Annotated in this window: 76 protein-coding genes, 2 tRNA genes and 1 rRNA gene; 42 read left to right on the top strand and 37 right to left on the bottom strand. The window is 69.7% G+C overall.

Annotated elements, in window-relative coordinates:
- Nucleotides 1-171 precede the first annotated feature (171 nt).
- Nucleotides 172-1,314 carry an Mrp/NBP35 family ATP-binding protein gene (locus tag ABT352_RS27850; protein ID WP_350947896.1) on the bottom strand — a complete coding sequence of 381 codons (1,143 nt, stop codon included), beginning with the start codon at nt 1,312-1,314 and terminating at the stop codon, nt 172-174.
- Nucleotides 1,315-1,580: 266 nt separating this feature from the next.
- On the opposite strand from ABT352_RS27850, the gene ABT352_RS27845 reads away from it, so the two are divergent.
- Nucleotides 1,581-2,060 carry a MarR family winged helix-turn-helix transcriptional regulator gene (locus tag ABT352_RS27845; RefSeq protein WP_350947895.1) on the top strand — a complete coding sequence of 160 codons (480 nt, stop codon included), beginning with the start codon at nt 1,581-1,583 and terminating at the stop codon, nt 2,058-2,060.
- A 44-nt stretch (nt 2,061-2,104) separates the two neighbouring features.
- On the opposite strand, the gene ABT352_RS27840 is transcribed toward ABT352_RS27845, so the two are convergent.
- On the bottom strand, nt 2,105-2,584 hold the full coding sequence (locus tag ABT352_RS27840; protein WP_350947894.1) for a DUF1003 domain-containing protein: 480 nt from the start codon (nt 2,582-2,584) through the stop codon (nt 2,105-2,107).
- Nucleotides 2,577-3,821, bottom strand: a complete 1,245-nt coding sequence (locus ABT352_RS27835) for a magnesium transporter MgtE N-terminal domain-containing protein (RefSeq protein WP_350947893.1) — start codon at nt 3,819-3,821, stop codon at nt 2,577-2,579. The genes ABT352_RS27840 and ABT352_RS27835 overlap by 8 nt, the downstream gene beginning before the upstream one ends.
- 139 nt (nt 3,822-3,960) lie before the next feature.
- Between ABT352_RS27835 and ABT352_RS27830 the strand changes: the two genes are divergently transcribed.
- Nucleotides 3,961-4,905, top strand: coding sequence for an EamA family transporter (locus ABT352_RS27830; protein ID WP_350947892.1), 945 nt, complete (start codon nt 3,961-3,963; stop codon nt 4,903-4,905).
- Here the strand turns inward: ABT352_RS27830 and ABT352_RS27825 are convergent.
- The gene (locus tag ABT352_RS27825; protein ID WP_350947891.1) at nt 4,880-5,245 is read right to left on the bottom strand and encodes a hypothetical protein; all 366 of its coding nucleotides are present in this window, start codon (nt 5,243-5,245) and stop codon (nt 4,880-4,882) included. The two genes, ABT352_RS27830 and ABT352_RS27825, sit on opposite strands and share 26 nt — an antisense overlap.
- Nucleotides 5,246-5,305: 60 nt before the next feature.
- Nucleotides 5,306-5,881, bottom strand: coding sequence for a biotin transporter BioY (locus ABT352_RS27820; RefSeq protein WP_350947890.1), 576 nt, complete (start codon nt 5,879-5,881; stop codon nt 5,306-5,308).
- A gap of 238 nt (nt 5,882-6,119) precedes the next feature.
- Here ABT352_RS27820 and ABT352_RS27815 point away from each other — a divergent pair, with 238 nt between their 5' ends.
- Complete coding sequence (locus ABT352_RS27815; protein WP_350947889.1) at nt 6,120-7,061, top strand: HpcH/HpaI aldolase/citrate lyase family protein; 942 nt, start codon at nt 6,120-6,122, stop codon at nt 7,059-7,061.
- Here ABT352_RS27815 and ABT352_RS27810 read toward each other — a convergent pair.
- Together ABT352_RS27810 and ABT352_RS27805 are read right to left on the bottom strand one after the other, a co-directional pair.
- Entirely contained in the window at nt 7,051-7,617 is a 567-nt protein-coding gene (locus tag ABT352_RS27810) for a DUF6529 family protein (protein ID WP_350947888.1), read from the bottom strand. The two genes, ABT352_RS27815 and ABT352_RS27810, sit on opposite strands and share 11 nt — an antisense overlap.
- The gene (locus ABT352_RS27805; protein ID WP_350947887.1) at nt 7,617-8,306 is read right to left on the bottom strand and encodes a hypothetical protein; all 690 of its coding nucleotides are present in this window, start codon (nt 8,304-8,306) and stop codon (nt 7,617-7,619) included. The genes ABT352_RS27810 and ABT352_RS27805 overlap by 1 nt, the downstream gene beginning before the upstream one ends.
- Nucleotides 8,307-8,856: 550 nt before the next feature.
- On the opposite strand from ABT352_RS27805, the gene ABT352_RS27800 reads away from it, so the two are divergent.
- Nucleotides 8,857-11,862, top strand: a complete 3,006-nt coding sequence (locus ABT352_RS27800; protein ID WP_350947886.1) for an exo-alpha-sialidase — start codon at nt 8,857-8,859, stop codon at nt 11,860-11,862.
- 153 nt (nt 11,863-12,015) lie between these two features.
- Here the strand turns inward: ABT352_RS27800 and ABT352_RS27795 are convergent, their stop codons facing one another.
- Nucleotides 12,016-12,414, bottom strand: a complete 399-nt coding sequence (locus ABT352_RS27795; RefSeq protein WP_350947885.1) for an NUDIX hydrolase — start codon at nt 12,412-12,414, stop codon at nt 12,016-12,018.
- A 74-nt stretch (nt 12,415-12,488) separates the two neighbouring features.
- On the opposite strand from ABT352_RS27795, the gene ABT352_RS27790 reads away from it, so the two are divergent.
- The 3 genes from ABT352_RS27790 to ABT352_RS27780 all read left to right on the top strand — a co-directional run bounded on the left by ABT352_RS27790 (nt 12,489) and on the right by ABT352_RS27780 (nt 14,858).
- Nucleotides 12,489-13,130 carry a DUF6758 family protein gene (locus ABT352_RS27790; RefSeq protein WP_350947884.1) on the top strand — a complete coding sequence of 214 codons (642 nt, stop codon included), beginning with the start codon at nt 12,489-12,491 and terminating at the stop codon, nt 13,128-13,130.
- A gap of 87 nt (nt 13,131-13,217) precedes the next feature.
- On the top strand, nt 13,218-13,940 hold the full coding sequence (locus ABT352_RS27785; RefSeq protein ID WP_350947883.1) for an MBL fold metallo-hydrolase: 723 nt from the start codon (nt 13,218-13,220) through the stop codon (nt 13,938-13,940).
- On the top strand, nt 13,941-14,858 hold the full coding sequence (locus ABT352_RS27780; RefSeq protein WP_350947882.1) for a RecB family exonuclease: 918 nt from the start codon (nt 13,941-13,943) through the stop codon (nt 14,856-14,858).
- A gap of 203 nt (nt 14,859-15,061) precedes the next feature.
- Here ABT352_RS27780 and ABT352_RS27775 read toward each other — a convergent pair whose 3' ends face one another.
- Nucleotides 15,062-15,934 carry an alpha/beta fold hydrolase gene (locus ABT352_RS27775; protein ID WP_350947881.1) on the bottom strand — a complete coding sequence of 291 codons (873 nt, stop codon included), beginning with the start codon at nt 15,932-15,934 and terminating at the stop codon, nt 15,062-15,064.
- A gap of 112 nt (nt 15,935-16,046) precedes the next feature.
- The gene (locus tag ABT352_RS27770; RefSeq protein WP_350947880.1) at nt 16,047-17,900 is read right to left on the bottom strand and encodes a DEAD/DEAH box helicase; all 1,854 of its coding nucleotides are present in this window, start codon (nt 17,898-17,900) and stop codon (nt 16,047-16,049) included.
- A 368-nt stretch (nt 17,901-18,268) separates the two neighbouring features.
- On the opposite strand from ABT352_RS27770, the gene ABT352_RS27765 reads away from it, so the two are divergent.
- Nucleotides 18,269-18,919 (top strand): ferritin-like fold-containing protein, encoded by a 651-nt coding sequence (locus tag ABT352_RS27765; RefSeq protein ID WP_350947879.1) that lies wholly within the window; start codon nt 18,269-18,271, stop codon nt 18,917-18,919.
- Nucleotides 18,920-19,445: 526 nt separating this feature from the next.
- Here the strand turns inward: ABT352_RS27765 and ABT352_RS27760 are convergent.
- The 6 genes from ABT352_RS27760 to ABT352_RS27735 all read right to left on the bottom strand — a co-directional run bounded on the left by ABT352_RS27760 (nt 19,446) and on the right by ABT352_RS27735 (nt 23,915).
- The gene (locus tag ABT352_RS27760) at nt 19,446-19,676 is read right to left on the bottom strand and encodes a DUF3107 domain-containing protein (protein WP_350947878.1); all 231 of its coding nucleotides are present in this window, start codon (nt 19,674-19,676) and stop codon (nt 19,446-19,448) included.
- A gap of 144 nt (nt 19,677-19,820) precedes the next feature.
- On the bottom strand, nt 19,821-20,450 hold the full coding sequence (locus ABT352_RS27755) for a TetR/AcrR family transcriptional regulator (RefSeq protein ID WP_350947877.1): 630 nt from the start codon (nt 20,448-20,450) through the stop codon (nt 19,821-19,823).
- A 60-nt stretch (nt 20,451-20,510) separates the two neighbouring features.
- Nucleotides 20,511-20,807: a hypothetical protein gene (locus tag ABT352_RS27750; protein ID WP_350947876.1), complete on the bottom strand. Its 297-nt coding sequence runs from the start codon at nt 20,805-20,807 to the stop codon at nt 20,511-20,513.
- Between the two features lie 663 nt (nt 20,808-21,470).
- On the bottom strand, nt 21,471-21,827 hold the full coding sequence (locus ABT352_RS27745; protein ID WP_350947875.1) for a hypothetical protein: 357 nt from the start codon (nt 21,825-21,827) through the stop codon (nt 21,471-21,473).
- A gap of 758 nt (nt 21,828-22,585) precedes the next feature.
- Nucleotides 22,586-22,903 carry a hypothetical protein gene (locus ABT352_RS27740; RefSeq protein WP_350947874.1) on the bottom strand — a complete coding sequence of 106 codons (318 nt, stop codon included), beginning with the start codon at nt 22,901-22,903 and terminating at the stop codon, nt 22,586-22,588.
- Nucleotides 22,904-23,570: 667 nt separating this feature from the next.
- The gene (locus ABT352_RS27735; protein WP_350947873.1) at nt 23,571-23,915 is read right to left on the bottom strand and encodes a hypothetical protein; all 345 of its coding nucleotides are present in this window, start codon (nt 23,913-23,915) and stop codon (nt 23,571-23,573) included.
- Nucleotides 23,916-24,364: 449 nt separating this feature from the next.
- Between ABT352_RS27735 and ABT352_RS27730 the strand changes: the two genes are divergently transcribed.
- From ABT352_RS27730 to ABT352_RS27670, 13 genes are all read left to right on the top strand, one after another.
- Complete coding sequence (locus tag ABT352_RS27730; RefSeq protein ID WP_350947872.1) at nt 24,365-25,273, top strand: alpha/beta fold hydrolase; 909 nt, start codon at nt 24,365-24,367, stop codon at nt 25,271-25,273.
- Between the two features lie 77 nt (nt 25,274-25,350).
- Nucleotides 25,351-26,532 (top strand): adenylyltransferase/sulfurtransferase MoeZ, encoded by a 1,182-nt coding sequence (moeZ, locus tag ABT352_RS27725; protein WP_350947871.1) that lies wholly within the window; start codon nt 25,351-25,353, stop codon nt 26,530-26,532.
- Nucleotides 26,533-26,718: 186 nt separating this feature from the next.
- Complete coding sequence (locus ABT352_RS27720; RefSeq protein WP_350947870.1) at nt 26,719-27,453, top strand: hypothetical protein; 735 nt, start codon at nt 26,719-26,721, stop codon at nt 27,451-27,453.
- A 50-nt stretch (nt 27,454-27,503) separates the two neighbouring features.
- The gene (locus ABT352_RS27715; protein ID WP_350947869.1) at nt 27,504-28,820 is read left to right on the top strand and encodes a S8 family serine peptidase; all 1,317 of its coding nucleotides are present in this window, start codon (nt 27,504-27,506) and stop codon (nt 28,818-28,820) included.
- 96 nt (nt 28,821-28,916) lie between these two features.
- Nucleotides 28,917-29,885, top strand: coding sequence for a hypothetical protein (locus tag ABT352_RS27710; protein ID WP_350947868.1), 969 nt, complete (start codon nt 28,917-28,919; stop codon nt 29,883-29,885).
- A 35-nt stretch (nt 29,886-29,920) separates the two neighbouring features.
- Nucleotides 29,921-31,183: a S8 family peptidase gene (locus tag ABT352_RS27705; RefSeq protein ID WP_350947867.1), complete on the top strand. Its 1,263-nt coding sequence runs from the start codon at nt 29,921-29,923 to the stop codon at nt 31,181-31,183.
- 138 nt (nt 31,184-31,321) lie between these two features.
- Nucleotides 31,322-31,672, top strand: coding sequence for a hypothetical protein (locus ABT352_RS27700; RefSeq protein ID WP_350947866.1), 351 nt, complete (start codon nt 31,322-31,324; stop codon nt 31,670-31,672).
- Entirely contained in the window at nt 31,660-31,968 is a 309-nt protein-coding gene (locus ABT352_RS27695; RefSeq protein ID WP_350947865.1) for an MGMT family protein, read from the top strand. Before ABT352_RS27700 ends, ABT352_RS27695 begins: the two co-directional genes overlap by 13 nt.
- A 147-nt stretch (nt 31,969-32,115) precedes the next feature.
- Nucleotides 32,116-35,016 carry a CDP-glycerol glycerophosphotransferase family protein gene (locus ABT352_RS27690; protein WP_350947864.1) on the top strand — a complete coding sequence of 967 codons (2,901 nt, stop codon included), beginning with the start codon at nt 32,116-32,118 and terminating at the stop codon, nt 35,014-35,016.
- A 176-nt stretch (nt 35,017-35,192) separates the two neighbouring features.
- Nucleotides 35,193-38,630, top strand: a complete 3,438-nt coding sequence (locus ABT352_RS27685) for a UvrD-helicase domain-containing protein (RefSeq protein WP_350947863.1) — start codon at nt 35,193-35,195, stop codon at nt 38,628-38,630.
- Entirely contained in the window at nt 38,624-42,334 is a 3,711-nt protein-coding gene (locus ABT352_RS27680) for an ATP-dependent helicase (RefSeq protein WP_350947862.1), read from the top strand. The genes ABT352_RS27685 and ABT352_RS27680 overlap by 7 nt, the downstream gene beginning before the upstream one ends.
- A gap of 98 nt (nt 42,335-42,432) precedes the next feature.
- Complete coding sequence (locus ABT352_RS27675) at nt 42,433-42,648, top strand: hypothetical protein (RefSeq protein WP_350947861.1); 216 nt, start codon at nt 42,433-42,435, stop codon at nt 42,646-42,648.
- A 69-nt stretch (nt 42,649-42,717) separates the two neighbouring features.
- Nucleotides 42,718-43,911, top strand: a complete 1,194-nt coding sequence (locus ABT352_RS27670) for a cytochrome P450 (RefSeq protein WP_350947860.1) — start codon at nt 42,718-42,720, stop codon at nt 43,909-43,911.
- Between the two features lie 45 nt (nt 43,912-43,956).
- Here the strand turns inward: ABT352_RS27670 and ABT352_RS27665 are convergent, their stop codons facing one another.
- Nucleotides 43,957-44,541 (bottom strand): NADPH-dependent FMN reductase, encoded by a 585-nt coding sequence (locus ABT352_RS27665; protein ID WP_350947859.1) that lies wholly within the window; start codon nt 44,539-44,541, stop codon nt 43,957-43,959.
- 80 nt (nt 44,542-44,621) lie between these two features.
- Here ABT352_RS27665 and ABT352_RS27660 point away from each other — a divergent pair, with 80 nt between their 5' ends.
- Entirely contained in the window at nt 44,622-45,545 is a 924-nt protein-coding gene (locus tag ABT352_RS27660; protein ID WP_350947858.1) for an AraC family transcriptional regulator, read from the top strand.
- A 289-nt stretch (nt 45,546-45,834) separates the two neighbouring features.
- A complete protein-coding gene (locus tag ABT352_RS27655) occupies nt 45,835-47,160 on the top strand; it encodes a phytase (RefSeq protein ID WP_350947857.1) in 1,326 nt (441 codons plus the stop codon).
- A gap of 96 nt (nt 47,161-47,256) precedes the next feature.
- Here ABT352_RS27655 and ABT352_RS27650 read toward each other — a convergent pair whose 3' ends face one another.
- From ABT352_RS27650 to ABT352_RS27615, 8 genes are all read right to left on the bottom strand, one after another.
- Entirely contained in the window at nt 47,257-48,060 is an 804-nt protein-coding gene (locus tag ABT352_RS27650) for an SAM-dependent methyltransferase (protein WP_350947856.1), read from the bottom strand.
- A 110-nt stretch (nt 48,061-48,170) separates the two neighbouring features.
- On the bottom strand, nt 48,171-49,061 hold the full coding sequence (locus tag ABT352_RS27645; protein ID WP_350947855.1) for a phosphotransferase: 891 nt from the start codon (nt 49,059-49,061) through the stop codon (nt 48,171-48,173).
- Between the two features lie 37 nt (nt 49,062-49,098).
- Complete coding sequence (locus ABT352_RS27640; protein ID WP_350947854.1) at nt 49,099-49,560, bottom strand: glycine-rich domain-containing protein; 462 nt, start codon at nt 49,558-49,560, stop codon at nt 49,099-49,101.
- Nucleotides 49,561-49,690: 130 nt separating this feature from the next.
- A complete protein-coding gene (locus ABT352_RS27635) occupies nt 49,691-50,539 on the bottom strand; it encodes a DUF5753 domain-containing protein (protein WP_350947853.1) in 849 nt (282 codons plus the stop codon).
- Nucleotides 50,540-50,552: 13 nt separating this feature from the next.
- Nucleotides 50,553-51,065, bottom strand: a complete 513-nt coding sequence (locus ABT352_RS27630) for a DUF6879 family protein (RefSeq protein ID WP_350947852.1) — start codon at nt 51,063-51,065, stop codon at nt 50,553-50,555.
- Nucleotides 51,040-51,282, bottom strand: coding sequence for a hypothetical protein (locus ABT352_RS27625; RefSeq protein WP_350947851.1), 243 nt, complete (start codon nt 51,280-51,282; stop codon nt 51,040-51,042). Before ABT352_RS27625 ends, ABT352_RS27630 begins: the two co-directional genes overlap by 26 nt.
- 175 nt (nt 51,283-51,457) lie before the next feature.
- Nucleotides 51,458-51,667 carry a DUF397 domain-containing protein gene (locus tag ABT352_RS27620; RefSeq protein WP_350947850.1) on the bottom strand — a complete coding sequence of 70 codons (210 nt, stop codon included), beginning with the start codon at nt 51,665-51,667 and terminating at the stop codon, nt 51,458-51,460.
- Between the two features lie 8 nt (nt 51,668-51,675).
- Nucleotides 51,676-52,521 carry a helix-turn-helix domain-containing protein gene (locus ABT352_RS27615; protein ID WP_350947849.1) on the bottom strand — a complete coding sequence of 282 codons (846 nt, stop codon included), beginning with the start codon at nt 52,519-52,521 and terminating at the stop codon, nt 51,676-51,678.
- A 365-nt stretch (nt 52,522-52,886) separates the two neighbouring features.
- Between ABT352_RS27615 and ABT352_RS27610 the strand changes: the two genes are divergently transcribed.
- Nucleotides 52,887-53,297, top strand: a complete 411-nt coding sequence (locus tag ABT352_RS27610; RefSeq protein ID WP_350947848.1) for a hypothetical protein — start codon at nt 52,887-52,889, stop codon at nt 53,295-53,297.
- Entirely contained in the window at nt 53,294-54,082 is a 789-nt protein-coding gene (locus ABT352_RS27605; RefSeq protein WP_350947847.1) for an ATP-binding protein, read from the top strand. Before ABT352_RS27610 ends, ABT352_RS27605 begins: the two co-directional genes overlap by 4 nt.
- A 466-nt stretch (nt 54,083-54,548) precedes the next feature.
- Here ABT352_RS27605 and ABT352_RS27600 read toward each other — a convergent pair whose 3' ends face one another.
- Nucleotides 54,549-55,523 (bottom strand): type IV toxin-antitoxin system AbiEi family antitoxin domain-containing protein, encoded by a 975-nt coding sequence (locus ABT352_RS27600; RefSeq protein WP_350947846.1) that lies wholly within the window; start codon nt 55,521-55,523, stop codon nt 54,549-54,551.
- A gap of 501 nt (nt 55,524-56,024) precedes the next feature.
- Between ABT352_RS27600 and ABT352_RS27595 the strand changes: the two genes are divergently transcribed.
- Nucleotides 56,025-59,273, top strand: coding sequence for a penicillin acylase family protein (locus ABT352_RS27595; RefSeq protein ID WP_350947845.1), 3,249 nt, complete (start codon nt 56,025-56,027; stop codon nt 59,271-59,273).
- Between the two features lie 56 nt (nt 59,274-59,329).
- Here the strand turns inward: ABT352_RS27595 and ABT352_RS27590 are convergent, their stop codons facing one another.
- From ABT352_RS27590 to ABT352_RS27580, 3 genes are all read right to left on the bottom strand, one after another.
- The gene (locus ABT352_RS27590) at nt 59,330-61,144 is read right to left on the bottom strand and encodes an IucA/IucC family protein (RefSeq protein WP_350947844.1); all 1,815 of its coding nucleotides are present in this window, start codon (nt 61,142-61,144) and stop codon (nt 59,330-59,332) included.
- Nucleotides 61,141-62,922, bottom strand: a complete 1,782-nt coding sequence (locus ABT352_RS27585; RefSeq protein WP_350947843.1) for an IucA/IucC family protein — start codon at nt 62,920-62,922, stop codon at nt 61,141-61,143. Before ABT352_RS27585 ends, ABT352_RS27590 begins: the two co-directional genes overlap by 4 nt.
- Before the next feature lie 215 nt (nt 62,923-63,137).
- Nucleotides 63,138-64,301 (bottom strand): ATP-grasp domain-containing protein, encoded by a 1,164-nt coding sequence (locus ABT352_RS27580; RefSeq protein ID WP_350947841.1) that lies wholly within the window; start codon nt 64,299-64,301, stop codon nt 63,138-63,140.
- Nucleotides 64,302-64,676: 375 nt separating this feature from the next.
- Between ABT352_RS27580 and nudC the strand changes: the two genes are divergently transcribed.
- Nucleotides 64,677-65,654, top strand: coding sequence for an NAD(+) diphosphatase (nudC, locus tag ABT352_RS27575; protein WP_350947840.1), 978 nt, complete (start codon nt 64,677-64,679; stop codon nt 65,652-65,654).
- Between the two features lie 216 nt (nt 65,655-65,870).
- On the opposite strand, the gene ABT352_RS27570 is transcribed toward nudC, so the two are convergent.
- The gene (locus ABT352_RS27570; RefSeq protein WP_350947839.1) at nt 65,871-66,125 is read right to left on the bottom strand and encodes a glutaredoxin family protein; all 255 of its coding nucleotides are present in this window, start codon (nt 66,123-66,125) and stop codon (nt 65,871-65,873) included.
- Between the two features lie 58 nt (nt 66,126-66,183).
- Nucleotides 66,184-67,395 (bottom strand): alpha/beta hydrolase, encoded by a 1,212-nt coding sequence (locus ABT352_RS27565; protein WP_350947838.1) that lies wholly within the window; start codon nt 67,393-67,395, stop codon nt 66,184-66,186.
- A gap of 175 nt (nt 67,396-67,570) precedes the next feature.
- Here ABT352_RS27565 and ABT352_RS27560 point away from each other — a divergent pair, with 175 nt between their 5' ends.
- The 5 genes from ABT352_RS27560 to ABT352_RS40790 all read left to right on the top strand — a co-directional run bounded on the left by ABT352_RS27560 (nt 67,571) and on the right by ABT352_RS40790 (nt 71,622).
- Complete coding sequence (locus tag ABT352_RS27560) at nt 67,571-69,643, top strand: ATP-dependent DNA helicase UvrD2 (RefSeq protein ID WP_350947837.1); 2,073 nt, start codon at nt 67,571-67,573, stop codon at nt 69,641-69,643.
- Complete coding sequence (locus ABT352_RS27555; protein ID WP_350947836.1) at nt 69,640-70,506, top strand: acyl-CoA thioesterase; 867 nt, start codon at nt 69,640-69,642, stop codon at nt 70,504-70,506. Before ABT352_RS27560 ends, ABT352_RS27555 begins: the two co-directional genes overlap by 4 nt.
- Nucleotides 70,507-70,621: 115 nt before the next feature.
- Nucleotides 70,622-70,924, top strand: coding sequence for a hypothetical protein (locus tag ABT352_RS27550; RefSeq protein WP_350947835.1), 303 nt, complete (start codon nt 70,622-70,624; stop codon nt 70,922-70,924).
- A 127-nt stretch (nt 70,925-71,051) separates the two neighbouring features.
- Nucleotides 71,052-71,321, top strand: coding sequence for a WhiB family transcriptional regulator (locus tag ABT352_RS27545; RefSeq protein WP_329085648.1), 270 nt, complete (start codon nt 71,052-71,054; stop codon nt 71,319-71,321).
- Entirely contained in the window at nt 71,248-71,622 is a 375-nt protein-coding gene (locus tag ABT352_RS40790) for a putative WhiB-interacting protein (protein WP_502992896.1), read from the top strand. The genes ABT352_RS27545 and ABT352_RS40790 overlap by 74 nt, the downstream gene beginning before the upstream one ends.
- Nucleotides 71,623-72,255: 633 nt before the next feature.
- Here the strand turns inward: ABT352_RS40790 and ABT352_RS27535 are convergent.
- Nucleotides 72,256-73,593 carry an ABC1 kinase family protein gene (locus ABT352_RS27535; protein ID WP_350947833.1) on the bottom strand — a complete coding sequence of 446 codons (1,338 nt, stop codon included), beginning with the start codon at nt 73,591-73,593 and terminating at the stop codon, nt 72,256-72,258.
- A gap of 136 nt (nt 73,594-73,729) precedes the next feature.
- Entirely contained in the window at nt 73,730-74,830 is a 1,101-nt protein-coding gene (locus ABT352_RS27530) for a ThiF family adenylyltransferase (protein WP_350947832.1), read from the bottom strand.
- Nucleotides 74,831-75,302: 472 nt separating this feature from the next.
- Between ABT352_RS27530 and ABT352_RS27525 the strand changes: the two genes are divergently transcribed.
- Nucleotides 75,303-75,818: a M48 metallopeptidase family protein gene (locus ABT352_RS27525; RefSeq protein WP_350947831.1), complete on the top strand. Its 516-nt coding sequence runs from the start codon at nt 75,303-75,305 to the stop codon at nt 75,816-75,818.
- Nucleotides 75,815-76,414, top strand: a complete 600-nt coding sequence (locus ABT352_RS27520; protein ID WP_350947830.1) for a glycosyltransferase family protein — start codon at nt 75,815-75,817, stop codon at nt 76,412-76,414. The genes ABT352_RS27525 and ABT352_RS27520 overlap by 4 nt, the downstream gene beginning before the upstream one ends.
- Nucleotides 76,415-76,429: 15 nt before the next feature.
- Here ABT352_RS27520 and ABT352_RS27515 read toward each other — a convergent pair whose 3' ends face one another.
- The 3 genes from ABT352_RS27515 to ABT352_RS27505 all read right to left on the bottom strand — a co-directional run bounded on the left by ABT352_RS27515 (nt 76,430) and on the right by ABT352_RS27505 (nt 79,444).
- Nucleotides 76,430-77,347: an endonuclease/exonuclease/phosphatase family protein gene (locus tag ABT352_RS27515; protein WP_350947829.1), complete on the bottom strand. Its 918-nt coding sequence runs from the start codon at nt 77,345-77,347 to the stop codon at nt 76,430-76,432.
- Nucleotides 77,348-77,597: 250 nt separating this feature from the next.
- Nucleotides 77,598-78,143 (bottom strand): NUDIX hydrolase, encoded by a 546-nt coding sequence (locus ABT352_RS27510; RefSeq protein ID WP_350947828.1) that lies wholly within the window; start codon nt 78,141-78,143, stop codon nt 77,598-77,600.
- On the bottom strand, nt 78,140-79,444 hold the full coding sequence (locus ABT352_RS27505) for a zinc-dependent metalloprotease (RefSeq protein WP_350947827.1): 1,305 nt from the start codon (nt 79,442-79,444) through the stop codon (nt 78,140-78,142). The genes ABT352_RS27510 and ABT352_RS27505 overlap by 4 nt, the downstream gene beginning before the upstream one ends.
- 79 nt (nt 79,445-79,523) lie before the next feature.
- On the opposite strand from ABT352_RS27505, the gene ABT352_RS27500 reads away from it, so the two are divergent.
- The 7 genes from ABT352_RS27500 (at nt 79,524) to ABT352_RS27470 (ending at nt 86,573) form a co-directional block, all read left to right on the top strand.
- Nucleotides 79,524-80,600 (top strand): NAD-dependent epimerase/dehydratase family protein, encoded by a 1,077-nt coding sequence (locus ABT352_RS27500; protein WP_350947983.1) that lies wholly within the window; start codon nt 79,524-79,526, stop codon nt 80,598-80,600.
- 101 nt (nt 80,601-80,701) lie between these two features.
- Entirely contained in the window at nt 80,702-81,127 is a 426-nt protein-coding gene (locus ABT352_RS27495; RefSeq protein WP_350947826.1) for a molybdenum cofactor biosynthesis protein MoaE, read from the top strand.
- 83 nt (nt 81,128-81,210) lie between these two features.
- A complete protein-coding gene (locus ABT352_RS27490; protein WP_350947825.1) occupies nt 81,211-82,257 on the top strand; it encodes a YlbL family protein in 1,047 nt (348 codons plus the stop codon).
- Between the two features lie 320 nt (nt 82,258-82,577).
- A complete protein-coding gene (locus ABT352_RS27485) occupies nt 82,578-85,520 on the top strand; it encodes a UPF0182 family protein (protein ID WP_350947982.1) in 2,943 nt (980 codons plus the stop codon).
- A gap of 71 nt (nt 85,521-85,591) precedes the next feature.
- A tRNA-Met gene (locus ABT352_RS27480) sits at nt 85,592-85,668 on the top strand.
- 225 nt (nt 85,669-85,893) lie between these two features.
- Nucleotides 85,894-85,970: transfer RNA gene (locus tag ABT352_RS27475), tRNA-Met, on the top strand.
- Between the two features lie 174 nt (nt 85,971-86,144).
- Nucleotides 86,145-86,573, top strand: a complete 429-nt coding sequence (locus ABT352_RS27470; protein ID WP_350947824.1) for a PH domain-containing protein — start codon at nt 86,145-86,147, stop codon at nt 86,571-86,573.
- 402 nt (nt 86,574-86,975) lie between these two features.
- Here ABT352_RS27470 and ABT352_RS27465 read toward each other — a convergent pair whose 3' ends face one another.
- Nucleotides 86,976-87,386, bottom strand: coding sequence for a hypothetical protein (locus ABT352_RS27465; RefSeq protein WP_350947823.1), 411 nt, complete (start codon nt 87,384-87,386; stop codon nt 86,976-86,978).
- Between the two features lie 638 nt (nt 87,387-88,024).
- On the opposite strand from ABT352_RS27465, the gene ABT352_RS27460 reads away from it, so the two are divergent.
- Nucleotides 88,025-88,088 (top strand): 16S ribosomal RNA (locus tag ABT352_RS27460); the annotation flags it as partial.

Raw genomic sequence — 88,088 nt, 5'->3', positions numbered from 1 at the left:
CATTTTTATGTTGGGGTTTTTTTTCGGTTCCGGGGGGCGGGGGGCCCCCCCCCCGGGCCGCCGGGGGCGCCCCGGGTGCGGGGCCCGCCGCCGTCGTCGCGTCGCGGGAGAGGCCGCTCCAGGTCCCGCGGGACCGGTCCGTTGGCCTCTGGCTCGGCCGGCCCGGTCGCCTCAGCCGCGCCGGGTGGGCGAGATGCCGAGCTGGAGCCCCTTGAGGCTGGTCGACTTCTTGCTGAGGGACGCGGCGATGCGGCTCAACTCGGCCGCGGCCGGGGCGTCCGGGTCGGTCAGCACGAGCGGCTTGCCCTCGTCGCCGCCCTCGCGCAGCCGCGTGTCGATGGGCACCTGGCCCAGCAGCGGCACGCGGGAGCCCAGGGTGCGGGTGAGCGCGTCGGCCACGGTCTGGCCGCCGCCCTCGCCGAAGACCGAGATCCGCTCGTCGCAGTGCGGGCAGGGCAGCCACGACATGTTCTCGATGACACCGGCGATCTGCTGGTGGGTCTGGACGGCGATCGACCCCGCGCGCTCGGCGACCTCGGCGGCGGCCTGTTGCGGGGTGGTCACCACCAGGAGTTCGGCGGACGGCATCCGCTGCGCCACGGAGATCGCGATGTCACCGGTGCCCGGGGGCAGGTCCATCAGAAGCACGTCCAGGTCGCCCCAGTAGACGTCGGCGAGGAACTGGTGCAGGGCACGGTCGAGCATCGGGCCACGCCACACGACCGGGGTGTTGCCCTCCGGCTTGAACATGCCGACCGAGATGACCTTGATGTCATGCGCCACCGGCGGCATGATCATGTCCTCGACCTTGGTGGGGCGCTCGGAGACGCCGAGCATGCGCGGCACACTGTGGCCGTAGATGTCGGCGTCGACGACGCCGACCTTCAGACCGCTCGCGGCCATCGCGGCGGCCAGGTTGACGGTGACGGACGACTTGCCGACGCCGCCCTTGCCCGAGGCGACCGCGAAGACACGGGTCAGCGAGCCGGGCTGGGCGAAGGGGATCTCCTTCTCCGGCCCCTTCGCGCCCCGCAACTTGGTCTGCAGCGTCTTGCGCTGCTCGGTGCTCATCACGTCCATCTCGACGGAGACACCGGTCACTCCGTCGACCTTGGAGACGGCGCCGGTGACGTCTCGGGTGATGGTGTCCTTCATGGGACAACCCGAGACCGTCAGGTAGATCGCGACACGTACGGCTCCCTCGGGGGAGATGTCGACGCTCTTGACCATGTCGAGTTCGGTGATCGGCCGACGGATCTCAGGGTCGTTGACGGTCGCGAGGGCGGCCATCACCAGTTCCGTGGTAGGTGCCATCGAAGTGTCGGCAATCACGTCACCCCGGGGGCGACGAGGATGCCGTCCCTCCTTGTCTGTTATCGATGAGGCGTCTCACAGGCGGGCCCTGCCCGTCGTGGCGCCCGTATGGCTTGGCAGGAGGCCGATCCCGTCAGGGAGCGGTCGGCGTCGTAAGTCCATGGTATGAACCCGAGAACACCGGAAGGAATTCCGAAACCGGTGATGGTCGCTGGATTCGGACAATCCGCTGTGTAGGTGCACGTGCAACGTTCTAAGGTTACTCCGTGACCCTCACAGCGGGCGAGTCAAGAGGGAGCACCGGCTCGGAGGAGCTGGTGGTCTGGCGCATGCTCCAGCGGGCCCAGGTCCGCATCACCCGGGTGCTGGAGGCCGACCTGCTGGTCGAGCACGACCTGGCCCTGGCCTCGTACGAGGTCCTGTCGCAGCTGTCGGAGGCGCCCGAGCGGCGGCTGAGGATGAACGACCTGGCGGACAGGGTGCTGTTGTCGCGCAGCGGCCTGACCCGGCTCATCGATCGTCTCCAGCGCGACGGCCTGGTCGAGCGCGAGGCGTGCCCCAGCGACGCGCGCGGCCTGTTCGCCGTCCTCACCGACGAGGGGGCCGCGCGGCTGGCCGAGGCCGGCCCCACCTACCTGCGCGGGATCCGCGGCCAGTTCCTGGACATGCTCGACCCCGACGAGCTGCGGCGGTGCGCGGCCATGCTGAACAAGCTTTTTCCCGGCTCCGGCACCGACCCGTACTGAGCCCTCGCCTGCTGAGCCTTCGCCTGCCCGGCCGGAGCGCGGGCTCACGGCTCCATGGACCTCTGGGGCTCGGCGAGATCCTCCTGCAGACGCTGCAGCTCCGAACGGATGTAGTCGCGGGTGGCCACCTCGCCGAGCGCCATGCGCAGGGCGGCGATCTCCCGGGTGAGGTAGTCCAGGTCGGCCTGGTTGCGCTCCGCCGCCCTGCGGTCGTTCTCGTTCTGGACCCGGTCGCGGTCGTCCTGCCGGTTCTGGGCGAGCAGGATCAGCGGCGCCGCGTACGAGGCCTGGAGCGACAGGATCAGCGTGAGGAAGATGAAGGGGTAGGGGTCGAACTTCAGCGTGTGGGGGACGAGGACGTTCCACAGCACCCAGACGGTGACGAAAACCGTCATGTAGACCAGGAACCTGGCGGTGCCGAGGAAGCGGGCGATCCGCTCCGACAGCCGCCCGAACGCCTCGGGGTCGTAGTGCGGGCGCAACCGAAGGCCGGGCTGCCTGGGCTGGTCGAGACGGTCAGCCATTCCCGCCCTCTCTCGGTCGGTCGTCCCGCTCGCGCCAGTCGTCCGGCAGCAGGTGGTCGAGCACGTCGTCGACGGTGACCGCGCCGACCAGGCGTCCCGCCTCGTTCACCACGGGAGCCGCCACGAGATTGTAGTTGGCCAGGTAGGAGGTGACCTGGTGCAGGGTGAAGGAGGGCCTGATCGGGTCGAGGGAGGTGTCCAGGATGCCGCCGAGCAGGGTCGAGGGCGGCTCGCGCAGCAGCCGCTGGAAGTGGGCCAGGCCGAGGAAGCGGCCGGTGGGCGTCTCGACGGGCGGCCGGGTCACGTAGACCTGCGCGGCCACGGCCGGGGTGAGTTCGCGCTGGCGGATGTTGGCGAGTGCCTCGGCGACCGTCGCGCTCGGCGGCAGGATGACCGGCTCGCTCGTCATCATGCCGCCCGCGGTGTTCTCCGGGTAGATCAGCAGCCGCCTGATCGGTGCGGCCTCCTCGGGCTCCATCAGGGCCATCAGCGCCTCGGCCTGCTCGGCGGGGAGGTCCTGGAGCAGGTCGGCCGCGTCGTCGGGGTTCATCTCCTCCAGCACGTCCGCGGCCCGCTCGGGGGCGAGCCTGCTCAGGATGCCGATCTGGTCCCGCTCGGGAAGTTCCTCGAGCACGTCCGCGAGCCGTACGTCGTCGAGGGCGGCGGCCACCTCGACCCGCCGCTTGGCGGGCAACTCGTGCAGGGCGCCGGCCAGGTCGGCGGCGCGCATCGACTCGAAGGCGACCAGCAGGTTGGCCGCGCCCTGGTCCTTCTGGACGGCGCCGAAGCCGTGGACCTCGCGCCAGTCGACGATCCTGGTCGCGCCGCGCCGGCGCAGCCCCAGGCCGGGAGGGCTCTCGATCACCGCCACCTTGGTGATCAGCCACTCCGAGCGCCTGGTCTCCTCCATGGCCAGATCCAGGACCGTCATCCGCTCGCCGTCGACCTCCACGCCGAGGTCGAGCAGCTCGGTGATGGCGAGGGTCTCGGTCGCCCGCTGTTCGAACCTGCGCATGTTGAGCTGGCCGCTGAAGACGACGGCGCCGGCCTTGGCGGAGCGTATCCGGGTGATCGGCAGGAAGACCCTCCGCCGGGGCTGCACCTCGACGACCAGCCCGTGAACGTGCGGCGGATCGCTTCCGGCGATGGCCACCACCACGTCGCGGACCCGGCCGATCTGGTCCCCCACGGGGTCGAAGACCGGGGTTCCGGCGAGACGTGCGATGAAGATCCTCACATCTGAAGCGTAGGCCGCATCCCGGACCGACCGGTCCCCGCCATGCTCCCCTGCTCACATGGCGGAACTCACTTGCTGCCCGACGCCCCACCGTGACAGCATCAAAGCTGCTTAACGGTAATTACAGAAATGGTGGGTCATGAGACGTGCAGGACTCCTGATCGCGCTCGCGTCGTCCCTGGCCTTCGCCTTCTCGGGTCCCATGGCCAGATATCTGGGCGCGGCGGGACTCGCCCCGCTGGAGGCGGTCTGGATCCGCATGGCGGGCGCCGGGCTGCTGCTCGTCGGCATCCTCGCGGTCGCCCGGCCCGCGGCCCTGCGCATCCCCCGCTCGCGGCTGCCGTTCCTCCTGGTGTACGCGGTGGTCGCGGTCGCCGGTGTGCAGGCGCTGTTCTTCGCGGCGATCACCCGGCTGCCGGTCGGCGTCACCCTGCTCATCGAGTACACCTCGCCGGTGCTGGTGGTGCTCTGGGTACGGTTCGTCCGGCGGGTACGGCTGCCGCGGGCGGCCTTCGTCGGTGCCGTCGTCGCCGTGGTCGGCCTCGGCATCGTGGTGGAGGTCTGGTCCGGTCTCGCCCTCGACCCGGTGGGCCTGCTGCTGGCCTTCGTCGCGATGACGTGCTGCGCCGGATACTTCCTGCTCAGTGACAGTTTCGGCGACGACATCGACCCGCTCGGCCTGATCGCCTGGGGCCTGCTCGGCGCCGCCGTGGTGCTCCTGCCGTTCTCCCAGCCGTGGAACATCCCCTGGGAGGCGATCAGCGGGACGGCCACCCCCGAGGGCGGCCACACGCTGCCGGTCGTCGGGGCGCTGATCTGGCTGATCGTGGTCGCCACGGCCGCCGCCTACATCCTCGGCGTCCTCGCGATCCGCCGCCTGTCGGCCGCGATCGGCTCCACCGTCGCCTCTCTGGAGGTCATCGCCGGGGCGGTGGTCGCCTGGATCCTGCTGGGCGAGGCACTCGGCCCCTTCCAGATCGCGGGTGGCCTGATCGTCCTGGTCGGCGCCTACCTGGCGCAGCGGGCCACGGCCGCGCTGCCCTCACCCGTCGAAGAGGTCAGGGAACCGGCTCGCGTGGGGTGAGCCGTATCACCTTGGAAACCGTGGCCCAGCGCTCCAGAAGCCTCGCCCCGTCGGGGGCGTTGAGCCGCTCCTTGGCGAGCGCGGCCACCGCGTCCGGGGCCTTCGCCTGGTCCACCACCTCCACGGAGGCGTCGAAGGCGACCAGGCGCCCGCCGTTGTCCTTGCTGCGCAGCGTCACCCGCACCTCCCCGGCCTCCGCCAGCCCCGGCAGCGGCTGCTCGCCCCCGCCGGTGACCAGGTAGATCGCGCCGTCGTGCCAGGTGTGCCAGGCCAGCCGGGGCCGGTCCAGCGACAGCCACAGGACACTCGACTTCTTCGCGCCCTCCTCGATCACACCCATGAGACGAATGTACGGCCTGTGCCTCCCCGAATGGCGATACAGGCCGTACACGTCGCCGGGTCAGCGCCGGGAGAGCTTCCAGGCGGCCGGGAGCAGTCCCGCCGCGATGACGATCTTGACGGCGTCGCCGAGCAGGAAGGGCACCACGCCCAGGGCGAGGCCGGTGGCGAGATCCAGCTGGGCGACGGCGATGAGGACCGGCAGGCCGAAGGCGTAGATGACCAGGTTGCCGAGGATCATCGTGCCGATCGTGCGCGGCACGGTGCGGTCGCCTCCGCGTTCGGCGAGCTTGCCGACGATGGCCGCCGCTGGGATGAAGCCGATGACGTATCCGAAGGACGCCCCGCCGAAGCCGGAGGCGCCGTCGGCGAACCACGGCACGCCCGCGACACCGACCAGCATGTAGAGCGCCATGCTCAGCGTCGCGCGGTTCATGCCGAGGGCGGCGCCGACCAGCACGACCGCGAAGGTCTGGCCGCTGACCGGAACCGGTGAGCCGGGCAGCGGGAAGCTCAGCTGCGCGGCCAGGCCCGTCAGGGCGGCGCCGCCGACCACGAGCGCGACGTCGCGGACGCGCGACGCCGGGATGAGGTCGGACAGTACGGCGGGCCTTGCCACCGAAGAAGCGTTTGCCATCGTGCGTGTCTCCCTTGGCAGATTCCTGATGTCCATTCTTCTGACATCTCAGGCAAGGGTCCTACGAGATCATCACCAAGAACAGGGCGGGGTCTTTGTGCGGAGGCCACAGGGGTGTCCTCGCCCTCACCCGGCGTGTTCCGGCCGAGGTCACGGCGTCGCCCGGCTCGTCCCGGCGCGTGGGCGTGGCGCCGCCCGGCCTGCCGTCCGCCTCCCCGAGGGCGTTAGCGTGTTCCCCATGCGTTCTCGACGTTCGTGTCTCGCGGTGCCCGGCAGCAACCCCAGATTCCTGGAGAAGGCCCAGGGGCTCCCCGCCGACGAGGTCTTCCTCGACCTGGAGGACTCCGTCGCGCCGCTCGCCAAGGAGGGCGCGCGCAAGAACGTCGTGGCCGCCCTGCGCGAGGGTGACTGGTCGGGCAGGACGAGGGTCGTCCGGGTCAACGACCTCGGCACCCAGTGGACCTACCGGGACGTCATCGAGGTCGTGGAGGGCGCGGGGGAGTTCCTCGACTGCCTGATGCTGCCCAAGGTGGAGGACGCGGCCCAGGTGATGTGGCTCGACACGCTGCTCACCCAGATCGAGAGGGCGAACGGCCTGCCGGTCGGCGGGATCGGCATCGAGGCCCAGATCGAGAACGCGAGGGGCCTGGTCAACGTGGACGCCATCGGCGGCGCGTCCCCACGCCTGGAGACGCTCGTGTTCGGCCCGGCCGACTTCATGGCCTCGATCAACATGCGGACCCTGGTGGTCGGTGAGCAGCCGCCCGGCTACACCGAGGGCGACGCCTACCACTACATCCTGATGCGCATCCTGATGGCCGCGAGGACGCACGACCTGCAGGCCATCGACGGCCCGTACCTCGCCATCAGGGATCTCGACGGGTTCCGCCGGGTGGCGGGGCGGGCCGCGGCGCTCGGGTTCGACGGGAAGTGGGTGCTCCACCCCTCCCAGATCGAGGCCGCGAACGAGGTGTTCTCGCCGCCGCAGGAGGACTACGACCACGCCGAGTTGATCCTCGACGCGTACGAGTACTACACGACGGTCGAGAGGCGCGGCGCGGTCATGCTCGGCGACGAGATGATCGACGAGGCGTCCAGGAAGATGGCGCTGGTGGTCGCGGCGAAGGGCAGGGCCGCCGGTCTGCGGCGCACCACGGCCTTCACTCCGCCTACAACCTGACCCCGATCGTGGTGAAGAACCAGAACGACGAGGTGAGCCAGAGGCCGGTGAGGGCGACGAAGGTGAGCCCGCCGAGGACAGGGAGGGTCCAGCCGGGCAGACCCCGCCTGGGCAGCGACAGCATCTTCGCGGTGAAGACGCCGTAGAAGAAGCAGCCGAGCAGTGAGTGGATCATCACGCGCGGCACGTCGAACTGGGCGCCCAGCGCGTACAGGCAGTGCAGTGCCACCGGGATCGTGAGCAGGAACGCCGCCCGCCCCGACCAGCGGTGCAGGGCACCGATCCACGGCACGTCCAGCTTGATCCGGCCCCACATGACCAGGGCGGAGAAGAGCTGGACGAACGCCAGCAGGAACGCGCCGGTGGTGAGCCAGGACTTCATCGCCAGCGCCCCGGAGAATCCGGCCGGCCCGATCGCGTACCCGGTGGGCGTGTGGACCCGCCCGTAGACGCCGAGCCCGACCGCCACCAGCCCGCCGACGACGAGCGGGACGAGGAGCGGGGCGACGTTGTTGGCCCGCCGCTGCGGGACCGGTGTGATCTGCGTGTCACTCATCAGAACTCCTCGATGAACTCGTCGACGTCCCGGGGATCGACCTCCACGCCGTCCACGACGGCGTTCTCGCCGGGCTCGGGGATCGGCACGTCGGCGACCTCGTCGCCCACGAGGGTGAGGCCGACCCTGGTGCCGTCGTCGAGATAGATCCATCCGGCGCGGACGTCGGCGCCGCGGACGAGCGCGGTCGCCCGGTAGAGGCCGGAGGGCTTCTTCACGGTCGGAGCCTTGAAGCTCCACTTCCTGCCGCCGAAACCGAGGGTTCCCGCGGCGACGCCGCCGCTGAGACGGGCGGTGAGCGAGGCGTCGCCGCGGCCGGACAGGGTGACCTTGCCGTCGGCGGCCCTGCCCTTCATCCAGGCCTCGATCCTGCCGTCGCAGAAGTAGCCGACCGCCTTGCCGTTCCTGACGGAGACGGCGATCAGGCCGCCGTTGCCGGTGACCCGCCCGGCGTAGTCGGCCTTGGCGGGGGTGGGCCTGGCCGTCTTGACGACCTCCGGCGTGGGCGACGCCTCCGTGGCGGCCCGGGCGGGCGTGGCGGGTGCGTCGTCCTGGACGTCGACGGGCCGTGCGTCGTCCTGGGCGTTGACGGTCCGGGTGGCGGGCGAGGTGGTGGCGCTGGCCACGCCGAGGGCGACGGCCATCACCGCTCCTGCCGCCAGTGTGTATACGGGCCCCAGCCGTGTCATATTCGCTCCCTGGGGTGGTGAATGGTGACATCAGATGTACCGGCCGTGGTTCCGGGCGTCTGTGAACTAATCCGCACTCGGAAGGACGATCTTGGATCCTCGCCGAACTACGAGAAAGCCGGATAATTCCGGTACTGGATTGAAAAATCTGACTAGAGAGGTCTCGTCATCGCGGCCCGGACGTGTTGCTCTTGACTGTGTACGGCCGGGGACCGGGTATCCGGTCGCGGGAGGTGATCGTTTCCGGAGAACGGGGTACTAGTAGGAACGCTGCGATTTGCCGCATCCATAGGGGTTGCGGCCTGCTGTTACGGAGACGACTGGAACGGTCCGGGGCGAGTTGTCCCGGTCTGAATGGGCTTCCTGCAAGGAGGTGCTGAGCGTGGCCTCGGGCCCCCACGACCCGCGCTCGCAAGAGTGGCCGGCGGACGACGACGGCGTGCACGACGACGCTATACACGAAGGCAGGTCCCAGGAGCCCCAGACGTCACCGCCGACGATCCAGCACTCCCCGCCAGGCCCCTCGGACGACGGCACGCGAGGGCGTCCGATGGCCTCCCCGTGGATGCTCCCGCCGTTCGCCGCGCCGACCCCGGACGACGGCGAGCCGCAGCAGGCCCGCCCCGAAGGACTCGGGAGCGAGCGCCGCCGACCGTACGCCCGCCCCTACGGCCCCTCCTCCCAGTCCTCTGGCCCCTCGCCCGCGCCGGAGACCTCCGCCGACCCCTCGGGCGAGGAGGAGCGGTCAGCGGGGCAGGGACGCCACGCCACGCCCGATCAGGGGCGGCCGCGGCTGGCGGACCGTCCCGACCTTCTCGTCGCCTCAGGACCGGCTCCAGAGCGCGGGAGGAGGAGAAGGGCGGATCGCCCCGACCTCCTCGTCGCCTCGGGGCCGCCCCGCGAACCGGGAGGGAGCGGGAGAAAGGAGTCCTCGCAGCCCTCCGCCGAGGAGCGGATCAGGGTCGAGCCGAGCATCGCGGCGACACCGGAACCGGCGCCGGAGCCCGGACCCGAGCGCGGAGCGCCGTCCGGGCCGGCGTCCGAACCCGAACCCGAGCCCGAGTGGCCCTCCGCGACGGCCGAGGACGACTTCGAGCCCGTACGAAGAGTGGGGCGCCCACCGGGCGGCAGGCCCGCCAGGCCCGACATGCTCGTCGCGCAGGGCCCGCCGGGCAGGCGGGGGACGAACGGCGGGCGGCACCACCGCCCGGCCACCGCGCCCTCCGCCGTGCGCCGCTCCAGCCCGACCAGGCGCAGGCGCGGCCGTGGTCTGGTGATCCCGTTCCTGATGGTCCTGGTCCTCACCGTCGCGGTCGGCGGCGGCCTGGTCCTGTGGGGCTGGGTGAGCAGCCCGTTCGCCACCGGACTCCGGCTGGTCGGTGACGAGGTGACGTCGGGCGACGACAACTTCGTGCCGCAGGCCGGTGTCGGCGGCAACGGATCCAACCAGGTGCTCAACGCGGTGGCCTCGGTGGGTTCCGTCATGGTCGCGGTCGGCAGCGACACCACCAGCCCGGTCCCCAGGCCGCTGTTCCTCGTCTCCCCCGACGGTGGCACGACCTGGCAGCTGGGCAAGGTGACCGGCCCGGAGGGGTACGAGACGGGGCCGACCACGGTGGGCCGGGTGGCGGGCGGCGACGGCCTCTGGCTGGCGGCCGGGAACGACCCCCTCGGCGGCGGGCACGGCCTGTGGACCAGCTCCGACGGCTACGCCTGGACCGCGGCCGACCCCGGCGAGCTGGACGCCTTCGCCCGCGGGGACAAGATCATGGATCTGGCGAGGACCGACTCCGGGTTCGTCGCGGTCGGCGCCGCCGTACTGGACGACGGCACCACCGGGGCCGTCGCCTGGGTCTCCTCGGACGGGCGCGCCTGGGACCGGGTGGAGACCCGGGAGATCGGCATGCCGGACAAGGTGCGCGGCATGAAGGCGGTGGTCGCCAGGGGCGGCGCCGTCGTCGCGCTGGCGGACCCGGCCCAGGGGCAGTCCACCTCGGTCATCCTGCGCTCGTCCGACGGCGGCAGGAACTGGCAGCGCACCGGCGCCGCGCTCAACGACGTCATCCCCGAGCCGGGCGCGCTGGCCGTGGCCGGCGACGGGTTCGTCCTCGTACCGACCCAGCAGCGCAGCGACAAGGGCGAGGTCCGCGTCTACTGCTCCAAGGAGGGTGCCGACTGGAAGGCCTGCGGCGCCATCACCGGCCTGGGGCAGGAGGGCACGGGTGTCAAGCGCCTCGCCTCCTCCTCGGCGGGGGTGGCCGCGGTCGTCGAGTCCGGCTTCGAGCGCTACACCGTCCACACCAGCGAGGACGGCCGCGACTGGAGCAAGACCACCGATCTCGGCGAGGTGCCCGGCTCGCTGCGCGCGCTCGCGCTGTCCGACACCGGCACGCTCGTCGTCGGCGGCGACGAACGCGCCGCCGACGTGGACAACCGGGTGGTCCTCATCACCGCGCCCAAGGGGGGCGAGGCGAGGCCGGTCCCGCTGAGCGGCATCCAGGGCCTCGCCAGAGCCGCCCGCGAGACGGCCAGGGTGGCGTCGGGGGACGGCAGGTTCGTCGCGGTGGGCACCGTCTCCGGCGACGCCGGGATCTGGAGCAGCGCCGCCGGAGAAGCCTGGAAGCCGGGCGGCCCCGCGCGGCTCTTCGGCGGCCCGAGGCGACAGGCGCTCGCCGACGTCGCGCACGGCAGGCGGGGCTGGCTGGCGGCGGGCAGCACGATGACCGACGCCTCCTCCACCGAGCCCCTGCTGTTCACCTCCGCGGACGGCGAGAGCTGGCGCAGGGTGCCGGTGCTCGGACCCCTCGCGCCGGCGGGCGACCACGACTTCCTCGCCCCGCACGCGGTGGCGGCGGGGCCGTCCGGCTACGTCATGGCGGGCGAGGACCGCGGCCCCGCCGCCACCGTGCCCGTCCTGTGGTTCTCCGCCGACCTCAAGCGCTTCTCCAGGGCGTCCAAGCTTCCCGCGGGCGGTACGGGGGTGCGGCTGTACGACGTCTCGGCGACCTCGTCCGGGTACGTCGCCGTCGGCGGCACCGGTACGGCCGAGCGCGAGACCGGCGTGGTGTGGGTGTCGGCCGACGGGGTCAACTGGACCGCGCGCAAGCCGGTCCTGCCGCCGGGGGCGACGTCCGCGGGCCTGCGGCACGTGGTCCTGTACGGCGGGTACGTCGTCGCGGCGGGCACGGCACAGACCGAGGAGGGCAGGAAGGCGTTCGGCGCGGTCTCCGACGACAACGGGGCGAGCTGGGAGTTCTCCTGGTTCCCCACGGACCGGGCGTCCGCCGTCCAGGATCTCGCCGCGACACCCGAGGGTGTGGTGGCCGTCGGCTGGCACGGGGTGGCGGGGGCCGGCGACAGCGCGGCCTGGACCTCGGAGGACGGCCTCAACTGGCAGCGCCACACCCCCAGCCAGGGCAGCCTGGACGGCGAGGGCACCCAGTGGCTCGGCGCGGTGGCGGTCTCCGGAGCCCAGGTCGTCGCCCTGGGCCGCTCCACCACCTACAGTGCGGACCACCTCACCCTGTGGCGTTCCACGCTCACCTCGTCACGATGACAGGAGGCTCCACCACGTACGGTGCGGACCACCTCACCCTGTGGCGTTCTACGCTCACCTCGTCACGATGACGGGAAACCGCGGCGCCACGCGCTCACCCGCGTCGCCCGGCGCTCCCGGGCCGCGTGGCGCTCGCGGCGGTCCCGTGGCGCTTCACCCCGGCGCGATGACCGCCCACTCGGTCAGCGCGTCCAGCAGGCCGGGGGTGAGGGGGAGGCGCGCGAGCTCCTCGCGGGTGAACCAGCGGGCGTCCGCGGCGTCGTCCCCCGCGGCGAGCGTGCCGCCGGAGACCTCGGCGAGGTAGTCGCGGATCTCGTAGACGGTGTCACCGGGACCGGGGCGGTCGACGGTCCCGGCCAGACGTCCGGGAACGACCGTGAGCCCGGTCTCCTCAAGGACCTCCCGCACGACCGCCTCGGAGTCGGACTCCCCGGACTCGACCCGCCCTCCGGGGACGGACCACAGGCCTTCGCCCGGCGGGTGGCCACGACGCACCAGAAGCATCCGCCCCGACCCGTCGAGGACGATCGCTCCAACACAATTTACGCGCACGTGAACAAGATTACGTTGTGATAACGCCCCAACCTCTTGACGGATGACCCGTACAAGAAGCAGCGTGGGTAGGCGTGAAAGCCGCCCCTGTCTGTCCACGGTGTTTCGGCCCGCTTCGTCCGCCGAGTGCTTGGTCAAGCTCCTGGAGATGCGGTCCGCACGGCGATGTCCTGCCGTTCCAGCCACCCAGACCTCCGTCGTCCGCCGCGGTGGAGGCCGTCACCCGAGACTCCCGCGTCCCCGCCTGGGTTCCCTGGCCGCTGCCCACGGGGTGGCTGGTCACGGGATTCGCCGAGGCGGGCGACGAGCGCAGCGGTACGCGGGCCACCGTGGTCGCGGTCTCCGGTCCCTCGCTGACCTATGGTCCCGCCGACCTGCTGATCATCGCGGAGGAGCCCGGGGTGGGGCTCGGCGCGGCGTTCGCGGGGCTGGAGGGCACCGACCCCGGCACCGGGTTCGACCAGGGCCCGCCGCACGCCAAGATCGACGTCAGGGGCCATCCGTGCTCCCTGTGGTGCGTCACCGCCGCCCCCGACCGGGCCGTCTACGCCGGTGAGGCTTTGGGAAACTGGCTCTGGGCGGTCGTGTGGCCCCCGGAGGCCGGTTACCTCATCACCCTCGCCGAGCTCTCCCTGCGCGATCTGCGCGACCAGGACCAGGCCCTTGACCTGCCCTTCGGGGCGTTCTCCCCGCGTCTGGACGTCCCGGCGTCCTGACACTCGCCCGCTCGCGTCCCCTTTGTTCGGAGCCTTGACCGTTCTGTCCGAACCGGAGGGCGGGTGTAGGCAGTAAAGTTCGGAAGCGTGACAGCGCGTATCGAGCGAGTGGTGACCGAGGGCGTCGTCGATGTCGACGGCGTCGAGCACAAGGTCGAGAACAACACGTGGATCCTGGGTGACGACGAGGATGTCATCGTCATCGACGCCGCGCGCGACGCGGAGAAGATCCTGGAGAAGGTCGGCGAGCGGGAGGTGCTGGCGATCATCTGCACCCACGGCCTGCCCGACCACGTGGGCGCGGCCATCGAGGTCGCGGCCAGGGACGAGGCGGTGGTCGCCCTTCACCCGAAGGACCGGCCGCTGTGGCGGCTGACCTGGCCCGACACCTGGCCCGACATCGACATGGAGGACGAGGGCCTGTTCGAGGTCGGCGGCGTCCAGTTGGAGGTCATGTCCACCCCCGGCATCTCCCAGGGTGGTGTCTCGCTGTACTGCGAGGCCCTGGACGCGGTCTTCACCGGCAAGACCCTCCAGGCCGACGGCCCCGGCAGGATCGGCGGTGAGTATCCCGCCCTGGCCGACCAGCTGACGGCGATCGGCGGGCGGCTGTTCACCCTGCCGCACAGCACCCGGGTGCTGCCCGCGCACGGGGAGGAGACGACCATCGGCGACCTGGAGCCCCAGTTCGACGCCTGGCTCTCCGGATCGCTGACCCGCGGCCCCGAGGCGCCGGAAGAGGAGGGTCCGCTCACCGACGGCACGCGCGCGGCGGGAATCCGGCTGAACCTCCGGGACGAACAGCTCTAAATGGATCAGCTTCCCCTGGAGGGCATGCCGCGGCGGCTCTACGCCTGTACGCCGTCGCGGCTGAACAACTGGCTCGACTGCCCCCGCCGCTACCGGTTCACCTACCTGGACCGGCCCGCGCCGCGGAAGGGCCCGGCGTGGGCGCACAACAGCGTGGGCGCCAGCGTCCACAACGCCCTCGCCGCCTGGTGGCGTGAGCCGCCCGAGCGGCGTACGCCCGAGGTCGCGGGAAGCCTGCTCACCAGGGGATGGATCAACGAGGGGTTCCGCGACGCGGAGCAGTCGCGGACCTGGCGGGATCGGGCCAGGGAGATGGTCAGCGGATACGTGGCGAGCCTCGACCCCTCCGCCGAGCCGGTCGGCGTCGAGCGTACGGTCGCCACACGCACCTCCGTCGTCGCGCTCTCCGGCCGGGTGGACCGGCTCGACCGGCGCGGCGAGGAGCTGGTCGTGGTCGACTACAAGACCGGCAGACGCCCGCTCACCACCGACGACGCCCGCTCCTCGCTCGCGCTGGCGGTCTACGCCATCGCCTCCTCCCGGATGATGCGCCGCCCTTGCCACCGGGTCGAGCTCCACCACCTGCCGACCGCCTCGATCGTGGAGTGGGAGCACACCGACGAGTCGCTCGCCCGCCACCTGGGCCACGCCGAGGAGATCGCCGTCGAGGCGTCCGGCGCCGACGAGCGCTACAAGGAGTGGTCGGCCACGGCCCGGCCCAAGGGAGCCGCCCCGACAGCCGGCTCGACGAAGGCGCGCGGCGGCGACCAGGCCCCGCCCGTCGTGCCCCCCGAGATCGACGCTGCCTTCCCACCCCGTACGGGACCCCTGTGCTCCTGGTGCGACTTCCGCCGCCACTGTCCCGAGGGGCAGGCTGCGGGCACCGAGCGCGAGCCCTGGGCGGCCCTCTCCGACTGACGGCGAGGACTCGGCGACGGCATCCCCCGCGCTGAAGCCGAGGGATCCCCCGCGCTGAAGGCGAGGGCCGTCTCACCGGCCCCGCGCCCGAACGACAGGGCTCGACGTCGCGCGCCTTCGCCGGGGCGGCACCCGCTCACCCGGGACGCCGTTCGAAGGGGTCACGCGACGACCCGACGCCACCCGCCGGGCACCTGGCGGGGTCAGCTCCTGAGACGGCTCTCGGCGGCGTTCCAGAAGCGGATGAGGGCGGCGGCCGTGGTCTCCGGTGCCTCCACCGCGGGAGAGTGGGCCGCGCCGGGGACGACCACGCACTCGGCGTCCAGGCGGCGGGCCATCTCCGCCTGCATGCGCGGCGGCCAGCCGTCGTCGTGCTCGCCGTACAGGACCAGGGTGTCGACCTCGACCTGGGTGAGCTCGTCGCACCGGTCGGGCGCGGTGAGCACCTCGTTGGTCATCGTGAGCATGCCGACGGTCGAGTTGGCGAACAGCCGCTTGCGCAGGAAGGCGATGATCTCGTCGGACACCCCGGAGGCGAGGGCATCGGGCTCCAGCCGGGTGTGCCACAGGTGTTCGAGACCGACTTCGGGCAGCTCCGAGATCATGAAGCGGCCCGCGCGCTCGCGGGGCCCGACGATCGCGGCCGGCCCGGAGCTCATGAGCGTGTAGGACACGAACCGGGTGCGGCCGTCGATGACCGCCTCCCGGGTGACCAGGCCGCCGAACGAGTGGCCCACCAGGTGGATCGGACCCCCGTGGCCGATCACCTGGGCCAGGACGTCGACGTCGTTGCCGAGCGCGGCGCGGGTGTAGGCGCTCCTGTCGTCAGGGCCGTTCGTCTCGAACTGGCCGCGCATGTCGATCGCGACGACCTGGCGACCCGACTGCGCGAGAGTCTGCAGGACCGCGATGAAGTCTTCCTTGCTGCCGGTCAGGCCGGGCACCAGCAGGGCGGGCCATCGCTCCGGGATGCCGCTGACGGGCAGGGCCTCCAGGACGGCGAAGGAGCCCACCGCCGTCTCGATCTGGCGAGAGCGGACGCCAGGAGGCAGGGTCAGAAAACGCGGCGTACTCACGTGGCCCCACGATACCTCTCTTGGTGACTGCGCTCCGTGCGTCCGCGAGGGGCCGGGAGCGTGAAAAGGGGCGCTACCGATATGGTCGCGCCCCTTTTCATGGTGGTACTTGCTAGTTGGGGCGACGCGATCCTCGCTGCTGACCGTTGCGTACCGGCGGCCGGCGGCGGCTCTGCACGCGTTCCGAGGCCGCCGAGGGGGCGATCTCGTCATCGTCCGACGCCAGGTCCGGGGACTTGAAGATCACCGAGAACGGGCTCGGAGGAATGATCTTCTCGGGCTGAGGCCGGGGCGCGGGAGCCTCGGCCACGGGCTCGTCGTCCCAGCGCTCCGCCACGATGTCGTCCTCTCTGGGCTCAGCGAACGCCGCGACCCGCTCGTCGGCCCGAGGCGGGGCCGAAGGGGTCTGCGGAGCCGCGGGGACGTCCGCCACCTGCTCGCGGCGGGCGCGGCGCTGCCGGCGAACCGGCTCCTCCGCGACGGGCTCGGGGTGAACCGGAGCCTCGGACGTGCCGGTGAGGCTCACCTCGGGGTTCAGCCCCGCCTTGCGGGCCCTGCCCCTGCGGGGCGCGGCCTCGGGCTGCTCGTCACGGATGTCCCTGGGGGCTGCCACATCCGCCTCCACCTCGGCGATCTCGACGACAGGGGACTGGAGTCCTTCGTCCGCGACCGGCGCGGAAACCTCCCCGCCGCTACGGCCGCCACGGGTGCGACGGCGTTCGCGGGACGTGCGCGCGGGACGCTCGCGACGCTCCTCGCGATCGTCCTCGCGCCCCTTGCGGGACGGACGGGAGCGGATGCGCCCCGTCTCGCCGAGGTCCTCGACCTCCTCGGCGGCCAGACCCGCCCGGGAGCGGTTGGCGCGCGGCAGCACGCCCTTGGTGCCCTCGGGGATGCCCAGGTCGCTGAAGACGTGCGGGGAGGTCGAGTAGGTCTCGACCGGCTCGGGGAAGGGGAGCGAGAGCGCGTTGTTGATGACCTTCCAGCGAGTGAGGTCCTCCCACTCGACGAAGGTCACCGCGACGCCCGTCTTGCCGGCCCGGCCGGTGCGGCCGATCCGGTGGACGTACGCCTTCTCGTCCTGCGGGCAGTCGTAGTTGACGACGTGGGTGACGTCGTCGACGTCGATGCCGCGCGCCGCGACGTCGGTCGCGACCAGCACGTCGATCTTGCCGTTGCGGAAGGCCCGCAGGGCCTGCTCACGCTGGCCCTGGCCGAGGTCGCCGTGGACGGCCGCGGCGGCGAAGCCACGCTCCTTGAGCTGCTCGACGACCATGTCGCAGGCGCGCTTGGTCTCGCAGAAGATCATGGTGAGACCGCGGCCCTCGCACTGCAGCAGGCGGCCGACGATCTCGATCTTGTCCATCCGGTGCGTCCGCCAGACGAACTGGGTCGTCTGCGGGGTCGCCTCGGCCTCGGCGTCGTTGTTCTCCGCCCGCACGTGGGTGGGGCGGGTGAGGTAACGCCTGGACAGGGCGACGATCTCGCCCGGCAGGGTCGCGGAGAACAGCATCGTCTGCCGCTCCGCCGGGATGAGCTTGATGATGCGCTCGATGTCGGGCAGGAAGCCCAGGTCGAGCATCCGGTCGGCCTCGTCCAGGACGAGGGTCCCGATCTGGCTGAGGTCGAGGTGCTTCTGCTTGACCAGGTCGAGCAGGCGGCCCGGGGTGCCGACGATGACGTCGACGCCCTGCTTGAGCGCCTCGATCTGGGGTTCGTAGGCGCGCCCGCCGTACACGGTGAGGATCCGCGAGCCGAGCTTGCCGGCCGCCGTCACGAGGTCCTCGGTGACCTGGACGGCGAGCTCGCGGGTCGGTACGACGACCAGCCCGCGGGGCTTCTTGCGGTTCTTCCTCGGCTTGCCGACCCGCTGCAGCATCGCCACGCCGAAGGCGTAGGTCTTGCCGGTGCCGGTGCGCGCCTGGCCGATGATGTCCTGGCCGTTGAGGGCCAGGGGGAGTGCCATTTCCTGGATCGGGAACGGCGCGATGATGCCCTCGGTCTCAAGGGCATCGGCGATCTCTGGGGTGACTCCGAGGTCTCGGAACGTCGTCAGCTTGGCCTGCCTAAATCTCCGTTGAAGGCAGGCCTGCCGGGACCACGGGCAGAAAACGTGTCCCCGTGCCGGGTCCTCGCGGAAGGTCCAGCCCTCTCATGTCATCAGCGACCGCTGCGGCGTCACGCCGACTTTTGGGGGCGTCCGGGCGTGGATATCCCGGATTAACACGGTGCGGTCGCACTTTCACAGAGCAGTGTACTCGATACCACAACGGAGAACCGATTTCTTCGTATTCCCGGTGAATCGTGAGGCCGCCGAACTCGTAGGCTGCCTCCATGAGCGATTCCCCTCCCGGCGTCTCCGACCTGCTCGGCGTCCTCGCCTACGCCGAGCTGACCGCGTTCCTCAGGCTCGCCGAGGACGCCACCAGGTACGCCCCCTCGCTGACCGATCAGGCCGCCCTCGGCGGCCTCGCGGCGGCGGAGTACGCGCACTTCGAGTTGCTCCGCGACCGGCTCACCTCCCTGGGCGTGGACCCCGAGGAGGCGATGGCGCCGTTCACCGGGCCGCTGGACGACTGGCACGCCCAGACCTTCCCGGGAGACTGGCTGGAGGCCCTGGTCAAGGCGTACGTCGGCACCGGGATCGCGCTCGACTTCTACCGCGAGGCGGCCGTCGGTGTGGACGACGAGACGCGGGAGCTCGTCGACGAGGTCCTCACGGACGAGGGACGGTCGCAGTTCGCCGTCGAGCGGGTCCGTGCGGCGCTCTCCGAGGATCCCAAGCAGGCGGGACGGCTCGCGCTGTGGGCGAGGCGGATGGTGGGAGAGGCACTGAGCCAGGGGCAGCACGTGGCCGCGGCCAGACCGGAGCTCGCGGCCCTGCTGGTGGAGGCGGTGGGAGAGGACATCAGCCGGATGTTCTCCCGGCTGAGCGAGAAGCACGGCCGGCGGATGGCCGCCCTGGGGCTCACCCCGGGTCCCTGACGGGCTTCCCGCACGTGCCGGGCCCGGGGCCTTCGATCGCCTCCGAGCCTGTTCGCCGGTGGCGGAGAGGGGAAGCCGGTCGGCGGATCACGACACGCGAGGCGGTGAACAGCTGTAGCGTGCGAGACATGAGGGCCTCGCGCCGCTATGGCAGTTCCTTGACGAGATGTGGGCCGAACCGCTGGACTTCGCGTCCCGTGCTGCGCAGGGGAGGTGCGGGCTGCCCGGCGGTGAGCCGGGGGCGGGAGCATCTGCGCCGCGTCAGACGCCCGCGCTGCTGCGGGTTCGGCGAGCGGGACGAGTGCTCGGGCACCTGAGGCTTCGGCACCTGTGGTCACGGCAGCCGGGAGCAGCCGGGAGCAGCCGGGAGCAGCCGGGAGCGGGGTGCTCTCCGGGCAACCGCCCCGCCAACGGGTGTGCCCGAGCGGGGCGCCCCTCCCGCCGGCTCCGGCGGCGCGCTCGCACCGGATCCGCGGACCGCGCCATGCCGACGAGGGACGACGACCTGGCGCGAGCCCGGAATCCGTCAGAGCGTGCCGCCGAAGCCGACGGGACGCGGCTCCTCCTCGCCGATCTCGATGAAGCCGAGTGAGGCGACCGGGACGATGATCTTTCGGCCGTTGACGTCGGTGATGGTGAGGACACCGCTGCCGGACGAGAGGGCGGCGCTGACCTCGCCCTCAAGCTGCTCGGCCGTGAGGTCGGTCTCCACTACGAGTTCACGGTGCACGGAACGTACGCCGATCTTGATTTCCATCGTGCTCCCTTTTCGATGAGGGTTGCTCGCCCCATGGTGTCCCCAACGAAGGCACGACGCGCCGGTTGATCGCGCGAAGCGAACAGCTGATCGCGGCGAGCGAACAACCGGGCTGCGGCCCGGAGCGCCGTCGGCACCGGGATCTCAGTGGTCGGCGACGGTGCGCGGGAAGCCGGAGATGCCACGCCACGACAGGCGGGCGATGAGCTGGGTGGCCGCGTCCTTGGGAATGGAGCCGTTGCTGCTGATCCAGTAACGGGCGCTGACCTCGGCCATGCCGACGAGCCCGACGCCCAGCAGGCGCGCCTCGTCGCTGGAGCAGCCGGTGTCCTCCTGGATGACCTGACTGATCATCTCGGCGCTCTCCCGGAGGTTGCGCTCCATGCGCTGGCGGACCGGGGCGACGTTGCGCAGGTCCGACTCGAAGACCAGCCGGAACGCCTCCCCCTGGGTGGAGACGAAGTCGAAGAAGGCGCCGATCGCGGCCTGGACGCGCTGCTTGTTGTCCGTGGTGGAGGCGAGGGCGTCGCGACAACGGGCGATCATGTCGTCCACGTGCAGGTCGAGCAGTGCCAGATAGAGCTCCTGCTTGCCGGGGAAGTGCTGGTAGAGGACCGGCTTGCTCACCCCCGCCCGCTCGGCGATCTCGTCCATCGCGGCCGCGTGGTAGCCGTTCTCCACGAACACCTCCTGTGCCGCGCTGAGCAGCTGGCGGCGGCGAGCTGTTCGGGGCAGCCGGGTGCCCCGGGGCTTGGCGTCCGGGGTAGCGGTCACGTGGTCTCCTCGTGTCAAGCTCCTGGCGTCTGGGGCCATCCTACGCGTGGGTAACCCGGGTCAGCGATAGTCGTCCTCGTCGAGCTCGACGGTGCGTCGCTGCTCGAAGGCGTCCGCCGGATCGGCCTCCAGGGGGACGGAGTCGGGCCACTCCGGCTCTTCCTCGCGCGTCGCGCGGCTCTGCTCGGCGGCGTCGGCGGGATTCACCTCCAGCGGGAGGTCGGTGGGCGTCTCCGAGCCGTTCTCGCGCACCGGCCTGTGCTGCTCGGCGGCGTCGGCCGCGGGCGTCTCGACGGAGAGTTCCTCGGGAAGGTCGTCGGCCGTTTCCTCGTGTGATCTGTCGTCCCACGCGTTCATTTCAGACATCCCCTGTCGTCATCCGGGCTTCGGCAAGCTCCCTCTCCTCGCCCGGTTCCGGTAAACGTCGGACAACGCCCAGCGTACGACCTCGGGTGCCGAGTGCCGAGAAGGACGCGGCCTCGGGCCGCCCATGGCGTCGTCCATGGCATCGGCGGGGTTCGGCGGAACGTGTGCGCGGCCTCGGGCCGAGGTGAGGGGTCGGAGGGGAGGGCCGCGCTCGGCCGTCCGAGGGAGTGCCGTGCCGTCTGAGACGTGAGGGAGGGCCGTGGCCTTCGGGGAAACAGGGGGCAGGTGGCTGGAGGAGGGACGCGGAGGGACGCGCAGGTGGCGCAGAGGTGGTGCGGAGGTGGTGCGGAGGGTCGTGTGGCGGGCCTCGGATAACGCGTCGGACAACGCGGAACGGGGGCTCCGCGGCTGGAAAACCGCGGAGCCCCCGCCTGTGATTCGTGAGAAATGAGAATTCGCACTGTGTTGAGAGTCGAAATCCCGAGGAGGTCATCCCCGACTTTCCATGCTCACCGTCCGGGCCGATGTCCCCGAGTGGGCGGACGCGATCCTGGTGAACACGGGATTCCTACTTCTCGGTAACGGTTTCCGAGCCGCTGCGAAACGCGGTTCCAGCCGTTGTGCCTCGTGTTCCGATCCCGTGTCAGGCGGGGATCAGGACGCGGCAACCGGGCCCTCCGGAGGGCCCGGAGGGCGAGGCGGGGTGTGGTCTTCCTTGTGGTCTTCCTCATGAAGAGGCACGAGGCGGTCGGAGCGGGTCTTGTTGTGCAGACGGTTCCGGTTGCAGCTGTCGTTGTTGAGCGTCAGACGGAAGCGGTGGTGGGTGCGACGGTACTCCCGGTTGCGGCAGCAGCCGCCGCCGCCCCACCAGGTCGTGAAGGTGCCGGCGGTGACCGCAGTGGTCATCGCGTTGGCGCTGGTGACGGTGGTCGCCGCGCCCATGGCGACGACTCCGCCGGCCAGGGCCGTGCTGATCGCGAGCCCTGCGAGAACACTCTTGAACTCGGGCATTGCGTTTCCCCCTTGAAAGGATCGATTTACCAATTTTTGGCATTTACCGTGTGAGTCGGTAATTGCCAGAGATGGTTAGAGATAGCCGGTGATGGGCCATCCCTGCTTGTCATAGTTTCCTCGTATGTCTGCTGACAAACGAAGATCGAAGGCTTTTACCCTACTCTTAGCTATTTATCGTCGATGTTGGATGCTTATTGGTCGCTTTAAAGCGAAATGTATTTAATGTCGGATTTGTTCTTCGGGGAGGAAAGGAGATCCGGTGTCGCCGAGAATGGGACGGTGCGGTTCGCGTCCGTCGAGAGTGTCATCGCGCGGCCCTGGGGCCCGGCGTCTTGGTCGAGCGTCCCCGGAGGGGGCGATTCTCGCCGATCCGCCGATCCGCCGATGGGCCGAACGGGCGTCGGTGTCGCGCTCCGGCCCCGGGAGCGGCCGGTCGGAGGGGGAGGCGGTGTGCCGGGAACGGACATGAATGACGAAGGCCCCGCGGTGTGGAAACCGCGGGGCCTCGCTGTCACTTCGTGAGATGAGAATTCGCACTGTGGTGAGGATCAGGCACCCGCGGATCTCTCCTCGGGGTCCCACTGTCGTCGTTCGGCCGGTTCCCCTGGGTGAGGAGCACGGTCGCGGCGAGCGCGGGGTCCTGTCTCTCCGTTGTCACGGCCTGGAAACCACGGGAAATCGTGGATCCCGCCGTGAGCGATTTTGTTCTCCGAACGCGCCGCGCCCCGGTCGGGGATGCGGCCTCGCTCCGAGGACTAACCGGCGGCGCCCGTGCCGATCAGCGGCACGATGCGGTCGTTGCGGTTGTCGTTGAACAGCTCGTTGTCGTTGTTGTTGTGGTTGTTGATGATCAGCCTGAAGCGCTTGCGGCTGTGGTGCCGGTGGCAGTGGCCACCACCGCAGCAGCAGCGACGCTCGCAGCCGCCGCCACAGGTCGGGAAGGCGGCTGCGGTGACCGTGGTGGTCATCGCGTTGGCGCTCATGACAGTGGTCGCCGCGCCCATGGTGACGATCCCGCCGGCCAGCGCGGTGCTGATCGCGAGCCCTGCCATGACACTCTTGAACTTGGGCATTGCGTTTCCCCCTTGAAAGGACTAAGTATCCCCGTTTTTGACATTTCCCGTATAAGCCGGAAATTGTCAGGGATGGCCGGTGATGAGCCATCCCTGGTTGTCATAGTTTCCTCGCATGTCTGCTGACAAACGGAGATCGAAGGCTTTTGCGATCCTCTTAGCTATTTATCGTCGATGTTGGATGCTTATTGGTCGTTTTGAAATGAAATGCATTTAATGTCCGATTTGTTCTTTGAGGGAACGAGGCGAGGGGGTGGGATGTCTCCGAAGGGCGAGCCGGTGCCGTCCCTGAGCGCGGGTGCCGAGGTGGTGGGAGAGGTTCACGGTCCGGGGGAAGATGCCGGGCGACGGCGGGAAAGGCGGGGCGCGGGAGGTCGTGAAGGACGCGCGAAGGCCCCGCGGTCCGGAAACCGCGGGGCCTCGCTGTCACTTCGTGAGATGAGAACTCGCACTGTGGTGAGAGTCAGGCGCCTGTAGATCTCTCCTCAGGTTTCCGCCGTCGTCGTTCGGCCCGTTCCCCTGGGTGAGAAGCACGGCCGCGACGAACGCGGGGTCCTGTCTCTCCGTCACGGTCTCGAAACCGCGGGAAATCGCGGATCGGGCCGTGAGTGATCCTGTCCTCCGCCGGTGCCACGCCCCCTGCGGGTACGCGACCCCGGGCCGGTGACTACTCGTCGTCGTCGCCGCCGAGGGTCAGGGGGCGAAGAAGACCGTTGCGGTTTTCATTGCGCAGGGAGTTCTCGTTGTTGTTGTGGTTGTTGATGATCACCTTGATCCGGCTGTGGCGACGGTGGTGGCGCCAACCGCCGCCACAGCAGCGGCGGCCGCAGCAGCGGCCGCAACCGCGACGCCAGCCGCAGCCGCCGCCGCAGGTCGGAAAGGCGGCGGCGGTGATCGTGGTGGTCATCGCGCCGGCGCTCGTGGCGGTGGTCGCCGCACCCAGGCCGACGACTCCGCCGGTCAGTGCCGTGCTGATCGCGAGTCCTGCGAGGACACTCTTGTACTTGGGCATGCGTTTCCCCCTTGAAAGGATCGATTACCCCGATTTCTGACATTTTCCGGATAAATCGGAATTGCCAAAGGTGGCTGACTGTGAGCCATCCCTGCTTGTCGTGATTTCCGCCCATGTCTGGCTAGAAACAGGAATCAAAGGGCTTTGCGCTGCTCTTATCTATTTATGGCATGTGTTGGACTCTTATTAGTGGTTTTGAAATGAAATGTCCCTAATGTCGCCTTTGTTCTTTGGTGGTGAGATGTGGAGAGGAGGTTCGTCCGCCGACATGCCCCTCGGGGGTCGCGGGCGCGGATGAAACGCCAGCGAATTAATGATGATAAATCGTGCAATAAAAGGCATTTAGTGAAAAATGCGTTATGTGTCTTTCGTGGTAACCGGAGGCTGTCTCCCGGCATCTCGGGGGCCGAACTATCGTGGAAGGGCAGTGGAACGACAGGAGGCGAGTGGTGAACAACCCGATCCCCAACTGGCCGGGTGAGACGATCGACCTCGGCGAACAGCGGGTCCACGTGCGGTCGACACCCCGTGGGCCCTCCGAGACCGCCGTCTACGTGCACGGTCTCGCAGGCTCGGCGACCAACTGGACCGACCTGATGGGCGAGCTGTCCGATACGGTGACAGGCCACGCCCTCGACCTGCCCGGCGCCGGATACTCGCCCGCGCCACCGGACGCCGACTACTCCGTCGACGCCCACGCCAGGACCGTCGCGGCCCTGATCGAGCGGCTCTCCGGCACTCCCGTACACCTGTTCGGCAACTCCCTGGGCGGCGCCGTCTCGGTGCGGGTCGCGGCCACCCGCCCCGACCTGGTCCGATCGCTCACCCTGATCTCGCCGGCCCTGCCCGACCTCCTGCCCAGGTACGCCCCGGCTCGGGTCGCGCTGTCCACCGTGCCCCGCATCGGCGAGTGGGCCGCGAGCAGGCTCACCCTCTTGCCCGCCGAGCGCAGGCTCGGCGCGACGCTCGCCCTGTGTTACGCCGACACCGGGCGGATCCACCCTGATCGGCTCAGGGAGGCGGCCGAGGAGCTGCGCCGCAGGGACGGCCTCCCGTACGCGGTGGAGGCGATGATCAACTCGGCCCGGGGCATCGTCGCCGAGTACTTCAGGCGCGGGGAGACGAACCTGTGGCGGCAGGCGGCCCGGGTGAGCGCGCCCACGCTGGTCGTCCACGGCCGCCACGACCGCCTCGTCAACCCCCGGATGGCCGCCCGTGCGGTCCGGACGTTCCCGCGCGTGCGGCTGGTGCTGCTGCCCGACGCCGGGCACGTGGCCCAGATGGAGTTCCCCGAGCGGGTGGCCCGGGAGGCGAGGCTCCTCATCGCCGAGACGCGTCTCACACCGGTTGGGGAATGACGGGGGCACCGGGTTAGGTTGTGAGTGGAGCGTGCTGCGCCAGCCGCATCAAGGACCCCTGAAACGGGAGCAGAACTGTGTCGTTGCCACCGCTGGTAGAGCCGGCAGCCGAGCTGACCGTCGACGAGGTGCGCCGTTACTCGCGCCACCTGATCATCCCGGACGTGGGCATGGCCGGGCAGAAGCGTCTGAAGAACGCCAAGGTGCTCTGCGTGGGCGCCGGAGGCCTGGGTTCTCCGGCGCTGCTCTATCTCGCGGCGGCGGGAGTGGGCACGCTCGGCGTCATCGACTTCGACGTGGTCGATGAGTCCAACCTGCAGCGGCAGGTCATCCACGGCCAGTCCGACATCGGCCGCCCCAAGGCGGAGAGCGCCGCCGACAGCGTCAGGGAGATCAACCCGCTGGTCAACGTGGTCGTCCACAACGAGGTGCTCACCACGGACAACGTGATGGAGATCTTCGCCGCCTACGACCTCATCGTGGACGGCACCGACAACTTCGCCACCCGCTACATGGTCAACGACGCGGCCGTCCTCCTCGGCAAGCCGTACGTCTGGGGTTCGATCTACCGCTTCGACGGCCAGGCCAGCGTCTTCTGGGCCGAGCACGGCCCCTGCTACCGCTGCCTCTACCCCGAGCCCCCGCCGCCCGGCATGGTCCCCTCGTGTGCCGAGGGCGGCGTGCTCGGCGTGCTGTGCGCGTCGATCGGCTCCATCCAGGTCAACGAGGCGATCAAGCTCCTCGCGGGCATCGGGGAGCCGCTGGTCGGCCGTCTGATGATCTACGACGCCCTGGAGATGAACTACCGCTCGGTCAAGGTCCGCAAGGACCCCGAGTGCGTGCTCTGCGGCAAGAACCCGACGGTCACCCAGCTCCTCGACGACTACGAGGCGTTCTGCGGCGCGGTCTCCGAGGAGGCGCAGGAGGCCGCCTCCGGCTCCACGATCACCGCCGCCGAGCTCAAGTCCTGGCAGGACCAGGGCGAGAGCATCTACGTGATCGACGTCCGCGAGCCGAACGAGTACGAGATCGTGTCCATCCCGGGCGCCGTGCTCATCCCCAAGGGAGAGTTCCTCAACGGCTCCGCGCTGGAGCGGCTCCCGCAGGACAAGAAGATCGTCCTGCACTGCAAGTCCGGTGCCCGCTCCGCCGAGGTGCTCGCGGTCGTCAAGAGCGCCGGCTTCTCCGACGCCGTCCACGTGGGCGGTGGCGTGCTCAGCTGGATCAAGACGGTCGACCCGAGCCTGCCCACCTACTGAGGCTCGTGTCCGGTATGTCCCGCGCCCCGTGGAGCACGCGCTCCGCGGGGCGCTCGCCGTTCGGGCGGTCCACAGTGGTTCCAGTGGTTCCGCAGTGGTTTCGCCGGGTCACCAAGTGCTCTCCACACTGACGGATCTGGACGGAACGGCGGATGACACCCGCCTCGCCGCATTAAGGTCGGGGGCGTGCATGAAGTCCCACGTCAGCGGCGGCGTTCATGGCCGACGCTGGTCGTGGCCTCGGCCCTCACGATGTTCTGCGCGATCGTGGCCGGGGTGGCGAGCAGTGCCGCGGCGACGGAGCTCACCCGGGGGCCGACCCAGGCGGAGCTCGACCGGGCCGCCCTCGACGAGGTGGCCAGGCGCTGGCAGGCATGGCCGGCCGGGCGCGTCTTCCCCGAGACCGTCACCTACGCCCCCGAGCAGGGCGGCGAGGAGAAGGCCCGCCGGGTGGGCATCTCGCCGGAGACCCGCTGTGACAGGGCGGTCGACGCCCGGCTGCGCAAGGTGCTGCGACGGACCGGTTGCCTGGGCATCCTGCGGGCCACCTACATCGACGCGCTCCAGGGGATCGTCGTCACCGTCGGCATCGCGGCCTTCGCGGACGAGATCGGCGCCACCACGGCGAGGGCGGCACTGCCCAAGAGCGGCAGGCCCGCGCCGGGGTTGAGGGCGCTCGCCTTCCCCGGCACCGTCACCGACAGGTTCGTCTCCGCGGGGCGCCAGGCGGGCCTCGCCCGGCAGGCGGGCCCGTACCTGGTGATGGCCACGGTCGGGCAGACCGACGGCCGACCGGCGAGGGCGGTCGGTGAGCAGCGGCCGACCCTGTTCGCGTTCACCGGGGACATCGCCGACCGCATTCTCGCCAAGCTGTCCATGCCCGCCCAACCCGACTGCGCCTCCACGGAATGGCGATGCTGACCACGCCGAGGCGTCCGCCCGCCGCCGGGCCGTCCGTGAGGGTGCCTTTGGTGCTCACCGTACTGGTGGCGCTGAGACTTCTGGTGTCGCCGAGGGTGCTGAGGAACGCGGTGACGCGGGCGACGCCGGTGGTGCTGGCGGCCCTGGCGGTGCCGGTGGTCCTGGTTCCGGCACCGGTCGCGCGGGCCGACGACGTCAGGGACAGCCAGCGGGAGGTGCTGCGAACCCTTGACCTGCCCGCGGCCTGGCAGATCTCCGAGGGCAGGGGGGTGATCGTGGCCGTCCTCGACTCGGGGGTGGACCGCGACCACCGGGATCTCGCCGGCTCGGTGATCGAGGGCAAGGACTTCACGACCGGGGCCAACCCGCCGGGGGTGGAACCCCTGAGGCTGCACGGCACGTACATGGCGTCGCTGATCGCCGGCCACGGGCACGGTCCCGGCGGCGGCGACGGGGTGATCGGCGTCGCGCCCCGCGCGAAGGTGCTCTCCGTACGGGTCATCCTGGAGGACGAGGAGCCCGGTTTCCGGGAGTTCAACACCGCCGAGCGCTACGAGAACGTGGTGGCCAGGGGCATCAGGCACGCGGTGGACCGCGGCGCCGACGTGATCAACATGTCGATCTCCAAGGAGCTGGCGACCAGGGAGGAGCGGTCGGCGATCCGGTACGCGATCTCCAAGGGGGTCGTGCTCGTCGCGGCGGCGGGCAACGAGGGCGCGGAGAAGCCGGACGCGAGAGGTCACGCCCCCTACTCCTACCCGGCGGCCTTCCCCGGGGTGGTCTCGGTCGCCGCGACGGACCGCGGGCTGCGCCGGGCCTCGTTCTCCAACCGGAACCCCTCGGTCCTGGTGGCCGCGCCGGGGGTGGACATCCTCGGCGCCGGGCCGGGGGACGAGTACTGGGTCGGCCGGGGCACCTCGCAGGCGACCGCCCTGGTGTCGGGCGTCGCCGCCCTTATTAAGGCAAAATATCCAGATATGTCGCCCGTGCTGGTCGTGCAGGCGATCACCGCGGGAGCCACCCGGCGGCCCACCGGCGGCTACGACACCGATACGGGCTTCGGCGTCGTCAACGCCACCCGGGCACTCGCCGCCGCCGCCAGGATCTCCCGGCACACCCTCACCGCAGAGGGGGCCGGGGGCGCCGGTGGGCACGACCCCGCCCGCCCGCTGGGCAGGGCGGTCGAGCCCGTGCGGATCGTCCACCGCGACCGGGACCGGATCACCCTGTACGGCGGGGTGGCCGTGGCCGCCGGACTCGGCGCGGTCGTCTCCCTGATCGTGCTCGCCGTGTGCATCGGCCGTACGCGCTCGTCGGAGATCGTCGAGGAACCCGTGCGGGACCCGTTCACGGCCCCCTGGCCGTGAGCCTCCGGCCTGACCCTGGACGTCCGGGCGGGAGAGCGCCGCGAAAATACACTCCACCGATAGGGCGGAGAGGTCCTTCGACGTAGCATCGGAAGTATGTCGCAGCAAGGGCGGTCCCGGGAGCCGGAGCGGCCCCTGGGGACTCCCGCCCCCCGCGCGCGCGGCGGCTGGCCGCCGTCCGGTTCACGGGTGGGCGGCACCGGCGGCGCCGGAGGCGGCCGGGGTCGGCGAGCGCCCGCGCCCGGTGCGTCCGCCCGGCGGGCCCGGGTGCGGTCCTGGCCCGCGGCGGGCCGCGACCGCGAGGCGGTCAGGCGGGCCGAGCTGGCGACCCTGGAGCAGGGCGTCCACTTCCGTACGATCTTCCTGATCCTGGTGGGCACGATCCTCGCCATCGCCGCCACCAACGTGCTGACCGGCACGGTCGGGCTGGTGCGCGAGACGAGCTCACGCCCGCTGACCGCCGCCGAGCAGGCCCGCTACATCCAGGACGACATCGCCAGGCGCTGGTACACCTGGACCGCCGACCTGGTCTTCCCCGTCGAGTTGCAGTACATCGGCCTCGGCAGGGTCCAGCAGTACGCCCGCAGGGTCGGTCTCGCCCCCGAGGTGGCCTGCGCGGCGGGAACGGACGCGCCGGTGGGATCGGTGCTCTCCGAATACGGCTGCCGCACCCTGCTGCGGGCCACCTACGTCGACCAGACGTCCTCGTTCGTCTTCACCGTGGGCATCGCCGTGCTCGACAACGAGGAGCGGAGGCTCGCCGCGACCGCGCAGCTGGGCGTGGACGACCGGGTGGGGGTGCGTCCCGTGGCCTTCCCCGGCACGGCGACCGAGCTGTTCGGGGCCGCGCAACGCCAGCGCAACGCCTGGGTGGGCGTCGGTCCCTACATCGTCTTCTCCACCGCCGGTTACACCGACGGGCGCACCCGGGCTGCGGTCGCCCCCGAGGAGATCCTGCACAGCGAGCTGTGGCCCGCGGCCCAGGCGGTCGCCGGGCGCATCGCCCGTGCCCTCGGCGACGAGCCGAGCGCCGTGCCCCAGTGCACCCAGGGGAACGTGTGCTGAGGCGGCGCCGGTTCCGGGCGGCGGGAGTGCTGGCTGTGTTCTCTGTGCTCTGCGTGGCGGGTCCGGCGCTCGCCGGGCCGGTGTCGGCCGCCTCGCCGGTGTCGGCACCGTCTGTTTCCGTGCAGCCCGGGGGGGCCGCGGACGTCCGAGAGGACCAGCGCTGGGTGCTGGAGATGCTCAACGCCGGGGAGGCGTGGAAGGTCACCAGGGGCGCGGGCGTCATCGTGGCCCTGGTCGACAGCGGGGTGGACGACCAGGTCGCCGAGCTGCGGGGGCGGGTGATCTCCGGGCCGGACATGGGGTCGATCCAATTCGACAGGGACGCACCGGACGCCGGGCGGCACGGCACCGCGATGGCCTCGCTCATCGCCGGGGCCGGCAAGGGGGAGGAGGGCCTGCTCGGCGTCGCGCCCGAGGCGAGCATCCTCTCGCTGCCGCTGATCGTCGAGGAGCGGCCGGAGGACGGCTCCTCCGCGCCGCCCGAGGACCTGCGCTCGCGCGCAGACAGCCCTCTCGCCCGCGCGATCCGCTACGCCGCCGACCACGGGGCCAAGGTCGTGAGCATGTCGCTGGGCGCCTACGGGCCGCACAGGACCGAGCGGGAGGCGGTCTCCTACGCGCTGTCCAGGGGCGTGGTGCTCGTCGCGGCCGTGGGCAACGACGGGGATTCCCAGTACGCCATGGACAAGGCCACCTCCTTCTGGAACTTCCCCGCCGGATACTCCGGGGTGATCGGGGTGGGCGCGGTGGACGATCTGGGCAGGCCGGCGACGTTCAGCAGTGACAACCTCTCGGTCCTGGTCTCGGCGCCGGGCGTCAATGTTCCGGTGGTCGTTCCCGGTGGGGAGTACGGGTCTTCTGAGGGGACCAGTTCGGCGACCGCGCTGGTGGCCGGCGTCGCCGCCTTAATAAAAGCAAAATATCCGGATATATCGCCGCAAATGGTGTCGCAGGCCCTCACCTCCACGGCCACGTCCCGACCCCGCAACGGCTACGACGACCACGTCGGGTTCGGCGTCGTCGACGCCGCGGCCGCCCTGGAGGCGGCGGGCCGCCTTGTGGCCGGCGCGAAGGAGGTTCCGGTTCCCGAGGGCAAGCACTTCGGTGACGGCACCCTGCCCACCGAGCCCAGCAGGCCGGGCCCGGAGCCCGTGCGCCTCTGGCTGTACGGCACGGGCCTCGTGGCCGGCCTGCTCGCGTTCGCGGGGGCCGTGGTGATGCTCAACCGGCACTCCGGCAGGGGAGGGCAGGCGATGGCGGCCCCCGAGCCGATCCGGCGCGGGAGATCGCGGAGGTAACCGTGTTCGACGCCGATTCGACTGCGATTCGAACGCGTTTTGGACACCGTTCGGATGCGGCAGCCCAGATGTCGGGATTCATACCCGGAATACCTGGAAGGTTCGATAGTCTCGCGCCTTATGGGGTACGAGTTGCGCGTGGAGCGCCCTGCGCCTCTCGCCTTCGCGGAACTCGCGACTGTGCTGGGGCAGGCGGGGTTCGAATTCAGAGGTTCACAGGAGTCGGGAGAGATCCTGGCCCGTCACAATGGCGCGGTCCATGCCATAGCGGTATGGGACGGTCGGCTTTCCGGCACGCCCGGATCCGACTGGCAGGTGGCCCAGCTGGCGCGGGTGTCCGCCCTCCTGGGGGCGCGACTCGTCGGTGAGGACGGCGAGTCCTACGCGATCCGCGGTGGCCTGGTGGAACAGCTGAACGGCTCCGCGGCCTACGAGTTCGGCAAGCTCGACGAGATCCTCTCCGCCGGACCGACCGTATGGAGCCAGTAGGCCACCCCACCCCGTACGCCGAGCGGGTGCTCGACCTGGTCGAGCGCATCCCGCCGGGGATGGTGATGTCCTACGGCGACATCGCCGAGTATCTCGGCGAGGGAGGTCCACGCCAGGTCGGCAGGGTGATGTCCACGTGGGGCGGGGGCGTGCCCTGGTGGCGCGTCGTGCACGCCGACGGCACCCCGCCGCCCGGTCACGAGCAGCGGTGCCTGGTGAGCTGGCGCGAGGAGCGGACCCCGCTGAGGGGTACGCGCGCCGACATGCGGGCGGCCAGATGGGACGGGAAACCGTAGACGGTACCAAGGGACCGAGCGGGAAACCGGCTAGATTACAAATGCCTGTAAATCCTTCAAGCCCGTAAATTACCGCGTAACCGGCCCTGCTGTGGCGCACTAACATGGCCTAGGACAGCGCTCTGTCCGAAAGGCGGTGCCTTCTCCATGGCGACCGGTGCCACTCCCGCACGAGCCGGCGGCGACCCCGTCGCCGATCGCCTGCGGGCTGTCCAGGATCTCTGCGACCGGGGAGAACCACTCGACTCGATCATGGAAGCGGTGCTGGCAGACGGACTGAAACCGGTCGAGCGACGCCGTTTCGACGCCGACGCGCTGGCCGGCCCCCTGGGGTCCAGGCTGGAGATCGCGGCCAAACGAGGAGCCGCCAAGCGCCGCGAGTTCGTCACGCTCCTGAAGCCGTACGTCACCGGCGTCGACCCGAAGGTCAAGCGTGACCTTCCGGTCGCCCGCAGGATCGCCTTCCACCTGATCGAGCACCGGGAGATCGACGAGCTCGCCGACGGCGACGCGCTGCGAAAACTGGTCACCGCCGCGGCCGAACCGTCCAGACGCGTCCGCAAGAGCCTCAGGTGGTACGCCGACCTGCCGCTCCAGGACGAGCTGCCCGAGGCCCTGTACCGCCTGCGGGCGGCCGACCTCATCCCGGTCACCCAGATCGAGGACATCTCCTGGTCGGGTGGCCGTCTGCATGTCAGCGGGCACGCCTACCTGGCCGGACTGTCCGTGCGCAGCCGCCGCTTCAACCGGGCCACCGTGGTGCTGCGCGGCCCGCGCTGGCTGCCGCCGGTGCGGCTTCGCACCCGCAGGGTCTTCCACCCCGAGGCGACCCACGGGGCGGAGGAGGCGGGCTGCAACTACGACTGGTCCGGTTTCACCGCCGAGATGAGCCCGTGGCCGCTGCGCTGGCGTTCGGCCGTGCGGGCCGTGGTGCGCGGCGGCAAGCGCCTGCTGCGCCGCCGCGAGACCGTCCAGGACACCACCACCTGGCGCGCCGAGATCGTGATCTGGAGCCGTGGCGCCCGCGCGGGAGGTCTGCTGCGTGGCCCCTCCACCGGCCGCACCGAGCGTCCCGCGGGCCTGGACCTCGGCAAGGGCTGGTGGATCCGTCCCGTCTGGACCTCCGACCGTGCCCTCCAGATCGTGCTGCAGCCCACCCGGGCCGAGCTGGTCGGCGTGCGGCTGGTCGGCGAGCGCCTGGAGGTCGAGGTCTTCCTGCCGGGCAAGGAGGTCAACAGGGGACAGGCCCGCCTGGACGGCCACCGGATCGCCGCCGACTTCACCCCCGGCGAGGGCGGCACCACCGTCGTCGTGCCGCTCGCGACGGCCTCCCTGCTGCAGGAACGCGACGGCGGCAGGCTCTGGATCGAGCCCAAGGGCGACCCCGCGGCCTCCGTCATGATCGGCAAGGCCCAGGAGAGCCGTACGGTCGTCGGTGACCGGGAGATCACCGTGCTGCGCGACCGGCGCGACCGCGTGAGCGTCTCCGCGCACCGGATCCGCCCGGTCGTCACCGCCGCGACCTGGGACGAGGGGGGTGTGCTCACCCTGGAGGGCTCCTACCCGGGTTCCGGTGAGGCCGCGCTCACCCTCAAGCACCGCAGCGGGCTGATCCACGCGATCCCCCTGGAGCGCGAGGACTCCCGCTTCACGGTGAGGCTCGCGCCCGCCGCGATGCCCCGTTTCGGCGACACGGCCCCGCTGAACAGCGGCACCTGGAGCATGGCGGTGCGCGACGCGGCCGGGCAGATCGTCCCGTTCCGCGTCGACCACGCCATCCTCGACGGGCTGGACGAGGAGACGAAGATCCGTGACGGTCGCGAATACCGCCTGATCTCCACCCGCTTCGACATCCCCGTGCTCTCCGTCGCCGAGCACCTTCCCGACGACGAGAAGGGCGCGGGCGGTCTGTACGCCCTGCGCCGGCACTTCTACCCCGCCGAGCGGACCCGCGAGCTGAACGACGCGACCGTCTACGTCGCCTACGACGGGCGGCAGTACGAGGGCAGCGTCCGCGCGGTGTACGAGGAGCGCGTGCGGCGTGGCGACACCGGCGAGCACATCTGGGTGGTCAAGGACGGCGCGTTCGTGCCGCCGGGCCCCGACAGGCTCGGTTTCGGCACGGGCGGGGGGCCGACCGTGGTGCGCGCGGGCAGCCGCGAGCACTACGCGGCGCTCGCCCGCTCGCGTTACGTGGTGACCAACGGTTTCCTGCCGCCGTGGTTCCGGTCCCGCGAGGACCAGGTGGTGGTGCAGACCTGGCACGGCACCCCGGTCAAGCGCCTGGGCAACGACCTGCCGCACATGTCCCGCGACCCCAAGCCGCCGGCCTGGCACCGGCAGGCCGTCGAGGTGCGCGGCTGGGACCTGCTGGTCTCCCAGAGTCCCTGGGCGACCCGCGTCATGCGCAAGGCGTTCGGCTACCAGGGCGAGGTCCTGGAGAGCGGCTACCCGCGCAACGACGTGCTCGTCGCCCCCGACCGCGATGAGCTGGCCGCGGCGGTGCGCGCGCGGCTCGGCATCGCCGAGGGTGCCAAGGTGGTGCTCTACGCGCCGACCTACCGCGACTACGACCGCAAGAACGCCTCGATCCGCCTGGACCTGGCCGAGGCACACCGGGTGCTCGGGCCCGGCCACGAGTTCCTGATCCGGGGTCACTCGATGCAGGCGGCACCGAACGTGCGCGCCGGCCTCGGCCGCGACGTCACGACATATCCGGATATCACGGATCTGTTGTTGATCGCGGACGTGCTGATCACGGACTACTCGTCGGTCATGTTCGACTTCGCCGCGACCGGCAGGCCGATGCTCTTCTTCACCTACGACCTGCAGCGCTACTCGTCCAAGCGGGGCATCTACCTCGACCTCGCCGCCGAGGCCCCCGGCCCGCTGCTGTCCACCGGGGCCGAGGTCATCAAGGCCCTGAAGTCGATCGACGAGGTGGCCGCCGCCCACGCCGAGAAGTACGACCTCTTCCAGCGCACCTACGTCCCCCGCGACGACGGCAAGGCGACGGCGAGGCTCGTCGACCGCGTCTTCTCCGCCTGACCTTCACACACCGGGCTGGATGATCCGCCGGTTCAGGGGGCCGTTTCCCGAAGGCGGCCCCCGAAACCCGCCGACTCGGCACGATCATCGTCCGGGATCTGGTGGAATGGCGAGTTGTGAGTGGTCAGGACTGGCGGCTGATACGTCGTGAGGGCGCGGGGAGGGCTGTTACCCCTGTGCTCGACGAGCACCAGCGGGCGGTGGTGGCCCATGAGAGCGGTCCGCTCCTCGTGCTCGCGGGGCCAGGCACCGGCAAGACCACCACGATCGTCGAGACCGTCGTCGACAGGATCGAGCGCCGGGGCGTCGACCCTGAGCGGGTGCTCGTCCTCACCTTCAGCCGCAAGGCCGCGGAAGAGCTGCGCGAGCGCATCACCTCCCGGATGCGCCGCACCACCCGCACCCCCCTCGCCCTCACCTTCCACAGCTACGCCTACGCGCTGCTGCGCCGCGAGGCCGTGCTCGCCGGAGGGCTGCCACCGCGCCTGCTCACCGGCCCCGAGCAGCTCCTGGAGATCCGCCGCCTGCTCCACGGCGAGCTGGAGGACGGCGCCACGCACTGGCCCCACGACATGCACGAGGCGCTCAAGACGCGCGGCTTCGCCCAGGAGCTCCGCGACTTCCTCGCCCGCGCCGCCGAGCGCGGTCTCGACGGACCCGAGCTGAGAGAGCTGGGCCGCCGCCACGGCCGCGCCGACTGGGTGGCCGCGGGAGGGTTCGCCGACCGCTACCAGGCCAGGTTCGACCTCGACCTGGAACCGGTGCTCGACTACGCGGAGCTGATCCGCGCGGCGGGCGCGCTGCTCTCCGACCCCGAGGTGCGCGCTCGCGAACGGTCGGCGTACGACGCCGTCTTCGTCGACGAGTACCAGGACACCGACCCCGCACAGGAGTTCCTGCTGCGGCAGCTGGCGGGGGAGGGCCGCGACCTGGTCGCGGTCGGCGACCCCGACCAGTCGATCTACGGCTTCCGTGGCGCCGACGTCCGCGGGATCATGAACTTCCCCGACAGGTTCCGCGACGCGAACGGCGCGAAGGCCCCCGTCATCGCGCTGCGCGTCTGCCGCCGCAGCGGTCGCGAACTCCTGAGGGCGACCCGTCGCGTCACCGCCCGCCTGCCCGCTCCCCCCGGCGCCGCCGCCCACCGCGACCTGCGAGCCCTGCCGGACGCCGAGCCCGGCGACGTACGGGTGCTGGTGGCCGACGGGGGACCTCAGGAGGCGGCGATCGTGGCCGACACCCTCCGCAGGGCGCACCTGCTCGACGGTGTCCCCTGGTCGCGGATGGCCGTGCTGGTGCGCTCGGCGACCCGTCAGGTGCCGCTGCTGCGCCGGGCGCTGGTCAGCGCCGGGGTGCCCGTGGTGGTCGGCGGCGGCGAGGTGCCGCTGTTCCAGGAGCCGGGCGTACGGCCACTGATCAGGCTCATCCAGGTGGCACTGCACCCGGAGACCCTGGACGAGGGGGTGGCCGAGGAGCTGCTGACCGGGGCACTCGGCGGCACCGACATGATCGGGGTGCGCCGCCTGCGCCGCGCGCTGCGGATCGCCGAGAACGAGGCGCTCACCGGCATCGGCGAGCACACCGTGGACGAGAGGTCGGCCGGTTCCGGAGAGCGCGACGTGGACGAGAGGTCGGCCGGTCCTGGCGGGCACGACGAGGGTGGGACGCCGGTCGGTCCCGAAGAGCGCGACGTAGGTGAGACGCCGGCCGGTTCCGGCGAGCACGATGCGGACGAGGCGCCGGCCCGTATCGGCGACCATGGCGCGGCCGAGGCGCCGGCCCGCGTCGGTGACGTCACGGACGAGCCGGAGACCGGCCTCGGCGAACACGGTGTGGACGAGGCGCCGGCCCGCGTCGGCGCGTACGACGCGGACGAGATGGCGGCCCGCGAGACCCACGGTCCGCGTTCGTCCGGCGAGCTGATGGTCGCGGCGCTGAAGGACGCGCGGGAGCTGGTGAGGGTGGAGCCGCACATCGCGCAGCCCGCCGAACGGCTCGCCGGTCTCATCTCCGCCGCCACCGAGGCGGTGAGGAAGGGCGGCACCGCCGAGGACGTGCTGTGGGCCGTCTGGCAGGCCACCGGACTGGCCAGGAAGTGGACCGACGTCAGCCTCAGGGGCGGCGTGCGGGGCCTCATGGCCGACCGCGACCTCGACGCCGTCGTGGCGCTGTTCGACCACACGGCCAGGTTCGTCGACCGGCTCCCGCACGCCGGCGTGGACGTGTTCGTCGAGGACCTGGTCGCCCAGGAGATCCCCGGTGACTCGCTCGCCGAGCGCGCCCCCGACGGCGACACGGTGCGCATCCTCACCGCGCACCGCTCCAAGGGCCTGGAGTGGGACGTGGTGGTCGTCGCGGGGGTCCAGGAGGGCGCCTGGCCCGACCTGCGGTTGCGCGGGTCCATCCTGAGCACCGACGACATGGTCGCCAGAGCCGAGGGCTCCGAGCACGAGAACCCCGCGGCCGTCTCCGCCGCCCTCGCCTCCCAGTTGCTGGCCGAGGAGCGCCGCCTGTTCTACGTGGCCGCGACCAGGGCGAGAAAGAGGCTCATCGTCACCGCCGTGGGCGGCGACGACACCGAGGAGCGGCCCTCCCGCTTCCTCACCGAACTCGTCCCCGGTTCGACCGAGGACGCGGGCGTCGACGAGCGTTCCCGCTGGCTCAGCATGCCCGCGCTCGTGGCCGACCTGCGTTCGGCGGTCGCCGACTCCACCAGGCCCGAGACGCTGCGCAGGTCCGCGGCCGAGCACCTGGCGAGGCTCGCCGCCTCGGGGGTGCCCGGCGCCCACCCCAACGAGTGGTACGCCCTCACCCCCATCTCCGACGACCGCCCGCTCAGCTGGCCCGACGACATCGTGCGCGTCTCGCCCTCGGCGGTGGAGAGCTTCAGCAAGTGCGGTCTGCGCTGGCTGCTGGAGACCTCCGTGGGTGCGGGCGGCACCGACGTGGCCCGCGGCCTGGGCACGGTCGTGCACGCGCTCGCCGTCCTCGCCGCGACGGGCATGCCCACCGAGGAGACGCTCGGCAAGCGCCTGGACGACGTCTGGCACGAGCTCGACTTCGGCGGCGTCTGGTACAACCGCAAGCAACGCGCGGTCGCCGAGGAGATGATCTCCAAGTTCGTCCGCTGGCACGAGGAGAACCCCAGGGAGCTGGTCGGCCTGGAGGAGGCGTTCACGGCGATGGTCTCCGAGGGCGTGCAGATCAAGGGCCGGGTCGACCGGGTCGAGCGCGACGGCGAGGGCCGGGCCGTGATCATCGACATCAAGACCGGTAAGACCGGCGCCAAGGACGGCGAGCTCGAACGCCACCCCCAGCTCGGCGTCTACCAGCTCGCCGCGCTGCTCGGCGCCTTCCAGCGGCACGGCCTGACCGAGCCGGGCGGCGCGGCACTGGTCCAGGTGGGCGACGCGGCGGGCAAGAAGGCCGCCAAGGAGCAGTCGCAGCCTCCCCTCGGGGACGACCCCGACCCGAACTGGGCCAAGGACATGGTCGGCACCGTCGCCGTCGGCATGTCGGGGCCGTTCTTCCAGGCCAAGGTGAACGACGGCTGCCGCACCTGCGCCGTACGGTCGAGCTGCCCGGTCAGCAAGAACGGAGACCAGGTGTGCTGAGCCCGGTCCAGCTCGCCGCCAAGCTGGGCATCCTGCCGCCGACCCCCGAACAGGCCGCCGTGATCGAGGCCGGCCTCGAACCGATGGTCGTGATGGCCGGGGCCGGATCCGGCAAGAGCGAGACCATGGCCGGGCGCGTCGTCTGGCTGGTCGCCAACGGGCTGCTCCGCCCCGAGCAGGTGCTCGGCCTCACCTTCACCAGGAAGGCCGCCGCCGAGCTGGCCGCGCGGGTGCGCGAGCGGCTCAACGGTCTCGTCGAGGTCGGGCAGGTGCCGGCGGAACTGCTGGAGGGCGAGCCGACCATCTCGACGTACCACGCCTACGCGGCCCGCCTGGTCACCGAGCACGCCCTGCGCGAGGCGCTGGAGCCGACGATGCGCCTGGTCTCCCCGGCCGTCTCCTGGCAGCTCGCCAGCCGGGTGGTGAGCTCGTACGACGGACCGATGGAGCAGGTCGAATGGAGCCCGGCGACCGTCACCCGGGCGGTGCTCGAACTCGCCGGTGAGCTCGCCGAACACCTGCGCACCCCGCAGGACGTACGCGACGTCGGCACCAAGCTCGCCCAGCGGCTCGCCGCGCTGCCCGGCACCCCGACCAAGGACCAGCGCAGACCGCTGCTCACCCAGCGGGCCAGGGAGCAGCTGCTGCCGCTCGTCGAGGCGTACAACCGTCTCAAGCGCGGCCGGGAGGTGGTCGACCACGGCGACCAGATGGCGCTGGCCGCCAGGATCGCCGACCGGCACGCCGAGGTCGGCGTGATCGAGCGCGGGCGGTTCGCCGTGGTCCTGCTCGACGAGTACCAGGACACCAGTCACGCCCAGCTCGTCCTGCTGCGTGCCCTGTTCGGCGGCGGCCACCCGGTGACGGCGGTGGGCGACCCCTGCCAGTCCATCTACGGCTGGCGCGGCGCCTCGGCGGGCAACCTCACCCGGTTCCCGCGCGACTTCAGGACCGCCTCGGGGGAACTCGCGCCCGTCAACCGCCTCTCGGTCAGCTTCCGCAACGGCGACGCCGTGCTCGACGTCGCCGCCCGGATCCAGCTGCCGCTCCGGATGGAGGCGAGGGAGGTGCCGGTCCTGGTGCCCGGTAAGAACCGGGTCGAGCGCGGCCGGGTGATGTGCGCCTTCCACGAGACCGCGGACGACGAGGCGCGCTGGGTCGCCCTGGAGGTCGCGAAGGTGCTGGGCGTCGAGAGCGCGCCCGACGGCATGCCGTGGGGCGAAGGCGAGCGTAAGAAGGCGAAGCAGAGCATGTGGGGTGGGCCGCAGGCGCTCCAGCCGCACGACGTGGCGATCCTGGCGCGCAAACGCTCGCAGTTCCCCGCGCTCCGCAAGGCCCTGGAGGAGCGCGGCATCCCAGTCGAGGTCGTCGGCCTGGGCGGGCTGCTGCTCGTGCCGGAGATCGCCGACATCGTCTCCACCCTGCGTGTGATCTACGACCCGAGCGCGGGGGACGCCCTGGTGCGGCTGCTGTCCGGCCCTCGCTGGCGGATCGGACCCGCCGACCTCAAGGAGCTCGGCGAGCGGGCCCGCGAGCTGAACCGGGAGACCCGCGAGGGCTCCTCGCCGGTGGCCGACCCGCTGGACCAGGTCGTGGCCGACATGGCCGAGGAGCGCGGCAGCCTGGTCGACGCCCTCGACGAGCTGCCCGACCGCCCCGAGTGGCAGGAACTGTTCTCTCCCCTGGCCGCGGTGAGGCTGGTCGCGATGGCCCAGGAGTTGCGCGTCCTGCGCGCCCACACCGGCCAGCCGCTGCCCGACCTGATCCTGGAGATCGAGCGCACCCTCGGCCTGGACATCGAGGTGGCGGCGAGGGGGACGGCCGTCGGTCCCTTCGCCGCCCGCGCCGACCTCGACGCCTTCCTGGACGCCGCCGCCCGGTTCGCCGGAGACTCCGAGGACCCCACGCTGGGCGCGTTCCTGGCATTCCTGAAGGCGGCCGACGAGGAGGAGAACGGCCTGGACGCCGGGCGGGTGGGCGAGAGCAACAGCGTGAAGCTGATGACGGTCCACGCCTCCAAGGGGCTGGAATGGCCGGTCGTGGTGGTGCCCGGCCTCTCCCAGGCGCTGTCGAAGACCGGGGCGCTCACCGTCGGCACCGTGTTCCCCGCCCGCTCCACGACCAGCACGAGGTGGACGGAGAACCCGCGCAAGCTGCCCTACCAGCTGCGCGGGGACGCCTCCGACCTGCCGGGACTCGCCGGGCTCGCGAAGGAGGAGCTGGCCGACTTCGACGAGCGCTGCCGCGACCGCGACCTGATCGAGGAGCGCCGCCTGGCGTACGTCGCCGTCACCCGCGCCCACTACCTGCTGATCGCCTCCGGCTACCGCTGGGGCACCGCGACCAGGCCGCTGGACCCTTCGGACTTCCTGCTGGAGATCCGCGAGACCTGCGGCAGGGTGGTCTCCTGGGCGCCGGAGATGGAGGAGGGCGCCACCAACCCGCTTCTCGACGAGCCCGCCGAGGCCCGGTGGCCGATCGAGCCGGACGACGCCCGCTACGCCGCCGTTCTCGACGGCGCCACCATGGTGGAGGCCGCCCTCGCGGCCCTCGCGGGCGGGGCCGCCTCCGCTCCCGCCGCGGCCGAGGGCGTTTCCGCGCCCGCGTACGAGGACGTTCCCTTTCCCGAAGCCCCGCTGTCCGAGGCCCCGCAAGGAGGGGTCTTCCCGGACGAGACGGACGTGCCCTTCCCCGAGGACCCGTGGGACGAGTCCTTCCCCGAGGACCCTGAGGCGCCGTTCCCTGCCGATGCCGACCCCGGAACACCCGAAGCCGCGTCCCCCGCCCGGCGGGACGAATCGACCGGCTCGGGAGCCGTACCCGAGCCGGGGACGGCGTCCGGGGCGGGAACGGTGTCCGAGCCGGTCTCCGGGGCGAGTGCGGTGTCCGAGCCGGGGACGGCGGCTGCGGAACCCGCAGCCGACTCCGGGCCCTGGGCCGGGTTCGAGGCCGAGCCCGGTGAGCCGTCGGAGCGGCGGCCGGCTCCCGCGGCAGAGCTGCGAGGGTGGGACAGGGAACGGGCGAAGGCGTGGGAACGCGACATCGAGCTCCTGCTCAGGGAACAGGAGCTGAAGCGGCGGCGCGGCAGGGGCCGGGTGGAGCTGCCGACCCACCTCACCGTCTCCTCCCTCGTGACCCTCGCCTCCGATCCCAAGGCGCTCGCCAGGCAGATCCGCCGCCCGGTGCCGAAGAAACCGGCGCCGCTGGCTCGCCGGGGCACCTCCTTCCACCGCTGGCTTGAGGGGCGCTGGGGCCAGCAGCGGCTGATGGACGAGTTCGAGCTGCCCGGCGCGTCCGACGACTTCGAGGAGACCGACGCCCACCTCGACCAGCTGCGCGAACGCTTCGAGGAGAGCGAGTGGGCGGGCAGGGAGCCGCTCGACGTCGAGGTCCCCTTCGAGACCGTGATCGCCGACCGGGTGGTCAGGGGCCGGATGGACGCGGTCTTCCAGGTCTCGGAAGGCCGCTACGAGGTCGTCGACTGGAAGACCGGCCGCCGCCCGAACGGGAGGAAGGCCGAGGCCGCCGCCTCCGTACAGCTCGCCGCCTACCGGCTGGCCTGGTCCCACCTGGCCGCCGTCCCGCTGGACCAGGTGGGGGCGGCCTTCCACTACGTCCTGCTCAACGAGACGGTCCGCCCCGTCGACCTCCTCGACGAACGCGGCCTCGTCACCCTCGTCGAGTCGGTCCCCGTACTCCCCTGAACCTCCGCGCAGCGGACGTAACGTTCTTGACAGAGTCCGCTACGTGATGTGACTCCGCATCGTGGACGCCGGGGTGTGACTCAATTACCCTCGTGGATGTGGCCAAGCGGATCACGACCTCCCTGCCGGACGACCTCGCGGACGAAGCGCGGCGATCCGGCGACTCCTCCGGCTACATCGCCGAGGCTCTGCGAGAACAGCGTCGCGTCAAGGACGGCATGGCGGCTCTGGAGCGCCTGTGGGGTCCCGGGTGGCAGGGGGGCATCACCGACGCGGATCGGGAGCGCGCGAATCGCCTGTTCGGCGCGACCTGAAACCCGAGAGTGAGGAGCCGGCCGGCCACGTCCTCGATCCTGGACCCGTCCCGAGCGGAAAGGCGCGCCATGACCACCATCGCCGACACATGGGGCCTGCACGAGGGGCACTTCTGGCTACGCGGAAAGCGGCCCGACCAGCCGGTGAGCTTCGACGCCGACACCGGGATGTGGAACGTCTACGGCTACCCCGAGGCGCTGCGGATTCTCGGCGACCCGAAGACGTTCTCGTCCGACACCAGTCGCATGGTGCCCGAGATCGCCAGGCCCGCCGAGCGCAGCCTGACGCAGCTGGACCCGCCCATGCACGGCAAGCTTCGCAAGCTCGTCAGCCACGCCTTCACCCCCAAGATCGTCGCCGACCTCGAACCGCGCATCGCCGCGCTCACCAATGAGCTGCTCGACGCGGTGGCCGAGCAGGACCGGCTGGAGCTGGTGGCCGACCTCGCCTACCCGCTGCCGGTCATCGTCATCGCCGAACTGCTCGGGGTGCCCAGCTCCGACCGCTACGTGTTCAAGCAGTGGGTCGACAGAATCTTCGAGAACTCCCAGCGGTTCTCCCTGGTCAACCGCAGCGAGGAGCAGGAGCGCAACCTCGCGGTCGCGATGGAGCAGATGAAGCACCTCACCGACTACCTCGGCGAACACGCCACCGAGCGCAGGCGCCACCCGCGCGCCGACCTGCTCACCCAACTCGTCGAGGCCGAGGTGGACGGTGAGCGGCTCAGCCAGGCCGAGGTGGTGAACTTCGCCAACATCCTGCTGTTGGCCGGACACATCACCACCACCATGCTGCTGGGCAACACGGTGCTCTGCCTGGACGAACAGCCCGAGCGGTTCGCCCGTGCCCGTGCGGACCGCTCGACGATCCCCGCCGTGATCGAGGAGTCCCTGCGCTTCTTCAGCCCGTTCGCGGCCCTCGGCCGCGTCACCAACGTCGACGTCGAGATCGGCGGACAGCAGGTGCCCGCCGATCAGCTGCTCATGGTGTGGATCGCGGCGGCGAACCGCGACCCCAGGCAGTTCGCCGACCCCGACGTCTTCGACCCGACCCGCGACCCCAACCCCCACCTCGGTTTCGGCAGGGGCATCCACTTCTGTCTCGGCGCCCCGCTGGCCCGCCTGGAGGGCCGCGTCGCGCTGGACATCCTGCTCGACCGCTTCCCGCACCTGCGCACCGACCCGGACGAGCCGCCGCAGTTCATCCCCAGCCCCAACATGACCGGCGTACGCAAACTGCCGCTGCTCACCTCCGCCGGCTGAGCGGGCCCGCTGAGGCGGGAGAGACGTGGACGGCGACGTCCCGGTTCATCCTCTCAGCGGGCGCAGGGCGGAGCCCCAGGCGAGGACCTGGTCGAGGACGACGTTCAGCCGGTCCTCGTGGACGGAGGCGGGATTGAAGCCGTCCACGAAGTCGGTGTGGATCGACAGCCCGACCTGGTTCGACACGGTGGCCACACTGAGCAGGCCCAGCACGTGCCGTAGGTGTGCGATCGCCCGGGGCGCGCCGTCCACGCCGTAGCCGACGAAACCGGCCGCCTTGTTGCCCCATTCGGCGTACAGGAAGTCGAGGGCGTTCTTGAGCCCGCCGGGGAACGAGTTGTTGTACTCGGGAGTCACGATCACGAACGCGTCCAGGGATGAGATCTTGGCCGACCAGCGCTTGGTGTGCTCGTGTTGGTAGTTGCCCATGGCGGGGTGCTCGGGCTCGTCCAGATTTCCCAGTTCGTAGTCTTTCAGGTCGACGAGTTCGTACTCGGCGTCGCCCCGCTTGGCCGCCAGATCGCGGACCCAGTGTGCCACCGCCTCGCCGTTGCGGACGGGGCGGGTGCTGCCCAGGATGATGCCCACCTTCAGCATGTCGATGCTCCCTCGCTCGGTTGTGAAAACCACCGTAGGGAGGCTGGCTGAGATAATGAATGCGCAGCTGTCCAATATTTATAAGCCATCGTCTCAGGACGTAGACTGGCCGCGTGGATCTGCTGAGCGACGTCGCGGCCTTCATCCGGTGTGGACGCCCCACCTCCGCCCGTGTCTCCTGGCGTGCGCCCTGGGGGGTGTCGTTCCGCGCGTCGCCCGGTTCCGCGGGGTTCCAGGTGGTGCTGCGCGGGTCCTGCTGGCTGCTCCCCGAGGAGGGCGATCCCGTTCCGCTGAGCGTGGGCGACCTGGTGTTCCTGCCGCACGGCGACTCGTTCGGGTTGGCCGACGATCCCGCGAGGCCACTGGTCGAGTCCGACTGTGGCGTGCACTCCGAGCTGTTCGCCTCGGCAGGGTTCGGCGGGGCGGGCGCCGAGACGGTCATTCTGTCCTGCGGTTACCTGCTCGACCTCGACAGGACCCACCCGATCCTGGGTTCGCTGCCCGGCGTGATCCATCTGCCCTCGACGCTCGGCAGCCATCCGGAGCTGCGGGCCGCCGTCGAGTTGCTGGCCGGAGAGATCGACAACCCCCGCCCGGGCACGGACACCGTCGTGTCGTCCCTGCTCGACATGTTGCAGTTGTACGTCCTGCGGGCCTACTTCGAGACGCAGGACGAGCCCTGCACCCTGTCCGGCTGGGCCGCCGCGCTGGCGGACCCGGCCGTCGGCCGCGCGCTCGACGCCATCCACCGCGACCCCGCCCGCCGCTGGACGGTCGAGTCCCTCGGCGCTCACGCGGGCCTGTCGCGCGCCGGCTTCGCCCGCCGTTTCACGGGACTGGTCGGGCAGCCGCCGCTGGCGTACCTGACCTGGTGGCGGCTGATGAGCGCGGCCCGCATGCTGCGTGACTCCGACGCGTCGGTGGCGGAGGTGGCCGAGCGGGTGGGGTACGGGTCGGAGTTCGCCTTCGGCAACGCCTTCAAGCGGGAGTTCGGCGTGGCGCCCGGCCGGTATCGCCGCCAGAGCGCGGTGGCCTAGCGGGAACGCGGCGGGTCGTCCGGGGCGGAAGGCGGCTGGACGCGTGCCCGCCGCCGTTGTGGGTCTCCGGTGGCCGAACGGGCGCGACGGTCATCCCGTCACCCGTCACGTCGCGCGGGTCGGGAGTATTTTCGACCCACTCCGAGCGAGTTTGAAGCTGAGATCGAAGTTTGTCGGCAAGTGCGAACGGCATCCTGATTTGAGCGGAAGTTCCGGTCCGGTTCATCGTTCGTTCCGTTTCCCTGCACAGGATCGAGGTCGCGACACCCCCCTTTCCCAGGAGAAGTCAATGCGTCCCTTGAGCACACTGACGTCCACGGCGTTGACGGTCTGCCTGCTCGGCACCGTGGCCCTACCGGCGACGGCGAAGGACCTGCCCACCGTCGAACCCCGGGTCGAGACCCCGGCCCTCTACGACGACGAGGCCGGAGGCAACGCCAACGGTGACGACCCGGCGATCTGGGTCCACCCCACCTCCCCGGCGGCGAGCGTGATCGCCGCCACCGCGAAGGAGGGCGGGCTCTACGTCTACGACCTGGACGGCAGGCAGCTCCAGCACCTGCCCGCGCCGGCCGCGCCCGGCCGGGACGACGAACCTGGCCGGTTGAACAACGTGGACGTCGTCTACGGCCACGCCTCCGCGGCGGGACGGTCGGACATCTTCGTCGCCTCCGACCGCGGCGCGGACAAACTGCGCGTCTACCGGATCGACCCCGCGAAGACCGGCAGGGACCGGCGGGTGCTCACCGACGTCACCGACCCCGCCGCGCCGTTCGTCTTCAACAAGACCCAGGCGGAGGTGAACGAGGCCGAGACCGTGTACGGCCTCGCGACCTGGAAGCGGGACTCGGGCACCTACGTCCTGGTCAGCCGCCGGCACACGACGCGGCTCGCGCTGCTGAAGCTCACCGACGCCCCGGGCGGCAAGGTCGGCTACACGAAGATCAGGACCATCGACCTGCCCTCGCGCTTCACCCTCCCGAACGGTCGGAGCTGGACTCCCTGCGACGAGCCGGGCGTGGGTCCGCAGATCGAGGGCATGGTCGTCGACGCCGGGACCGGCACGCTCTACGCGGCACAGGAGGACGTCGGCATCTGGCGCATGAACGGTGATCTCACCGGCTCACCGGTGCTGGTCGACCGCGTCCGGGAGTACGGCGTACCCGCCACCTACGACGCCGACGCCGACGAGTGCGTACCCGGGGCCGACCCCGGATTCGGCGGTCGCAACCTGACCGCGGACGCCGAGGGCCTGACCGTCTACCACGGCAAGGGCGGCAAGGGTTACCTGATCGCCTCCAGCCAGGGAGACAACACCTTCGCCGTCTACGACCGCGGCGGAAGGAACGCCTACCTCGGCTCCTTCCAGGTCGGCGAGCGCGGTCGTATCGACGGCGTGCAGGGCAGCGACGGGGCGATGGTGATCAACGTGCCTCTCGGCCGTGGGTTCCCCAAGGGCCTGTTCGTCACGCACGACGGCACCAACACCCCCGAAGCGTCGGACTCGGAGGGCGAGGTGCGGGAGAACACCAACTTCAAGTACGTGAAGTGGGACGACATCGCCCGGCGCCTCGGCCTGGACATCGACACCAAGAGCTGGAACCCGCGCCGCTGACCTGCCTTCACCCGCTCGGAGCCGTACGAGCGGCTCGTACGGCGCCGGGCGGGAACGTCGGGGCGACCCGCCGCTCCCTCCCGGCGCCGAGGCGCGTCAGGGCTTGCGACCCACCCCGACGTAGCCGATCGAGGTGTTCCGAGCACCGAACAGGGGCTCGTCGACCGGGCGCCACTCCCTGGGGAACGTCAGGCCGGGTTCGAGCAGCTCGTAGCCGTCGAAGAAGCGGGAGATCTCCGCGTGCGTGCGCAGGCTCAGCGACGCGGTGGCCCGGTTGTAGACCTCCAGAGCCTCCGGCGTGGTGTCGGGCTTGGCGTCGGTGCCGTGACTGACGACGAGATGGCTGCCCGGCGCGCTCACCTCGTGCAACCGCTCGACGATCTGGTAGGCACCCGCGCCGTCGGGGCTCTCGTCCGGGATGAAGTGCAGGATGGCGAGCAGCAGGAACGCCACGGGCTGGTCGAAATCAACGTGCTCGCGAAGCTCGGCCAGCAGCGTCTCCGGGTCACGCACGTCGGCCTGCACGACGGTGACGTTGTCGCTGTTCTCCAGGATCGCCCGGCTGTGCGCGCACACGACGCTGTCGTAGTCCACGTAGACCACGCGGGTGTCGGGTGCGATCTCGTGCGCGATCTCGTGCGTGTTGCCCCTGGTGGGAAGCCCGGAGCCCAGGTCCACGATCTGCCGGACGCCCGCCTCGACCAGGAGGCGTACGGCACGGGCGAGGAACGCCCGGTTCTCCTTCGCGGAGTCGCGTGTCTCGGGGAAGATCTTCAGAATCTGCTCGGCCGCGGCCCGGTCGGAGGCGAAGTTGTCCTTGCCGTCCAGGTAGTAGTCGTACATCCGGGCGATGTTGGGTACGTTCGGGTCAATCCCGGCCGCCCCAGCCTGCTCATCCACGGTTTCTCCAGACTCTTCCGCCTTTGTCTGGCTTTGATCTTAGAGAGGCTTTCACGTTTTGGCAGCGAGATGAGGTCATCGCCGTGGGTCTTTGGCGGAGCAGTCTCTGGTCAGCCGACCCGGTGCTTCACCCAGTCGCGGCCCGCCATGGCGGCCTGTGCGCGCGAAGCGCGAATGTGCTCGGGACCGTTGCGAGCGACAAACTCCCGGAATAGTGACCACACCGCGGCCAGCCCGGTCACCGCGGCCTCAGGTGCGGATTTCCACGAGGGGACCTGCTCGGCGGCTTGCTCGGCCTGCTCGGGCGTATGGCCGGCCAAGATGAGCCGAGGGATCAGCAGGGCGATTTCCACCCAGGCGGCACCCTGACAGGCGAGCCCCCAATCAATGAGCCGGACACCGTCTCCCTGGACGAGGAGGTTGTCCTCATGCAGGTCGGAGTGGAGGAGTGTGTCTCCGGCGATCGCAGCCCAGTCCAAGCCGGCGCGGGCAGTGCGATAGGCGGACAGTTCCCGCAGGTCGGCGGGTGGATCGGCCAGCAGCCTGTCGGCGCGGCGAGTCAGAAACTCCACGTTGTCGGTGACGGATGGCACTGCGGCGCCCGGGTTGGGGGTAAGCCTCTCGCCTAGCACGCGGACGATGTCGAGCACGTCGGGCAGGTCGGGTGAGCCTGGTGCGAAGTCAACGGCCCGTTCCACATCGACGTGCTCGAACACCAACGTGATCCACCCTGCGCAATGCCCGCTCCACAACGTACGCGGAGCGGGCACCTCTTCGGGCAGCACAGCGCCAACGAGACGCTCACGCTGGTAGAGCGGCGCGGACGGCGACCCGTCGGGGATCGCCTTGACGAACACCCGGCCGATGTGTGTGTCCAGTCGCGCGGCGAATCCGGCGGTGAGACCACCCCGCAGCGAAGTCACATGCTCGACAGGCCCGCATGTGGCCTCGACCGCGCCATGAACCTCTGCGGGAAGGTTTTCCCATTTGTATCCGATCACGCGCCGCACTGTACGCCGCTCCTGCCTTGTCGACGGGTCAGTTGCTGTCGGTGCACCCCTGGTGGCATTGGCTGCACTTGCCGGTACCACTACCGCTGCAGGTGGTGGAGTGGGCCCACAGGTCAGGGATGACGGGCAGGCCCAGTTCGCGCATGACGGTGGCGGTGGTCGCCGCGTTGGATTCCGGCGGGGCGGGGATGCCAGGAGTGTCGGGGGTGTGGTGGATGAACCGACCGGCGATCCGCTGACAGAACTCGGCGTACTCGCGGGTGTACATCAGGAAGGTGTGCCAGCCGATGTCGACGATGGCGGATGGGGCGAGCCTGGCGCCGGGACGCGCCCCGCATGCGGTCAGGAAGGAGAGTGCCTGCTCCATGATCTGCTCAGCCCGATCGGCATGGGCGGGGTGGTCGATCTTGATGCGCGCGGTCAGGTGGTCGAACAGCTCGGGAGTGATCAGGAGGCGGGTGCTGGTCGGTCGATCGGTGGTGATGGTCATCTCATGCCTTCCCAGTCGGTGGTGCCGGTTGATCCGCTCTCACCGGTGGCCGCTGTCCACTTAGGGTGAGGCATCAATCACACAGGCATGTCCCGTGGCCACTCAACGAAGTGGTACGAACTTGCGTGGTTCAGCCGAGGGCATGGATCGCGGCCGTGATCAAGGCTCGTGCTTTGACCCCGTAGACCGCATCGGATGCCAGTTCGCCGAAGCCTTTTACGTACAGGGCGATCTCGCGGGGTTGGGTAACCGTCACGCCCGCCGACAGCAGTTCCACGAACACGCGCTTGTCGTCATAGATGGAGAACGTCTCCATCGTCCACAGTTTTCGGCGCGAGGTGAACGGGATGATCCCCAGTGAAACCGACGGTAGGGACATGCCTTCCAACAGGTGACCGAGTTGCTCGGCCAGTGCGTCGTCATCCGCCACTCGGTCACGTAGCACCGACTCCTCCACCAGCATGGCGAACCGATGGTCGCCTTCACTCAGGAGGCGGCGGCGGGCCAGTCGTGTGGCCACAGCCTCGTCGATATCACCCGGAGTTCCATGGAAGTCGGCGAAGCACGACAGCACGCTATGCATGTAACCAGGCGTCTGAAGAGGCCATGGGATGAACTGCGAGCTGTAGAAGCGAAACAGCCTGGTCTGCTCGTACAGCGACACCCGCGCCTCTTGAAGCCGCTTCATACCGCCGCGCTGGAGCCGTTTCCACTCCACATACATGCTGTCCGCGTCACGAGAAGCGGCGATCAGATCGTTGACCTCGCTCTCCGCCTCGCAGATGCGGCACCAGACACGGATGTCCTCGTCGCTTGGCGGGGTTCGAGCGTGAATGAGGCGTGAGCACTTCGACTCATCCCAGCCGGCCGCCGCTGCCAGTGCCCTGGCGGTGAGGCCGGAATCGCGCAGGATCTCTCTGAGACGGTTGGCGATGACCTGACGCGCCTGCTGGGCGCTGGACGACGGAGATGTGGACACGCGTGACGGTACGTCAGGCTGGCCGATAGATCGCGTGGTCGACTCCCCGTTCCCAGACGGCCTCGAACGCCGTCAGGCAGAGTTTGATCACGGCGGGGGTGTCGCAGAACGCGTGACCGGCGGGTTCGCCGTCTCCCGAGAAGTAGGCGAACCGGATCAACCGCTCATCGAACAACCAGAAGTCGTTGCCGGGTAGGGGCAGGTCGGATGCCAGCTGCCGAGGAAGCCAGCGCACCTGCTCGCCTCCGGCGAGGTTGGCGTATGGAGTGGCCGAATGTTCGTAGCGGATGTAGTCGCTCACAGGCTCCGACACGATCCGCGCACGCCGTACGGCCACGCCCCGGGCGACCGTGCTGCTGACCAGGGTCACCCACGGGGCGTCGAAGTCGGTGCGATCGAAAGGGACACCGTCACGCCAGGCGACGAATCCCGGACTGGAGGCGCCGTAGTTATCGCGCATCTCCAGATGGAGCGCGGAACGGTGGCACTCGCCGAACAGGTCATCGAACGTCGGTTCCGCCGTCACCACATGCCTCCAGCAGCAAGTCCCTCATCCGGGCGGGAATCCTGACGATCTTCTCATTGCTCGCGATCGGACTACGGGTCTCGACCTCTGCCAGTTCGGTGGGATCGTTTACTTCCCAACCTTGGATCACGAAACTGCCGTCGTTGCCGTCCACCCAGACCGAAGGACAGCCGCCATGCTCACTTCCTGGGTCGATGCCGATGAACCGCAGCGCCACGGTGGCCTCCCGCGTAGGGGGTGTACGGATGATGCCGGTCAGAGGTGCACGCGTTTGACGCTAGGTAACGGTCTACTGGACGGGCAATGAGCTTGTGAGGACTTGCGCGCGAGCCTCCTTGTCGGAGTCATTGATCGCGATCACGACACTGACCAGGCCTGTGAGAGCGAGCAGGTTACCGCTGGTCGAATCGGCCCTTTTTCACGCCACCGATGAATGCGTGCCACTCATCGAAGGCGAATTTCAGCACGGGGCCGTTGGGATTTTTGCTGTCTCGTACGGCTCGATTGCCGCCGGGGAGGTTGGCTACCTCGACGCAGTTGTCGTTGTTGGTTCCGCTGAGGGTGCTCTTGCGCCAGGTGAGATTCGAGAGGCTCTTGTCCATTTTCGCACCTATCCCTTGAGTTGCTCCACGATCTTCGTCATGTGCCGAACCGACTCGTCCGGAGATAGAGCTAATCCCATCACATAGTCCAAAATAATGGTGTATCGCTGATATTCCAATGGCTGTTCAAGCCAGAGGCTTTCCGTCGCGGTCACGGTGTAGATGAGGCTCGGGTCGCTGGGGAAGTCAAGAATGACGAATGAGCCCTCCAGGGCTGGATGCGCGCCGGCGGAGTCGGGAACGATCCGGATGGTGATGTTTGGCCTGGCGGCCATCTCGATGAGGTGGTTGATCTGCTCACGCATCACCTCGGCGCCACCGATCGACTTGCGCAGCGCGGCCTCATCGATGAGTGCCAGCAGAGTTGGCGGGTTATCCCGGAAAAGGATCTCCTGACGCATGAGCCTCGCCTGGACGTGTCGCTCGACGAGCGTCTCATCGAGAGTTCGAGCGGCTCGCCACAGTGCTCTTACATACCCCTCCGTCTGGAGAAGACCTGGGATCAGCACAATTTCCCAGGTGCGGATGGAACTTGCACCTGCCTCAAAGTCAGGCAGGCTGCCGCGGAAGACGTCCTGGTACTTCTCCCACCAACCGCGCTGACGAGACTCCCGGGCGAGAGTGATCAATGCCTCGCGCCGGTCCTCGTCGGTGACGCCGTACAGGTCGAGCAGTAGACGAATGTCGTGGACGCTTGGGAGTCGCCACTCGTTGCGCTCCATTCTGGACACCTTTGACGCGTCCCACTCCAGCCGTCTGCCCGCCTCGGTCACCGAGAACCCGGCTTCTTTGCGGAGTTGTCGGAGCGTTTGGGAGAGTTTCCGACGTTTGACCGTGGGGCTGTTGCTCGTCATTTTGAGCCTCCTCCGTGAACTGCGGCGATGGTCCTCTGGAATAAACCAGACAATTCATCTTGATTTTATCTACGCATTGTGATCCTCGTATCGCTGTGTCAGCATGCTAATGGGTTCGAGGCTGGACGGCGAGCTCAATGTGGCAATGAGGGTTATTGTCCTAAATTTCTGCACGCGCATGTCCAGATTGCACTCTGTTTGATGATTTGCGCTACCTGCTGTCGGTCGCAGCTCCTCCGCCTGCTCCAGGTAGCCGCCAAAACGCGATTCCTTTTTCCCTGGAAGACCCGAAAAACGAGTCGAGGCCGTCACGGTGCAGCAACACCGTGACGGCCTCTTGAACCGGACGTAGGAGGTCCGATCCCATGGTCGACTTTACAAGAGCGATCAAGGTCATCCGGATGCGTTTCAGTGGTGACCGGCCGCCCGCGCCGTTGGGGTGTCGGTGGTGTGGGCACTCGCCGTACGCGCACGACGACCGGTGCCTGCCGCACCGGCAGGCGCATGCCTACGAGCGGCCGACTCCCGCGCAGTTCCGGGCGCGGCTGGCGGAGTGGTGGCGGCTGGGGTTCGCGGGGTGCCTGTCCGCCTCGGCGGAGGTGCGTCCGGCGGGGGAGGCGCGGCCGTTTCCCGGTCAGGGACGTCACACCCGGCCCGTGGAGCCGGTGGGTGCGGGGTCGTTCGCGCCGTACGGGCGAGGTCGGCCACCGGACGAGCTCGCCATGAGCGGGCGGAGACCGTACCCGGGCATGCTGCGGCAGGGAAGAGCGGCGTGAGCGGGCGGCATCGGCGGGGCGAGCCCGTCGACCAGAGAGGTCCACGGCGCTGGGACCGCGAGCAGCGGGAGGTCGCGGACCGGCTGGATCGGGCCGAGACGGGCTGGCTGGTCATGTACGGGGTGGCCGGGCGCCGGTTCTACGCGATCGCGGTGGGAGGCGAGCCGCTGGTCGTGCAGGCGGGCACGGCCGAGGAGCTGTGCGCGCTGATGCGCGAGGCGGAAGAGACCGAAGCGGAAGTTCACGAGCAGGCGGAAACCTACCGGCACGGGCAAGGAGATCTGATGGTCGCAGGCACCCCCGACGGACTCCGGACCGTCTGCTGGGACATTCCCCGTGACCCGGAGACCGTCTCCGAGGCCCGCCGGATGACGCGTGACGTCTTCACTCGTTGGGACCTGGCTCCGGAGTTCGTCGACGACGTGGTCCTGGTGGTCGGCGAGCTGGTGGCGAACGCCACGGTGTACGGGGAGGAGCCGATCCGGCTGTCGCTGTGGAGCACGGCCCGGGGAGTCTGCGTACGGGTCACCGATCACGGCTCCGAGCGGCCCCGCAGGCTCAGCCTGGGCGAGGACGCCTCGCACGGGCGAGGGCTCGCGATCGTGGAGGTGCTGGCCGACCGGTGGGGTGTGGTCCCGGTGAGGGGCGGAATCGGCAAGACGGTCTGGGCCGCCTGGGGAATCTCCCACGTGGAGTCCGACCCGTCCCACGCCGTCGACTGCGCGGGCTCGACGCCTGCCGGGGTGCGCGCGGTGGTGTCCCACAGGAGTGACCGGCTGCCCTGATGGGGGCGGAATCGGCCGCCCTCTGCGTGCTTCGGCTCGCAGATCCGGGAGATGGCGCACTGCCCGGCCTTGCCACCAGGTCGGCTTGCGCTTGAAACACCACTCAATCAGCCATCGACCATACTGCCGAACGAGGATTCCACCGCCCCACGGACGTGCCGGCAAGTATGGGAGTGATGAACCTGTCTGCGGCTACCTGAGCATCAACCAAGGAAAGGCCCCCCCTGAGTCCAACGACCTCGGCCGCGGCGGTGGGATAGCCCTTGATCCAGGAGGAATCGGGTACGGTAAATCGATCCGGCAAAGTCAAATCCGTCCCCATCCCGGTGCGGCGATGGACTTCACAAGCGACTGAAGTAGAAGCTACGGAAGATCAGGGCGGGATTGAGTCCATGCTGTTTGGCAAGAGCTCCTAGGCGTTTTTTCATGGCCATCTCAACGGCTCGGGGGGTGGTGTAGAGATCACTCACCGGGAATCTCCGGAAGGTGAGTCGTCGCTGCTGCCCGTAGTCGATCTTTGTTTAAAACGGTTAGAACTGGCTGCCTTCGTTTTCGTGGCGGGAGAGCGGTGAGCGGCGGTTCGGGAAGTTTTGTAAATCTGATGATTGGCTATTGGTGGTGATCCGAAATAGCGTGCTATTTGTTCGGCCAGTGACGAGATGGCTTGAGTCTGCACTTTGGAGAGTTGAAGGTTGGGGCGTTCGGATCCGATCCGATCCGCTCGTTCGTTTTCACTTTCAGAAAGCAGTGCGAGTGCGGAGATGAAACCTTGGGCGATGCCCTCTTGCCTGAGTCGTGCGGCTTTCTCGATGGGCATCTCCGCGCCGGACTGCTCCACCAGGTATTCCAGTAGTTGCCGTCCCGAGGCGGTGCGAGGCAGTCCATAGGAGGCCGTGAACCGTTCAACCCGTCGAGCGAGAGAATCACGGTTTGTCAGGCCGCGCCGATCGGCGTCGGCGATCACTCCGCCGATATGCGCGCCATCCACATGTGCGGTCAGTAGGTCGACCACGGTTCGCTCGGCCGTGGTGACCGGCAGTCCGTCGACCAGTACGACATCGGCCGGTTCGAAGTCGGCGCGATGTATGCGTACTCCCTGTTCGCGGGTGGTGCGGCGGCGAGGTGCCGAGATCTCCACCACCGACGTCGGGAGATCCCCGAGTTGATGGAGCTCGCAGGCCGAGGCATGGGAGATCACTCCTCCGTACGTCTCAATGCTGTGGCGTCGCCATGCCGGCTGCCTGGGCTCAAGTCGCAGCCAGGCGACCTTGATGTCCAGATGTTCAGGCTGTACCGCGCTCGTGATGAGGTAGACGCCGTGGCCGACGCTTTCCAGGAAACCGGCGTCAACCAGTCGCAGTAGATCCACAGCGCTGAGACCTGCGGTTTTGGCCTGAGCCGCTGTTACCAGACCCCACTGATCAGCAGTCAGCTCACCCACCGTCCTGAGCGCCCGATCCCGTCTCATGCAGCAAAGGTTACACCTGTGATGCAGCGATGGTTACACCCTGATGTAACCATCGCTGCATCACAGGGTAAAAATCTTCAGTGCGATCGAGGGTTGGCGTGTCGGAGGCGAAGTGGCCGAGGGGCGTCGGTCATTGGTTTCCGGGTCGGGAGGTTTCTTGGCCGGACTCGACGTACGAGACGTGCTTGATCGCCCAGCGTCGGGCGGCGGCTGAATACGTCTCACGACGCGGCCCTCTGTGATCCGGCGCAGGTGTGTTCGGAAAAACGCCGGTGAAGTGCGGAAACGTGGAGACGGGCAGTGCCGGGCGGTGCGGCTCCCCGGCGGAGGCGAGGCTTCCAGGGCAAACTGCCAGGTTGACCCCGAGTCATGAATCTAGGCGAATCACTATCACAGCGGCCATTGATTCGGTGTTGGCCGGAACGTATGTTCCTCTCAACATCCGAGTACGCCTCATGTTTAGGGGATCCTCCTATGCATGCACGCCTCCGGCGGATGACCACGGCGGCCTCCGGGCTCCTCCTGGTCCTCACGCTGGCATCCCCCCTCGTGCCCGCGGCCGCCGCCTCCACGACCTCGTCCACGACCGGCAACACGGCCGGCAACACAGCCGGAGCCGCGACCGCGGCCGTCCTCCCTCCCGACGACTACTGCCTCGGAGAGTGCGCCGACATCCTGCCTCCGGGGCAGAACGGCAACGCCACCCTCGCCGGGATCCTCGCCCACCAGGCCCTGGGCACCAAGCCGAAGCACAGCGACGACCAGCTCGGCAAGTACGCGAACCTCCTGTCCGGCTACACCGGCCTCACCAACGACCAGATCGCCGACTTCTTCAACGACGCCTCGTTCGGCGTCCCCGCCGGACAGGTGGAGAGCACCACGAGCCCCCGTTCGGACGTGACGATCGTTCGCGACAAGGCGACCGGGACCCCGCACATCACCGGGACGACCCGCGAGGGCACGATGTTCGGCGCCGGGTACGCGGGCGCGCAGGACCGCCTGTGGGTGATGGACCTGATGCGGCACGTGGGCCGCGGTGAGCTCACGCCGTTCGCCGGTGGCGCGCCGGGCAACCGGGCGCTGGAGCAGAGCGCCTGGCGCAACGCCCCCTACACCGAGGCGGACCTCCAGGCGCAGATCACCAGGCTGAGGGACTCCGGCCCCCGGGGCGCGCAGCTCTACACCGACGTGCAGCACTACATCGCCGGTGTCAACGCCTACATCGACCGCTGCATGGCGGACAGGAACTGTCCCGGCGAGTACGTACTGACCGGGCACCTCGACGCGATCACCAACGCGGGCGGCCCGGTGAAGTTCACCATGACCGACCTGGTGGCGATCTCCGGCGTGATCGGCGGGCTGTTCGGCGGTGGCGGCGGTGCGGAGATGCAGTCCGCGCTCGTGCGGGTCGCCGCCCGAGCCAAGTACGGTACGGCGGTCGGGGACCAGGTCTGGGCGGCGTTCCGCGCGCAGAACGACCCGGAGGCGACGCTCACCCTGCACAACGGCCAGAGCTTCCCGTCCGGCGCCGCGCCCGCCGGAGCCACCGGGGTCGTCCTGCCCGACCCGTCGACGGCGCCCGTGGACATCACCGCGAACGAGACCGGCTCCGCCACCTCTGCGGCGGCGACGGCGCAGAAGGGCGTGCTCGACGGCCTGCTCGTCGACAATTCCAAGCCTGGAATGTCGAACGCCGTGGTGGTCTCGGCGGCGAAGTCGGCGACCGGGAACCCGATCGCGGTGTTCGGCCCGCAGACGGGTTACTTCGCCCCCCAGCTGCTCATGCTGCAGGAGCTCTCCGGGCCGGGCATCCGCTCGCGCGGCGCCGCCTTCGCCGGGCTCAACCTCTACGTGCTGCTCGGCAGGGGCACCGACTACGCCTGGAGCGCGACCTCCAGCGGCCAGGACATCACCGACACGTACGCCCTCCAGCTCTGCGAGCCCGGCGGCGGCGCGCCCACCACCGCGTCCAACCACTACCTCTACCGGGGCGTCTGCACGGAGATGGAGACGCTGAGGAAGACCAACTCGTGGAAGCCCACCGTCGCCGACTCCACCGCCAAGGGCTCGTACGACCTCGTCATCCAGCGCACGAAGTACGGGCTGGTGAGCTGGCGCGGTACCGTCGGCGGGCAGCCCACCGCCTTCACCGCGCTGCGGTCGACGTACCAGCACGAGGTCGACTCGGCGATCGGCTTCCAGATGTTCAACGACCCGGCCCAGATGGGTGACGCGGCGGCGTTCGCGAACTCGGCCTCGACGATCGGCTTCGCGTTCAACTGGTTCTACGTCAACTCCAAGGACGCGGCGTACTTCATGTCGGGCAACACCCCGGTCAGGTCCGCGGTGTCCGACCCGAACCTGCCGATGACGGCCGACGCGGCACACGAGTGGGCGGGCTTCGACCCGGCCACCAACAGCGCGACCTACACCGCTCCCGCCACCCACCCCCAAGCGGTGAACCAGGACTACTTCGTCAGCTGGAACAACAAGCAGGCCAAGGACTACGGCGCCGCGGACGGAAACTTCAGCTTCGGGCCGATTCACCGGGCCGACCTGCTGGACGCCCCGATCAAGGCCGCCCTGTCGGGAAGCGGCAGGCTCGACCGGGCAGGCACCACGAAGATCATGGCTGAGGCCGGTGTGACCGACCTGCGCGGGAAGAGGGTCCTGCCCGACCTGCTCCGGGTGATCAACAGTGCGGCCGTGACCGACCCGGCCCTCGCCTCGGCCGTCTCCAAGCTGTCGGCCTGGACGTCGGCGGGATCTCGCAGGCTGGAGACCTCGCAGGGCGGCAAGTCCTACGCCCACGCCGACGCGATCCGCGCGTTCGACGCCTGGTGGCCCAAGCTCGTCCGCGCGCAGTTCAGGCCGGGTCTGGGTGACGGCCTCTACCAGTCGATGGTGAACGCGATCCAGATCAACGAGTCACCCTCCGGACACCAGCAGGGCGACCTGTCCACCCTGCCCACCTCGGCGAACGAGGCCCAGGCGCACAAGGGTTCGGCGTTCCAGTACGGCTGGTGGGGTTACGTGAGCAAGGACGTCAGGAGTGTGCTCGGCGATGCGGTCTCCGGACCGCTGCCCGCCAAGTACTGCGGGAACGGCACGGTGGCGGGCTGCCGCACCGTCCTGCTGGAGAGCCTGGCGGCGGCGCTCGCCGAACCCGCGGCGACGACCTACCCCGGAGACGACGTGTGCGCGGCGGGCGACCAGTGGTGCGCCGACGCCGTCGAGCAGTCTCCGCTCGGCGGGATCACGCACTCGCTGATCTCCTGGCAGAACCGGCCGACCTACCAGCAGGTCGTGTCGTTCCCCGCCCACCGGGGCGACGCGATCGACAACCTGGCGGAGGGGAGGAGCGCCTCGGCGTCGAGCACCCAGCTCTTCTACCCGGCGAGCAGGGCCGTCGACGGCGACCCGACCACCCGGTGGTCGAGCTCGTCCAGCGACAACCAGTATCTCCAGGTCGACCTCGGGTCGGCCACGACCGTGGCCAGGGCGCTGCTGCGCTGGGAGGCGGCCTACGGGGCCGCCTACTCGATCCAGACCTCGACCAACGGCTCCACCTGGACCACCGTCTACTCCACCACCACGGGAAACGGGGGCGTGGACAACGTGAGATTCACCCCGACCACCGCCCGGTACGTCCGCATGCAGGGCGTCAAGCGGGGGACGTCGTACGGTTACTCCCTCTACGAGCTGGAGGTATATCCCCGGTGACGAACACTTGACGTGAAGAGGTGACGGTCGCCGCCGGGAGGACGGCGGCGACCGTCTCAGGTCGTGGCCAGCGGGTTGGCGACCGTCACGTATCCCGCGGAACGGTCCGCCGAGCGCGCCCACCGGACCGACAGGTTGGCCTTGGCCGGTAGCGGCGCTCCCGACAGCAGCTCCGACAGCGGCCGGGGCCACCCGCGCGACGCCGCGTACTTCGCGAGGACGTCTCCCGCCACCGCCCACAGCTCCCGGGTGGACCCGGTCCCCGCGAGGGAGGCGGCGATCTCGGCGAGGTGGTTGACCATCAGGCAGTAGACCACCCGGTTCCAGCCGGAGGCCGCGTCGTAGGCGAGCGCCTCGGCGACCCGGTCGGGCACCCCGGACAGGTCGTGCCGTCCGGCGACGAGTTTCGTGCCCTCCAGGTCGCGGAAGACGGCCTCCACGGGCAGTCCGTCCGCGTCCACACCGATCAGGACGTTCTGCAGGTGGGGTTCCAGCACCACGCCGTGACTCACGTAGGCGTCGAGCACCGGCGGCGCCACGCACTCCACGTACGCCCGCCACCAGCGCACCGGATCGGCCGTCGGCACCCCGGCCATGCCCACTGACACCCCGGCGATGCCCGTCGGCACGCCGCCCGGCACCGTTCCGGTCATCGGCGGCCCGGCCACGCCCGGCACCGCTCCCGCCGCCCGCCACCGGGCGACGTCCGGCACGCCGCTTCGCACCACTTCGATGACGGGCGACCGAACCGTGTCCGGTACGCCGCTTCGCACCGCTCCGGTCACCGGCGACCGCACCGTGTCCGGCATGTCGCCCGCCACCTGCCACCCGGCGGCCAGCGCGCCGCTCAGCAGCGGGGTCACCCCCGGCCTGCACACCGACCACGGGCCGACCCGGACGATCACGCCGAGCCCTTCCAGCAGCCGGGTGCCCAGCCTCGCGGAACGGTAGCCGGGCTCGGGCAGCCAGCGGGTGCCGGGGAAGGCGGCGGCCAGGTCGAGGAAGACCGGTTCGAGGCGACGGCTCAGCTCGACCGCGCCCGCCAGCTCGTACCAGGAGTTCTTCCGCACGCAGTTGGTGATCCGCACATCCAGGCTGAACTTCAGGCACCGGTCGATCAGCGGCTCGTAGACCGTGCGGACCGACGACGTGGGAACCGCCATCCGGGTGCTTTCCCCCAGGTCGATCAGGCGGCCGTCGGCGAGTGGCGCGGCCAGGTCCGCCGCGAGCAGTTCCAGCTGCCACGGGTGCGCCGGCAGCGGCGAGTAGCCGGGCGGCGCCTGGCCGAGCCCGTCGAGCACGCCGGTGTCACCCTCCCCGGCCAGCACGTCGTCCCTCACCCCGAGCAGCCGCAACGGGAAGCTCGCGTGTGCCTCCGGCGCGTATCGCAGCCAGTCCGCGCCGCCGCGCGCCTTCGGGCTGGGATGGAACGGATGCCCGCCGACCAGTGCCTGCTCCGAGGCGAGCCACGGGTCGGTGGGCGGCGGCACCTCCTGCCGGGCCGCGACCAGTGCCGCGATGGCGTCCCTGCTCGCGGCGACCTGGGCGGCGAACTCGTCGTTGTCCTCGCCGAGCCCGGTGCCGAGCTCGGTCTCCACCAGCCGGACGAGCATGTCCACGGAGAGTGGCCGCCAGGAGCCGTCCTCCGACCACTCGGGCCGCCCCTCGAAGCGCAGCGCGAGCCCGCCGTGCGCGCGGACCCGCAGGCGAGTGCCGGCGACGCGCAGCAGCACGTACGACCCCTCGTACCCGACCTGCCCCCGGGGGCCCGCGATCTCCCTCACGCAGCAGCGCAGCAGCGCCGCCAGCGAGACGTCCTCGGCGACGGCGGTGGCGACGGCGGCGGGTGCGCCGAGGGCGAGGCTGGTCATGTCGTCCTTCGCGGGAGCTGGGGGGTTCGCGGGAGCTGGGGAGGGTGGCGGAGATAGTTCGGCCCGCTCGTGCCGTAGAACTTGTTCACGTCCCGCGCGCCGGTGCGGGCCTTGTCCACCAGGGTCCCGGCGGTGATCATCGACTTGCCGACGAGCCGGTCGGCGTCGAGGGTCCTGGCCCGCAGCAGCCGGGCCATCGGATCCTCTCCGTACTCGTCGAGCGCCTCGGTGAGCGTGTCGCGGACCAGCTCGAAGGCCCTCGGCGGGGGCAGCGCTCCGAACGTCACGGCCGCCGCGGCCAGGTGCAGGGTGATGGTCACGAACACGTCGGCGAGCGCGTGCGGGTCGTCGGTGAACATCCGCGCGTCGGTGAGGTCCGGCACCGCGAGCCCGGCGGACCGCAGCCTGTCCGGTGAGGTCAGCAGGCCGTCGTTGTCCTTGACGAGCAGCCGCAGGACACCGTCGGCCGCTGTTCCGTCACCCGCCCCCCTGACACCCGCGCCCCCGTCACCCGCGATGTCGCCCCCGGGGGCGTTCCCGCTCGCGGTCTCGGCGCCGAACACCAGCGCGAGGTTCTGCTGGTGGGCCTCCAGCGCCGTGCCGTACCTGACGAAGAGCCGCACGTGGAAGCGGAACAGCACCCGCAGGTATCGGCCGAGCAGCCGGGTGACGTCCCCGTCGAACCACCGCCCGGCGAGCTCTTCGACGACCAGGCCGCCTCCGGGCAGCGGCGCGGGCAGCGCCGCGACCGGGACGACCTCCCCGGCGGGATGACGGCGCAGCAGCCAGCCCAGGTATTCGTGCCCGGCGTGCCCGTACGTCTGCTCGTCGGCGAGAAGCACCTCGGGATCGGGCATGGCCCGCAGAAGCAACTCGGCCCGCGCCCCGTCGGCCAGCGTGTCCGGCTTGATTGACCTGCGGTTGCGCAGCCCGAGGGTGCTGGTGGTGAGCGGCAGCTTCAGGTGCGTGCCGGGGACGATCTCGACCGTCCGCATCGAGAGCGTGGGCCTGACCTCCAGGTACGCCGACGGAGCCATGATCGCCCACGGGATCTCCTCGACCGCGGGGACCGTGAGCGGGTGTACGGGGAACAGCACGTGAGTCCGCGCGAGATCCCCGGCCAGGCCGACGGCGGCGAACCCGGGCGCCACCGGGGGCTCCGTCCCGACGAGCCGCTCTCGCGGCACCGCCGCCCAGCGCAGCTCGAAGGCGGGCGCGAACTCCGGCGCGTACGCGGTCAGGTCCTCGTCGGACAGGCCGCTCCGGGACCGGGCCGTCGGGTAGACGGGGTGATCGAGGAACGCGGCGAGCGTCTCGTACCACACGCCGTCGCGCCCGTTCCCGCTCGCCGTCGTGTGCGTGAGGCCGGGACGCGTGGCGACGGCGGTGGCCGCCAGCCGGGCGAGTACGTCCTCACGGTGGGCGTCGTGAAGGTCGAGGGCGCGCAGCGCCTCGCGGCACTCGGTGACGAACGACTCCACCCCGGCGGTGTCGGCGAGAGAGGAGATCTCTCGCAGGGTGCGCAGGACCTCCTCCAGGTGAAGTGTCTCCTCCGGGGCCACCACGAAGTCCTGGAACAGCGAGCCGGGGGTCAACCGCACCCGCCTGCCCCCCGGCAGGAGCAGCGCGACACCGGTCTTGTCGCGGGTCACCCGCGCGGCCAGACCGCCGTAGTCCTCGCGCAGGAGCGCGTTCAGCACCCGGGTTGCGAGGTATCGTTCCCGTTCGCTCCCGGAACCTCCGCCGACCGCGCGGGCCTTCGCGACGCCCCGGTTCACCCGGTCGCCCGTGGATCGCCGACCCGCCGGCACCTCCGCGGGACCTCCGCGGACCACGCGATCGGTCGCGCGTTCCCGGTCCGCGTGGTCGCCCGTGCTTCCGGGGTGTACCCGGTCGTTCGCGGGGTCTCGGTCCGCGTGGTCGCTCGTGGTTCCGGGGCGCACTCGGCCGCCCACGGGGCTCCGGCTCACCCGATCGTCCACGCTGTTCCGGCTCACGCGATCACCCACGGGTTCTCCGAGGTGAAGGCCGCGACGGCCGCGTCGACGCGGGCCCGGTCGGGGCCGATCGCGCGGACGATGCCCACGTAGTCGCGGTTGGTGTTGCTCAGGTCGATCCGGTCGCCCGTCGCGCGCAGCGGCCGGTGCCAGACACGGACCGGGTCACCGGGCGCGGGAACGACCGTGCCCGGAGCGCTCACCACGGTTCCAGGCCGGTCGGCGACGAGGCTCAGCGCGGTCGCGTGCCCCTCGCCGGAAGACCGCGGTCGCGCATCGAGACGCGCCCCGAGATGCACACCGAGAACGAGCTCGAACAGGGGCGCGTCCAGCATGCTCGCCAGCAGGAAGTCGCAGTGGTCGCCGATCACCCGGTAGTTGACCTCGACGATCCTCGGCCCGGCCGGAGTCATCACGTACTCGGTGTGGCAGGCCCCGAACCCGACCCGCAGTGCCCCGAGGGCCCGCAGCACGTGGTCACGGCCGGGGGGTGACTCCCAGTCGAGCCGTTCCTCCACGAAGTACGGCAGCGGCCCGAGGGTGGTGCGGAAACCGCCGAGCACCCTGATCCGCTCGCCGTCGCCGAGCGTCTCCATAGTGTGCAGAGGGCCGTCGAGATACTCCTCCACGACCAGCGTCTCTCCGGGGCGCCTGTCCCGGATGGCCGCGACGGCCTCCGCGAGCTCGCCCGTGTCGCGGACCAGTACGACGTCCTCGCTCGCCACGCCCTCGCGGGGCTTCACGACCGCGGGGAACGGCAGGTCCGCGGGCGGCGGATCGTCCGGTGCCAGCCGTGCGGAACGGACGGTCTCGACTCCGGCGGCGGCGAGCCGCCGCCGGGTGAGCGCCTTGTTCTTGGTGTCGACGCAGGCCCGCCAGTCCTTGCCCGGCAGGCCGAAGTACGCGGCGGCGAGCGCGGTCTCCGCCTGGATGTGGTCGGAGTTCGAGAAGATCGCGTCCGGGGCGTGGTGGTGCGCGACGGTGTCGATCACCGCCCGCGCGTCGCGCACGTCGCAGCGGAGCACCTCGGCCCCGGAGTCGCGGTACCGCTCGGGCCGGTCGGTGAGGACGGTGACCTCGCAGCCGAGCGCGCGGGCCGCGGGGAGAAAGCCGTCGGTGACCGAGTCGGTCGGTTTCAGCGCGGTGAGGTACAGCCGCAATGCAGGGACCCCCGATATCAGGCAAGGCTAACCTAACTCGGAGATCCTAGCCTGCGGCCGATCAGCGCGCGGAGGCGATCAGCTTATTGACAGTAGATGTCCGTGTCGCCCAATGATGAGAGCCCGCGGAGCCCGCTGTACAGGGCGGGAGAACCGGACGAGGGGTGAGGAAGGAGGAGAACCGATGACGCACCGAGGCGTGTGTCGCTTCTCCCGCGCGTACGCGGAGAAAGGGGGAGGGCTCGTGCGCCAAGACGTGTGCCACCTTCCTCGCGCGCATGCCGGGAAGGAGGGAGGACCTGTGCGCGCAGAGGGGCGGATGGGGGCTTCGTCCTGCGGCGTAGGATGTGCACTCGGTGGGGGAGGCTGAACGGCGTGGAAATCGCGGCACAAGAAGAACTGTTGGGACCGCTGCTGCTCGCGCGCAGTGCCATCGACCGGTCGGCGGCGCTTCGCGGCGACGCCGAGTGGCTCGAAAAGGCCTGGGCGGACACCGCGACCAGGGTCGTGGTCATCGACGACGGACAGGCGCTGGTCCGGCGCAGCGGCGGAGAGGCCAAGCTGGTCCTGCTGCCCACGGCGGAGGCGCCGGACGGGGAGCGCTACCTGCTCGGCGTCGACGCCGAGGGCATCGCCTACTTCGCCGTGGCGGCACCGTTGGCGGACAGCGTCCACACCGGTTCCTTCAACCGGATCGTCGCCCCGCTCGCCTCCTCGGAGCTGGAGGAGGGCCAGACCCTCACCGCCGGACTCCGCCAGGTGGGGGCGATGCTGGAGGATCTGGACGCGGGGCTGCTGGTGTACGCGGTCGCCCTGGAGGCATGGCACTCCACCCACGAGTTCTGTCCCCGGTGCGGGAGCGCCACCGAGGTGCGCGCGGGCGGGCACGTACGCGTCTGTCCCAAGGACAACAGCCAGCACTTCCCCCGGGTCGATCCCGCGGTGATCATGCTGGTTCGCGACGAGGACGACAGGTGCCTGCTGGCCAGAGGGCCGCAGTGGCCCGAGGGGCGGCTCTCGGTGCTGGCCGGGTTCGTCGAGCCCGGCGAGTCGCTGGAGCACGCCGTGGCGCGCGAGGTGGTCGAGGAGGTCGGTGTGCGCGTCGTCGAGCCGCGCTACATGGGCAGCCAGCCCTGGCCCTTCCCGCGCAGCCTGATGCTCGGCTTCTTCGCGCGGGCCACGTCAACGGAGTTCGTCCTCGATGCCGAGGAGATCGCCGAGGCCCACTGGTTCAGCCGTGCCGAGCTGCTGGCCGCGGTGGAGAGCGGCGAGGTGCGCCTGCCGCCCGAGGTGTCGATCGCCCGCAGGCTCATCGAGGCCTGGTACGGCGAGCCGCTCACCGGCGACTGGTGACCCTCTCCGCGGGGAAGGCCACGACCCGTCCCCGCCGAGGAGAAACGCCGGGAAAAGACCTCGCCGCCCTCGGGATCTCCCACCTTGCGGGGAAGACCTCCGACAGGCGGCGGATCGCCGGGTCACGAGGTCGAGGACGTCCCGGCATACGAGAGCCCCGGTGTCCATGGAAGCGAGACCGGGGCCCGACAGTGGACCTGACAGTGGAGAGGGCGGTTACACGCCCGCGCCCGCCAGGATGCGCTTGAGCTCGATCACCGAGGGGTTGGTCCTGACGACCTGGCCGGTGGGGGAGTCGACCACGACGGTGGGGACGACCTGGTTACCGTTGTTCACGCTCATGACGAACGTGGCCGCGTCCGGGTCGCTCTCGATGTCGACCTCCTTGTAGGAGATCCCCTCGCGGCTGAGCTGGCTCTTCAGCCGCTTGCAGGGACCGCACCAGGTCGTGGTGTACACAGTGAGCGCCATGTCGTGAAAAATCCCCTCATGTGATGTCCGGCGCCATTGGCAACACAGCGAGGGCCGTTCATCTTCCCGATGGGAGCAGTTTCTCCGCGACCCACTGCTGAACCCGGTCCGCCACACCGGGCAGCCGGTAAAGAGGTGAGCTGTGCGCGATGCCGGGCTCGGTGACGATCGTCACCGGCACGCCGACCTTGCGCAGGTGCTCCTTGAGCTGCTCGCTGTGCTCCGGCGACACGAACTCGTCCTCGGAGTGCACGACCAGCATGGGCGCGTCACCGCGGCTCGCGTGCCACGGCACCTCCATGCTCGCCCAGACCCTGGCGCACTTGCCGGTGGGCTCACAGCCCCCGGCGAGCCTGATGGCCGACTCGCGAAGCTTGCGCCTCTCCAGGTCGAAGGTGTCGATGCCCTCGGTGTACGCCGTGAGCGGGGACATCACCGGGGAGATGCCGACGACGCCGCGCATGCCGGGCCAGCCGTTCTTGTAGGTGCCCACGGCCCCGGCGAGGTGGCCTCCGGCGGAGAAGCCGACGACCACGTAGTTGTTCGGGTCGAAGGACCACAGTGCCGCGTTCCGCCGTGCGGTGGCGATCGCGCTCAGCGTGTCGGTGCGCTGTGCCGGCCAGGAGGCGTCGGTGGAGAGGCGGTAGTTGATGTTGAAGACGACGTAGCCCTGCTCGGCGTAGCTGCGGCTTATCTCGGTCATGTACTTCTTGTCGCCCGACGACCACCAGCCGCCGTGGATCAGGAAGACACCCGGCCGCTTCAACTCGTCGGTCTGGTACCAGACGTCCATGCGCTGGCGGACGTGCCGACCGTACGCGACGGTGTTGACGACCGTGCCCTGCACCAGAGGGTCGGGCTGGCCCACCGGAGGGGGCGTCGGGTTGCCCGCACGGGTCTTCTGGGCGGAGGTCTTCTTGGGGTCGCCCGTGCCCGTACCGCCCGTGCTTGTTCCGCTCGTGCCCGTACCGCTCGTGCCGGCCTTGCTCACGCCGGTCCCCGTGCCGGTCGTTCCCGCGGTGGCCGTACCGATCTCGGCCACCCCGGTGGTCGCCTTCGCCGTGCCGTACGTGCTGCGATCCGTGTCGTCCGCGCCGGCCTTCGCCGTGCCGGTGGTGGCTCTGCCTGTGGGGGCCTCCGCCGAGCCGGGTGCGCCGCCGGTCTGGGCCGGAGCCGAGACCGTGTGGGCGTGCGCGGTCGTGTACGCCACCGCGGGTACAACCATCGCCGTCGCCAGGGCGAGTGCACCTACGGTTACCCCAGTTCGCACGAGCCTCTTCCTTCCCCCGGATCGGTCGCCCCCATTGTGGAGCAAAAAGCCCGCTTTGTGCATCTCGGCGAACCACATAGGTTGACGGCGGCATGTTGCCAGAATGACTGATGCTTGGCCAGTGACTGGGAGGATGTTGCCGCCCGGTCCGTTCGACTGCGTGTAAGGAGGCTCCGTGGAGCCCGACAACGTTCTGGCGGCACTGGACCCCGAGCAGCGTGAGGTGGCGGAAGCCGTCAGAGGACCGGTCTGTGTCCTCGCGGGGGCGGGGACGGGCAAGACCCGTGCCATCACCCACCGCATCGCGCACGCGGTCCGCAGCGGAGTGGTCGACGCCCAGGGCGTGCTGGCGGTGACGTTCACCACTCGCGCGGCCGGTGAGCTCAGGCAGCGGCTGCGGCACCTCGGCACGCCGGGCGTGCAGGCGCGCACCTTCCACGCCGCCGCGCTGCGCCAGCTCACCTACTTCTGGCCGCGCGTCATCGGTGGCGACCCGCCCAGGGTGATCGAGTCGAAGCTGCCGCTGCTGATCGACGCCTGTCGCGTCCTGCGCAAGAACCAGGACCGTTCCGAACTGCGTGACATCGCCTCCGAGATCGAATGGGCGAAGGTCACCCAGATCGCCCCCGAGGACTACGCGGAGGCCGCGAAAAAGGCGGGCCGCGTCTCGCCCGTCCCCGCCGAGGAGGTCTTCCGGCTCTACGAGGCATACGAGAACCTCCGCCGCGACCGGCACCTGGTCGACTTCGAGACCATCCTGGAGCTCACCGCGGCCGTGATGACCGAGCACCGCGAGGTGGCCTCCCAGATCCGCCAGCAGTATCGCTACTTCGTGGTCGACGAGTACCAGGACGTCAACCCCCTGCAGAAGCTGTTGCTCGACACCTGGCTCGGCGGACGCGACGACCTGTGCGTGGTCGGCGACCCCAACCAGACGATCTACTCCTTCACCGGGGCCACCCCCCGCTACCTGACCGGTTTCTCGGTCGAGCACCCCAACGCCACCGTGATCAAGCTGGTCCGCGACTACCGTTCCACGCCCCAGGTCGTCTCCCTGGCCAACCGGGTGCTCGACAGGGCACGCACCCCGCACAAGCTCGCCCTGATCGCCCAGCGCCCCGACGGCCCCGAACCGGTCTTCACCGAGTACGACGACGAGACCGCCGAGGCGGAGGGCGTGGCCCGGGCGGTGAAGAAGCTCGTCGGCACCGGGGTGCCCACCCGCGAGATCGCCGTGCTGTTCCGGGTCAACGCCCAGTCCGAGGCGTACGAGCAGGCCTTCGCCAAGGCCGGCCTGCCGTACGTGCTGCGCGGCGCCGACCGCTTCTTCGAGCGTCCCGAGGTCCGCCAGGCGGTCGTGCTGCTGCGTGGCGCCGCCCGCTCGGCCGAGCCCGGCGACACGCTCGCCTCGACCGTGCACGACATCCTGGCCGGCATCGGGCTCACTCCCGAGGCTCCCGGCGGGGGCAAGGCCCGCGAGAAGTGGGAGTCACTGAAGGCACTGGCCGATCTCGCCGAGGACCTCGCCGCCACCGGCGCCGATCTGCCCGCCTTCGTGGCCGAGTTGGAGCGCCGGGCCGGAGAGCAGCACGCGCCGCCGGTCGAAGGGGTCACCCTGGCCTCGCTGCACGCCGCCAAGGGCCTGGAGTGGGACGCCGTCTTCCTCGTCGGCGTCGCCGACGGCATGCTGCCGATCATCTACGCGGAGACGCCCGAGCAGATCGAGGAGGAGCGCCGCCTCCTGTACGTCGGCGTCACCCGCGCCCGCGCCCACCTCGCGCTGTCGTGGGCGCTGGCGCGTTCACCCGGCGGGCGGCGTTCCCGCAAACCGTCCCGCTTCCTGGACGGGCTCACCGGCCGCTCCGCGTGGAAAAGCCGCGCCGACGCCCCGGCCGCGGCGGCCGACCGCCGCCAGGTCGCCGCGCCGATCAGCTGCCGGGTCTGCGGCAAGACCCTCACCGCCGCCACCGAGCAGAAGCTCGGCAGGTGCGCGGGCTGCCCCGCCGACTACGACGAGGCGCTGCTCGGCGCGCTCAAGTCGTGGCGTACGGGAGTGGCCAAGCACGAGAAGATCCCCCAGTGGGCGATCTTCACCGACGTCACCCTCCAGGCCATCGCCGAACGGGCACCGCTTTCTGAGCAGGATCTCCTCGCCATCACCGGAATCGGACGGGTCAAGCTTGATCGTTATGGTGAGGCGGTACTCGAACTATGCCGTATCGCCGCAAACCAGACGGAGGGCGCGTGAACGAGGCGTTGAAGGAGCTTCTGGATCTGCTCGACCTGGAGCAGATCGAGCTCGACATCTTCAGGGGGCGCAGCCCGAAGGAGCGTATCCAACGTGTCTTCGGCGGCCAGGTGGCCGCCCAGGCACTGTTCGCCGCAGGACGGACGGTGCCCGACGACCGCCACGTCCACTCGCTGCACGCCTACTTCATCCGTCCCGGAGACCCGGCCATCCCGATCGTCTACAACGTCGAGCGGGTCCGCGACGGCCGATCCTTCACCACCCGCCGGGTGGTGGCCATCCAGCACGGTAAGGCGATATTCACCATGTCGGCCTCCTTCCACGTGACGGAGACCGGCGTCGAACACCAGGCGGCCACGATGCCGCAGGTGGTCGACCCCGAGGGCCTGCCGCTCTTCAAGGACCGGATTCTCCAGGCGGTGGGGCCGGACTCGCCGCTGCGAGATTGGGTCTCCAGGCCGAGGCCGGTGGACGCCCGCTACGTCACCCCCCTCACCTGGGAGGCCTACCGCGACCCGGAGCTTCGCGGTTCAAACACCAACGTGTGGTTCCGCTACGACGCGGAACTGCCCGACGATCCGCTGCTGCACGTGGTGCTCGCCGCCTATGCCTCCGATTTCACCCTGGTCGACACCGTCCTTCTCACCCACGGCCTCGCATGGGGCGCGTCCAACCTCTTCGGCGCGTCGCTGGACCACGCGATGTGGTTCCACCGTCCCTTCCGGGTGGACGAGTGGATGCTCTACGCCCAGGAGTCACCGTGGTCCGGGGCGGCGCGAGGGCTCGCCAAGGGGGAGATGTTCACCCGGTCCGGGAAACTGGCCGTGTCGGTAGTTCAGGAGGCGATGATCCACGTGAGATAGTCGCAAAACCGCAGGTGGAAAATAGGTTGCCCACTCCCCGGGCCGGGGTTTAAGGTCATGGACATGCAAGTCGGACGCTACTGTCCGACGATCAACTAATGGAGGTGAGTCCGCTGTGAAGAGCATCCTGATGCAGTCCCAGATGGGGCTCACTTCTGCGCGCCGTAACACCGTTCTGCCTTGCGACAGTCAGGTCATTCTCGCCGGTGGCGTGGCTGCTCTGGCTCTGCAGGTGGACTCTGCCCGCTTCCACGCCGAAGCCGGCCGTCGTTGGTTCGCTCCGGCCGATTTCCCGGCGACGGACGTCCCGGCTGTTCGGAGTGGGCTGGGCGGCAACTACGCAACAACGACCAAGCACATCGGAAACGGTGGACTGCGCGGTCCGCAACCCTGGGGGCAACCTCCGGTCATAACCTGACCGAGGAAAAAGCCTTCAGGCCGCGGATCCGCACACAGGATCCGCGGCCTTCTTGTTTGTCCGCGTCATTCCTGACCCCCACCCCAAGAGGTAACCGAAGATCAACACCTAGCTGAGAGGTGAACAGATGGGGGCCCAGACGGTCATGGACCTGATCGACGAAGCCACAATCCCCTGTCGTACCGACCCCGACCTGTGGTTCGCCGAGTCTCCGGAGGACGTGGAGTTCGCCAAGGCGCTCTGCGGGGGCTGCCCGATCCGTGAGGCCTGCCTGGCCCGCGCGCTGGAGCGCGAGGAGCCGTGGGGCGTCTGGGGCGGCGAGCTTGTTCTGCGGGGGGCGATCGTTCCCCGGAAGCGTCCGCGCGGGCGTCCCCGCAAGAACCCGGTCGCTGCCTGAACAACCCGGTAACCGCCCGAACCACCCAGAAGTCGAACCGCCGAGAACCCGGATCACCAAGAACTCGGCCGACCACGAACCACACGTTTCCGAAGGGACCATTCCGATGAGCCACTCCAACACCAGAGGCCTCCCCCTGCCGTCTATGCAAGAAGAACTGGTCCGTGACCGAATACGGACCCTCCACCGGGAGGCGGAGGAGCATCGCAGGGCCGCAGGTCTTCAGCGCCTCCGGCGCGCCCAGCGTGAGGCGGAGCGCGCCTCGGCGCGCCTGCGGAGCGCGATCCTGCGCCTCGTCTGATCCGTCATCATCTGTCTTGACCTGTCCGTCTTGATCTGTTCGACCTGACCGGTAGGGACCGGCGGCGACGCGTAGAGCGCGCACGAGAAACACGCGAAGCCGCACGGAAGGAAAAGCCGCACGGAAGAGGACGTTAAGAGCGAGACGGGCCGGACATAGGCGACGGACTCGAAGAGCGAGACGAACGAGGGGTGACCCGCTCAGGCGGGTCACCCCTCAAGCGTCTCGCCGGTCTCGCCGGATCCATCACGCCGCCGCGTGTCGCAGGACGTTGCGGCACATCGAGAGGCGTCGAGAGGCATCGCACAGCGTCGTGGTAGGTCCCGGGAGGGGAGTATCGCGGCACGTCGTGGCACATGAGGGGATCGAGGGGTATCCACAGCACGTCGCCGCGTCACGACAAGGGGACAGCCCTCGGGCGCCGATGAGCCATCGGCGCTCTGTCCGGGTAGAAGCCGAAGAACCGGAGCGCTGTCCGTGCAGAAGTCGAAGAACCGGCGCCCTGTCCGGGGAGAAGTCGTAGAAGCGGAGCGCTGTCCGTGCAGAAGCCGTAGAAGCGGAGCGCTGTCCGTGCAGAAGCCGTAGAAGCGGAAGAAGTCGTGGGAGCGGAAAGTCGCGGCAGGGAGAGATCCCTCAGGCACTGGTGAGGGTGGGCTCTCCCGAGTCCTCGTCGGTGAACCCGGGGACCCAGCGGATGACCTCCTCGCGGAAGCGGGCGGTGGCGCCGAGCTGGCAGAGAACACCGACCCCCGCCGCGTGCACCCGGTGGATGAGAACGTACGAGGCCGGCAGGTTGAGCTGGCGCACCACATTGCCGGGACGCAGGTCGGTGGCCGTGGCGGCCTGCTGCTGGAGCCACTCCCTGCTGAAGGAGAACTCCTCCACGGCGGTCGGTTCGACGTAGGGGGCGAGGAACGCCCGCAGGGCTTCGGGGTCGATCTCGATGTGTGGCTGAATGAAGCCCTCGTCGCGCAGGCCCTGCACGACGGTCGCCATGTCGCCGTTGTTGAAGATGCGGGTCAGCTTCCCGAAGACCGGCGGGTATCCGTCGGGCATCCGGTTGACCGCGCCGAAGTCGAGCACGCACATCCGGCCGTCCTCGACGATCCGGAAGTTGCCCGGGTGGGGGTCGGCGTGCAGCATGCCCAGCCGCGCGGGTGAGGAGAACAGGAACCGGACGAGTTGGAGACCGGCCCGGTCGCGCTGCTCCTGGGTGCCGTCGGCGATGATCCGCGACAGAGGGGTGCCGTCGACCCATTCGGAGACGAGCACCTGCTCGTTGGCGGCGATCACGTCCGGGATCAGGAAGTCGGGATCGTCCTTGTACTCCAGGGCGAAGGCGTGCTGGGCCTCGGCCTCGTGGAGATAGTCGAGCTCCTCGACCACCCGCTCGCGCAACTCGCTCAGCACGGTCTTGATGTCGAGGCCGGGCAGCAGCACCCCGAAGAGCTTGCCGAGCCTGGACAGCTGGGTGAAGTCGGAGAGCAGCGCCTTCCCCGCCCCCGGATACTGGATCTTCACCGCGACCGTCCGGCCGTCGTGCCAGACCGCCTTGTGCACCTGCCCGATCGACGCGGCGGCGGTGGGCCTGTCGTCGAACGACAGGAAGTTCTCCCGCCAGTCGTCACCCAACTGCTCGACGAGGACCTTGTGCACGGTCGCCGCGGGAAGCGGCGGAGCCGCGTCCTGGAGTTTGGTCAGGGTCGCGCGGTAGGGGCCGGCGACCTCGGCGGGCAGTGCCGCCTCGAAGATGGACAGCGCCTGGCCGAGCTTCATCGCCCCGCCCTTGAGCTCCCCGAGAACCTTGAAGATCTGCTCGGCGGTGCGTTCCTGGATTTCCTGGGCGACGATCTCGGCGGACTTGCCCCCGATTCGTTTTCCGAGACCGAGAGCGGTGCGTCCGGCGAACCCGATCGGCAGGGCGGCCAGCTTGGCAGAGCGCGCAACGGCGCGGCGCGGAAGGTCACTCACCTTGGTTAGCGGCGCATCCGCTGCTACAGCGAGACGCCGCTCCCTCCCTTCGCTGTGTATCCGTCGGCGGCGGGTAGCCGACCGCTGTGTCCGTCAGTTGTGTCTGTCAGCTGTGTGTTTGTGAGCCGTGCGTCCGTCAGCGACAGGCGGCCGACGCGACCATTGTCAGCGACCCCAACTCGTTTCGGAAGCAACGACATTGAGGATGAACACTCCAGGATCGCCTCTTCCAGCTCCAATCTGGCAATACTTCCACTGTGCTGTTGGTCACAGCGGGCTCACGGCCGTCGATCACGGCGAGTGCGTGACCTGCGGCAGTCGCCGCCACCAGCGTCGACAGCACCGTCCCACACGCGATTTCTCCCGCGGGGAAACCACCCAGCCCGGCGCTGACGACAGGCCAGCCAGGGTCACGATCTCGTCGGGTCAAATCTAGGCAGTGCAGGCATGTGCTCCGTCCAGGCAGCACCAGAGGGCCGACCGACCCGGAGCCCTCGAAGGCGGTGACCAGCAGGTGCGGGATCTCCCACTCGACGAGCTCCTTGACCAGGAGACCGTCCAGGGGCCCCACCGGAGCGAGCACCGCCAGGTCGAAAGGTCTGCCCCCGTCGGCCGGCTGGGCGGCCCCGTCGCCGGTCCACGCCGTGAGGCCGGGCGCGAGCCTCTTGGCCACCGCGACCGCGCCGTCCTGCCTGCTCATTCCGACCTCCGTCCAGCCGAGCCCGCCGGGGACGACGTCCCTTCGCCGGGCCGTACCGGGATCGACGACGCAGATCCGGCCGACCCCCGAGGCGGCGAGCAGGGCGACGACCTGCGCGCCGACCCGCCCCGCGCCGTAGACCCGTACCTGGGCCTCTCGCCTGCGCTCCAGCACGGCGAGCCCGCCGTCGATCGTGCCCGGTGTGAGGGAGAGCGCGTCGAGATCCGGCTGGAGCCTGTCACACTCGGCCATCGCGAGTGTGCGCAGCGGACCGGGGGCCGCGCCCGCGTCGTCCACCACGCCACGGCTGACCAGCAGATCGAGCAGAGCCCGGCCGTCCTCCTCGCCGAGGCCCACCTCGGCGGCACCGGCCAGCACGCCCGCGAGGTCACGGACGCCGTCGAGACTCTCGACCCAGCGGCGGACCCCCGGCTCCAGATCGGTCAGCACCACCGCGTGACGAGGATGCAGACCGAACTGCAGGGTGCGTCCGTCGCGGGCGACGCGGCGCAGGGCGGGCTTCAGACGTGGTCTCATCGCAGAACCTTTCTCAGGAGGAACCCGCAGGTGAGCCGGGGGGAACGGGCGGGCCGGCCGGGTGGGCCCAGCGTGGCACGGCCCCTCAAGATCCCAGACACCTTTCCCGTCGCCTGTGGATAACTCTCAGCCTGTGGATAACTCACCCCCGTGCCGGCCCCCGTCCTGCCGACCGCTCAAAAGATCTCCCTGGCGGGTAAGGGCCGCGGATCTCGACGCCGCGCCGAGCCGGAAACCCCTCGCCCGGCCCGTCATGATGATCTACGACGGCATGCTTGAAGGCTCGGCAGGCCGGAGAGAACAGCGGGTCCCGCGTTTCGGCGACGCATGAGACGGCTGATATCCAGGTTAATTAGATAAGTCACGGTCATAGTTGATCATCCACGCTGAACAATCGGCGAACGGGGATTGACCAGCGGGAACGTGTTCTACCCTCTGGTGTGAATTCGCCATTCTCGGCTACCGTTCATATGTGCCCCCCGAGACAGTCGAGGTCCGTCGTAGTTCTCGCCGTCGGCGGACGGTTTCTGCGTACCGCGACGGCGAGAAAACGATCGTGCTCCTCCCCGCCGGTTTGAGTAGCACCGATGAGGAACAATGGGTGCGCCGTATGCTCGATCGCCTCGCGGCCAAGGAGCAGCGCAGACGTCCCTCCGACGACGATCTCCTCGATCGGGCCGTCGATCTGTCGGCCCGATATCTGGGCGGGGAGGCGAGACCGTCGAGCGTGCGCTGGGTGGAGAACCAGCAGCACCGCTGGGGCTCGTGCACCCCCGATCACGGGACCATCAGGATCTCCACGCGGCTTCGGGGCATGCCGTCGTGGGTGGTCGACTATGTGATCATGCATGAGCTCGTCCACCTGCTGGTGCCGAGCCACGGCTCGCGCTTCTGGGCGCTCGTGGAACGATATCCCAAGGCCGAGCGGGCGCGAGGCTTCCTGGAGGGATTCTCCACGGCGGCCCACGGTTCCGCGGAGGGGTTTTGACGGAAGAACGAGTGGTGGCCGTCCTGGTCACGCCCTCCGTGGCGGACGCGGCCCCCGCGGGGATCGACGCCGCCCTCTTCCGCACGGCCCTCGCCGAAGACGCCTACGAGCTCGTCGCCGGGCTCGACTTCGTCTCTCCGGTCGTGGTGACGAGCGTCCCCGGCATGGAGGAGATCGTCTGGCCGGGCACCCCGGTCGTCGAGATCCCCGATCTTTCCGGGAGCGCCCTGGTCGAGGCGGCCTTCGCGGCCCTGCCGTACGGACGACAGGCGGTCCTGCTGAGCGCGGACGCGCCCGACCTGCCCCCGTTGCTCATCGGCAAGCTCTTCCGCGAGCTGGGCCGGGCCAGGATCGCCGTCTGCCCGGACACCGGGGGCGGCACGGTGGCGCTCGCCGCCCACCTGCCCTATCCCGACTGGGCCGCGGTGGGTTTCGACGACCTCGACCCGGTCAAGGCGCTTCGCGCCGCCGCGCCCGGCAGCCGCATGGTCGCGAGGGGTCCAGGCTGGCACCGCCTGCGCACCCCCGACGACATCCGCCTCCTCGACCCCGGCCTGGAGGGCTGGGACAACACCCGGGCGCTCCTGTCGTCCTGACGTTTCGGAAAGCCGTCAGGACGGCGAAGGTAGTCGCAGGTCGGCGAAGACCGCCCGATGGTCGGTGCCGGGCACGGTGTGCACGCTGACCGCGTCGACTCCCACCCGCCGGTCCACCACGATGTGGTCGATCGTGATCAGTGCGGGGACGCGTCTGTTGACCGGCCAGGTGGGGGTGAGGCCCTCCCCGGCGACGGCGGCCGCGTCCTGGTAACCGCGGCTCAGGAAACGCCGCATCGCCGCGTGGTCGAGGCTGGCGTTGAAGTCGCCCGCGAGGATGCGGATCGTGTCGGGCGCGGCGGAGGGCAGGGCCTCCAGCGCGGCCGTCCAGTCGTACACCTGCCTGCCCAGCGGCGGGAAGGGATGCACGTCGACGATCTCGACGGGTTTGGTGCCGGGCACCGTCATCAGCGCGGCGGGCATGTTGTGCCCGATCGCCTCGAACAGGTCCTTCCTCGGAGTCAGCGGATACCTCGCGTACAGACCGCTTCCACCGGCGCTCCACTCCGGCTCCAGCACCTGGTACGGCAGGATCTCCTCCAGCCCGGCGGCCCGCAGATCCTCGACCATTCCCGGGGTCAGCTCCTGGGTGCTGAACACATCGGGATCCAGCCGCCGGACCAGATCCATCACGGCGTCGGGCTCGGCACGTCCGAACAGCGTGTTGAGCGTCAGCACCCGCAGCGGCGTTTCCGCCGCCGCCACCGCGGGATCCCCGGAACGGAAGGCCCTGGGGAGCACGCTGAGGCCGAGCGCCGCGGTGGTGACCAGCGCCACCGCCGTCACCGCCCGGTTGCGTGTCAGCGCCGACAGCAGCAGCGGTACGAGCGAGGCCGCGGCCACGTACGGGGTGCCGGTCATGAGCTGGGTGGTCAGCGAGTCGCGTTCGAGCCCGGCCACCCGGGCCACCGCCCAGGCGGCGAACGGGGTCACCGTGGCCCAGGCGAAGGTTTTGGGAACCTTCCAACGCCGTCGGCGCGCCGACGGCGCGGCGGCGCTTCCGGCGCTCCCGACACGTCCGGTGCCCCTGTCAGCCGTTGTCCTCACGCTCACAGTGCCCCGATCCGTTCCGTACAGCCCGATGAGAACGAAGATATCCGGGCGAAGATGAGACAAGCGTAAAACGGTCCAACACTCTCGGGGCATGCCCGGAACAGGCCGGAGTACGGCATCGAGCTTCCGATCACCTGGAACGCAGGGCCTCACGGGCACGGCGGGCCAGCCGGCGGGTCGCCTCGTCGGAGAGCTCGGGGATCTCCTCCACCGGGAACCAGCGCAGGTCGAGCGACTCGGCGCTGATCACGGCCTCGACGTCGGCGGGAGCGACGGCGCCGTACTCGACGTCGAGATGGCTGCTGTGCGGGGGGTGGCACCAGACCCGGTGCCGGTCGAGCGCGAGCGGGCCCGGCAGCAGCCGCAGGCCCGCGATGCCGGACTCCTCGGTGGCCTCACGCAGCGCCACCGCCTCCAGGGAGGCGTCGCCGCGCTCGCAGTGACCTCCCATGGGCAGCCACATCCCGGCCTTGCGGTGCAGCGTCAGCAGCACCCGCTCACCGTCGTGGGAGAGCACCGCGGTCGTGGCCGTCAGGTGGCCGGTGACGCATTCGCGCCACATCGCGTCGTCGTTGGCGTGGACGTGCTCAAGGAACTCCTTGCGGAGGATCTCCTCCTCCGCCGTCGGGGCGACCCACCCCGTGAGCACGTCCTTCGCGTCGGCGCGCAGGCTCACGCGCTCCCGTCCTCGCCGTCGTCCTCGCGCTTCTTCTCGGCGTCGCCGCCGTCACGGGGAGGCTCCCGCAGGGTCCCCTCCAGGGACGACAGGTCGAGCTCGGGCTCGCCCCGCACGAACCTCTCGGGGTTGTCGAGATCGTCGGCGGTGGGCATCAGGTCGGGGTGGTTCCAGACCGCGTCGCGGCCGTCGACGCCCCGGTCGGCCTCCAGGGCCTGCCACAGGGTGGCGGCCTCGCGCAGGCGGCGGGGCCTGAGTTCGAGGCCGACGAGCGTGGCGAAGGTCTGCTCGGCGGGACCACCGGTCGCCCTGCGGCGCCGTACGGTCTCCGACAGCGCGGTCGCCGAGGGGAGCTTGCCGTCCGCGGCGCCGTCCACGACGGTGCCGACCCAGCCCTCGACCAGGGCGAGCATGGTCTCCAGCCGGGACAGGGCGGCCTTCTGCCGCTCGGTCTCCTCGGGCTTGAGCAGGTTGCCGCCGCTCAGGGCCTGCTGGAGCTGCTCGGGATTGTTGATGTCGAGCCCGCGGAGCTGCTCCTCCAGCGCGGACGCGTCCACCGTGATGCCCCTGGCGTACTCCTCCACCGCTCCGAGCAGGTGCGCGCGCAACCACGGCACATGCTGGAAAAGCCGGTGGTGAGCCGCCTCGCGCAGGGCGAGGTAGAGGCGGATCTCCTCGGCGGGGATCTCCAGGCCCTGGCTGAACGCCGCGACGCCGCCGGGCAGCAGGGCGGCGTTGTCCGACAGCGGCAGGCCGATGTCGGTGGAGCCGATCACCTCCAGGGCGAGCGAGCCGACGGCCTGGCCGATCTGCTGGCCGACCATCATGCCGCCCATCTGTTTCATCATCCCCATCAGCGGCCCGGCCATGGCCTGGGCCTCCGCGGGCAGACCGGCGGCACCGAGTGTCCCGCTCATGGTCTCGACCATGCGGGCGGCGATCGGGTCACAGAGCTTCTGCCAGACCGGAATGGTCTTCTCGATCCACTCCGAACGGCTCCAGGCCTGAGGGTTGCTCACCCCGCTCGGCAGGGAGGTGGCCTCGTTGAGCCACAGGTCGGCCAGATTCAGGGCGTCGACGATCTGGCGCCGCTCGCCTTCCATGACACTTGGATCGCCCTCGGCGACCACCACGTGCCGTGCGATGTTCTTCGCCATGTCCCAGTTGACGGGACCTGAGGTCGGCGGAGCGGAGAGCATGTCGGCGAACTGGCGCATTGCCGCTGCGATCTGCTCCGGGTTGCCGAACATGGCGAACGGGTTCTCGTTGGGGTCGTTTTCCCGACCTGGCAAGTCAGTCACCGCTCTACCTCGTGCAGGATGGAGGAGTCCACATCCGCCACGTTATCCGTCGCATGGCGGGTCAGTGCAAAGTGAGGACCTGGTGCCTACCTCGAAACGCTCCCGGCCCCCCGTCGTCGCCGTCACCGGCGCCGCCTCGGGCCTAGGCCGTGCCTTCCTCGCGAAGGTCGCCTCGTCTGCGGATTTCCGCAGGGTCGTGGCCATCGACGAGCAGCGTGGTGACGTTCCCGACGTCACCTGGCGGGTCCTCGATGTCCGAGATCCGCTCTTGGCGAACCGCATATCTGACATTGACGTGCTCGTGCACCTGGCCGCCGACTACGCGCTCGACGTCAACCCGACGGAGCGGCGCGCCTACAATCTGCGAGCGGCCCAGACGGTGCTCACCGCCAGCGCGGCCGCACGGGTGCGACGGGTCGTGCTGCTCACCAGTGCCATGGTGTACGGAGCCGTCCCCGACAACCCGGTCCCGCTGCCCGAGGGGGCGCCGGTCGCCGCCGAGCCCGACACGGGCATGGTCGGCGACCATCTGGAGATCGAGGCGCTGGCCCGCCGCTCCCTGCGCAGCCACCCCGGTCTCGGCGTGACGGTGGTCCGGCCCGCCGCCGTGGTCGGTCCCGGCGTCGACAGCGTGGTGACCAGGCATTTCGAGGCGCCCCGGCTGCTGACCGTGAAGGGATGCGCCCCCCGCTGGCAGTTCTGCCACGTGGACGACCTCGTCTCGGCCCTTGAGATGGCGGCGCTCGGCACGGTCTCGGGGGTGGTGGCCGTCGGCGGCGACGGGTGGCTGGAGCAGGAGCAGGTGGAGGAGATCTCCGGGCTGCGCCGGCTGGAACTGCCCGCCGGGCTGACCTTCGGCACCGCCCAGCGCCTGCACCGCCTCGGCATCACCCCGGCCCCGGCCACCGACCTGCACTACGTCGTCTACCCGTGGGTGGTCGACTGCACCGCGCTGCGCGAGGCCGGTTGGAAGCCGATGTGGAGCAACGAGGCCGCGTTCGAGCAACTCCTCAAGTTGCGCGAGGGCAGGCACGCCGTGGTGGGCCGCCGCCTGTCGGGCAAGGAGGCCACACTCACCGCGGCCGGCGCCACCGTCGCCGTCCTCGGCACCGCGGCGATCGTCCGGGCCGCCCGCAAGAAGCGCCGTACCACCTGATGTCCGCTCAGGGCGTACGGGCTCGTACGGGTCCTGGCGCGGATCCCGTCAGCGGAAGTGCGCTGCGGAGGCCGTTTTTCCCTGCCGGTACGCTTTGCGGCGTGGATGTCATCCGGTTGCTCGATATTCGCGACAGCGCGCTCTCCGTCGACGAGGTGCTCGCCGCCGTCGGTGACCACGCCGCGGGCGGCACGACGGTCTTCGTCGGCACGGTCCGTGAGCAGGACCACGGCAAGCCGGTCACGGGCCTGTCCTACTCGGCGCATCCGAGCGCCGTGGACGAGCTTCGCCGGGTGGCGGAGAAGATCGCCACGGACTTCCCGGTGACCGCGCTCGCCGCCGTTCATCGAGTCGGTGACCTGCGGCTCGGCGATATCGCGGTCGTCGTGGCGGTCGCCGCGCCACACCGAGGCGAGGCGTTCGAGGCCTCCCGCAGACTGATCGACGACCTCAAGAGCCAGGTCCCCATCTGGAAGAACCAGTTTTTCGCCGACGGCTCCTCCGAGTGGGTGGGGGCCTGCGAGTGAGATCGACCGGCCGGTACGCGACCGTCGGCGCGGCGGCGTCCGGGTACGGTTTCATGACCTGTCGTACGGCATAGGCTTTGTCCATGTCCCGACGTGCGCTGACCCTCATGGTGGCGGGCTTCCTCACGCTCATGTTCGCGCTGGTCGGCGCCCTGCTGCCGGTGCCGTACGTCGTGCTGAGCCCAGGGCCGACCGAGAACACCATCGGGGACGTCGACGGCAAGCCGGTGATCAGCGTCGAGGGGCGCCAGACGTATCCGACGGAAGGCAAGCTCAGCCTCGTCACCGTGGCCTACCAGGGCGGACCCGGCACCAGGATCGATCTTTTCAGCGCGCTCAGGGGATGGATCGATCCCACCATCGCGGTCGTGCCCGAGGAGACGATCTTCCCTCCCGCGACCACCGCGAAGGAGGTCGAGGAGCAGAACACCCAGGAGATGACGAACTCCCAGGACGACGCGACCGCGGCGGCGCTGACGGAGCTGAAGATCCCCTACAGCTCGGTCGTGACCGTGGCCTCCACGGAGAAGGGTCTGCCCGCCGACGGCAAGTTCAAGATCGGCGACGAGATCGTCTCGGTGGACGGCACCCCCGTGTCCGACCGCGAGAGCGTCTCCGCCGCCGTCCGCAAGCACAAGCCGGGCGAACAGGTCGGTTTCGTCGTCAACCGGGGCGCCGAGAGCATGACCATCACCGTCCCGACCGTCGCGGGCCAGGACGGCGCACCCCTCGTGGGCATCACCATGCGGGTCGGCTACAAGTTCCCCTTCCAGGTCAAGATCAACGTCGGTGACGTCGGCGGGCCGAGCGCGGGGATGATGTTCTCCCTGGGCATCGTCGACAAGCTCACCCCCGGGGCGATGACCGGCGGCAAGTCCATCGCGGGGACCGGGACGATCACCGCTGAGGGCGACGTCGGCCCGATCGGCGGCATCCAGCAGAAGATGGTCGGCGCGAGGAAGGCGGGGGCGACGATCTTCCTGACCCCCACAGAAAACTGCGCGGAGGCGGTCAAGGCGATCCCGGACGGCCTCAGGCTGGTCAAGGTCGCGACCCTGCGCGAGGCCGTCCAGGCGATCGACGCGATTCGCACCGGCTCGGGTGCCGTGCCGAGCTGCCCGGCGGGCTGACTTCCGAAGCCGGACGGGAGCTCCTGGGCGAGGGAATGAGACCTCGGGAGTGAGCGGCAGGAGAAGCCCGGAAAGCGGGACGCGTCGCCCAATTAGGTAAAAGATCCGGTTTTCCGGGTCTTGGGCCTCGTGACGGGGCACTCATCAGGGTCCTCGTACGTTGGACCTAAGGACCCGAGACCAGTTGGTGTTGTGGCCGGACCGTGCCCGAAAGGCTGAACGCGGCCCATTGCCCTCCGGTGTAGGTTGCCAGACACGGACCGTGCTCTTACGACAAGGGGTTGGCCTTGAGCTTCCGGACCCCCGGAGCCGGCAGGGCAATGCGCTTGCCCCGCCGGCCACGACTGCTAGTTCCCGTCGCGATCGCGCTGGGCGCGATAGTTATCCTTTTCTTTCTCTTTGCCGGTATTTTTACTGATTACCTTTGGTACGACTCGGTCGACTACACGGCCGTCTTCTCCGGTGTGATCGTCACGCAGATCCTGCTGTTCGCCGTCGGCGCACTGCTGATGGTCGGGATCGTCGGCGGCAACATGCTGCTGGCGTACCGCATGCGGCCGATGTTCGGCCCGGGAATGTTCGGTGGCGCCAGCGGTGCCGACCGGTATCGGATGGCCCTTGACCCGCACCGCAAACTGATCTTCCTGATCGGTGTGGCGGTGCTCGGCCTGTTCTCGGGTTCGTCCTTCTCAGGTCAGTGGAAGACCTGGCTGGAGTTCATCAACGCGACGCCGTTCGGTACGACCGATCCGCAGTTCAAGATGGACATCTCCTTCTTCATGTTCACCTATCCCTTCATCCGGATGGTGCTGAACTTCCTGTTCGTCGCGGTGGTGCTCTCCGCGCTGCTGTCGGCGATCGTGCACTACCTGTACGGCGGGTTCCGGCTCCAGTCACCCGGCGTGCACGCCTCGCGCGGCGCTCGGGCGCACCTGTCGGTGCTGCTGGGCATCTTCGTGCTGTTGAAGGCGGTCGCCTACTGGGTCGACCGGTACGGGCTGGTCTTCTCCGACCGGGGCTTCAGACACGGTGCCTCGTACACCGACATCAACGCGGTGCTTCCCGCCAAGACCATCCTGGCGATCATCGCCCTGATCTGCGCGGTCCTGTTCTTCGCCGGGGTCGTGCGCGCCGGGGGCATGCTGCCCGGCGTCGGTTTCGGTCTCCTGGTGCTCTCGGCCATCCTGATCGGCGGGGTCTACCCGGCCCTGGTCGAGCAGTTCCAGGTCAAGCCGAACCAGCAGGGCAAGGAGCAGGAGTACATCAAACGCAACATCGACGCGACCCGAACAGCCTACGACGTCAACGACGCCGAGGTGATCGACTACACGGCTCAGGGAGACCCGAGCAAGGTCAACGTCAGCGCCGACAGCTCCATCTCCGGCGTGCGCCTGCTCGACCCCAGCCTGGTCGCGAAGACGTACCAGCAGAAGCAGCGGATTCGCGGTTACTACGACTTCCACGATCCGCTCGACGTCGACCGCTACCCCGACGAGAACGGCACGATGCGCGACACCGTCGTGGCCGTGCGAGAGCTCACGGGGCCGCCGGCCGAGCAGAACAACTGGATCAACCGGCATCTCGTCTACACCCACGGCAACGGTTTCGTGGCGGCGCCCGGCAACGAGGTCGACTCCGAGGGTCTGCCCAACTTCGACGCCAAGGACATGCCGGTCACCGGTTCCCTGGTGGAGCGGACGAAGCTCAAGGAGTCGCGGATCTACTTCGGCGAGGCACGCGGCGCGGCCGAGTACGTCGTCGTCGGCGGCAACGGCCAGAGGAATCAGGAGCTCGACTACCCCGAGAGCGGTGGCACCGGCCAGAAGAACACCACCTACGAAGGCAAGGGTGGTGTCCCGGTCGGATCCTTCATCAACCGGATGCTCTACGCCGCCAAGTACGGCGAGATCAACCTGCTGCTGTCGGGTGACGTCAACCCGGACTCCAAGATCCTCTACGAGCGCAACCCGCAGCAGCGTATCGCCAAGGTGGCGCCGTTCCTGAGCCTGGACGACAACCCCTACCCGGCGATCGTCGACGGCAGGGTGGTCTGGATCGCCGACGCGTACACCACGTCCAACGCCTACCCGTACTCCCAGAGCAAGAGCCTGGAGGCGATGACGCGCGACACCATCACCGACCCGCGCGTAGTGGTCCCGCAGCCGCGCGACCAGATCAACTACATGCGCAACTCGGTGAAGGCCACGGTCGACGCCTACGACGGCACCGTCAACCTGTACGCCTGGGACGAGAAGGACCCCATCCTGCAGACCTGGCGCAAGGCCTTCCCCGGCGTCATCAAGCCGCAGACGGAGATGACGCCCGAGCTCAGGCAGCATCTTCGCTACCCGGAGGCGCTGTTCAAGGTCCAGCGTGACGTGCTTTCCCAGTACCACATCGCCGACCCGAACGCCTTCTACAGCGGCCAGGACTTCTGGAATGTCCCGAACGACCCGTCCTCGGGCGAGCGCGACATCAAGCAGCCGCCGTACTACCTGTCGGTCAAGATGCCGAGCACCGACAAGCCCACGTTCTCGCTGACCACCACGTTCGTGCCGCGCCAGGGACCCAACCTGGCCGCGTTCATGGCCGTGGACGCCACCCCCGGAGAGGACTACGGAAAGCTGCGCATCCTGCGCATGCCCTCCAACACCACGATCCCCGGCCCCGGCCAGGTGCAGAACAACTTCCAGAACAAGTTCTCCGGCGAGCTGAACCTGCTCGGGCTCGGCCAGGCGAAGGTCCGCTACGGCAACCTGTTGACCCTGCCGTTCGCCGACGGCCTGGTCTACGTCGAACCGGTCTACGTGGAGATCGCGGCCGCCTCCGGCCAGGAGCCGTACCCGATCCTCCGCCGCGTCCTGGTGGCCTACGGCAGCAAGGTCGGCTCGGCCGACACGCTCAAGGGCGCGCTGGAACAGGTCTTCGGTGACGGCACCCAAACCGCTCCACAGGAGCAGCAGGGGGAGGGTAAGCCGGCCGAGGAGGCGAACGCCAACCAGCCCACCACCGCGCTGGCCCAGGCGATCGACGAGGCGCAGAAGGCGTACAACAAGGCACAGGCCGCTCTCCAGGCCGACCCGCCGAACTGGAACGACTACGGCGAGGCCCAGAAGGAGCTCCAGGAGGCGCTGTCGAAGCTGAAGGGCACCGAGGCGAGCCCCGCGCCCACCCCGTCTCCCTCGGCGTCGGGATCCCCGGCACCGTCGGCGACACCCACACCGGTCCCATCCGCCACACCGACACCCACACCGAATCCCTAGAAAGACACCGGGGCCCAGCGATCTGATTCGCGTCCGCCACCAAAGCCGGGTATGGTTGAGACATACACCGACGCGGGGTGGAGCAGTTCGGTAGCTCGCTGGGCTCATAACCCAGAGGTCGCAGGTTCAAATCCTGTCCCCGCTACCAATCGAAAGGTCCCGGTCGCCGGAAACGGCGACCGGGACCTTTTTTGTTTTCCCTCCTCGGGATCCACCGCGTCCAGAGGCTTCTGCGCTGGGGACATCACCTCGTGCCCGTCTGTGAAACCCCGGAGGCTCCGCGGACGGGGGCGACGTGAGGCCGGTGACCTCGCGTTCCTGTGCCGATTTGCAGCCCGAGGGGAATCCCGGATAGTGTTCAAACACACACCGACGCGGGGTGGAGCAGTTCGGTAGCTCGCTGGGCTCATAACCCAGAGGTCGCAGGTTCAAATCCTGTCCCCGCTACCAATCGGAAGGCCCTGATCTCCCAGAGATCAGGGCCTTCCGCGTTTTGGGCAGTCGAGACCCCGTCTTCTTTGCGCCTGGCCGGGGCATCCACCGCTGTGCGTGCCAAGGGACGTCGAGCCTGGCGTGCGGGATGTATTTCGAGAGATGCCAGAGTTCGAGAGGTAGCGTGCCGTTGTGAGCGAAACGTCCGGACCTGTCCTGCGCTGGCGCGTGCGCCGCGATCTCCTCATCATGAAGATCGTCGGGGCGTTCGCCCTCGCGGTGCTCACGATCCTCACCCTCGACGACCCACGAGGGGCGATCCTGGCGGGTGCCGCGACCGCGATCCTGACAGCGCTGGTGATGCGCGATCTCCTCGCTCCGGTACGGCTCACAGCCGATGGCGAGGGTCTCGTCGTGGTGAGGGGCTTCGCCGGATCCGAACGGGTGCCGTGGAGCGCCGTCGAGCGTATCCGGGTGGACACACGGACCCGCTTCACCTCACGTACGGAACTCCTGGAGATCGACACGGGGGAGGGCATCCACCTGCTCAGCCGGTTCGACCTGGGAGTGCCGTGCCGGCAGGTGGCCGACGAACTCCGCTCGTTCCGGACGGGGGCATAGTCCGCCGGATCCCCGGGTGCCGGGACGCGAGACCGTCCCGGTGGTGCCTTCCGACTCCGAACCGGGACCCGGCGCCGATGATCGGCCGCCTGGGCCCGGCCCGCGAGGGCATCCCTCAGGCTCTGACCCTCACCCGGCGATGCCTCGGGACGAAACCGGGCCTGGTGCGGCGCACCAGCAGACTCGCCTTGTAGCAAGCCCAGCAGGTGAGGAAGGCCCCAAAGGAGACCTGTCCTATCCACGTCCACGTCGAGGTCTCGACGGCCGCGAACATCACTACACCGGTCCAGACAAAGCCGAAGACGCCCACGAGGGTCGCCGCAGCCCAATTCAGCCCTCGCTGCAACATGCCTGGAGTCTTACAGATCTTGGTTCAAGCCCAGGTCAATGACGCGGAACGCCTCATCGTGGGAGGCTACGGCTTGTGCCGGCGCACCTCCGTGCGCGAGAGCCTCCGGTGTTCATCGGGGTCGTCCCCAGAGGATTCTCCTCAAGGCAGGCCAGTAGCGCCGCCGCGGTGTGGGCGTCGCCGAGGATCCGGTTCACCTCGTCCTCGGATGTCGGGAGCTGGCCGCGCTTGGCGAGCTCGTCGGTGAGGAAGGTCAACGGCTCCGGGTAGCCGGCCGCCTCCGCGGCGACCGTCGCCCGAGCCGCGGTGAGGAGACGCAGATAGTAGGCGCGGAGGGTCGCCTCTCTCATACGTGCGTCTTCAAGGTCGTTCAGCAGAGACCTGGCAACCCTCAGCAGGTCGCCTGGGTGGTCGGCCTCCGCATCGATGTGCGCGCGGATGTCGTCGAACTCCGAGCGGGTCATGGTGCTCACCTCCACGGCGGAGTCAGGATTCTGACCCTCGCGCCTCTTCGTATCCAGAGTCGATTGCGGATGGCTTGACGTCTGGTTGCGCGCTTGCCTGTTTGGGACGCGCGAGTCTCCGGGATGGTTGGCAAGTTGTCTCTGTGACGTGAGAGTCCTGGTAGTGTTCTTTCCGCAGGGCAGCGAGCATCCAGGTTTAAACCTCCAGGAGCGAACTAACTGCCCGGCAAAACCCTCTCTCCACCCCGGCAAACCGGATGTGTCCGAGTGATTGGACAACGATCGGATGTTGGAGTAAGTTAGAGGGGTTGCCCTGGAAACGGGGTGGTCGCAATCCTAGCGGGTTCGGCGGGTTCGAGTCGAGGGTCGGAAAATCCGACAGTTTGACACGAAACCGACACTCCCGATAAGATAGTGATACGAAATGGAACGCCCCGGAGTTCTGCCGGACCGGTTGGTCGGGTCAGGGTGATGGTGTACGCGTCCGTTTCTTGAGAACTCAACAGTGTGTTAAAAGCCAGTGCATGAAGCACAACCCCGTCCTACCCGCTTCGGTGGGGGGATGGATTCCTTTGGTTGAACATCCGCCACCGTGTGACGGTGGTGGGCTTTCAGCTGGGTAAGGACTGTTCAGACATTGTTTGGAGAGTTTGATCCTGGCTCAGGACGAACGCTGGCGGCGTGCTTAACACATGCAAGTCG

Source organism: Streptosporangium sp. NPDC000563 (assembly GCF_040299985.1).
Taxonomy (GTDB): domain Bacteria; phylum Actinomycetota; class Actinomycetes; order Streptosporangiales; family Streptosporangiaceae; genus Streptosporangium.
Note: the sequence above shows the minus strand (reverse complement) of the source record. Positions and strands in the feature narration are given on the sequence as shown.

Bases quoted from the DNA above. Each gene is read 5' to 3' on its own strand.
- ABT352_RS27740 (WP_350947874.1), bottom strand. From the start codon at position 22,903: ATGCCCAAGTTCAAGAGTGTCATGGCAGGGCTCGCGATCAGCACCGCG.
- ABT352_RS27490 (WP_350947825.1), top strand. From the start codon at position 81,211: ATGTCCCGACGTGCGCTGACCCTCATGGTGGCGGGCTTCCTCACGCTC.
- ABT352_RS27745 (WP_350947875.1), bottom strand. From the start codon at position 21,827: ATGCCCGAGTTCAAGAGTGTTCTCGCAGGGCTCGCGATCAGCACGGCC.
- ABT352_RS27820 (WP_350947890.1), bottom strand. From the start codon at position 5,881: ATGGCAAACGCTTCTTCGGTGGCAAGGCCCGCCGTACTGTCCGACCTC.
- ABT352_RS27770 (WP_350947880.1), bottom strand. From the start codon at position 17,900: ATGGCACTCCCCCTGGCCCTCAACGGCCAGGACATCATCGGCCAGGCG.
- ABT352_RS27655 (WP_350947857.1), top strand. From the start codon at position 45,835: ATGCGTCCCTTGAGCACACTGACGTCCACGGCGTTGACGGTCTGCCTG.
- ABT352_RS27815 (WP_350947889.1), top strand. From the start codon at position 6,120: ATGCGTTCTCGACGTTCGTGTCTCGCGGTGCCCGGCAGCAACCCCAGA.
- ABT352_RS27570 (WP_350947839.1), bottom strand. From the start codon at position 66,125: ATGGCGCTCACTGTGTACACCACGACCTGGTGCGGTCCCTGCAAGCGG.
- ABT352_RS27695 (WP_350947865.1), top strand. From the start codon at position 31,660: ATGGAGCCAGTAGGCCACCCCACCCCGTACGCCGAGCGGGTGCTCGAC.
- ABT352_RS27760 (WP_350947878.1), bottom strand. From the start codon at position 19,676: ATGGAAATCAAGATCGGCGTACGTTCCGTGCACCGTGAACTCGTAGTG.
- ABT352_RS27780 (WP_350947882.1), top strand. From the start codon at position 13,941: ATGGATCAGCTTCCCCTGGAGGGCATGCCGCGGCGGCTCTACGCCTGT.
- ABT352_RS27595 (WP_350947845.1), top strand. From the start codon at position 56,025: ATGCATGCACGCCTCCGGCGGATGACCACGGCGGCCTCCGGGCTCCTC.
- ABT352_RS27805 (WP_350947887.1), bottom strand. From the start codon at position 8,306: ATGACACGGCTGGGGCCCGTATACACACTGGCGGCAGGAGCGGTGATG.
- ABT352_RS27620 (WP_350947850.1), bottom strand. From the start codon at position 51,667: ATGGACAAGAGCCTCTCGAATCTCACCTGGCGCAAGAGCACCCTCAGC.
- ABT352_RS27710 (WP_350947868.1), top strand. From the start codon at position 28,917: ATGTCGCAGCAAGGGCGGTCCCGGGAGCCGGAGCGGCCCCTGGGGACT.
- ABT352_RS27530 (WP_350947832.1), bottom strand. From the start codon at position 74,830: ATGAGACCACGTCTGAAGCCCGCCCTGCGCCGCGTCGCCCGCGACGGA.
- ABT352_RS27830 (WP_350947892.1), top strand. From the start codon at position 3,961: ATGAGACGTGCAGGACTCCTGATCGCGCTCGCGTCGTCCCTGGCCTTC.
- ABT352_RS27670 (WP_350947860.1), top strand. From the start codon at position 42,718: ATGACCACCATCGCCGACACATGGGGCCTGCACGAGGGGCACTTCTGG.
- ABT352_RS27840 (WP_350947894.1), bottom strand. From the start codon at position 2,584: ATGGCTGACCGTCTCGACCAGCCCAGGCAGCCCGGCCTTCGGTTGCGC.
- ABT352_RS27810 (WP_350947888.1), bottom strand. From the start codon at position 7,617: ATGAGTGACACGCAGATCACACCGGTCCCGCAGCGGCGGGCCAACAAC.
- ABT352_RS27825 (WP_350947891.1), bottom strand. From the start codon at position 5,245: ATGGGTGTGATCGAGGAGGGCGCGAAGAAGTCGAGTGTCCTGTGGCTG.
- ABT352_RS27545 (WP_329085648.1), top strand. From the start codon at position 71,052: ATGGGGGCCCAGACGGTCATGGACCTGATCGACGAAGCCACAATCCCC.
- ABT352_RS27610 (WP_350947848.1), top strand. From the start codon at position 52,887: ATGGTCGACTTTACAAGAGCGATCAAGGTCATCCGGATGCGTTTCAGT.
- ABT352_RS27800 (WP_350947886.1), top strand. From the start codon at position 8,857: ATGGCCTCCCCGTGGATGCTCCCGCCGTTCGCCGCGCCGACCCCGGAC.
- ABT352_RS27850 (WP_350947896.1), bottom strand. From the start codon at position 1,314: ATGGCACCTACCACGGAACTGGTGATGGCCGCCCTCGCGACCGTCAAC.
- ABT352_RS27615 (WP_350947849.1), bottom strand. From the start codon at position 52,521: ATGACGAGCAACAGCCCCACGGTCAAACGTCGGAAACTCTCCCAAACG.
- ABT352_RS27735 (WP_350947873.1), bottom strand. From the start codon at position 23,915: ATGCCCAAGTACAAGAGTGTCCTCGCAGGACTCGCGATCAGCACGGCA.
- ABT352_RS27465 (WP_350947823.1), bottom strand. From the start codon at position 87,386: ATGACCCGCTCGGAGTTCGACGACATCCGCGCGCACATCGATGCGGAG.
- ABT352_RS27590 (WP_350947844.1), bottom strand. From the start codon at position 61,144: ATGACCAGCCTCGCCCTCGGCGCACCCGCCGCCGTCGCCACCGCCGTC.
- ABT352_RS27640 (WP_350947854.1), bottom strand. From the start codon at position 49,560: ATGACCATCACCACCGATCGACCGACCAGCACCCGCCTCCTGATCACT.
- ABT352_RS27690 (WP_350947864.1), top strand. From the start codon at position 32,116: ATGGCGACCGGTGCCACTCCCGCACGAGCCGGCGGCGACCCCGTCGCC.
- ABT352_RS27765 (WP_350947879.1), top strand. From the start codon at position 18,269: ATGAGCGATTCCCCTCCCGGCGTCTCCGACCTGCTCGGCGTCCTCGCC.
- ABT352_RS27750 (WP_350947876.1), bottom strand. From the start codon at position 20,807: ATGAACGCGTGGGACGACAGATCACACGAGGAAACGGCCGACGACCTT.
- ABT352_RS27485 (WP_350947982.1), top strand. From the start codon at position 82,578: ATGCGCTTGCCCCGCCGGCCACGACTGCTAGTTCCCGTCGCGATCGCG.